We start from the raw sequence: 115343 nt of genomic DNA on the forward strand, positions 1-115343 counted from the left end.
GGTTACATTCCGAACCCGGAAGCTAAGCCTTACAGCGCCGATGGTACTGCAGGGGGGACCCTGTGGGAGAGTAGGACGCCGCCGAACTCCTTTTAATAGGGTTGGTCCCGGAACTTCGGTTCCGGGACCAACCCTTTTTTGTTGTGCGTCACCTGAAGTTCACGTTTCGCAACCAACATCCCACACATGGGTACTGCTGCAATGCTCAGGGCCGCCGGCGTCGGAGTCGGTGACGAGGTTGTCGTACCGGCCTTCGGGAACGTCGAAGTCGCCGAGGCCGTGATCCTGGCCGGGGCGCTGCCGGTGTTCGCCGACATAGATCCGGTGACGTACTGCCTGGACGCCGGCGCTGTCGAGGCGGTCGTCACCTCGCGGACGGCGGCTGTCGTCGCCGTACATCGTTTCGGCCGGTGGGCCGACATCGCGCGGTTGCACGAGATCGGGCAGCGGCATGAGCTGTTGGTGCTGGAGCAGGGCGAGTCCGAGGTTCCGTACGACGAGATTGCTCAGCGTCGGCAGCGGGCCGCTTACCTGGACGCGAGGTTGAGGGGCGTACAGACGCCCGATGGTGGTGACGGGCACACCTATCAGCAGTACGTCGTGCGCGTGCCGGGGAACGGGCGGCCGGATCGCGACGCATTCGCTCGGGCCGTGCGAGCCAGGGGAGTTGAGTGCCGGGTGCCGGTGAAGACGCCCGTGCACAGGCTGCCCGAGTTCCGTCGGTGTGTGTCCCTGCCGGAGACCGAGCGGGCGGCTGATGAAACGTTGGCCCTGCCCGTCGACGCGGCTCTGACCAAGAAGGACATGCAACGGATCGTGTCCGCCTGCAATGCGCTCGGGGGGCTTCTCCAGCCCGCGTTCTGAGCGGGTTTGGGAGCACGGGTGTGTTCGGGGTATGATCTATTCCGTTGCCGCGAGGGAAACTTCGCAAAAGGTGACAGGCCCCTATAGCTCAGTCGGTAGAGCGTCTCCATGGTAAGGAGAAGGTCAACGGTTCGATTCCGTTTGGGGGCTCCAGACTGAAGGCCCCGCCCAATTGGGCGGGGCCTTTTGCATGTCTTCCCCCGTGTCGTCCCCGGTCCCTAGTCCGTGTGAAGGCCAGGGACGCGCATGGCCAGGATGGCCATGTCGTCGGACGGGGCGTCCGAGGCGAAGCGTTCGACCGCGCGCATGATGCGGGCCGCCACTGCGCCCGCCGTCAGGCCCGTGCAGGTGGTGAGGACGTCGGTGAGGCCGTCGTCGCCCAGCATCCGGCTGCCCTCGCGGCGTTCGGTGACGCCGTCCGTGACGCAGAGGAGGACGTCACCGGGGTCGAGGGTGACCGTCTGCTCGTAGAGCTCCAGGTCCTCCATGACACCGAGGAGCGGCTGGGGTTCGGCTGCCGGTTCGACCGTGCCGTCCTGGCGCAGGCGGAGGGGCAGGGGGTGGCCGGCGCAGACCACCTTCAGCTCGGCGCTGCCGTCCTCCTGGGGCCTCAACTCGCCGTAGAGGAGCGTCAGGAAGCGGCTGCGGGCGCCCTCGTCGAGGATCGCGGAGTTGAGGCGCTCCAGCACCGCCGGGCCGCTGAGCCCCTCACGCGCGAGGAGCCGGAGTGCGTGCCGGGCGAGGCCCGTGACCGCCGCCGCGTTCGGGCCCGTACCGCAGACGTCGCCGATGGCGAAGCCGTAGGCACCGTCGCTGATCGGGAAGAGGTCGTAGAAGTCGCCGCCGACCTCGTTGCCCTCGCCGGCCGCGCGGTAGATGACCTCGACCTCGACGCCGTCGATCAGGGGCAGCTCGGGCGGCAGGAGGCTGCGCTGCAGGGACTGGCTGATGGCGGTGCGCTCGGAGTAGAGACGGGCGTTGTCCAGGGCCAGGGCGGCCCTTCGTGAGAGGTCCTCCGCCAGCTCCAGGATTTCCTGGCGGAAGTGTTCGTCCGTCGGCTTGCCGAGCGTCAACATGCCGATGACGCGGTTGCGGGCCACCAGCGGCAGTACGACCGTCTCGCCGCCCACCGCGGACGCCGTGGCCAGGGTGGGGCCGATGCCGATGCCCGAGCTGACCCGGTGCGGGGGCTCGCCGAGGCCCAGGCTGCGCATGGAGGTGCGCAGGGCCGCCTGGTGGGCCGCCTGGGCCGGGGCCGACCAGACGCGGGCGCCTGGGGTGGGGACGGGGTCGGGAGGGGAGATCTTCGACAGCAAGGACTTAATGCCGTCGATGAGTTCCTCGTCCTCGTGCAGGACGTACGACAGGTACGGCTCCGAGGCCTGGTCGGCGATCGTGTAGACGGCGCACCAGGTGGCAAGGGTCGGGACCGTCATCTGGGCCATCAGGGCCAGGGTCTGGTCGCGGTCCAGGGTTCCGGCGAGCAGGTCGGAGGCCTCGACGAGGAAGCTGAGCGAGCCCCGGCGCAGGCGTTCCAGTTCGCCCAGGCGGGCCGACTCCACGGCCAGGGCGATGCGGTCGGCCGCGAACTGGAGGCGCAGCGCCTCCTCGTTGGAGTATCTCGCGGGTGCCTCGGCAGCGACGCCCAGGGAGCCGGTGAGGCGGCCCTCGACCTTCAGGGGGACGGTGACGACCGAGCGCATGCCGGTGCCCCTGAGAAGCGGGACGGCGCCGGGGACCATCGTGAGGTCCTCGTGGACCGCCGGCATCCGGGCCGAGCCGTAGCGGCCGGGGCCTGCCTCGACGGGCACGCGCGCGAAGCGCTGGCGGGCGGAGGGCAGGCCGGTGGAGGCGCGGACCTCCAACTCCGTCTCGTCGTCGGTTGCCAGGAGCAGGAACGCGGAGTCGCCGTCGAGCATGTCTCGGGCGCGTTCCACCGTGCGCTGGAGGAGGCCGTCGAGGTCGTCCGGGGCGGGTGAGCCGATGAACACCTCGAACGGGTCCGTGCTCTGGGCCTCGTTGGTGGTGTCGGAGGCCGGGATGCGCAACGGGGTCTGCAGAACAGCCCGTTCGTGGTCCCGGACCAGGAGGCAGACCGTTGACGGTTCGCCGCCCGTGTCACGGACGCGGAGGTGGGAGGCGTACACCGGCGTGACGCGGCCGTTGGCGCCCCTTATGCCGTAGCTGCCTTCCCAGCGCGAGAGTTGGAGTGCCTCGGCGATTCCGGTGCTTGTGCCCGGGGTGTGCGGCCAGGCGGCGAGGTCGGTGAGGGGCTTGCCGGTGACCTGCTCGGCCGCATAGCCGAAGAGGTCCTCCGCATCCTCGTTCCAGGACGAGATGGCGCCCGAACGGTCGATCTGGACGACCGCGACGCGGACGCGGCCGTCGGCGAGGGGGAGGAGGTCGGAAGGCAGCGACGGGCCTGCCGCGCGGGTGCCCACCGGGCGCTCGGGGAGGTCCAGTTGGAACCAGACCTGCTTGTGTGTGGGTGTGTACTCGACGCCCCAGCGGCCGGCCAGGGCCGCGCACAGCTGGAGGCCTCGGCCGCCCTCGCGGTCGGGGCTGCCCATGTTGACGGGCGAGCCCTGGAGGGGGATCTCGCGCTCCGGATACCGGTCGGCCACCTCGACGCGTACACCGTCGTCACTGCGCAGACACAGAACGTCCGCGGAGGTACCCGCGTGCACCACGGCGTTCGTCACCAATTCACTGGTGAGGACCACGGCGTCGTCGACGATGTCGGCGAAGCCCCAGCCCTGGAGTGTGTCGCGGACGAAGGAGCGGGCGCTCGCGACCGATCGCCCGACGGGGTCGAAGCTGGCTGCCGCGCGCGCGGTGATCACAGAACTCCTCGTCCGGTTGTCGACGTGCAAGGCCCCGTGGCCGGCCAGCTCGTGCCGCTGGTGCGGCATCTGCGCGCCTGTCGGCCGCTCCGGGGATTGTCCCCCCGGGATCAGTCCGGTGGTCATGTCCGGCTGCCCCTCCGATGCCCGCTCGTTGCTCCTCCTGCCACCGCCCAGGCCGGACGGACCGGCGCGGCTGGACAGCCGCATGCAAGGTTACTTACCTTCGCCGTCCATGCGGATGCCGGTCTGCAGTGTTTCCGTCCGGAGGGTGTGCGGACGATGTGCGAAGCTGCCGAACTGTTATGGCCGGGTTCGGCGGGGGTGAAACACTGGGCAAGCTTCTTGTGAAGGTCCGGGCAGGCCGAGTGTCGTTCGCGTATCGCGGGCAGCAGCAGGTGGTGTGGCCTGGTATATCCGGCAGGAATACCCATCAGTAACGGGTACGCCGAACAGTAGAACCCGAGCACAGCAGTAACGGTCGACCCCTGCGGGAGGGACACAGTGGAGTCTGGCGCAGCGACGCGGGGCACTAAGACGCGCGCGAAAGGCGGACAGTCCCTGAGGAACGAGCGCAAAACGCGAGGCGGGACCACTGCGGTGGACACAGCTGCCCTGAACCGGCTGCTGACGGCCCTTGTGTCGATGCGCGACGGGAACTTCCGGAAGCGGCTCACGGTGTCCGGGGACGGCGTGATGTCGGAGATCGCGGCCGTCTTCAACGAGGTGGCCGACCGCAATCTTCATCTGACGGGTGAGTTGGCGCGGGTGCGGCGCATGGTCGGCCGCGAGGGCAAACTCACGGAACGGCTGGAGACAGGTGCCTGTGAGGGCTCCTGGGCGGCCGCCGTCGACAACTCCAACGCCCTGGTCGACGACCTCGTACGGCCCGTCTCCGAGGTCGGCCGGGTGCTGTCCGCGGTGGCCGACGGTGATCTGTCGCCGCGCATGGAGCTGCGGACGCAGGCCCAGGACGGGACCGGGCATCCCCTGCGAGGGGAGTTCCTCAAGGTCGGGCGGACCGTAAACAACCTTGTCGATCAGCTGTCGACGTTCACCGACGAGGTCACGCGCGTGGCCAGCGAGGTGGGCACCGAGGGCAAGCTCGGCGGGCAGGCACGCGTGCGTGGCATGTCGGGTTCGTGGAAGGACCTCACGGACTCCGTCAACACCATGGCGTACCGGCTGACGGCCCAGGTCAGGGACATCGCGCTGGTGACCACCGCGGTTGCCAAGGGTGATCTGTCCCGGAAGGTCACGGTTCACGTGGCCGGCGAGATGCTGGAGCTGAAGAACACCGTCAACACGATGGTGGACCAGCTGTCGTCCTTCTCCTCCGAGGTGACGCGAGTCGCGCGCGAGGTGGGCACCGAGGGCGAGCTGGGCGGTCAGGCGCAGGTGCCCGGTGTGGCCGGCGTGTGGAAGGACCTCACCGATTCGGTGAACCTCATGGCCGGCAACCTGACCGCGCAGGTGCGAGGAATCGCACAGGTGACGACCGCGGTCGCCAATGGTGACCTGTCGCAGAAGGTGACCGTGTCGGCACGCGGCGAGGTTGCACAGCTCGCGGACACGATCAACCAGATGACCGAGACGCTGCGGATCTTCGCGGACGAGGTCACGCGCGTGGCCAACGAGGTCGGCGCCGAGGGCCGGCTGGGCGGCCAGGCGAACGTGCCGGGCGCGGCGGGCACGTGGAAGGACCTCACGGACTCCGTCAACACGGTGTTCCGGAATCTGACCATTCAGGTGAGGGACATCGCGGCGGTCACCACGGCCGTGGCCAATGGTGACCTGTCGCAGAAGGTCACGGTCGACGTGGCCGGCGAGATGCTCGAGCTGAAGAACACCGTCAACGGCATGGTCGACCAGCTGTCGTCGTTCGGTTCCGAGGTCACGCGTGTCGCGCGTGAGGTCGGTGTGGAGGGTGAGCTCGGCGGTCAGGCGCAGGTGCCAGGGGCCGCGGGGACCTGGAAGGACCTGACGGACTCCGTCAACACAGCGTTCCGCAACCTCACCGGACAGGTGAGGAACATCGCTCAGGTGACCACGGCGGTGGCCAACGGCGACCTGTCGCAGAAGGTCACCGTGGACGTCTCCGGCGAGATGCTCCAGCTGAAGAACACCGTGAACACGATGGTGGACCAGCTGTCGTCGTTCGCCGACCAGGTCACGCGCATGGCCCGGGACGTGGGCACCGAGGGCCGGCTGGGCGGGCAGGCGGTCGTACCGGGTGTGGCCGGTACATGGAAGGAGCTCACCGACTCCGTCAACGGCATGGCGGGAAACCTGACCGCCCAGGTGCGCAACATCGCCCAGGTGACCACGGCGGTGGCCCGGGGTGACCTGTCCCAGAAGATCGACGTCGACGCGCGCGGCGAGATCCTGGAGCTGAAGAACACCATCAACACGATGGTCGACCAGCTGTCGTCCTTCGCCGATCAGGTGACCCTGGTCGCGCGTGAGGTGGGTACCGAGGGCCGCCTGGGCGGACAGGCGCAGGTGCCCGGCGTCGCCGGTGTGTGGCGTGACCTGACCGACTCCGTGAACGGCATGGCCTCCAACCTGACCGGCCAGGTGCGCAACATCGCACAGGTCGCCACGGCGGTGGCTCGGGGTGACCTGTCCCAGAAGATCACCGTGGACGCGCGCGGGGAGATCCTGGAGCTGAAGAACACCCTGAACACGATGGTGGACCAGCTGTCGTCCTTCGCCGAAGAAGTCACGCGTGTGGCCCGTGAGGTGGGCACGGAGGGCATCCTCGGCGGGCAGGCCGAGGTGCAGGGTGTCTCCGGCACCTGGAAGGACCTCACGCAGTCCGTGAACTTCATGGCGAACAACCTGACGATCCAGGTGCGCAACATCGCCGAGGTCACGACGGCGGTCGCCAAGGGTGACCTGTCGAAGAAGATCACCGTCGACGCAAAGGGCGAGATCCTCGAGCTCGTCACCACCGTGAACACGATGGTGGACCAGCTGTCGTCCTTCGCCGAGCAGGTGACCCGAGTGGCCCGTGAGGTGGGCACGGACGGCATCCTCGGCGGCCAGGCGCACGTGCCGGGCGCCACGGGCATCTGGAAGGACCTCAGCAACAACGTCAACCTGATGGCCAACAACCTGACCGTCCAGGTGCGGAACATCTCCCAGGTCGCGGCGGCGGTCGCCAACGGCGATCTGACGCGGACGGTGACGATCGAGGCGCGCGGCGAGGTCGCGCAGCTCGCGGACACCTTCAACACCATGGTGAAGACGCTGAGTTCGTTCGCGGACCAGGTCACCAAGGTGGCCCGCGAGGTGGGCACGGACGGCATCCTCGGTGGTCAGGCGCATGTGCCGGGTGTGGCCGGTACGTGGAAGGACCTCACCGAGTCCGTGAACCAGATGGCGTCCAACCTGACCGGTCAGGTGCGCAACATCGCCATGGTCACGACCGCCATCGCCAAGGGTGACCTGACCAAGAAGATCGACATCGACGCCCGGGGCGAGATCCTCGAGCTCAAGACGACGATCAACACGATGGTCGACCAGCTGTCGTCCTTCGCGGAGGAGGTCACCCGAGTCGCCCGTGAGGTGGGCACCGAAGGACAGCTCGGCGGCCAGGCACGCGTGCGTGACGTCGACGGCACCTGGCGGGACCTCACCGAGTCCGTGAACGAGATGGCGGGAAACCTCACTCGGCAGGTGCGTGCCATCGCGCGTGTGGCGACCGCGGTGACCCGCGGTGACCTGAACCTGAAGATCGACGTCGACGCGTCCGGCGAGATTCAGGAACTCCAGGACTACATCAACAAGATGATCGCCAACCTGCGCGACACCACGATCGCCAACAAGGAGCAGGACTGGCTCAAGGGCAACCTCGCCCGGATCTCGGCACTCATGCAGGGCCGCCGCGATCTGGCGGACGTCGCGTCGCTGATCATGAGCGAGCTGACGCCGGTGGTGACCGCGCAGCACGGCGCTTTCTTCGTCGCCATGCCGCTGCTCGACGGCAAGGACCTGGCGGCCGAGAACGACGACCAGTACGAGCTGCGGATGCTCGGGTCGTACGGCTACTCGATGGGTTCCATGCCGACGTCCTTCCGGCCGGGTGAGGCGCTCATCGGGACGGCCGCCGAGGAGAAGCGCACGATCCTGGTGGAGAACGCGCCCAGCGGCTATCTGAAGATCTCCTCCGGGCTCGGCGAGGCGCCGCCCGCGCAGGTGATCGTCCTTCCGGTGCTGTTCGAGGGCAAGGTGCTCGGCGTGATCGAGCTGGCTTCCTTCACGCCGTTCACGCAGATCCAGAAGGACTTCCTCAACCAGATCGCCGAGATGATTGCGACCAGCGTCAACACCATCTCCGTCAACACCAAGACCGAGGTGCTGCTGAAGCAGTCGCAGGAGCTGACCGAGCAGCTCCGTGAGCGGTCGGAAGAGCTGGAGAACCGGCAGAAGGCCCTCCAGGCGTCCAACGCCGAACTGGAGGAGAAGGCCGAGCTGCTGGCCCAGCAGAACCGCGACATCGAGGTGAAGAACACCGAGATCGAGGAGGCGCGGCAGGTCCTGGAGGAGCGTGCCGAGCAGCTCGCGGTCTCCATGCGCTACAAGAGCGAGTTCCTCGCCAACATGTCGCACGAGCTGCGTACGCCGCTCAACTCGCTGCTGATCCTGGCCAAGCTGCTCGCCGACAACGCGGAGGGCAACCTCTCGCCCAAGCAGGTCGAGTTCGCCGAGACCATCCACGGCGCCGGCTCCGACCTGCTCCAGCTGATCAACGACATCCTCGACCTGTCGAAGGTCGAGGCGGGCAAGATGGACGTCTCCCCGACGCGTATCGCGCTCGTGCAGCTCGTCGACTACGTGGAGGCCACCTTCCGGCCGCTGACTGCGGAGAAGGGCCTGGACCTGTCCGTACGGGTCTCGCCGGAGCTGCCCGCCACCCTGCACACCGACGAACAGCGGCTGCTGCAGGTGCTGCGCAACCTGCTGTCCAACGCGGTGAAGTTCACCGACTCCGGGTCGGTCGAGCTGGTCATCCGTCCGGCCGGGATGGACGTGCCGCAGAAGATCCGGGAGCAGCTGCTGGAAACCGGCTCGCTGACCGAGGTGGACGCGCCGCTGATCGCGTTCTCCGTGACCGACACCGGCATCGGGATCGCGGCCAGCAAGATGCGGGTGATCTTCGAGGCGTTCAAGCAGGCGGATGGCACGACCAGCCGTAAGTACGGCGGTACGGGGCTGGGGCTGTCCATCTCGCGGGAGATCGCGCAGTTGCTCGGCGGTGAGATTTACGCGCAGAGCGAGCCGGGACGCGGCTCGACGTTCACGCTGTATTTGCCGCTGCACCCGAGCGAACTGCCTCCGCACGGCTACCAGCAGCAGTTGCCGTCCCTCGACGCGGGCGACCTGGTGGCCTCGGCGGCCGAGCTGGCGGAGCTGGCCGACGTGGAGATCGAGACGCCGGCCGAGGTGCGGTCGTACCGGGAGACGCAAAACGGCGCCGCCGCGCTCTTCAGGCGCCGCCGCAGGGCCGCCAACGAGCTGGAGCAGCGGCCGGTGCAGCAGGAGCAGTGGTCGGCGCCCGAGCAGATCAGGGCGCCGCAGTCGCTCAGGGGCATCCGCTTCGGTGGCGAGAAGGTGCTGATCGTGGACGACGACATCCGCAACGTCTTCGCGCTGACCAGTGTCCTGGAGCAGCACGGCCTGTCCGTGCTGTACGCGGAGAACGGCCGTGAGGGCATCGAGGTCCTGGAACAGCACGACGACGTGGCGGTCGTCCTGATGGACATCATGATGCCCGAGATGGACGGATACGCGACGACCACGGCGATCCGCAGGATGCCGCAGTTCGCCGGACTCCCGATCATCGCGCTGACCGCCAAGGCGATGAAGGGCGACCGGGAGAAGGCGATCGAGTCGGGCGCCTCCGACTACGTGACGAAGCCGGTCGACCCCGATCATCTGCTGGCGGTGATGGATCAGTGGATGACCGAGCAGTGACGGCAGCTGACAGTGTTCACGCGGAGTTGCTGACTCAGTGTGCTCGAAGCCGTGTAGAAGTGCGGGATTCGGGGAACCTTCTGGTCTCCCGCTACGTTTCTGCTACGTGCACAGTGACATCGCGGTGACAGGGTGTGGCGACAGGCGGGGTGCGGCTACCATGACCGGCACGAGGGCGGGCGGCGTAACGGAGTCGTCCCCTGGGGCGGAGCCCGGTGCACTGCCGGGGCGAGGAGGGCGGGCCATGGTGCAGAAGGCCAAGATCCTCCTGGTCGATGACCGGCCGGAGAATCTGCTGGCGCTGGAGGCGATCCTCTCTGCGCTCGATCAGACCCTGGTGCGGGCATCGTCCGGGGAGGAAGCGCTCAAAGCACTGCTGACGGACGACTTCGCGGTCATTCTGCTGGACGTCCAGATGCCGGGAATGGACGGTTTCGAAACCGCGGCGCACATCAAGCGGCGGGAACGGACCCGCGACATCCCGATCATCTTCCTCACCGCGATCAACCACGGCCCGCATCACACCTTCCGCGGCTACGCGGCGGGTGCGGTGGACTACATCTCCAAGCCGTTCGACCCGTGGGTGCTGCGGGCGAAGGTCTCGGTGTTCGTCGAGCTGTACATGAAGAACTGCCAGCTGCGTGAGCAGGCGGCGCTGTTGCGGCTCCAGTTGGAGGGCGGCGGCAAGGCCTCGGGTGCGGACTCGAAGGAGCCGGCGGGGCTGCTGGCCGAGCTGTCGGCGCGGCTGGCCGCGGTCGAGGAGCAGGCCGAGGCGCTGTCCAAGCAGCTTGACGACGACTCAGCCGATGCGGCCGCGGTGGCCACGGCGGCTCATCTCGAACGCAAACTCACCGGATTGCGGCGGGCGCTCGACGCGTTGGAGCCGGGCACCGGAAGCACGTCCTCGGTTCCCTCGCAGAACTGACGTCATGGTGGCGCGTGTTGACGCGCGCACATATCCGGGCCGTCCGACGCGTGACCGGCCGGTGAACCGGCGTCAGTTCACCGCCCCCGCAAGGGCGACACGAACGGGTGAAGCAGTGGGCACACGTGTCCGCTGTCTTCTCCACCGGTAACCTCACACCCATGGCCTCACGTCCCTCCGCAGCCAAGAAGCCGCCCGCAAAGAAGGCGGCCGCTCCGGCGAAGAAGGCCGCCGCCAAGAAAGCCCCCGCGAAGAAGGCGCCGGCCAAGAAGGCCGCGGCGAAGAAAGCCGCGCCCGCGCCCAAGCCGGCGCCCAACCCCACCGGGGGCATCTACCGCCTCGTACGCGCCGTCTGGCTCGGGCTCGCACATGCGGTCGGCGCGGTCTTCCGCGGCATAGGGCAGGGCGCGAAGAACCTCGACCCCGCCCATCGCAAGGACGGCATCGCGCTGTTGCTCCTCGGGCTCGCGCTGATCGTCGCCGCCGGCACCTGGTCCAATCTGCGCGGTCCCGTCGGCGACCTCGTCGAGATCATCGTGACCGGCGCCTTCGGCCGGCTCGACCTGCTCGTGCCGATACTGCTCGCGGTCGTCGCCGTACGGTTCATCCGGCACCCCGAGCAGCCCGAGGCCAACGGCCGTATCGTCATCGGCCTGTCCGCGCTCGTCATCGGCGTGCTCGGCCAGGTCCACGTCGCCGTCGGCTCGCCCGCCCGCACCGACGGCATGCAGGCCATAAGGGACGCCGGCGGGCTGATCGGCTGGGGCGCGGCGACTCCGCTGACGTACGCCATGGGCGAGGTCCTCGCCGTACCGCTGCTCGTGCTGCTCACGATCTTCGGTCTGCTGGTCGTCACGGCCACTCCGGTCAACGCCATCCCGCAGCGGCTGAGGCTGCTCGGTGTGAAGCTCGGGATCCTGCCCGACCCCGAAGAGGACGACGAGTATTCCGACGACGACGAGCGCTACGACGACCAGTGGCGCGAGTCGCTGCCCGCGGCGCGTGGTCGCAAGCGCCGTCCGGCCCCCGAGGCGTACGACCCCGACAGCGCCGAGCAGGAGGCCCTCTCACGGCGTCGCGGCCGGCCGAGGCGCTCGGCGGTGCCGCAGCCCGAGATGGAACGTCCCATGGACGCTGTGGACGTCGCCGCGGCCGCCGCTGCCGCGCTCGACGGCGCCGTCCTGCACGGGATGCCGCCCTCGCCGATCGTCGCCGACCTCACCCAGGGCGTGAGCGTGGGCGACCGCGCGGAGACCACCCCGGTGCCGACGCCGGTACCGGCCGCGCGGCCCAAGCAGGAGAAGCTCCCCAAGTCGGAGGTGACCAACCTCGCCAAGGCCGAGGTCCCGGACCTCACCAAGGCCGCGCCCGACCAGATGCGCGACCTGCCCGCGCGCGCCGAACAGCTCCAGCTGTCCGGTGACATCACGTACTCGCTCCCGTCGCTCGACCTCCTCGAGCGCGGCGGCCCCGGCAAGTCGCGCAGTGCCGCCAACGACGCCATCGTCGAGTCGCTCACCACCGTCTTCACCGAGTTCAAGGTCGACGCCCGCGTCACCGGCTTCACGCGCGGGCCGACGGTCACGCGCTACGAGGTCGAGCTCGGGCCGGCCGTGAAGGTCGAGCGCATCACCGCGCTGACGAAGAACATCGCGTACGCGGTCGCCAGCCCGGACGTGCGGATCATCAGCCCGATCCCCGGCAAGTCCGCGGTCGGCATCGAGATCCCCAACACCGACCGCGAGATGGTCAACCTCGGTGACGTGCTGCGCCTCGCGGCCGCCGCCGAGGACGACCACCCGATGCTGGTCGCGCTCGGCAAGGACGTCGAGGGCGGCTATGTGATGGCCAACATCGCGAAGATGCCGCATGTGCTGGTTGCCGGCGCCACCGGTTCCGGTAAGTCGTCCTGCATTAACTGCTTGATCACTTCGGTGATGATGCGGGCGACCCCGGAGGACGTGCGCATGGTTCTGGTCGACCCCAAGCGCGTCGAGCTGACCGCGTACGAGGGCATCCCGCACCTGATCACGCCGATCATCACCAACCCGAAGCGGGCCGCCGAGGCGCTCCAGTGGGTCGTACGGGAGATGGACCTTCGGTACGACGACCTGGCGGCGTACGGCTACCGGCACATCGACGACTTCAACGAAGCCGTTCGCAACGGCAAGGTGAAGTCGCCGGAGGGCAGTGAGCGCGAGCTTCAGCCGTACCCGTACCTGCTGGTCATCGTGGATGAGCTCGCCGACCTGATGATGGTCGCGCCGCGTGACGTCGAGGACGCGATCGTGCGCATCACGCAGCTCGCGCGCGCGGCCGGCATCCACCTGGTGCTCGCCACGCAGCGGCCGTCGGTCGATGTCGTCACCGGTCTCATCAAGGCGAACGTCCCCTCACGGCTCGCGTTCGCCACATCCTCGCTCGCGGACTCGCGCGTCATCCTCGACCAGCCCGGCGCCGAGAAGCTGATCGGCAAGGGCGACGGGCTGTTCCTGCCGATGGGTGCCAACAAGCCCACGCGTATGCAGGGCGCGTTCGTGACCGAGGAGGAGGTCGCGGTCGTCGTCCAGCACTGCAAGGACCAGATGGCGCCGGTCTTCCGGGATGACGTCGTCGTGGGGACGAAGCAGAAGAAGGAGATCGACGAGGACATCGGCGACGACCTCGATCTGCTGTGCCAGGCGGCCGAGCTGGTGGTCTCCACGCAGTTCGGTTCGACGTCGATGCTCCAGCGCAAGCTGCGGGTCGGGTTCGCCAAGGCGGGGCGGCTGATGGACCTCATGGAGTCCCGCAACATCGTCGGACCGAGCGAGGGCTCCAAGGCTCGTGACGTTCTTGTGAAACCTGATGAGCTGGACGGAGTGCTCGCTCTGATCCGCGGGGAGGCTTAAAAGAGTCCGGGGCGGAAAAGCGACACAGTGATGGCCCTCGACGGGTGGGTGATGAGTCGATGTCCGATCGTGACTCACCCGTAAGGGATCATTGAGCAACCGTTCCCCTTCGGCGTACGTCAAGTTGAAGGAAGCGCGACAATCTCGTACTCCCACCATCGGCATGTCCGGCCATACCGATGGCGTACAAAGTCCCACCGCCCGGTTGCCCCACCCTTTCGTACCCCCCCTAGACTGAACCTGCAGCACAGGTGGCTTAAACGCTCGAAAGGCGCCCCCGTGTCCATCGGCAACTCCCCTGAAGACGAGCGTCCGTTCGAAGACGTGTCCGAGGAAGCCCGCCCCTCGATCGGCCGTGCCCTCCAGCAGGCCCGTATCGATGCCGGGCTGACTGTCGACGACGTCACCAACGCCACCCGGGTCCGGATCGCCATCGTGCATGCCATCGAGGCGGACGACTTCGCCGCCTGCGGCGGCGACGTGTACGCCCGTGGTCACATCCGGACCCTGGCCAGAGCCGTCCACCTCGATCCTGCCCCGCTTCTCGCCCAGTACGACGACTCGCACGGCGGACGACCGGCGCCGACCCCGGCCGCCCCTCTGTTCGAGGCGGAGCGCATCCGTCCCGAGCGGCGCGGGCCCAACTGGACCGCGGCCATGGTCGCCGCGATCGTCGCCGTGATCGGGTTCGTCGGGTTCACCGCGTTCAAGGGCGAGGACGAGGGTGGCAAGTCGGCGGTCGCCGAGGGCGGCTCCACGCCGGCGGCCGACAAGACCACGCCCACGCCGAAGACCGACAAGCCCAAGGACCCCAAGCCGTCGGACAGCGCCATCGCCGCCGTCCCCCAGGACAAGGTGACCGTCCAGGTCAGCGCCGCCGACGGAAGGAGCTGGGTCGCCATCAAGGACCACAACGGCCGGCTCCTCTTCGACGGCCTCCTCAAGCAGGGCGACTCCAAGACCTTCCAGGACAGCGAGAAGATCAATCTCGTCCTGGGCGACGCCGGCGCGATCGACCTCTACGTCAACGGCAAGAAGATCGAGGACGACTGGCAGCCGGGCGCCGTGGAGCGCCTCACGTACACGAAGGGCGACCCGCAGGCCGGATAAGTCTGGCTCAAGGGTTTGGTTGTGGACGGGGTTGGCCAAGATCGGCCAACCCCGTCGACGTGGGCTGTCAGTGAGACAAAGTAGTCTTGAGCCCATGCCTGAACGCCGTACCGTCGCACTCGTCACTCTTGGCTGCGCCCGTAACGAGGTGGACTCGGAGGAGCTCGCAGGCCGCTTGGAGGCGGACGGCTGGGACCTCGTGGAGGACGCCGGGGACGCGGATGTCGCCGTCGTCAACACGTGTGGCTTCGTCGACGCCGCCAAGAAGGACTCCGTCGACGCCCTCCTGGAGGCCAACGACCTCAAGGGGCATGGGAGAACCCAGGCCGTCGTGGCGGTGGGCTGTATGGCCGAGCGGTACGGCAAGGAGCTCGCCGAAGCCCTCCCCGAGGCCGACGGCGTGCTCGGCTTCGACGACTACTCCAACATCTCGGACCGCCTGCAGACCATCCTGAACGGCGGCATCCACGCCGCGCACACCCCGCGCGACCGGCGCAAGCTGCTGCCGATCAGCCCGGCCGAGCGGCAGGAGTCCCCTGCCGAGGTCGCGCTGCCCGGGCATGCGCCCGTCGACCTTCCGGAGGGACTCGCTCCGGCCTCCGGTCCGCGCTCGCCGCTGCGCCGCCGTCTCGACGGCGCCCCGGTCGCCTCGGTGAAGCTCGCCTCCGGCTGCGACCGGCGCTGCTCCTTCTGCGCCATCCCGTCCTTCCGCGGCTCCTTCATCTCGCGCCGGCCCAGCGACGTGCTGAACGAGACGCGGTGGCTGGCCGAACAGGGTGTGAAGGAGATCATGCTGGTCTCCGAGAACAACACCTCGTACGGCAAGGACCTGGGCGACATCCGTCTGCTGGAGTCCCTCCTGCCGGAGCTCGCCGAAGTCGACGGCATTGAGCGTGTCCGCGTCAGCTACCTCCAGCCGGCCGAGATGCGGCCCGGCCTCATCGACGTGCTGACCTCGACGCCGAAGATCGCCCCGTACTTCGACCTGTCCTTCCAGCACTCCGCGCCCGACGTACTGCGCTCGATGCGCCGCTTCGGGGACACCGACCGCTTCCTGGAGCTGCTCGACACCATCCGCGGCAAGGCACCGCAGGCCGGCGTACGCTCCAACTTCATCGTCGGCTTCCCCGGCGAGACCGAGGCCGACCTCGCCGAGCTGGAGCGGTTCCTGAACGGCGCGCGGCTGGACGCCATCGGCGTCTTCGGCTACTCCGACGAGGACGGCACGGAGGCCGCGACCTACGAGAACAAGCTCGACGAGGACGTCGTCGCCGAGCGGTTGGCACGTGTCTCCCGGCTTGCGGAGGAGCTCGTCTCGCAGCGGGCCGAGGAGCGCCTCGGGGAGACACTGCAGGTGCTCGTCGAGTCGGTGGACTCCGAGGACGGGGACGGCACGTACGGCCGCGCGGCCCACCAGGCACCGGAGACGGACGGCCAGGTGCTGCTCACGAGCGGCGAGGGACTGAGCATCGGTCGTATGGTCGAGGCGAAGGTGGTCGGCACGGAAGGTGTCGACCTGGTGGCCGAGCCGCTCCAGGGCACGCTCGCGTGTAGTGAGGAGGCTGGCAGATGACCGGAGTTCCGGCGTCCGCCGCGGGTGGCGCCTCCCCGGCGGGTGCGGCAGGCAAAGCGAGTGCCGTGGGTTCGTCCAAGGCCGGTGGCCCGAAGGCGGGCGGCTCGAAGGCGGGAGGCGGCGAAGCGGGCGTCCCGGGCGGTGCGAAGTCCGCGCGCGGCGGGAAGATCGCGGCCGCAGCCGTCAACCAGGCCAGCGTCTGGAACATCGCCAACCTGCTGACCATGCTCCGGCTGGTCCTCGTGCCCGCGTTCGTGGCGCTGATGCTGGCCGACGGCGGATACGACCCGGCGTGGCGCTCGCTGGCCTGGGCCGCCTTCGCCATCGCCATGATCACCGACCTCTTCGACGGTCATCTGGCGCGGGCGTACGACCTCGTCACCGACTTCGGGAAGATCGCCGACCCCATCGCCGACAAGGCGATCATGGGGGCGGCGTTGATCTGTCTGTCCGCGCTGGGTGATCTGCCGTGGTGGGTGACCGGCGTCATCCTCGGCAGGGAACTCGGGATCACGCTGCTTCGTTTCATCGTCATCCGGTACGGCGTGATCCCGGCGAGCCGCGGCGGCAAGCTGAAGACCCTCACGCAGGGCGTGGCCGTCGGGATGTACATCCTGGCGCTGACGGGGTGGCTGGCCACCCTGCGGTGGTGGGTGATGGCCGCGGCGGTCGTGCTGACCGTGGTGACCGGGCTCGACTATGTGAGACAAGCCATTGTGCTGCGCCGGCAAGGAATCGCAGAGCGCAAGGCCGCGTTGGAGGAGACGGAAGCGTGAGTTCTCCGGCCGCCGACGTGGTGCGACTACTCGTAGTGAACGGTGAGACGCTCGCTGTCGCCGAGTCGCTGACCGGCGGACTGGTGGCGGCGGAAATCACAGCCGTCCCTGGGGCATCCAAGGCCTTCCGGGGATCGGTGACCGCCTACGCCACTGAGCTGAAGCATGAGCTGCTCGGCGTCGACGTCGCCCTGCTGGCACAGCATGGAGCAGTGAATCCGCAGGTCGCGGCCCAAATGGCGGCCGGTGTACGCAAGGCACTGGGAGCCGACTGGGGCATCGCCACGACCGGCGTAGCGGGGCCCGAGAGGCAGGACGGGCAACCCGTGGGGACCGTCTTCGTGGCCGTGGACGGACCCGCCGGCCACGGTTCCGGTTCCGCCGGTGGCGGAAAAGTGGAGGCCCTGCGGTTGAACGGCGACCGCGCGGAAATTCGTATGGAGAGTGTACGGAGCGTACTCGCGCTTCTCCTGAAGGAGCTTGCGAGCGAACACAGTGGGAATGAGCGGGCACAGGATACGGAACAGAACGGGGGGTTTTGATGTTTGCAGCCCTGAGTGAACACGACATCGCTCCCCGCACGGCCGCGGCGCAAGGCGGTACGGTGGGGCGTGAAGGATGCGGCTACGCGGTCCGAGGAGGGAGCCACCGATGATTCTGCTCCGTCGCCTGCTGGGTGACGTGCTGCGTCGGCAGCGCCAGCGCCAGGGCCGTACTCTGCGCGAAGTCTCCTCGTCCGCCCGAGTCTCGCTCGGCTATCTCTCCGAGGTGGAGCGGGGGCAGAAGGAGGCTTCCTCCGAGCTGCTGTCCGCGATCTGCGACGCGCTTGACGTACGGATGTCCGAGCTCATGCGGGAAGTGAGCGACGAGCTCGCCCTCGCCGAGCTGGCCCAGTCTGCTGCGGCCACTCCGAGCGAACCTGTACCCACGTCGGTCCGCCCGATGCTGGGTTCCGTATCGGTGACCGGTGTGCCACCGGAACGGGTGACCATCAAGGCGCCTTCCGAGGCCGTCGACGTGGTCGCCGCCTGACGGTGACCACCGGGCGCGTGGACTGACCATGAGCTGAGATGTGTGGGGCCCCGGCCGGGCCTTCTCCAGGGAGACCTGGGGGAGTGCGGTCGGGGTTTCGTGCTGTCCGGGGACTCTTGCGCTGCGTGCGGGCCCCTGGCCCGGCCTCGTGGCGCCTTGCGGCGTCCGTTTGCCGGTGTGGGGCCCGGCGGTCATGGTGGAGGGTGTGATCGGCGCCTGACGCGCTGTGATGACATTGGCCCGCGCTGCATCCGTGTGCCGCCGGTGCGCCCTCCCGGCGGGTGAACGGGCGGCCTAGCCTCGGGCTGGAGGTGAGCGGATGGCACGGCCGATAGCGCGCTGGGGGGTGATCCTCGGGTTCGGGGCGCTGTGGTGGTGGGCAGTGCTGCGGCTCGCGCTGACGCCCGACGCGGGGGTGCTGGAGGGCGCCGTCGCCGCGGGAGGGTGGGGGCTGAGCCTGCTGCCGGTGCACTGTGTGCCGAAGGGGCGGGCCGCGGGAGCCGTCGACTCGCGGCGGTGGGCTCGGGCCTGGCAGGTGGAGCGGGCTACCACGGCATCGCCACGCCGCCGTTCGGACGCAGGATCTGCCCCGTCGTGAAGGACGCGGCGTCGGACGCCAGATGCAGCACCGCGTGCGCGATGTCCTCCGCTTCGCCGACCCGGCCCAGCGGTGACATGCGGGCCATGAGTGCCTCGGTGTGTGTCTGGGCCGCACTGTCGTGACGGTCGGTCATGGGCGTGCGGATCCAGCCCGGGGCGACCGCGTTGACGCGGATACCGTGCGGTCCCATCTCCGTGGCCAGCGTCTTGGTCAGCTGCACGACGGCAGCCTTGGCCGCGCCGTAGCAGAGCAGGCCCGGGCCGCCGGTGTCCACGGCGCCGGAGGCCATGGTGACGATGCTGCCTCTGACGCGCTGGGCGAGCATCGCGCCGGCAGCCTCCTGACAGGCGTACAGCACTCCCTTGAAGTTGACGCTCAGTACCCGGTCGAGGTCCTCGTCGCGGGTCTCCAGGACCGGGCTGCTGTGCATGATCCCGGCGACCGCGGCCATCACGTCGAGTCGTTCGCAGGATGTGACGGCCTGGTGGAGCTGCTCGCGGTCGGTCACGTCGAGGTGATGGGTGCGGGCGGTGCCGCCGCTCGATTTGATCAGGGTCGCAGTGTCGTGCAGGCCCTGCGCATCACGGTCGGCGCAGTGCACGGTTGCACCGGCCTCGGCGAGGAGGACGGCCGAGGCGCGGCCGATGCCGCTGGCTGCGCCGGTGACGAATGCAGTGCGTCCGGTGAGGTCGTACGCCTTGACGGCCATGAAAGGACGGTACGAGCAAGTCTGACGGGTCGTCAATTAGTGGTACTGGGTGGAGTGCTGGGCCGGTCCGGCGAGAGGGTCCCTCGGGCGGTGCGGGGAGCCCTGCGCGCGGCGGCGGTGCTCGGGGCCGGGCCCGCCTGGCAGTTCGGGCACCAGTAGGTGGGACGCTCGCGGGAGCCGTCGCCCTGGTCGGCCGCGCGGATGGGGGTGCCGCAGCGCAGGCAGGGGCGCTTGGCACGGCCGTACACGAAGAGGTCCTGGCCCCGGCGGCCCGTCGTACTGCGGATCGGGCGGTCGCGGTTGGCTTCCAGGAGCTTCTTGGCGAGTACGGGCAGTTGGGCTGCGTGCTCGGTCGGGAGTGCGCCGACGGGGAGCCAGGGGGTGACCCGGAGCAGGAAGCACAGCTCGCTCTTGTAGACATTGCCGATACCGGCGAGGTTGCGCTGGTCCAGCAGGGCCTCGCCGAGGGGGCGGGCGGGGTCGGCCAGGAGGTTGGCGAGGGCGCGGTCAGGCGCCCAGTCCGGACCCAGGAGGTCGGGGCCGAGGTGGCCCACTGCTCGGTCTTCCTCGGTGGTGCGCAGGAGGTCGAGGACGGGGAGGCGGTAGCCGACGGCCGTGCGGCCGGGACGGGCGTCGGCGGCGGCGAGGATCACACGGATCTGGTAGGAGGGGCCACCCGTCCAGCGCTCGTCGTCGGCGAACACCTTCCAGGAACCTTCCATCCCGAGGTGCGTGTGGACCGTCAGGCCGCCCTCGACGCGGGTGAGGAGGTGTTTGCCGCGCGGGGTGACGTCCAGGACGGTACGGCCCGTGAGGTCGACCGTGGCGTACTTCGGTACCCGGAAGTCGCTGACGGTCAGCATCTCGCCCGCGAGGGCTGTGTGCAGCCGCTTCGCCGTCTGCCAGACCGTGTCTCCTTCGGGCATGGGTCAAGGGTGGCATGGGGTGGGGGTGTGCGGTGGAGGGTGTGCGGTGGGGCGGATCGCGCGCGGCCGGGGGGTCGGGGGCTGGAGGGGGGTAGGGCTGGCGCTGGTGGTTCGGGCCGGCGCTCGGGCCAGTGGCTCGGCCTCGGGTGGGTGGTCGCCGGTCGCCGGTCGCCGGTCACCGGTTGTTCGGCGGCTCGGATCAGGCGCGTAGGCGTAGGCCTCGGGGAGTTGCGATGAAGCCCGCTCCTTCCAGGAGGGTGCCCAGGGGGGAGGTCAGGGCCGCGGCGCCGTTCACGCGCTCCACTGTGACGGTGCCGAGGGAGCCCGCACGGGCGGCTGCGGCGAGGGCCTCTGCTGCGGTGTGCAGGCGGGGATCGTCGGTGGGCTCGGTGTCCGGGGCCGAGGGCCAGGCCAGCAGGGTCTTGCCGCCGCGCTCCATGTAAAGGGTCAGCTCGCCGTCGACCAGTACGACGAGGGAGCCCGCCTTGCGGCCTGGCTTGTGCCCGGCGCCGGTCGGGGGCTCGGGCCAGGCGAGGGCGGCTCCGTACGCGTTCGCCGGGTCGGCGGCGGCGAGGACAGCGGCTCGGGTGTCGGCGGCGGGGCGGCGATGGCGGGCGGCGGAGCCGGGGCGGCCGGGGCCGGGGCCGGAGCCGAATGGGGCGCCGCCGTTGTGCCACGCGGGGCCTTGTGGGGTGCGGCGGTTGACCTGGGAGGCGAGATCGCGCGGCGAGACGTAGTCGCCCGGACCGAGGTGGGCGTCCAGGAAGTCGTGGTCGAGGTCGGGGATGTCGTACGCGGGCGTGCCGTCGGGGTTGTGCCATTCGGGGGTGTTGCCCTGGTCGGCGCCAGGAGTGCCGAAGCCGTCGAAGGCGCCGTGCATGTCAGGTCCGCCGTAGCCACCGGGGGCGCCGTCGGTGTCGGGGGTGCTGGGGCCGGGCAGGGCCTCGCCGCGTTCGCGGGCGTTGGCGACCGCGCGCAGGCGGTCCACCGCGCCGTCCATGGCGAACTGTGCGGCGCCGAGTCCTTCGACCACGTAGCCGCGCCGCGCCTGGCCGCTCTCCTCGAAGGCGGACAGGATGCGGTACGTCGCCGAGAAGCCGCCCTCGACGCCCTCGGCGGCGACCGCTCCCCGGGTCACCACGCCGTGCCGGTCGAGGAGTGCGCGGGCCAGTGCGTGGGCCCGCACGGTGGGGTCCGGCTCGTGGGCCGGGAGCACGGACCAGCGGCCGGCGACGGTCGGTGGGCCGGTTCGGGACGCGGGGCGGGCGGCGGACGTGAGGGAGCCGTAGCGTCCGCGTGGGACGGTGCGCTTGGCGCGGTGAGCCGTGGAGCCCGCGGTGCGTCCCGAGCCCAGCAGGGAGCGCATGGGTGCGAGCGTGTCGTTCGTCAGGCGGCCCGACCAGGCCAGATCCCAGAGGGCGTCGGCGAGTTGGGGGTCGGTGGCGTCGGGGTACGTGGTGGCGCGGACCTGGTCGGTGATCTGGCGGAAGAACAGGCCGTAGCCGCCGGACAGGGCGTCCAGGACGGACTGGTGCAGTGCCGTCAGCTCCAGGGGGTGCGGCTGCGGCAGGAGCAAGGGGGCCGTGTCCGCCATGTAGAGGGACACCCAGCCGTCCTTGCCGGGGAGTGAGCCCGCTCCGGCCCAGACGACCTCGCCGGCGGCGGTGAGTTCGTCGAGCATCGCGGGGGTGTAGTTCGCGACGCGGGACGGCAGGACGAGTTTCTCCAGGGCGGACGCGGGCACGGACGCGCCCTGCAACTGCTCGATGGAGCGGACCAGTCCGTCGATGCCGCGCAGCCCGTGGCCCTTGCCGATGTGCTGCCACTGCGGCAGGAACTGCGCGAGCGCGGCCGGTGGCACCGGCTCCAGCTCATGGCGCAGGGCAGCGAGGGAGCGGCGGCGCAGGCGGCGCAGGACCGTGGCGTCGCACCACTCCTGGCCGATGCCTGCCGGGTGGAACTCGCCCTGGACGACTCGTCCACTCGCCGCCAGCCGCTGGAGGGCGCCGTCGGTGATCGCCGCGCCCAGGCCGAAGCGGGCCGCCGCTGTGGCCGACGTGAACGGGCCGTGGGTGCGGGCATAGCGGGCGAGGAGATCGCCGAGCGGGTCCTTGACCGGCTCGGTGAAGGCCTCGGGGACGCCGACCGGCAGCGCCGTGCCGAGCGCGTCGCGCAGGCGGCCCGAGTCCTCGATCGCCGCCCAGTGGTCCGTGCCGGCGATGCGGACCTTGATGGCGCGGCGGGCGCCGGCCAGCTCCTGGGCCCAGTGCGGCTCGGCGCCGCGCTCGACCAGTTCGGCGTCCGTGAGCGGGCCGAGGAGGCGAAGGACGTCCGCGACGCCTTCGACGTCCTTGACCCGGCGGTCCTCGGTGAGCCACTGGAGCTCTTGTTCCAGCTCGGTCAGCACCTCGGCGTCGAGCAGCTCCCGCAGCTCCGCCTGGCCGAGCAGCTCGGCGAGCAGACGCGAGTCCAGCGACAGGGCGGCGGCGCGGCGCTCGGCGAGCGGGGAGTCTCCCTCGTACAGGAACTGGGCGACGTACCCGAAGAGGAGGGAGCGCGCGAACGGGGACGGCTCGGGGGTGGTGACCTCGACGAGGCGTACCTTGCGGGCTTCGAGGTCGCCCATCAGCTCGGTGAGGCCGGGGACGTCGAAGACGTCCTGGAGGCATTCGCGGACCGCTTCCAGCACGATCGGGAAGGAGCCGAACTCGCTGGCGACCTCGAGGAGTTGGGCGGCGCGCTGGCGCTGTTGCCACAGCGGGGTGCGCTTGCCGGGGTTGCGGCGCGGCAGCAGCAGCGCGCGGGCGGCGCACTCGCGGAAGCGGGACGCGAACAGCGCCGAGCCGCCGACTTGGTCGGTGACCATCTGGTCGACGTCGCCCTTGTCGAAAACGACGTCCGCCGCGCCGACGGGCGCCTGGTCGGCGTCGTACTCGGTGCCGGCCTTCCTCGGCTCCTGGTCCAGCAGGTCCAGGCCCATGAGGTCGGCGTCGGGCAGGCGCAGCACGATGCCGTCGTCGGCGTGCATGACCTGCGCGTCCATGCCGTATCGCTCGGAGAGCTTCGCGCCCAGGGCGAGGGCCCAGGGGGCGTGGACCTGCGCGCCGAAGGGGGAGTGCACGACGACGCGCCAGTCGCCGAGTTCGTCGCGGAAGCGCTCGACGACGATCGTGCGGTCGTCCGGGATGTGGCCGCAGGCCTCGCGCTGCTCGTCCAGGTAGGACAGGACGTTGTCGGCCGCCCAGACGTCCAGGCCTGCGGTGAGGAGGCGCAGGCGGGCGTCCTCCTTGGGCAGCGAGCCGACCTCGCGCAGGAACGCGCCCACCGCGCGGCCCAGTTCGAGGGGACGGCCCAGCTGGTCGCCCTTCCAGAAGGGGAGTCGGCCCGGTACGCCCGGCGCGGGGGAGACCAGGACGCGGTCGCGGGTGATGTCCTCGATGCGCCAGGAGCTCGTGCCGAGCGTGAAGACGTCCCCCACGCGGGACTCGTAGACCATCTCCTCGTCCAGCTCGCCGACCCGGCCGCCGCCCTTCTTCGGGTCCGCTCCGGCGAGGAAGACACCGAACAGGCCGCGGTCCGGGATGGTGCCCCCGGAGGTGACCGCGAGGCGCTGTGCGCCGGGGCGGCCGGTGATCGTCCCGGCGACGCGGTCCCAGACCACGCGCGGGCGGAGCTCGGCGAAGGCGTCGGACGGGTAGCGGCCGGCGAGCATGTCGAGGACGGCGGTGAAAGCGGATTCCGGGAGGGACGCGAAGGGGGCGGCTCGGCGGACCATGGCGAGGAGGTCGTCCACCTGCCAGGTGTCCATCGCCGTCATGGCGACGATTTGCTGGGCGAGGACGTCCAGGGGGTTGGCCGGGACCTTCAGGGACTCGATGGACCCGGTGCGCATCCGTTCGGTGACCACGGCTGCCTGGACGAGGTCGCCGCGATACTTCGGGAAGACCACGCCGGTGGAGACGGCGCCGACCTGGTGTCCCGCGCGGCCCACGCGCTGGAGGCCGGAGGCCACGGAGGGCGGTGACTCGACCTGGACGACGAGGTCGACGGCGCCCATGTCGATGCCCAGCTCGAGGCTGGACGTGGCCACGACTGCGGGGAGGCGGCCTGCCTTGAGGTCCTCCTCGACCAGGGCGCGCTGTTCCTTGGAGACCGAGCCGTGGTGGGCGCGGGCGATGACCGGAGGTGCGCCCTGGGCCGCGCCCGAGCCGCCCATGAGCTCGGCCGGGGTGTGGTGCTCGCCCAGGGGTTCGCCGGTGGCCCGCTCGTAGGCGATCTCGTTGAGGCGGTTGCACAGGCGTTCCGCCAGGCGGCGGGAGTTGGCGAAGACGATGGTGGAGCGGTGGGCCTGGACCAGGTCGGTGATCCGCTCCTCCACGTGGGGCCAGATCGAGGGGCGTTCCGCGCGTTCGGAGCCCTCGGCGACCGGGGAGCCGCCCAGCTCGCCGAGGTCCTCGACGGGGACCACGACCGAGAGGTCGAACTCCTTGCCCGACTTCGGCTGGACGATCTCCACCTTGCGGCTGGGGGAGAGGTAGCGGGCGATCTCGTCGACCGGGCGGACGGTCGCGGAGAGGCCGATCCGGCGGGCCGGCTTGGGGAGCAGCTCGTCCAGGCGCTCCAAGGTGAGCGAGAGGTGTGCGCCGCGCTTGGTGCCCGCCACCGCGTGGACCTCGTCCAGGATCACCGTCTCGATGCCGGTCAGAGCGTCGCGTGTCGCTGACGTCAGCATCAGGAAGAGGGACTCGGGGGTGGTGATGAGGATGTCCGGGGGGCGGGTCGACAGGGCTCGGCGCTCTGCGGCGGGGGTGTCGCCGGAGCGGATGCCGACCTTTACCTCGGGCTCGGGGAGATCCAGGCGGATGGATTCCTGGCGGATGCCGGTCAGGGGGCTGCGGAGGTTGCGCTCGACGTCGACGGCGAGGGCCTTGAGGGGGGAGACGTAGAGGACTCGGCAGCGCTTCTTGGGGTCGGCCGGTGGGGGTGTGGCGGCCAGCTGGTCCAGGGCGGCGAGGAAGGCAGCCAGGGTTTTGCCGGAGCCGGTGGGGGCCACGACCAGCACGTCCGAGCCCTCGTGGATGGCCTGCCACGCACCTGCCTGGGCTGCGGTGGGCGCGGAGAACGCGCCCGTGAACCAGCCTCGGGTGGCGGGGGAGAAGCCGGCTAGGGCTTGGTGCGGGTTGCTGACCATGCGTCCATCCTGCACCCGGGGACTGACAATGCGGTTGAGCTGGGGAAATGTGTGCGGGGGTGGTTGTGCGTCTTGCCTCCGGCGGTTGGGCGGGGTGCCTGCGGCGGCCCGCTCGGGTGAGTGGAGGTGCGCGTAGCGCCTGCGGGTTTCGTTGTGGGTCGGGGCCGTGCCGGGGGGTGTCCGTCCTCGGTCGGGTGGTTGCTGTGTCTCGAGAGGGGCTGTTTGTTGACGCCCGCCGCTGCGGGCGGACACCCCCCGGCACGGTCCCTTGGCGCCGTGCGCGGCTGCCGGTCCGCGGGGGTGCGCCGCTGGGCGGTTCGTCGGCGTCGCGGAGAATGGGGGTATGGCAGGTTCGGGTGAGCGGGCGCGGCATTGGCAGTACGCCGACTTGCCCGGTGTTGATCTGCTGCGGGCCCGGTATGTGCGGAAGACGTTTGTGCGGCATACCCATGAGAACTTTGTGATCGCCGCCATCGCCGATGGCGTGGAGGTCTTTCACTGTCGGGGTGCTGATCAGTACGCGGGGGCCGGTGCGCTCGCGTTGGTCAATCCGGATACGCCGCATACCGGGCGGGCGGGGGTTCCTGAGGGGTGGCAGTACGGGGCCGTTTATCCGTCGGCCGAGCTGGTGGCCGAGATAGCGGGGGAGACCACTGCTATTCGGGGGACGCCGGGGTTTGTGAGGCCGGTGCTCGATGATGCGTATGCCGTGGGGTTGGTGCATCAGGTGTTGCGGGCGGCGGATGAGGGGAACGCGCTGGCCGCCGATACGTTGCTTCGGGTGGCAGTGACCCGGCTGCTGCGGTTGAACGGTGGGGCTCTTCCGCAGCGCGAGGTGCGGACTGCCGGGGCTCGGGTCGCTACACGCGCGCGTGAGGTGCTGGAGGGGCGGATGGCTGAGCCGCCCAGTCTGGAGAGGCTGGCTGTCGATCTCGGTACCGGTCCGTTTGCCTTGCTGCGGGCGTTTCGGGATCTGTACGGGATGCCGCCGCACACGTGGCTGACCGATGCTCGCGTACGGCGGGCTCGGCGGCTGTTGGACGAAGGGGTTTCGCCGGCTGAGGCGGCCCTTGCTGTGGGGTTCACCGATCAGCCGCATCTGAATCGGCACTTCAGCCGGATCGTCGGCGTTCCGCCGGGGGCCTATCAGCGGGAGCGCAAGAACGTACAAGACGTGTGGCAGGGGCTGTCCTAGCGTCGCGGGTGTGGCAGAACAGAAAGCTCTTGAAGACCTTCGTGTCGACGAAGGCAGGCCCGACGGGGTTGTTGTACGGGACGCGCTGGGCGTTGGAGTAGCCGTCGGGTTGTCCGGGTTCGCCTTCGGGGTGACGTCGGTGGGTAGTGGGCTCACGCTCTTGCAGACCTGTGCGCTCAGCCTGCTGGTGTTCACGGGAGCCTCGCAGTTCGCGCTGGTCGGGGCGCTTGCTGCAGGGGGTGGTCCGTGGACCGCGGCCGCGGGTGCGTTCTTTCTCGGCGTGCGTAACGCCTTTTACGGGCTGCGGTTGTCGCAGTTGCTGAGCCTTACGCGCGCGGTGCGGCCGTTCGCCGCGCAGTGGGTGATCGACGAGACGGCGGCAGTCGCGCTGGCGCAGCCGACTCGGCGCAGTGCGCGGATCGGGTTCGTGGTGACGGGGCTCAGCCTGTACGTGTTGTGGAACCTCACCACGTTTCTTGGTGCGCTCGGGGCGGAGGCCATGGGGGACACCGATGCCTGGGGGCTGGATGCGGCCGGGCCTGCCGTCTTTCTGGCTTTGCTCGCGCCGATGCTGAAGTCCGCGACCGAGCGGGCTGTCGCCGGACTGGCTGTGGTGCTGGGGCTCGGGTTGTTGCCTGTTCTGCCTGCAGGTGTGCCTGTGCTGGTTGCCGCCCTTGCGGCGCCGGTCGTGGTGTGGGCGCAGGGGCGGCGTCGGGGAGACGTGCGGGAGGGGGAGCTGTGAACACCTGGATCGCGATCGGGGTCACCGCCCTTGGCTGCTACGGCGTCAAGCTCGTCGGGCTGCTCGTGCCCGCGGGTGCTCTGGAGAGGCCTCTCGTACGGCGACTTGCCGCCCTGTTGCCCGTCGCCCTCCTTGCCGCCCTCACGGCCCAGCAGACGTTCGGTGACGGGCAGGCGCTGGTACTGGACGCGAAGGTGGCCGGAGTCGCTGCGGCTGCCGTGGCGCTCGTCCTGCGTGCTCCGTTCCTGCTTGTCGTCGCGGCGGCCGTGCTGGTGACGGCAGGGGTGCGCGCGATGGGTGGGTGAGGCTCGTCAGCCGATGTGGCGGCCGTACACCCTGAGCGTGCGCAGTGCCTCAATCGTCACCATGGGACGGGCCTCGGAGGCGATGCTCGGCGCCCACTGACGCCAACGGATCGGCCAGCCGCCGTCCTCCTGCTGCTCGCCGGCGAGGTGGTCGAGGGAGCGGCTCATCTCGTCGTCCGTGAACCACGCGCGCGCGAAGGAGCGCGGTGTCCGCGCATAGTCGTGCGGGAAATGGTGCTCGCCGGGGGCGTAGCCGAGGGAGGGCGGGTAGTCGTCGAGGTTGTCCGGCTCCAGTGCCGCAAGGCGCTGGTCGCGCACGAGGCGGCCCAGGCGGTCGGCGGCCGCCTCCGCGCGCGGGCGGTCGGGAACGGAGTCCAGGAAGGCCACGGCGGCCTCGATCTCGTACGGGTGGGACTTCTCCAGGGACTCGACCGCCTGCCAGCAGAAGTCCGTGGCCCGGAACAGCCAGGCGTGCCACACCTCGTTGCGGTGCAGCAGTCCGACGACCGGTCCGGTGGCCAGGAGCGAGCTGGGAGCGTCGTCCACGATCGGCATGAAGGGGGCGGCGGGGTAGCCGCGCTGGCTGGGATGGATCGCCGGGAGGGCGCCCTCCGGCGTGGAGACCGAGGTGAGGTAGCGGCAGACGCGATCCACGCGCTGTCCGCCGCAGCGCTCGATGGCGTCCAGGATGTGCAGGGCGTGACCGGTGTGCAGCGGCTGGCTGACCGGGCCGCGCAGATCGGGCTCCAGCGCGTGGCCGTACCCGCCGTCCTCGTTGCGGTAGGCGTCCAGCGCGGTCTCCACCGGGTCGGCGGCACCGTTCAGGAAGTGGTACGCGAAGAGACGCTGCTCGAGCACGCGCGCGCTGAGCCAGACGAACTGCTCGGCGCGGAAGAGCGGGGAGCGCGTCGAGGGCGTCGGGGGGAGTGCGGAAGCTCCTGTTTCGGGCATGCGTCAGACCGTAGGACGGAAAGCGGTCTCGGCAAGGGGTCCCGGCGCAGGCCCACTCTCAGGGGCGGGATACTGGACGCATGCGGTTGACGGTCTTCTGGGAGCGGATGGCGGATCACTTCGGTTCGGGCTACGCCGACACCTTCGCGCGCGACCACGTGATGACGGAGCTCGGCGGGCGCACGGTGCACGAGGCGCTGAACGCCGGCTGGGAGACGAAGGACGTGTGGCGTGTGGTGTGTGCGGTCATGAACGTTCCGGGTGAGAAGCGCTGACCAGTCACGAAGATCGCAGGACCGAAGCCGTTTGTCGGTGGTGTGGGCGACACTTGCTCCGTGGCACGCACTGACGAGACCGGGCAGCTCGCCCGGCACGGATCCCCGTTCGGCACGACGCCGCCCACCCCGCCACCGGGGGAGAGCGACGCCGGGTCCAACGCCCGCATGCCTCGTTGGCTCCCGCGCGCCATGGTGCTCGCACTGGCGCTGGTCGGCGCGTTCCAGCTGGGCAGCTGGGCCTTTCACCAGCTCACCGGGCTGTTGATCAACGTCCTCATCGCGTTCTTCCTGGCTCTCGCCATCGAGCCCGCGGTGAGCTGGATGGCCGCGCGCGGCATGCGCCGCGGACTGGCCACCGGCGTCGTCTTCCTCGCCGTGATCATCGCGTCCGCCGGGTTCGTGACACTGCTGGGGTCCATGCTCGCGGGCCAGATCATCAAGATCGTCGAGGACTTCCCGAACTACCTCGACTCCGTCATCAACTGGATCAATGCGCACTTCAACACCGAGCTGCGCCGCGTCGACGTCCAGGAGGGCCTGCTCCGCTCCGACTGGCTGCGCAACTACGTGCAGAACAGCGCCACCGGGGTCCTGGCCGTGTCCGCCCAGGTCCTCGGCGGTCTCTTCCAGCTGCTGACGATCACGCTGTTCTCGTTCTACTTCGCCGCGGACGGCCCGCGACTGCGCCGCGCGCTGTGCTCCGTACTGCCGCCCGCCAAGCAGGCCGAGGTACTGCGCGCGTGGGAGATCGCCGTCACCAAGACCGGCGGTTACCTGTACTCACGCGGCCTTATGGCGCTCGTCTCCGGCGTAGCCCACTACATCCTGCTGGCGAGCCTGGACGTGCCGTACGCGCCCGTGCTCGCGGTGTGGGTCGGCCTGGTCTCGCAGTTCATCCCCACCATCGGCACGTATCTCGCGGGCGCCCTGCCCATGCTGATCGCCTTCACGGTCGATCCCTGGTACGCGCTGTGGGTGCTGATCTTCGTCGTGATCTACCAGCAGTTCGAGAATTACGTGCTGCAGCCCAAGCTGACCTCGAAGACGGTCGACATCCACCCCGCGGTCGCCTTCGGTTCGGTCGTCGCCGGCACCGCCCTCCTCGGCGCGGTGGGCGCCCTGATCGCCATCCCTGCGATCGCCACGCTGCAGGCGTTCCTGGGGGCGTACGTGAAGCGGTACGCCGTCACCGACGACCCCCGGGTGCACGGGCACCACTGGGGACGGGGTGCGGGGCGGGGTCTGGTCGCCCGCGCGCGTGCGCTGTGGGCCCCACGGCCGGGAGCGGCAGAGCCACCGTCGAAGGCGGAGGACCCCGGCGATAACTCCTCCTGAACTCCTCCTGAGGCGCAGCCGACGCCAGCCGACGCCAGGCGCGGCAGGCAGGAGCAGGGGGGCTGTGTCGCCGGGACGGCGGGCGGGCCATCCGCCCCGGGGAGCGGGCTGCCGGCCGGGAATCCGGGGCGGTGTCAGGCCGCGGACGTAGTCTCGTAGGTGCCGTGTGGTGCGCTTGACACGAAAATCGAACATCCATTCTGATGGAGACGGCGGAGAGGCGCTCGGCGGGCATTTCGCCACGGTTTCGATGGATAAGTGGCCGGGTTATCCACAGGCCGGACGGGCGTCGGGGCCCATTGTCAGTGGCAGGCGTTAGCGTCTTTGACGTGAAGCGATCGACTCAAGCAAATCGGGTGGAACCCATGGCAGGAACCGACCGCGAGAAGGCCCTGGACGCCGCGCTCGCACAGATTGAACGGCAGTTCGGCAAGGGTGCGGTCATGCGCCTGGGCGAGCGGCCGAACGAGCCCATCGAGGTCATCCCCACCGGGTCGACCGCGCTCGACGTCGCCCTCGGCGTCGGTGGCCTGCCGCGCGGCCGCGTGGTGGAGGTGTACGGACCGGAGTCCTCCGGTAAGACCACGCTGACCCTGCACGCAGTGGCCAACGCGCAGAAGGCCGGCGGTCAGGTCGCCTTCGTGGACGCGGAGCACGCCCTCGACCCCGAGTACGCGAAGAAGCTCGGCGTCGACATCGACAACCTGATCCTCTCTCAGCCCGACAACGGCGAGCAGGCCCTGGAGATCGTGGACATGCTGGTCCGCTCCGGCGCCCTCGACCTCATCGTCATCGACTCCGTCGCCGCGCTCGTCCCGCGCGCGGAGATCGAGGGCGAGATGGGCGACAGCCACGTCGGTCTGCAGGCCCGACTGATGAGCCAGGCCCTGCGGAAGATCACCAGCGCGCTCAACCAGTCGAAGACCACCGCGATCTTCATCAACCAGCTCCGCGAGAAGATCGGCGTGATGTTCGGCTCCCCGGAGACCACGACCGGTGGTCGGGCGCTGAAGTTCTACGCCTCGGTGCGTATCGACATCCGCCGCATCGAGACCCTGAAGGACGGCACGGACGCGGTCGGCAACCGCACCCGCTGCAAGGTCGTCAAGAACAAGGTTGCGCCGCCCTTCAAGCAGGCCGAGTTCGACATCCTCTACGGCCAGGGCATCAGCCGCGAGGGCGGCCTGATCGACATGGGCGTGGAGCACGGCTTCGTCCGCAAGGCCGGCGCCTGGTACACGTACGAGGGCGACCAGCTCGGCCAGGGCAAGGAGAACGCTCGTAACTTCCTGAAGGACAACCCCGACCTGGCCAACGAGATCGAGAAGAAGATCAAGGAGAAGCTGGGCGTCGGCGTGCGGCCCGAGGAGCCGGCTGCCGAGCCGGGCGCGGACGCCGCGGTCGCCGCCGCCCCGGACGACGCTGCGAAGACGGTGCCTGCTCCGGCGGCCAAGACGGCCAAGACCAAGGCCGCGGCAGCCAAGAGCTGATCCGTACGGTGCCTGATTCAAGAGCGTGGCGAACCGACTGGGCCGAGTCCGCCCACCCCGACGTTCCGCATGAGCGGGGGAGGGGCGGGGCCGGCCACGGGGGAGACGTGGACCGGGGTAGCTACGACGGAGAAACCGCGCGGGGCGGTTACGGGGGATACGGCAGTGCGGCGTCGTACGGCACGGAGAGGTCGTACGACGACGGGCCGAGCAAGGGCATCCCGGGCGGTGGTGACTGGCCGGGCGAAGGCATCCAGGGCAGCGGCGAGCGGCCGCAGGGCGGCTCGGCGGACGGCAGTGGATATTCCGGCGGCGGCTCGCGCCGGGGTGGCCGCAGGATGCGTGGTGAGGGCGGCTCAGCCGGGGGGCGGGGGCGCCGTCGGCGCGGCTTCGGGGAATCGCCCGGTGAAGACGGGGACGCCCCCTCCTTGTCGAGGGCCGAGAAGGGGGACCACCCGGCGGACCCGGTGGAGCAGGCGCGGGCGATCTGCCTACGCCTGCTCACCGGGACCCCGCGGACGCGGAAGCAACTTGCGGACGCCTTGCGCAAGCGGGAGATCCCGGACGATGCCGCCGAGGAGGTGCTGTCGAGGTTCGAGGAGGTCGGCCTCATCAACGACAGTGCGTTCGCGGATGCCTGGGTGGAGTCCCGGCACCACGGCCGGGGTCTCGCCAGACGCGCGCTCGCGCAGGAACTGCGCACCAAGGGCGTCGACTCCACACTGATCGACGAGGCCGTTTCCCAGCTCGACTCCGAGCAGGAAGAGACGACCGCACGCGAACTCGTCGCCCGCAAGCTGCGTTCCACGCGCGGCCTCGACCGCGACAAACGCCTGCGCCGCCTCGCGGGCATGCTCGCCCGCAAGGGCTATCCCGAGGGCATGGCCCTACGGGTGGTCCGGCAGGCGCTGGAGGAGGAAGGCGAGGACACGGAGTTCCTCGAGGGCGAGGGGTTCTAATCCCGGTAGGGGACCCGGAAGTGGGCGAAGGCTCGCGACCACGGGATTCCGGCGCCGGACACGGTGAACGCGCGGGGGCGCCCATCGCGTTCGGGCCGGGATCAACTGGCCTAGGCGTCCACACCCACCCCCGACGTCACCGGAAGCCCAGCAGCCCGCCATGCCTGGAACCCGCCGACCAGGTCGGTGGCCCGGCTCAGTCCCAGTCGCCGTAGCGATTCCGCCGCCAGGCTGGATGCGTAGCCCTCGTTGCAGATCACCACGACCCGCAGGTCGTGACCGGTGGCCTCGGGGGTGCGGTGGCTGCCCTGCGGGTCGAGCCGCCATTCCAGTTCGTTGCGCTCGACGACGAGGGCGCCGGGGATCAGACCGTCCCGCTCTCGCAGGGCCGCGTACCGGATGTCGACCAGCAGAGCATCGCTTTCCTGAGCGGCCTCGTACGCTTCTCGAGGCTCGATCCGCTCGTAGCCCGCGCGCACCCGCTCCAGCAACTCGTCGATGCCGACGGGCCGTTCGTCCACGCCGCGTCCAACCACGTCACCCACGCCTGTCTCCCACGCGCCCGCTCCGGTGGGCGCCTCGCTCACGCCGCCCGCAGTACTCACCTTCAACTCACCGTTACCAACCCGCCGTTCGCTCGAACCGTGCAGCACAGGCTCGCTTCCGGTCGCCCCGCTCACTGCCAGTCCTCCGGGCGCTCCACCTGCTCCAGGCGCAGGATCGGCCCGCTACGGCTGAAGCGGCGGATCTGCGGCAGGGGTGGGTAGTAGGCGTGAACGGAGATGGCGTGCCGGTCGGGGGACTCGTTGAGTACCTCGTGCACATGGTGGTGACCGAAGGAGCGGCCTTTTCCGGCGGGGAGCCGCCGTTCCCGGTCCACGTCGTTCGTCAGTTCCAGCGTCTTCCAGCCGTCGGCGGGCAGCCGGACGGCGAGCGAGTTCTCCTTGAGCTCACCGGCCGCCGTCACGAAGGCGCCGGCCGAGTCGGCGTGGTCGTGCCAGCCGGTGCCCGTCCCGGGCGGCCAGCCGATCAACCAGGCCTCGCTGCCGCCGGGACCCTCGAGCCGTACCCAGGTACGGCCTTCGGGGTCGAGCGGGAGCGAGGCGACCAACTCGGTGTCGGCGGCCGAACGCCGTACGAAGTCGAGAAGGTCCGCTTGCGTCGGCGCGGGGACCGGCGCGGGATTCGACTTGGCGCCGGGCTTGGACGCGGCAACGGAGGAAGGGGAGGCGGCAGAGGGTACGGACACGGGCACCGTCCTGAAGAGAGTTCGCGAAGAACGCGCGACAGCACAGGCGACAGAGTCAGCAGTGGCGCGCGCAGGAAGGGGGATGCGAGTTCAGCAGGACGGGCGACACACGCAGCCCGCATAGCGGACGAGGTCCATATGGACCCTCCGCCACAGGCGCACACAGGTGTCGGTCACGATCCGGAGTACACCACGCCGGTGCGGGCCGGTCAACTCACTGTCACTATGCGGACCGCACAGTGACAGTGAGTGCTGCTCTCCGGTCCGGTGAAGGCCGGTTCTCTACGGCAGGGGGCAGCGCCGGTTCCCTTCGATGTCAGCGCGAGCCGGCCGCAGCCCCGGCTTCCGCCGCGGCCCCCGCTTTTGCCTCCGCCGCCCCGGCCTGAACCTTGCCCGGTCCGCCCAGCGCCGCCTCGGCTGCCGCGTACAGATCGGTCGGCCGCACTCCGCTCAGGGCCGTCACCAGATGGCCGTCGGGCCGCACCAGCAGGACCGAATGCGCGGCCGCCCCCGGATAGGCCTCCGCGACCAGCAACTCGGCTCGGTACGGCAGTGCCGTCACCGCGGCCGCCAGCCGAGGCATGATCCCGGCGGTCGCCCAGTGCTTGCGCTCCCAGACGCCCGTGCCCGGCGCGATCAGCAGTACCAGCAGCGCGCCGCGCCCGAGCCGGTCGCGCAGCTGTACGAAGGAGCCGTCCTCCGCCGTGACCCGCACGTCCACGACTGGCGCACCACGCGGCGTGTCCACCGGGACCTCGCCCTCCAGGGGCCCGGGCGCGAGCGGCGACTCGGCGTACGTCCCCAGCGCACCGATCGCGCCGTGCCCCAGGTGGCCGTCCATCAGCAGCGCGTCATGCCCCCGGGCGGAGCCGGGGACGTAGGCGCGCAGCCCGCCGCCGCCGCGCAGCAGCGGCAGCGCCTGGTCGGCGGCGCGCAGCCGGGCTGCGACGACGGCGCGCCGCTCCGCCTGGTAGCTGTCGAGCAGCGCCTCGTGCGGCCCGTGGTGCCAGGCCGGTGCCAGCTTCCAGGCGAGGTTGTCGGCGTCCCGCAGCCCCTCGTCGAGCCCGTGCGTGCCGAGCGTGCCGAGGCAGTGCGCCGCGTCTCCGGCGAGAAAGACGCGGCCCGCGCGCCAGCGGCGGGCCAGGCGGTGGTGGACCGTGTGAACCCCGGTGTCGAGGAGCTCGTACGGCGGTGTCGGCCCACCGGTCCAGCCGGCGAGCGTCTCCCGGATGCGAGCCACCACGAGCTCGGGCGTGACCAGGTCCTTGCCCGGCGGCAGCAGCCAGTCCAGGCGCCACACCCCGTCCGCGAGCGGTCGTCCGGTGACCTCCCCGGCCGAAGGTCCGGACATCCGCCACGGCGGCATCCGATGGAGCAACGCCTGACCGTCCCAGGGAAGTTCCGCGCGCAGCGCTGCCACGGCGTGTCGCTCCACCGCCGTACGGCCGGGAAAGCGGATGTCCTGGAGTTTGCGCACGGTCGAGCGCGGGCCGTCGCAGCCGACCAGGTAACTGCCCCGCCACCAGGTGCCCTTGGGGCCGCGGGTGTGGGCGGTGACGCCCGATGGCTCCTGCTCGATGGCGTCCAGGCGGCTGTCCACGGCGATCTTGACGAGCGGTTCGCCTTCGAGGGCCGCGCGCAGGGCACCGGTGAGCACGTGCTGGGCGATGTGCAGGGGGGCGGGGTTCGTGACGCCCTCGGGCTCGGCGGCCGTGTCGTCGAACGTGACCTCGCGCATCACCTGCTTGCGCCGCATTGCCCGCCATCCGGCCCAGCGGGCCCCGGCCTCGGCGACAGGCACACCCGTCAGGCGCTCCATAAGGGCGGTGGTGTCCTCGCGCAGGACGACGGTGCGCGCGAGGCGGGGTTCGTCCTTGCCGGGCCCCTCGTCGAGGACGACGGACGGCACCTCCTGACGGGCCAGCGCCAGGGCGAGCGTAAGCCCCACGGGCCCCGCTCCGACGATGATCACCGGGTCCACGGCGCGGCGCCCCCTGCCCGCAGCGGTGTCCCGAGGGACGCAAGTGAACAGAAAGTTGGAGCAGGGTGCACGATCACAGAACGTATGCAACCCATTGCCGGTGCTTGCGTCAAGTGACGGAGGGCAGTGGCGATCATGCCACTGCCCTCCGTGTCGTTCATGCCACTTGACTGCTCATCAGATGGCAGCGGCTCCTGGACTGATCATCAGATGGAGCCGCCGGCGCCGGCGCCGTAGGTGCCACCCGTCGCCGCCGGGTTGAGCTCCTCCATGTCCTCGGCGCTGAGGACTGCGCCCGTGCTCCGCTTGCTGCGCCGCAGCCGCTTCTCCAGCCAGCTCGCAAAGCTGGTGAGGATGAAGTTGAGGACGATGTAGATGATCGCCACCACGATGAAGCTGGGGATGACGTTGGCGTAGAAGGCCGCCAGGGTCTGGCGCGCGTTGAGGAGCTCGGTGAATCCGATCATCACGCCACCCAGCGCGGTGTCCTTCACGATGACCACGAGCTGGCTGACGATGGCCGGCAGCATGGCCGTGACGGCCTGTGGCAGCAGGATGCTCCTCATCGTCTGGCCCTTGCGCAGGCCGACCGCCATGGCGGCTTCCGACTGGCCCTTGGGCAGGGAGAGGATGCCGGCCCGTACGACCTCGGCGAGGACGGACGCGTTGTAGAGCACCAGGCCGGTGACGACCGCGTAGAGAGGCCGCTGCTCACTGCTGACGTTCGTCCAGCGGTCGTAGAACTCGTTGGCGAACAGCATCAGCAGCAGGACAGGGATCGCGCGGAAGAACTCGACCACCCAGGCGGCCGGAAGTCGCACCCACCGGTGGTCGGACATGCGCGCGATACCGAAGAACGCGCCCAGCGGAAGGGCGATCACCATGGCCAGTGCCGCGGCCTTCAGTGTGTCGACGAGACCCGGCAGCAGATAGGTGGTCCAGGCCTGCGACTCGGTGAACGGCTTCCACAGGGCCCATTCCAGCTGGCCCTTTTCGTCCAGAGTGTCCCAGACGAACCACACGAGCAGGGCGAGCAGGGCGAAGAAGACGACAGAGATGAGCACATTGCGCCGCTTGGCGCGGGGGCCCGGAGCGTCGTAGAGAACGGAACTCATCGCTTCACCGCCAGTCGCTTGCTCAGCCAACCGAGGAAGAGGCCGGTGGGCAGGGTCAGTACCACGAAACCGAAGGCGAAGACCGCGCCGATGAGCACCACCTCAGCCTCGTTCTCGATCATTTCCTTCATCAGGTAGGCGGCCTCAGCCACGCCGATCGCGGCCGCCACGGTGGTGTTCTTGGTCAGGGCGATCAACACGTTGGCCAGCGGGCCGATGACCGAGCGGAGGGCCTGCGGCAGGATGATCAGCCGGAGGGTCTGACTGAAGGTCAGCCCGATGGCACGGGCGGCCTCGGCCTGGCCCAGCGGCACGGTGTTGATGCCGGAACGAATCGCCTCGCAGACGAAGGCCGCGGTGTAGGCGATGAAGCCGAGGATCGCCAGGCGGAAGCCCCGGACGCCGAAGTCGGAGGCACCCATCGTCACGCCGAAGATGTCGGCGAGGCCGAGCGAGGTGAAGATGATGATGACCGTCAGGGGGATGTTCCGGACGATGTTCACATAGGCCGTGCCGAACCCGCGCATGAGCGGGACCGGGCTGACCCGCATTGCGGCCAGGAGGGTGCCCCAGACCATGGAGCCGATGGCGGAGAAGAACGTGAGCTTCACCGTCATCCAGAAGGCACCCAACAGGGTCGGGTCGTTGTAGTCAGAAAGAAAATCGAACACGATCTCCCGCGCTTCCGGGTGGGTGGCGTACGTGGATAGCGCGGCGCGCCGCCGCCCTGATCGCGGTGGACGGCGGCGCGCCGGTGGACCCTTGCGCTACTTGACGATGACGCCGATCTTCGGGGCCGGCTCGTTCTTGTAGTTGGCCGGACCGAAGTTGTCGGCGACCGCCTTGTCCCAGGCCTTCGAGCTGACCATCTTCTCGAGGGCGGCGTTGACCTTGTTGATGGTCTCGGTGTCGCCCTTCTTCACACCGACGCCGTAGTTCTCGTTGCTCAGCTTCAGACCGGCAAGCTTGAACTTGCCCTTGTACTGCTCCTGCGCGGCGTAGCCGGCGAGGATCGAGTCGTCCGTGGTCAGGGCGTCCACAGCACCGCTCTGGAGAGCGGCAATGCACTCCGAGTAGCCGCCCCGCTCCGTCAGGTTGGCCTTCGGGGCGAAGTCCTTCTTGACGTTCTGCGCCGAGGTGGAGCCCGTCACCGAGCAGAGCTTCTTGCCGTTGAGGTCGGTGGCCTCGGAGACGTCCGAGTCGGTCTTGACCAGCAGGTCCTGGTGGGCCAGCAGGTACGGGCCGGCGAAGTCGACCTTCTCCTTGCGCTCGTCGGTGATCGAGTACGTGGCCGCGATGAGCTTCACGTCGCCACGGGCGAGCGCGTTCTCACGGTCGGCGCTCTTCGTCTCGATGAACTCGATCTGGTCGGGCTCGTAGCCGAGCTCCTTCGCCACGTACGTGGCGACGTCGACGTCGAAGCCGGAGAAGGTGCCGTCGGGCTCCTTCAGGCCCAGACCGGGCTGGTCGTACTTGATGCCGATCTTGATCTTGTCGCCGCCCCCGGAACCCGACCCGCTGTCGCTGTCGCCGTCACCACCACAGGCGGTGGCGGTGAGAGCGAGGACGACGGCAGCGGCGGCCGCGGCGGAGACCTTGCGGAGCTTCATGGTGAACATCCTTTGTGTGGAGAAGAGATGCGTGCCGTCAGGAGCGGCGGTTGACGCAGGTCGTCGGCTGCGAGTAGCAGTCCGTCAGTCCGTCAGTGGTGCAGGATCTTGGACAGGAAGTCCTTGGCGCGGTCGCTGCGCGGGTTGCTGAAGAACTGGTCCGGCACAGCTTCTTCGACGATCTTGCCGTCTGCCATGAACACCACTCGATTGGCGGCCGAACGGGCGAAGCCCATCTCATGGGTGACGACGATCATGGTCATGCCGTCCCGGGCGAGCTGCTGCATGACCTCCAGGACCTCGTTGATCATCTCCGGGTCGAGAGCCGACGTCGGCTCGTCGAAGAGCATGACCTTGGGGTCCATGGCCAACGCTCGGGCGATGGCCACACGCTGTTGCTGGCCGCCGGAGAGCTGGGCAGGGTACTTGTCCGCCTGGCTGGCCACACCCACTCGGTCGAGCAGGGCGCGGGCCTTGTCCTCGGCGGCCTTCTTGTCCGTCTTGCGGACCTTGATCTGTCCCAGCATCACGTTCTCGAGCACGGTCTTGTGCGCGAAAAGGTTGAACGACTGGAAGACCATTCCGACGTCGGCACGCAGCTTGGCAAGGGCCTTGCCCTCAGCGGGCAGCGGCTTGCCGTCGATGGCGATCGCGCCGGAGTCGATCGTCTCGAGGCGGTTGATGGTGCGGCACAGGGTGGACTTCCCGGACCCGGAGGGTCCGATGACCACGACGACCTCACCGCGGGCGATCGTCAGGTCGATGTCCTGGAGCACGTGCAACGCGCCGAAGTGCTTGTTCACGTTCTTCAGGACGACCAGGTCGCCGGTCGCGGCCGCATCTTCCTTGGCCACCGATACTTCGGTCATCGCTCTCAGGCTCCGTCCTCCTCGGTTTCGGAGGACAGTAGTAACCGTATCCGACCTGCGTCATTAGTTCTGAGGGGAATCTGAGCATCACGATCCGATAGCAATCGGACACGTGTCGTAGCACTTGCGACCTGGGCGCGTACCGGCTGGATAACGGAAGCCGCGCGCAACCGGAACCCACTTGACGGCGTCATCGTCCATCAGCGTGACTTCCTTGGTGCACTCGCGCGCGTGCACGCACTGTGTACCTGTCCGAATCGTACGTCCGATGAACCGAAGGAGGCCGGGATGAGACTGCTCCTCGTCGAGGACGACAACCACGTCGCCGCCGCGCTGTCCGCGGTCCTGGCACGTCACGGTTTCGACGTCACTCACGCGCGTAGCGGCGAGGAGGCCCTCCAGGCGCTCGTCCCCGAGGGCAACGGCTTCAGCGTCGTCCTCCTCGACCTCGGCCTGCCCGACCAGGACGGTTACGAGGTCTGCGGCAAGATCCGCAAGCGCACCAGCACCCCGGTGATCATGGTCACCGCGCGTTCGGACGTCCGTTCGCGTATTCATGGCCTCAACCTCGGTGCCGACGACTATGTGGTGAAGCCGTACGACACCGGAGAGCTGCTCGCCCGGATCCACGCCGTCAGCCGGCGCAACGTTCAGGAGGACACCGGGACGGGCGGCGACGGCGTGCTGCGCCTGGGCGCCGTACACATCGAACTGCACACCCGCCAGGTGAGCGTCGACGGTTCGGTAATCCAACTGACCCGCAAGGAGTTCGATCTTCTCGCGCTGCTGGCCCAGCGCCCCGGCGTGGTCTTCCGGCGGGAGCAGATCATCAGCGAGGTGTGGCGCACGAGTTGGGAGGGGACCGGGCGCACTCTTGAGGTGCATGTGGCGTCCCTGCGCGCAAAGCTGCGCATGCCGGCGCTGATCGAGACCGTACGCGGCGTCGGCTACCGACTCGTCGCCCCGGCCTCGTAGCGGGCAAGGGTGCGCACTCGTCTTCTCCCGCTGCTCATCGTCCTGATGGCGGCCGTCCTGCTCGCCCTCGGCGTACCGCTCGCGATCAGCCTGGCCGCGGCCCAGCAGCAGAAGGTGGTCGTCGACCGCATCGACGACACCGCGTACTTCGCGGCCATCGCACGGCCCGCCGCCGACACCGCCACCTCCGGCTCCCGCGACGAGCTGCGCATCCTCAGCCGGGAACTCGAGAGCTACTACGAGGTCTACGGCATCCGGGCCGGCGTCTTTCTGCCCAACGACACGCCTCTGGCCAACGGGCCGACCACGTGGTTCCTGCCCGAGACCGGGGAGGAGCGCGACGCCTTCGAGGAGTCGCTGCTGAGCCGGCGCAGCCACGACCCCAAGCAGGTGTGGCCCTGGCAGCGCAACCGGCTCGTCATCGCCTCACCGGTCATCCGGGACGGTGACGTCGTCGCGGTCGTGGTCACGGACTCGCCCACCGGACAGATGCGTTCGCGGATCCTGCACGGCTGGCTGATCATCGGCGCGGGCCTCACGGCCGCGATGCTGGTGGCCGTCGGGGCAGCCCTCCGGCTGACCGGCTGGGTGCTCAAGCCGGTGCGTGTGCTGGACGTGACCACGCACGAGATCGCGAGCGGCCGCCTGAAGTCACGTGTCGCGGTCGCGAGCGGTCCGCCGGAACTTCGGCGGCTGGCCCGGTCGTTCAACGAGATGGCGGACAACGTCGAGGACGTGCTGGAGCAGCAGCGTGCCTTCGTCGCCGACGCCTCGCACCAGCTGCGCAACCCCCTCGCGGCGCTGCTGCTGCGCATCGAACTGCTCGCTTTCGAACTACCGGAGGGCAATGAGGAGATCGCTTCGGTGCAGGCCGAGGGCAAGCGCCTGGCACAGGTCCTGGACGACCTGCTCGACCTGGCCCTCGCCGAGCACACCGCCGCCGACCTCCGGCTGACCGACGTGGGCGCGCTGACCGCCGAGCGCGTCGCGGCCTGGGCGCCGACCGCCGAGGCCAAGGGCGTCCGGCTGGTGGGAACCTGCCCGCCCACCACCGCCTGGGCCGACCCGGTGGCGCTGTCCAGCGCTCTGGACGCGGTGATCGACAACGCGGTCAAGTTCACGCCCAAGGACCAGCGCGTCGAGGTGACCGTCACCTCCAACGGCGATACGTCCACCATCGAGGTCACCGACAACGGCCCCGGCCTCACCGACGAGGAACTCGCCCGCATCGGCGACCGCTTCTGGCGCAGCGGACGGCACCAGAACATCAAGGGCTCGGGCCTGGGCCTGTCGATCTCGCGGGCGCTGCTAGCGGCGGGCGGTGGCTCGATCTCGTACGGCCCTCATGAGCCGCACGGGCTGCGGGTGACGGTGGCGGTACCCAGGTCGGGGCCGACGCCTTAGCGGGGCTGACCTGGGCCTTAGCGGGGTCGGCGCCTTAGCCGGGCCGACCGGGCCCTTGGCGGGGCTGACCGGGTCCGGTCCGGCTCTTCGACCGTTCCTGCGCTTCGGCAGAGCCCTACGGCTTCACCGAGCGGTAGTAGTTCCGAGCCCCGGCGTGCAGAGTCAGGGGATTGGTGTAGATCGCCGTGCGCACGTCGACGAGTTGCGCGGAGTGGACGTGGGCGCCGATGCCGTCGCGACTCTTGATCACCGTCCGGGTCAGCCATTCGGTGAGCCGGGGATCCATGTCCTTGCGGGTGATCAACAGGTTGGAGACGGCGATCGTGGGCACCGTGTCGCCGTTCTGGATGGTGGGGTAGGCCGACTCCGGCATGTTGGTCGCCCGGTAGAAGTGGGCCGCGTCGCCCTGGGCGTGCACCTTCGCGACGAGGTCGGCGTCGATCGGCACGAACCGGAACGCGGAGGTCTCGGCGATCTGCTCCAGCCCGCCCGTGGGCACCCCGCCGGACCAGAAGAACGCGTCGAGCTCGTGCCCCAGCCGCTTGGGCCCGGTGTCGATGCCGTCCGACCTGGGCGTGATGTCCTTCGCCGGGTCGATGCCCGCTGCCTCCAGCACACGCGTGGCGATCAGCCGCACGCCGGAGTTCGGCAGCCCTATGGCCACCCGCTTGCCCTTGAGGTCGGCGACGGAGCGGATGTCCGAGTCCGGCGGGACGACGAGCTGTACGTAGTCGTCGTACAGGCGGGCGACGCCGCGCAGCCGGTCCATGACGGGCTTCCCGTCGATCCGGTATGTGTCCACCGCGTCGGCGGCGGCGATCGTGAAGTCGGCCTTGCCGGTCGCCACACGCTCGACGTTCTCCTGGGAACCGGCGCTGGTCAGCAGCCGCACCTGCAGCTGCGGCATGTCCTTGGCGAGCTCCTCGCGCAGCAGCTCGCCGTACTCCTGGTACACCCCCGCGCGCGTGCCCGTACTGAAAGTGATCGTCCCGCTCGGCGACTCCTCGCCGAGGGGCAACAGCCACCACAGCAGCAACCCGAGGGTCACGAGCCCGGCCGCCGCGCCCTGCAGGGCCCGGCGCCTGCTGATGCGGGTGAGTGCCTTGGACATGTCGGCGATCCTGCCAGCAGGAACGCGGTGCTGACCAGGGCAGGGGTCACAGGCGGACGGTCCGCAGGGGGCGGGGACGGCAGGCGACCGGCAGCGATCGGCCTCCGGCACCGGCCCGCGTCAGCCCGTCAGCGGCGGTCGCATCCGCGGCCAGGACGGTCCGGTCCGGCCGTCGGACCCGACTGTCAGACCCCGCCGATAAAGTCGCCGCATGAGCTCCTCTCCCGCCAACCTGGTCCGTGAATTCCACCTTGCCTTCGGTCTCGACGCCCGCAGTACACCGACCGAGGTCTCCCCGGAACTCGCGGCCCATCGTGGGGAACTGCTCGCCGAGGAGGCCGCGGAGGTCGCCGAGGTGGCCGTCACCGGTCCACTCGACAAGCTCGCGCACGAGCTGGCCGACGTGGTCTACGTCGCGTACGGCACGGCCCTGGTCCACGGCATCGACCTCGACGCCGTACTGGCCGAGATCCACCGGTCCAACATGACCAAACTGGGCCCCGACGGCCGGGTCGCCCGCCGGGCCGACGGGAAGGTCCTCAAGGGCGAGCACTACGAGGTGCCGGACGTGTCGAGCGTGCTGCGCCGCCAGGGGTGGGGCGGCGACGGGGCCTGACCGGCCCGGCGAGGGACGCTCGGGCGCTCGGGGGGTGGCCGTCTCGGGCCGGGGCAACGGGCTTTCACGACCGCATACCCTTGTCCCATGAGCAGCAGCGACCGGAGCCAGGCAGTGGGCGTGAAGACATACGAGGTGCGTACCTACGGGTGCCAGATGAACGTCCACGATTCCGAGCGATTGTCCGGGCTGCTCGAAGACGCCGGTTACGTACGCGCGCCCGAGGGCTCGGACGGTGACGCGGACGTAGTGGTCTTCAATACCTGCGCGGTCCGTGAGAACGCCGACAACAAGCTGTACGGCAACCTCGGCCACCTCGCGCCGATGAAGACCAAGCGGCCCGGGATGCAGATCGCGGTCGGCGGCTGCCTCGCACAGAAGGACCGCGACACCATCGTGAAGCGGGCGCCCTGGGTGGACGTCGTCTTCGGCACGCACAACATCGGCAAGCTGCCCGTCCTGCTGGAACGCGCGCGCGTGCAGGAGGAGGCGCAGGTCGAGATCGCCGAGTCGCTGGAGGCGTTCCCGTCGACGCTGCCGACCCGGCGCGAGAGCGCCTACGCGGCCTGGGTGTCGATCTCCGTCGGCTGCAACAACACCTGCACCTTCTGCATCGTCCCGGCCCTGCGCGGCAAGGAGAAGGACCGCCGCACCGGCGACATCCTCGCCGAGATCGAGGCCCTGGTCGCCGAGGGCGTCAGCGAGATCACGCTGCTCGGCCAGAACGTCAACGCCTACGGCTCCGACATCGGCGACCGCGAGGCGTTCAGCAAGCTGCTGCGGGCCTGCGGAAAGATCGAGGGCCTGGAGCGCGTCCGCTTCACTTCGCCGCACCCGCGCGACTTCACCGACGACGTCATCGCCGCCATGGCCGAGACGCCGAACGTGATGCCGCAGCTGCACATGCCGCTCCAGTCCGGCTCGGACACGGTCCTGAAGGCGATGCGCCGCTCCTACCGCCAGGAGCGCTACCTGGGGATCATCGAGAAGGTCCGCGCCGCCATCCCGCACGCCGCGATCACGACCGACATCATCGTGGGCTTCCCCGGCGAGACGGAGGAGGACTTCGAGCAGACGCTGCACGTGGTCCGCGAGGCCCGCTTCGCGCAGGCGTTCACCTTCCAGTACTCCAAGCGCCCCGGCACCCCCGCGGCCACCATGGACAACCAGATCCCCAAGGCGGTCGTCCAGGCGCGCTACGAGCGTCTCGTGGCCCTTCAGGAGGAGATCTCCTGGGAGGAGAACAAGAAGCAGGTCGGCCGCACCTTCGAGCTGATGGTCGCCGAGGGCGAGGGCCGCAAGGACGGCGCCACCCACCGCCTTTCCGGGCGTGCCCCCGACAACCGCCTGGTCCACTTCACCAAGCCGGAGCAGGAGGTCCGCCCCGGCGACGTGGTGACCGTCGAGATCACGTACGCCGCTCCGCACCACCTCCTCGCCGAGGGAGCCGTCCTGGACGTGCGCCGCACGCGCGCGGGTGACGCCTGGGAGAAGCGCAACGCCGCCGAGGCCGCCAAGCCCGCGGGCGTGATGCTCGGCCTCCCGAAGATCGGCGTCCCGGCTCCACTGCCGGTGGCGACGGGGAGCGGCTGCGGCTGCGACTGAGGCGCTCACGGTCCTCGGCCCGGTCGGCGTGCTCATCGAGGAGTGACACCCGGCCGACCCGCGGGGTTACCCTGCCGATCATGCTTGTCGCTGCCGCAGTCTGCCCCAGCCCGCCTCTCCTCGTCCCGCAGGTCGCCGCGGGCGCCGCACCCGAGCTGGACGCCGCGCGGGCGGCGTGCACGGACGCGCTCGGCGTCCTCGCAGCCGCCCGGCCCGACCTTCTCGTGGTCGTCGGACCCGCCGATGAGAGGGGGCACGGGACGTACGCGGAAGGTACGCCTGGCTCGTTCCGGGGCTTCGGCGTGGACGTCGACGTACGACTGGGGGCGCAGGCGGCGCAGGAGCCGCGGCGTGCGCTGCCGACCTCGCTCTCCGTCGCGGCGTGGCTGCTGGAGCGGACCACCTGGTCGGACGCACCGATCGAGGGACTCGGCGTGGGGGAACCTCTCGAGGCCGAGCGGTGTATTGATATCGGAAGGGACATCGCCGCTCGAGCCGACCGGGTGGCGCTGCTCGTGATGGGCGACGCCAGTGCCTGCCGCACGCTCAAGGCTCCCGGCTACCTCGATGAGCGGGCGGCCCCGTTCGACGCGTCCGTCGCGCGTGCCCTCGGCGAGGCGGACGTGGCCGCCCTCAAGGAGCTGGACACCGAGCTTGCGCGCGAGCTGAAGGCCTCGGGCCGAGCCTCCTGGCAGGTCCTCGCGGGCGCTGCCGAGGAGGCGGGACTTGGGGGCGCCTTGCTGTACGAGGACGCGCCGTACGGCGTGGGGTACTTGGTCGCAACCTGGTCGTAGCCGACGCCGACCTGGTCGCAGCGCACGTCGGCGCCGCTCGCAGGAACACACCGGCGCCGTCCGGAAACGGCGGACGGCCGGGAGCGGTCAAGCTCCGCGGCCGTCCGGCGATGTGCCGTTCAGGTGGTCGGCGGGGGTGCGTCCGGCGGCGGTGTGCTGCTGCCGGTCGCCGTGTCGTCGTCCTTGTGCGCGAGTCGGCCCATGGCACCCTTGGCCTTGCCCGTGCCCGTGTGGATCTTGTCGCTGTACTTGCCCTTGGTCCGCTGGTCGACGGCCTTAGCGGCCTTGTCGAGGCCGTGATGGACCTGCTCCTCGTGCCGCTGCGCGAAGTCGGAGACTTTGTCCTTGGCCGGGGCGAGTTTGGCTTTCAAATTGTGCATCAGACCCATGCTTCACCTTCCCGCGCGGGGCAGTTACGTGCGGGCGCCCTCGCCGGCCTCACTGTCGGCCGCCTCGTCGGCGGACTGCTGCTTCGGAATCTCGACGCCGTCGTCGGTGTCGGCGTCGGCCTCGACGGCCTCCGCCGCCGTCGAGGCCGCGTCCTCGGCCTTGGTTTCGGCCGGCTCCTTCGCCTCCGCCGCCTCTTCCACCGCCGACTCGGCCGTTGGTGTGTCGGCCTGAGCCTCGGCGGTTGACGCCTCGTCCGTGGCCTTCGACCTCCGGAAAAGTCGTGCGAAAACGCCCATATCCACTCCATACGTTACTCGTGCGGGCGAAATCCCGCGTCGTCCGGTGCGTCCGTTTGCGCCCCCGGGCCGCCGCCTCCTCGAAACCGGCGGCGAAAACCTCGCAACAGGCAACGACCCCGCGCGTGGGCCGTCACGTAACTCGTTCGAGGCCACCCCGTGAGGTTTGCGAGACTGGGGCGGTGAGTAGCGCACCCCTCGCCCCCCGTGTCATCGCCGTAGTCGGACCCACCGCGGCCGGAAAGTCCGATCTGGGCGTCTTTCTCGCCCAGCAGCTCGGGGGTGAGGTCGTCAATGCCGACTCCATGCAGCTCTACCGGGGGATGGACATCGGCACCGCCAAGCTGACGCCCGAGGAGCGCGCGGGCGTGCCGCACCACCTCCTGGACATCTGGGACGTCACCGTCACGGCGTCCGTCGCCGAGTACCAGCGGCTCGCGCGGGAGCGGATCGACGCACTGCTCGCCGAGGGGTGCTGGCCGGTCCTGGTCGGCGGCTCGGGGCTGTACGTCCGTGGTGCCGTCGACAACCTGGAGTTCCCCGGCACCGACCCCGAGGTCAGGGCCCGGCTCGAGGAGGAGCTCGCGCTGCGCGGACCCGGCGCGCTGCACGCCCGCCTCGCCGCCGCCGACCCCGAGGCCGGCCACGCGATCCTGCCCAGCAACGGCCGCCGTATCGTCCGGGCTCTCGAGGTGATCGAGATCACCGGCCAGCCCTTCACGGCCAACCTCCCCGGCCATGACTCGATCTACGACACGGTCCAGATCGGCGTCGACGTGGCCCGACCCGAGCTGGACGAGCGCATCGCGCGCCGGGTCGACCGGATGTGGGACGCCGGGCTCGTGGACGAGGTCCGCGAGCTGGAGGCGCAGGGGTTGCGCGAGGGGCGTACGGCTTCGCGCGCGCTCGGCTACCAGCAGGTCCTCGCGGCGCTCGCCGGGGAGTGCACGCTGGAAGAAGCGCGGAACGAGACCGTACGTGCCACCAAGCGCTTCGCGCGCCGCCAGGATTCATGGTTCAGGCGCGACCCGCGGGTGCACTGGCTGAGTGGGGCTGCGGCAGACCTCACAGAGCTTCCGCATCTCGCACTGGCGTTGGTCGAACGACCGGTTACAGCCTGATCACGTGATGGCATCGGGACGCTCCGGCCGTCATCCCGGCCTCCGGCGCCGTGCCATCATCGAGCTTCGATCGACCAAGTGAAGTCCGAGTTGGGAGGGCGCGTGGCGATGGAGGCCGGCCCTCGCGACACCGCACAAGGCACCGAGAACGTCACCGCCGACCGGGACGAACCGGAGCGGGACGGCGACCGCCTGAGCCCGGACCTGGACGACGAGCCTGAGGGCGGCGTCACCGACGACGGTCCCGAGCCCGAGGAGATGTACGCCGGCGGCCCGGAGGTCGAGGTCGAGCTGCGCCCGCAGCGCCGACTGCGGATCTGGCAGCTCGCGCCCATCGTGTCCCTGGCCGCGGTCGGCTCCCTGATGTTCGCGTTCCCACTGGCCTTCGACTTCGGCGACAGCGGGGCCGTGATCGCCATGCTGGGGCTCCTGATCTGCTCCTGTGCGGCCGGCTGGGGCATGATGGCCGCCCGCCGCGTCGGCTACACCTGGCCGGGACTGCCGCAGCGGGGCTCCGGGCGCAGACCTGACTGGCGGTTCGTGATCGCGTATGCGCTGGTCGTCGCCGCAATCGTCGTTCTGGCTGTGTGGCGAGTGGCTCGTCTGCGCTGACGCAGTCGCCGGACAGGCTCACTTTTCGGCTCTGTCATAGCGGCACCGTACGATCGAGGAATGAGCACGCGGATCGCCTTCCTCAAGGGTCACGGCACCGAGAACGACTTCGTGATCGTCCCGGACCCCGAGAACGCCGTCGACCTGCCCCCGACCGCCGTCGCCGCCCTGTGCGACCGCCGCGCGGGCATCGGTGGTGACGGACTGCTGCACGTCGTGCGGTCCGCGGCGCACCCCGAGGCCAAGGACATGGCGGCCGAGGCCGAGTGGTTCATGGACTACCGCAACGGCGACGGCTCGATCGCGGAGATGTGCGGCAACGGCGTGCGCGTCTTCGCGCGCTACCTCCAGCGCGCCGGACACGTCACCGAGGGGGACCTCGCGGTCGCCACCCGTGGGGGCGTGAAGACCGTGCACATCGCCAAGGACGGTGACGTGACGGTCGGCATGGGCAAGGCGCTGCTCCCCGAAGGCGACGTCACGGTCAGCGTCGGTGAGCGCAGCTGGCCCGCGCGGAACGTGAACATGGGCAACCCGCACGCGGTCGCTTTCGTGGACGACCTCGCGCAGGCCGGCGACCTGTTCTCCCCGCCGCCGTTCAGCCCGGCCTCGGCCTACCCGGACGGCGTCAACGTCGAGTTCGTCGTCGACCGGGCGCCCCGGCACGTCGCGCTGCGCGTGCACGAGCGCGGTGCCGGCGAGACCCGGTCGTGCGGCACGGGCGCGTGCGCCGTCGCCGTGGCCGCAGCGCGTCGTGACGGGGCCGACCCGGCGGTCAGCGGCGCCCCCGTGACGTACACCGTCGATGTGCCCGGCGGCACCCTGGTGATCACCGAGCGACCCGATGGCGAGATCGAGATGACCGGCCCCGCGGTGATTGTGGCCGAAGGTGAGATCGACGCGGAGTGGCTGGAAACATTCGCTCGTTGAGCGGCTCCTGACTCGGCATCAGAGCCGCACCGGCGGGCCGTGGCCCGAGATTACGGGCGCGGGGATCCCGGGTGTGTTCGAGATCACGAACGGCAGCTGGCCGTATGGCGCAAAAACGTAAACCCATCAACCCTCGCTCGAATGGGTGATCCGTTTCACGCTCGGCGAGAGGCGGTCAGTCGCACGTGATGGGCTCGGTAGCATCAAGCACCGGCCCGGACGGGGGAGATGTCGTCGTCCCCTGAGCCGTGTCCGCCATGGGGCACCCCGTTCGCCGGTCCACGCAGCCGGAGGTGCCCATGAGTGCGGAGGCCACGAATCCCGCGACGCCAGGCCCGGTAGCAGGCCCTGTGGCGCCTGCCGTGCCACGCAGGAAGGCCCGCGCACGCATCGACCTGCGCCGCCTCGGCCGGGCTGCGCTGCTCGGCCCCGCCTCACGCGGCCGGCTGCCCGACGCGATCGGGCATGTCGTCGACGCCCACCGGGCCCACCACCCCGAGGCCGACCTCGAACCCCTGCGCCGCGCCTATGTGCTGGCGGAGTCCTCGCACCGCGGGCAGATGCGCAAGAGCGGCGAGCCGTACATCACGCACCCGCTCGCGGTGACCCTGATCCTCGCCGAACTCGGCGCCGAGACCACGACCTTGACGGCGTCCCTGCTCCACGACACCGTCGAGGACACCGACGTGACGCTCGATCAGGTCGGCGAGCAGTTCGGCGCGGAGGTCCGCTTCCTCGTCGACGGCGTGACCAAGCTGGAGAAGGTCGACTACGGCGCCGCCGCCGAGCCTGAGACCTTCCGCAAGATGCTCGTCGCGACCGGCAACGACGTCCGCGTGATGTCGATCAAACTCGCCGACCGGCTGCACAACATGCGCACCCTCGGAGTGATGCGCCCCGAGAAACAGGCCCGCATCGCCAAGGTGACCCGAGACGTCCTCATCCCGCTCGCCGAGCGGCTCGGCGTCCAGGCGCTCAAGACGGAACTGGAAGACCTGGTCTTCGCGATCCTGCACCCCGAGGAGTACGAGCACACACGGGAGTTGATCGTCGGCAACGTTGCGCGCGCCGACGATCCGCTCGCGGAGATGGCCGACGAGATGCGCAAGGTCCTGCGCGAAGCCGACATCCAGGCAGAAGTCCTCATCAGGCCACGGCACTTCGTCTCCGTGCACCGGGTGTCCCGCAAGCGCGGCCGGCTGCGCGGCTCCGACTTCGGGCGGCTGCTGGTCCTGGTGAACGAGGACGCGGACTGTTACGGCGTCCTCGGTGAGCTGCACACCTGTATGACACCGGTCGTCTCGGAGTTCAAGGACTTCATCGCCGTCCCCAAGTTCAACCTGTACCAGTCGCTGCACACGGCCGTCGCCCGCGCGGACGGCCAGGTCGCCGAAGTCCTCATCCGGACCCACCAGATGCACAAGGTCGCCGAGGCCGGTGTCGTGGCGCTCGGCAATCCCTACGCTCACCCTTCGGAGGAGCAGGCCGCGTCGAGTGACGGCGAGCGCGCCGACCCCACGCGCCCTGGCTGGCTGTCCCGCCTCCTCGACTGGCAGGAGGCCGCCCCCGACCCGGACACCTTCTGGTCCACGCTGCGCGAGGACCTCGCCCAGGACCGTGAGATCACCGTTTTCCGGCCCGACGGCGGCGCCCTCGGCCTGCCCGAGGGCGCGACCTGTGTGGACGCCGCGTACGCCCAGTACGGCGAGGACGCGCACGCGTGCATCGGTGCCCGCGTCAACGGCCGTCTGGCGACCCTCAGCACAGTGCTGCGGGACGGTGACACCGTCCAGCTCCTCATGGGCCAGGATCCGGCCTCGGAGCCCTCCAGGGAGTGGCTGGACCACGCCCACACGGCCGCGGCGCGGATCGCCATCCAGCGGTGGCTGGCCACCCATCCCCAGCAGGGTGAGGCCGCCGAGGAGTCTGTGACGCAGTTCCGGTCCTCGGTCGAGGAATCGGGGAGCCCGTCGGTCGACGCGGACGGTCCGGCCGTACGCCTGGCCGCCGAGGGGCCGCTCGGGCGACCCGCCGCCAGCGTCCTCGTAGACCGGCCCGGCGCGACCGTACGCCTCGCCGGCTGCTGCACGCCCGTACCGCCCGACGAGGTCACCGGGTTCTCCGTGCGCGGGGGAGTGGTGACGGTTCATCGTGTCGAGTGCGCCGCGGTGGCACGCATGAAGAGTGCCGGGCGCGCGGAGGTCGACGTGCGCTGGGGTGACACCACCGAGTGCCGGGTCACCCTGGTCGCCGAATCGTTCGTTCGCCCGCACCTCCTGGCGGACCTCACCGAAGCCATGGCCCTGGAGGGTGCGGAGATCGTCTCGGCGACCGTCGAACCCCCGACCCAGCAGCGCGTACGCCACACGTACACGGTCCAACTGCCGGACGCGGCGCTGCTGCCGGGACTCATGCGGGCGATGCGGAACGTGGCGGGTGTGTACGACGTGACGAGGGCGCAGCCGCAGACGCAAGGGGCGTGAGGGGCGCGCGGGGGTGCGCCAAGGGGCCGTGGATGTCGGGTTTCACGCCGGGGCGTCCCTCGGGCAGTCGTTCACCCGCGGTCCTCGTGGCAATTCCCCAAAGGCTTGCACCCGCTTGACATACCCGTTCGAGTGGGCCGGTCGCGCGGCGTCAACGCCGCGCACGCGCGCGCTGATAGCCGTGGTGCATGCTGCTCACCCCCCGCACCGAGGCTCAGCGACCAGTTCCTGGCGCTCCTCGCACCCGTCCCGGATCCCCGAGGCGGCGCAAGGCGCTGGCGCTGTTCGCCGCAACCGCCTCCTTCGGTCTCCTCGCCGCCAGCGCCCCCGTCACACCCTTGGGCATTGGCGACCGGCTCTTCCCGAATCTGGGCAACCCCGGCTACGACGTGGCGTCGTACGACCTGTCCTTCCGCTACTCCGGCTCCAACGACAAGCCCCTCCAGGCCGTCACCACGATCGACGCGTGGACGACCAAGGACCTGGACCGCGTCAACCTGGACTTCGCCCACGGAAAGGTCGAGTCCGTCGAGGTCGACGGGGAGCCGGCGACGTTCCGCAGCGCCGGTGAGGATCTCGTCGTCACGCCCGAGGAGCCCTTGTCCGACGGCAGCTGGACGCAGATCACCGTGCGGCACACCAGCGATCCCGTGTACGCGAAGGGCCGGGACGGCGGGTGGGTGCAGACCTCGGACGGCCTCGCGATGGCCAACCAGGCCGATGCCGCCCACGTCGTGTTCCCGTGCAACGACCACCCGTCCGACAAGGCCATGTTCACCATCCGGGTCACCGCGCCCAAGGGCTACACCGCCGTCGCCAACGGCCTGCCGACCGGCGTGGACCGCGCGGGCAGCGCGACGACCTGGACGTACCGCACCCGGCACCCCATGGCCACCGAGCTCGCCCAGGTGTCCATCGGCCGCTCCACGGTGGTGCACCGCACCGGCCCGCACGGGCTGCCCCTACGGGACGTCGTGCCCACCAAGGACCGCAGGCAGCTCGAACCGTGGCTGAAGAAGACCCCCGGCCAGATCTCCTGGATGGAGAGCAAGATCGGGCGGTACCCCCTCGAGACGTACGGCCTGCTCATGGCGGACGCCGCCACCGGCTTCGAACTCGAGACCCAGACGCTCTCCCTCTTCGAGAGGGACCTCTTCACCGAGGCCGCCTACCCGAAGTGGTACATCGAGTCGATCATGGTGCATGAGCTGGCGCACCAGTGGTTCGGCGACAGCGTCAGCCCGCGCACCTGGTCCGACCTGTGGCTCAGCGAAGGGCACGCCACTTGGTACGAGGCTCTGTACGCGGCGGAGAAGGCGGGCAGGCCGATGGAGGCACGGATGAAGGCCGCCTACGCCGCGTCCGACCGCTGGCGTACGGCCGGCGGACCGCCCGCGGCACCCAAGGCGGCAGCCGCCGGCAAGAAGAACGGCATCTTCCGGCCGAACGTCTATGACGGCGCGGCCCTGGTCCTGTACGCCCTCCGCCAGGAGATCGGCGCCCCGGCCTTCGAGCGCCTGGAGCGCGCGTGGGTGAAGCGCCACAAGGACCGTTCCGCCACGACCGCGGACTTCGTCGCGCTCGCGGAGGACATCTCCGGACACCAGCTCGACGGCTTCATGCACTCCTGGCTGTACGGCAAGAAGACCCCGCCGATGCCCGAGCAGCCGGAGTGGAAGTCCGCGGACCCCGAGAAGGCGGCGAAGAAGGCGGCCTCCTCCGGGAAGGCGGCCAAGAAGACCAGCGCCGGGAATGCGGCCAAGAAGGCAGGCCCCAAGAAGGCGGCCGACAAATAAGGCGGTGACGAGACGTGCCGTGCCGTGCGACCATTTTCCGGTCGGCACGGCACGGCACACGGGAATCTCCCGAGGCGCTCGTGCGTTGTGAGCAGTGACGGAAAGTTTTCGGGTGTCACGGACTCGTTCCGGGAAGCCACTGTCACTGCCACCGTCGCCGCATGCGGATTCCCATCGACGTAAGGACCCAATGACCTCCTCTTCTTCCCCTTCCCAGGACACGCAGCGCGCCGCGCACACTTATCCCGAAGGTCTTCGGGCCGATGCCCTGATGGAAGAGGACGTCGCCTGGAGCCACGAGATCGACGGAGAGCGGGACGGCGAACAGTTCGACCGCTCCGACCGCGCGGCCCTACGCCGTGTGGCGGGCCTCTCCACCGAGCTCGAGGACGTCACCGAGGTCGAGTACCGCCAGCTCCGCCTGGAGCGGGTTGTGCTCGTCGGTGTCTGGACCACGGGGACCGTGCAGGACGCGGACAACTCCCTCGCGGAGCTCGCCGCCCTCGCGGAGACCGCGGGCGCGCTGGTGCTCGACGGCGTGATCCAGCGCCGTGACAAGCCCGACGCGGCCACCTACATCGGCTCCGGCAAGGCCGAGGAGCTGCGGGACATCGTGCTGGACACCGGTGCCGACACCGTCATCTGCGACGGTGAGCTCAGCCCGGGCCAGCTCATCCACCTCGAAGACGTCGTCAAGGTCAAGGTCATCGACCGTACGGCCCTGATCCTCGACATCTTCGCCCAGCACGCCAAGTCCCGAGAGGGCAAGGCGCAGGTCGCGCTCGCGCAGATGCAGTACATGCTGCCGAGGCTGCGCGGCTGGGGTCAGTCGCTGTCCCGTCAGATGGGTGGCGGCAAGGGCGGCGGACTCGCCACCCGTGGTCCCGGTGAGACCAAGATCGAGACGGACCGGCGACGGATCCGCGAGAAGATGGCGAAGATGCGCCGTGAGATCGCGGAGATGAAGACCGGCCGCGACATCCAGCGCCAGGTCCGCCGGCGCAACAAGGTGCCGTCGGTCGCCATCGCGGGCTACACCAACGCGGGCAAGTCCTCGCTGCTCAACCGCCTCACGGGCGCGGGCGTGCTGGTCGAGAACGCCCTGTTCGCGACCCTCGACCCGACCGTGCGCCGGGCCGAGACCCCGGGCGGACGGCTGTACACGCTGGCCGACACCGTCGGCTTCGTACGACACCTGCCGCACCACCTGGTCGAGGCGTTCCGCTCCACGATGGAGGAGGTCGGTGATTCCGACCTGATCCTGCACGTGGTGGACGGTTCGCACCCGAACCCGGAGGAGCAGCTGGCCGCCGTGCGCGAGGTGATCAGGGACGTCGGCGCCACCGGCGTACCGGAGATCGTCGTGATCAACAAGGCGGACGCGGCCGACCCGCTGACGCTGCAGCGGCTGCTGCGGATCGAGACGCGTTCGATCGCGGTCTCGGCCCGCACCGGCCAGGGCATCGACGAGCTGCTCGCGCTGATCGACAACGAGCTGCCCCGCCCGTCCGTCGAGATCGAGGCACTCGTGCCGTATACGCACGGCAAGCTGGTCGCCCGCGCCCACACCGAGGGCGAGGTGATCTCCGAGGAGCACACCCCGGAGGGCACGCTTCTCAAGGCGCGGGTGCACGAGGAGCTGGCGGCGGATCTCGCGCCGTACGTTCCGGCGCCGACCGCTTGAGCCGTCGTAAGACGACCGCCGCAGCCGCTGTGGAGCAGCGGCTCCGGTCAACCTGGCAATGCCGAAGGCCCGCTCCCCTGTTGCAGGGGCGCGGGCCTTCGGTCGTGTCCGTACCTGCGCGTCACCGACCGCCGTACGTCCTGCTCATGTGCTGGTACACCGCCTCGGCGCCGGCGCCCAGCTGCGGGCCCGCGAGCCAGGTGTTGTCCTCGGGGCCGATCGAGGTGTTGGACACCAGCTTGGTCTCGCCGTTCACGACACGGATCCAGCCGCCCCCCGACGAACCGCCGGTCATGGTGCAGCCGATGCGGTACATCGTCGGCAGCGCCGGGCTGAGCGAGAACCGGCCGGGCTGGTCGAGACACTTGAACATCTGCAGACCGTTGTACGGAGGCGCCGCCGGGTAGCCCCAGGCGCCCATCGTGCCGGCCTCGGTCGCCGCCGGGGCCGAGAAGTCCACGTCGAGTGCGGCGCCGACCGTCTCCTCGAGCGACTTGGAGCCCTGCTCCGGCTTCACATGCAGCACCGAGTAGTCGTACGCGGCACCCGCGCCGCCCGTCTCCGAACCGCCCTGGATCCACTCGTTCGAGGTCGAGACCCAGTCGGCCCACCAGTTGCCGTACGGGGCGACCTCCGCAGGCGTGGCATTGCCGAGCTGCGCCTCGGACTTGCCGAGGTCGTTGTAGGACGGGACGAAGACGATGTTGCGGTACCAGCCGCCGTTGCCACCGGCGTGCACGCAGTGTCCGGCCGTCCAGACCAGGTTGGATTTGCCGGGGTGGTTGACGTCCTTGACGACCGTGCCGGAGCAGACGGCAGGGCCGTCGGGGGAGTCGAAGAAGACCTTGCCGACCGGGGCCGCGTTGTCGTGGTACGGCGTCTTCTCGGCCGACGCCTGGACGGGCGCCGGCTCCGGGTCGCTCACGCCCTGGTCGGCCGAGGTGTCCTGAGTGGTGACCGTCTTGTTGGCCTCCTTCGCGGACTGCATCCGCTCAGGCTTCCAGAGACCCTCGATCACCGGGTTGACGAAGTCCTTGGCCTCGCTGAGCCACTTGTCCTTGTCCCAGTCCCTCCAGCCGCCGCTGGTCCACTTGTCGACATCGATGCCGTGCTTCTCGAGCTTGTCCGCGATATCGGCCGGGATCTGGATCTTGCCGTCACTGTCGCCGAGGCCGGCGGCCTGGGACGCGGCAGCATCGGCCTGGTCCCTCGCCGCGTCCTCCGCCGAGCCGTCACAAGCGGTCGCAGTGAGCGCCAGGACGGCCACGAAGCCGGTGGCGGCCAGGACGGAGCGCCGTCCTCTGCGTGGAGCCGTGGACGTATGTGTGGAACGCATGGTGCGGTAACCCCCGTTAAACGTGCCGTGCAGTGCTGTGCCGTGATTGCTTGATGTGTCAGGTGCGGGTCACGAGGGGCCGTGCACGCTCTCGTGCGAACCCTCGGACACGACACCCCACTATGCCCGTGGAGTTGAGGGCGAACGGCGGTGAGGCGGTGAAGGTTTCTTCCCACCGCCCCACCGCCGTCGGAGCCTACGGTGCAGTCACTGCCCGACCTCTGGCCGGCATCACTGACCGGTGAACTTGTCGCTCACCCTGTCGAAGATGTCCTTGGCCTCCTTGCCCAGCCGCGGACCCGCCAGCCAGCCCGAATCCACCGGGCCGATGGAGGTGTTGGACACGAGCGCCGGCTTCCCGTCCGAGCCCGTCGCGACCCAGCCGCCACCGGACGAACCGCCGGTCATCGTGCAGCCGATGCGGTACATCGTCGGGTCCGACGCACGGAGCGACAGCCGACCCGGCTTGTCCTGGCACTGGTACAGCTTCTCGCCGTCGAACGGCGCAGCGGCCGGATAGCCGATCGCCTTGATGCTGTCCACCTTGGGGACGGCCGGAGCGTTGAAGTCCACCGGCAGGGCCGACCCGACCGTCTCCTCCAGAGACTTGCCGTTGCTGCCCTCCTCCGGCTTCACATGCAGCACCGCGAAGTCGTACGAGGCACCGTCCCCGCCCGTCGCACCGCCCTGCGCGATCCACTGGTCCGAGGTCTGTGCCCAGTCGGCCCACCAGACTCCGAACGGAGCGACCTGCTTCCGCGTTGCGCCCTTGCGCTCCGTGGCCGACATGTCGTCGTTGTTGTACGACGGCACGAACGCGATGTTGCGGTACCAGCCGCCGCTCTTACCCGCGTGCACGCAATGGCCGGCCGTCCACACCATGTTGGACTTGCCGGGGTTGGCCGGGTCCTGCACGACCGTCGCGGAGCAGACCATCGTGCCCTCGGGGGAGTCGAAGAACACCTTGCCCGCCTCGGGCGCGTTGGCGTGGTAGGCGGGCGGCACGGCCTGAGCGTCCACAGGCTCCGGCGTCGGGTCGGTCACACCCTGGTCACCGGAAAGGTCACTCTCGTCGACGCCCCGGTCCGGGTCCTGGGCGTCCCGCATACGGTCCGGGTCCCACAAGCCTTCGATGATCGGGTTGATGTAGTCCTGGGCCTCGCGGAGCCAGTCGTCCCGGTCCCACTTCTTCCAGGCGCCGTCCTTCCACTTGTCGATGTCGATCCCGTGCTCTTTGAGCTTGTCCTTGATGTCGTCCGGGATCGTGATCTCGCCTTCGCCCCCGGCAGCGGCGGACGCGGTGGCGTCGCCGCCCGCCTCGGCGTCGCCCGAGTCGCAGGCCGTGACGGTGAGGGCCAGCGCAGCGGCGAGCGCGACTATGGGCAGCGGGGAGGTTCTGCGGCGCGTGCTCCTCCCTCGGCGAGCGGTGAACGACGGCCGTATCGATCGCATGATCTGACTCCCCCTGGGGTGACGGTACTTGGCGCCCCGGCCGTGAACTTCCGCTGATCATTCGCTGGTCCGGCGTGATGTCACGGCGCGTTGGGACGGCACCACACACTATGCGCTCGCTGTGGGGGACTTCCGACGGAACGGCAACGGTTCCGTCACGGCAAGGATCTTGAAGCAACCCGTAACCCGGGGAACGGTCCGCGGTTGGTAGCCGTGGGGGGACCTGCTGTCTGTGTGGCGGTCCCCTGTGCCCAGTTCCCCGGAGTTTCGAGTAGACGCTCGCGGGGCTTCGTATGTCGGGTCGGGCGAGGATGCGACACACCTGCTCGCCCTGGACAGCGGGAGGACAGGGAGCCATGGCCGTGACCGAATCTGTGCGCGAGGGTACGTCCGACTCGGCGGGGGCATCCGCCGTGCACGAGGGGATCCTGCGGCGACAGTCGGCGCGCGAGTCGTCGGCGCGCACCTACGCTCGCGCCTTGCCGATCGTGCCGGTGCGGGCGCGCGGGCTGACCATCGAGGGGGCGGACGGCCGCCGTTACCTGGACTGCCTCTCCGGCGCCGGGACGCTGGCGCTCGGACACAACCACCCGGTGGTCCTGGAAGCCATCCGCAAGGTCCTGGACTCGGGGGCACCACTGCACGTCCTCGACCTGGCCACGCCCGTCAAGGACGCCTTCATCACCGAGTTGTTCCGAACCCTGCCGCCCGGTCTCGCCGACCACGCGCGCGTGCAGTTCTGCGGACCGGCCGGGACCGATGCGGTGGAGGCTGCCTTCAAGCTCGTCCGGGCCGCGACCGGACGGACCGGGATGCTCGCGTTCAGTGGTGCCTACCACGGCATGACCGCCGGAGCGCTCGAAGCATCCGGGGGCGCCTTCGACGTACGGGTCGCGCGCCTGCCGTATCCCCAGGACTACCGCTGCCCGTTCGGTGTCGGCGGCGAACACGGGGCTGAACTCGCCGCCCGCTGGACCGAGTCCGTCCTCGACGACCCGAAGTCGGGCGTGCCGCGCCCTGCCGGGATGATCCTCGAACCGGTCCAGGGCGAGGGCGGAGTGATCCCCGCCCCTGACGGGTGGCTGCGGCGCATGAGGCAGATCACCGCCGACCGTTCCATCCCGCTGATCGCCGACGAGGTCCAGACGGGTGTCGGCCGCACTGGTTCCTTCTGGGCCGTGGAGCACAGCGGCGTCACCCCCGACGTCATGGTCCTCTCCAAGGCCATCGGCGGCAGCCTGCCCCTGGCCGTCATCGTCTACCGCGACGAACTCGACGCCTGGCAACCCGGTGCTCACGCCGGCACGTTCCGCGGCAACCAGCTCGCCATGGCCGCCGGCACAGCGACACTCGCCTACGTCCGCGAGAACCGCCTCGCCGAGCGTGCTGCCGAACTGGGCTCGCGGATGCTGCAGCAACTCCAACGACTTGCCGCGGAGTTCGCTTGCATCGGGGATGTGCGGGGGCGGGGGCTGATGATCGGGGTCGAGGTGGTGGAGCCACAGGGCGAATCTCCGGTGGACGAGGGGCGGTCGGCGATCCTGGCTGCGGTTGAGGGGGGTGGCGTGACCGGGCGTGAGCCAGGGGGCCTGGCTGCTCTCGAAGGACGCGGGGGCGGTGTCGGCCAGGCGGAGTGGAGTGCTTCGGTTCAAGCGGGTGCGCGGAATGATCTCGGCTGGGCTGGTGGTGGGGCAGGCGGTCTCGCGGGCCTCGGCCCTGCCCGGAGCGCGGGTGGCTCCCAGGAGGGTGTTGCCCTCGGCAGCGAAGGAGCAAGGGCAGGGGTACTCCGGGACGCGGACCACCAACCGCGTCCCGCCGCCCCCGAACTCGCCGCCGCCATCCAACAGGAGTGCCTGCGCCGTGGCCTGATCGTCGAACTCGGCGGCCGCCACTCCAGCGTCGTACGGCTCCTGCCGCCCCTGACCATCAGCGACGAGCAGGCCGCCGCTGTGCTGGACCGGTTGGCCGACGCGGTGGAGGCGGTGTCCCGCGGTCGCGCCGGTCGTACCGGCCGCAGTGGTTCCACCGGTCACGCCGGTCACACCGGCCGGGATCGGGCGCATCAGCCGCCCCGGTCGCCGGCAGCACGGTGACCGGGGCGACCGCGCCGGGTAGCGCGGCAGGGGGTGTGCGCACGGCGGCTTCTTCCATGCCCCGTGCCCTCGCCCGGTGACCCTCGACCGACCCACTCCCGAGCGACCCGGCACTTCTTGTCGGAACCTCGCCGCCACCTGACACACCCCTCCAACGGCACCCTTTGGAAACGCGGCCCTTCCAGGCCACGCCCACCCTCACTGCAAGAACACGGCCGTCGCCGCACAGCCGGAACCACTTCAAGAGGACCAGCCTTGACCACCACCCCCGCATCCGACGGCCGCACCGATACCGGCCAGCGAGGCTCCTCCGACCCACCCCTCTCCCCGCAAGTGCCGCCCGCGTCGCACGTGGGAGACGCCTGGCAGGAAGGCGTCGCACCACAGGAACGCGTGCCGACACAGGGAGTTCGCGGGGGGCGCGTACCGCCGCGTGCGCCGACGCAGGGAGGGGCTGCGGACGCCGATTGGCTGCAGGGCGACGACACCCCTGACCTTCTTGAGTATCCCGACCCACACATCGCAGCCCAGGCCGCCGCCGTGGAGAACCTGCTCCGCTGCTGGGTGCGCGAGACTAATCTCCCGGCACCCGACACGGGGGTCCTCCGGATTCCCTTGCCTGCCACTGGCACAGCTCTGCTGGTCCCCGTCGGCTACTGGTCCCCTACGGGGTTGCACCGCTTCGGCTTCCCGCACCTGGCAGACGCGCCCGCCCCTAAGCCACCGACGGATGCGGTCACCCTCGCCGCGCTGCTTGCCAGGGAGACGCTCGGGGGAGGGAGCCCTGCGGCCATGCCTTCCGGCGCCGGCGTGGCACCGCCTTTCACCGCGCCCTTGGCCTCTGCCGCAGCCCTGACCTCCGCCCCACCCTTTGCCTCTGCTCCACCTCTGGTCACTGCCGCGCCTTCGACCTCCGTCGTATTCCCGACCTCCTCCGTACCGCCGACCGACCCCGCATCCGAGCCCCCTGTCTCTCCAACCCCCACAGCCCTGACCGGCCCCGCGATTTCAGCCGCGACTGACCTCGGTGCCCGTGTCGCCGACTCTGTCCGGCGAACCGTCACCTTCATCAGTGAGCGTCGCGAAAATCCCGCCGACACCCCCGACCTGTTTCTCGCGGCCGAACAGGCCCTCCTGCTCGGACACCCTCTCCACCCGACGCCCAAGAGCCGCGAGGGCCTCTCCGAGACTGAAGCGCAGCGGTACTCGCCCGAGTTGCGCGGCTCCTTTCCTTTGCACTGGCTCGCTGTCGCTCCCTCCCTGCTGGCCGCCGACTCGGCCTGGACCGAACGCGGCCGTGTTGTCCCCGCCGCCCAGCTCACCTCCCGACTTGCCGGCTCTGAGCTGTCGTTGCCCGACGGCTACGCGGCCCTGCCCCTGCACCCTTGGCAGCTGCGCGAGGTCCGCCACCGCTCCGAGACCGCGGCGCTGCTCGATGCCGGGCTGCTCCAGGAGCTCGGCATCCGCGGCGCGCCGTGGCACCCCACCTCCTCCGTAAGAACCGTCTATAGGTCCGGTGCCCCCGCGATGCTCAAGCTGTCGCTGGGCCTGCGGATCACCAACTCCCGCCGTGAGAACCTCCGCAAGGAACTGCACCGCGGTGTCGAGGTCCACCGACTTCTACGCAGCGGTCTCGCCACTCATTGGCGAACCGAGCACCCAGGCTTTGACATCGTTCGCGACCCGGCATGGCTCGCTGTCGATGGACCGGACGGCGTCCCAGTGGCCGGTCTCGACGTGATGATCCGGCACAACCCGTTCCGGCCTTCCGATGACGTGTCCTGCGTAGCCGGACTCGTTTCGCCCCGCCCGTGCGCAGAACCCCGCACCGCCACAGTCCGACCCCGGTCGGGCGCGGAGCCGCTGTGGTCCCGTGTGGCCGAGCTGGTCACGCGTCTCGCCGTTCGAACAGGCCGCCCTCGTGAGGCCGTTGCCGCCGAGTGGTTCCTGCGCTACCTCGAGCAGACCGTCCGCCCGGTGCTGTGGCTGGACTCGGAGGCCGGAGTGGCCCTGGAAGCACACCAGCAGAACACCCTGCTCGTACTGGACGCTGAAGGCTGGCCTTCGGGCGGCCGGTACCGCGACAACCAGGGTTACTACTTCCGCGAGTCCCGGCGCGCGGAACTCGACGCCCGGTTGCCCGGCATCGGTGAGCACAGCGACACCTTCGTCTCGGACGAAGTCACCGACGAGCGTTTCGCGTATTACCTCGCGATCAACAACGTCTTCGGCCTCATCGGAGCATTCGGCTCCCAGCGTCTCGCCGACGAGCGACTGCTGCTCGCTGCCTTCCGCCGCTTCCTCGGCGAAGTGGTATCCGGTCCCAGCCGGCTCCGCACCGCACTACCTGCTCATCTGCTCGACTCACCGGTTCTGCGTTGCAAGGCCAACCTGCTGACCCGGCTGCATGGCCTAGATGAACTCGTCGGCCCGGTCGATACACAGTCCGTCTACGTCTCCATCGCCAACCCCTTGCATTCCTGACCATTCGTCTTGCCCTTGACCACTCACCCCGTCGCTGGCCCCTCGCCACACCGCACTTCTGAGCCAGGCCTCACCTCCGATCACGGTCCCCCTCCATCGCTCGGCTTCTGTACTCCCGACATCGCCTCCGGCTGTCACCAACACCTTTCATCCCTGAGGAACATGTCCCACCCCACCTCCTGAGAGGAGAGTCGCCGTGCCTCCCACCGACGCGAGTGCCGACGCCGGCACTGCCCCCGTCAGCGACCTCGGTACCGCCATGAGCCTGGGTGCTCGTGATGGCCGTATCGCCCAGGCGGGCTTGAGCGCAGACAGTGAGGACACGCTGGACATGCGCCTGCCCGACGAGATCGTCGCTCTCTTCGTGGAGGAGCCCGGTGCCGCCGGGGAGCAGAGCTCAGGCCCAGACTGGGTCCCATTCGCCTCGGATCCAGATCTCCCGGACGCCGACGATCTGCTTGACCACGTTGCCGAGTGGGGGCCGATCAGCACATCTGCAGGAGTGCTTCACCTGGTCCCTGTGCGGATCGAACGAGACCTTCCGATCATCGACCGGTGGATGAACGACCCCGCCATCGCCACGTTCTGGGGGCTGGCCGGGCCTCAGAACGCGACCGAGGAGCACCTGCGGGCCCATCTCTCCGGTGACGGACGCAGTGTTCCGTGCTTGGGCCTGCTTGGCGGCACCCCGATCAGCTATTGGGAGCTCTACCGAGCGGACCTCGACCCGCTCGCCCGGTATTACCCGGCCCGACCCCAAGACACCGGCCTCCATCTCCTTATCGGTGCCGTGGGCGACCGCGGGCGAGGACTCGGGGGCACTCTCCTCCGAGCCGTCGCCGACCTGGTCCTCGACAAGCGGCACGCCTGCGCTCGCATCGTCGCCGAACCCGACATTCGCAACACCCCTTCCGTTGCAGCCTTCCTGAGCGCCGGTTTTCGGTTCTCCGCCGAGATCGAACTGCCCGCCAAGCGGGCTGCCCTCATGGTGAGAGACCGGAGCCTGCGCCATATGCTGTGACGCCGTGTAGCAGCGCCATCACAACTGGTACACCGCTCGGGTCGATCTGGTTCCCACACTGCTCTGGCTCGCGGTCGAACCGTCGGCGCACTCGATAGACACGGATCAGTCTCACGGAGCGATTGGCTGCGGGACTCCTGCCTGGCGGACCTGCTCCCCACCCGGGGCGCGGCCGAGAGCCCCCGCCGTATCCGATCGGCCCGGTCGCCCGGGGGAGCAATCGAATCGCCCGGTCGTAAACGAATCGCCCCGGTCGGAACCGAACCACCCTGACCACGACCGAACCGACCACACCGCCATGCGCACAGCACCTGAGCGCAATCGAACCAACCCCACATCAACCCGAACCGATGCGATCTCGATCGAAGTGGTCCGGGTCTTGATCCCGCCCTCCGTCGCGACCGTGATCGCCCGGTTGTCAGTGCCTGGCCGTAGGGTGGTCACGCTATGACGAAGCCCCCACTCCCCGAACTCCTGCACGCTGCCGTCACTGCCGTCGGCGGTACGGAGCGCCCCGGCCAGGTGACCATGGCCGAATCCGTCGCGGAGGCGATCGACGGCGGTTCCCATCTGCTGGTCCAGGCCGGCACCGGCACCGGAAAGTCGCTCGGTTACCTCGTGCCCGCGCTCGCGCAGGGGGAGCGCGTCGTCGTGGCGACGGCCACGCTGGCCCTTCAGCGTCAGCTCGTGGAGCGGGACCTGCCGCGCACGGTAGACGCCCTGCACCCGCTGCTGCGCCGTCGCCCCGAGTTCGCGATGCTCAAGGGCAGGTCGAATTACCTTTGCCTGCACCGGTTGCACGAGGGCGTTCCGCAGGATGAGGACGAAGGCCTCTTCGACCAGTTCGAGGCGGCTGCGCCGACCAGCAAGCTGGGGCAGGACCTACTGCGGTTGCGTGACTGGTCGGACGAAACGGAGACGGGTGATCGCGACGATCTGACACCCGGTGTGTCCGACCGGGCCTGGGGTCAGGTGTCGGTTTCGTCGCGGGAGTGCCTGGGCGCTTCGAAGTGCGCGTACGGCGCCGAGTGCTTCGCCGAGATGGCCCGTGAGCGGGCCAAGCTCTCGGATGTCGTGGTCACCAACCACGCGCTGCTCGCGATCGACGCCATCGAGGGCGCCCCCGTCCTTCCACAGCACGAGGTCCTGATCGTCGACGAGGCGCACGAGCTGGTCTCCCGGGTGACTGGAGTCGCCACCGGCGAGCTCACGCCCGGCCAGGTCAACCGCGCGGTGCGCCGCGCCGCGAAGCTCGCCAACGAGAAGGCCGCCGACCAGCTCCAGACCGCCGCCGAGGGCTTCGAGCGACTGATGGAGCTTGCCCTGCCGGGCCGCCTGGAGGAGATCCCGGAGGACCTGGGCTACGCCCTCATGGCGCTGCGGGACGCCTGCCGTACCGTCATCTCCGCGATCGGCTCGACCCGCGACAAGTCCGTGCAGGACGAGGACGCGGTCCGCAAGCAGGCGTTGGCCTCGGTCGAGTCCGTGCACGACGTCGCGGAGCGCATCACGAACGGTTCCGAGTGGGACGTCGTCTGGTACGAGCGTCACGACCGTTTCGGCGCGTCCCTGCGTGTTGCCCCGATGTCCGTGTCGGGCCTGCTGCGGGAGAAGCTCTTCGCGGACCGTTCCGTCGTCCTGACCTCGGCGACCCTGAAGCTTGGCGGCGACTTCAACGGCGTCGGTGCCTCCCTGGGCCTCGCTCCCGAGGGCACGGAGGGCGATGACCTTCCGCAGTGGAAGGGATTGGATGTCGGCTCGCCCTTCGAGTACCGCAAGCAGGGCATTCTGTATGTCGCCAAGCATCTGTCGCGCCCCGCGCGGGACGGCGACCGCGTGGACATGCTCGACGAGCTGACCGAACTGATCCAGGCGGCCGGCGGTCGCACGCTGGGCCTGTTCTCCTCGATGCGCGCCGCCCAGCTGGCTGCCGAGGAGCTTCGCTCCCGCATCCCCGAGTTCCCGATCCTCCTGCAGGGCGAGGAGACGCTCGGCGAGCTGATCAAGAACTTCGCGGCCGACCCGCAGACCTGCCTCTTCGGCACGCTGTCCCTCTGGCAGGGCGTCGATGTCCCTGGCCCCAGCTGTCAGCTGGTCGTCATGGACAAGATCCCGTTCCCTCGCCCGGACGACCCGCTGATGAGCGCGCGCCAGAAGGCTGTGGAGGACGCCGGCGGCAACGGCTTCATGGCGGTCGCCGCCACTCACGCCGCGCTGTTGATGGCCCAGGGCGCCGGCCGCCTCGTACGGGCATCGGGGGACCGCGGCGTGGTCGCCGTACTGGACCAGCGGCTGGCCACGGCCCGGTACGGGAGCTACCTGAAGGCGTCACTGCCCGACTTCTGGTACACGACGGACCGTAATCAGGTCCGAACGTCGCTGGCTGCGATCGATGCGGTGGCAAAGAAGACCGAGGCAGAGAAGCAGCCGCAGTGATGGCGGAACAGCCAGGGTGAGGATCGGGGGTTAGCCTGTCGCGGCGCCGCGACAGGCTAACCCCCGATCCAGAGCCCGCTGACAGCGGGGTTCCCACAGCGCTCAGGGTGAAGCAGCGGCACAGGATCTGCGCAGGGCCACCGGGACAGCACAGGGCCCCGGAACCGGCGCAGGGGTCCCGGGGCCCGGTCAGAGGGCGTCGCCGTCGGCTTCGCCCGCCGCAGCCGTCACACGCGCCGCAGCACTGCCACCACCTTGCCCAGGATGGTCGCGTCGTCGCCGGGAATCGGCTCGTACGCAGCGTTGTGCGGGAGGAGCCAGACGTGGCCGTCCTCGCGCTTGAAGCGCTTGACGGTGGCCTCGCCGTCGAGCATGGCGGCGACGATGTCGCCGTTCTCCGCGACCGGCTGGCGCCGGACCGTGACCCAGTCGCCGTCACAGATGGCGGCCTCGATCATCGAATCACCGACGACCTTTAGGACGAAGAGCTCGCCGTCGCCGACCAGCTGCCGGGGGAGAGGGAAGACGTCCTCGACCGACTCCTCCGCGAGGATCGGGCCACCGGCGGCGATGCGGCCGACCAGCGGGACGTACGACGCGGCGGGCTTGCCTGTGGTGTCCGTGGGCTGCACGGAGGCGGCCTGGTCGGAGCCTCGCACCTCGTATGCGCGCGGGCGGTGCGGGTCGCGGCGCAGGAATCCCTTGCGCTCCAGTGCCATCAGCTGGTGGGCGACCGAGGACGTGCTGGACAGGCCGACCGCCTGGCCGATCTCCCGCATCGACGGCGGGTAGCCACGCCGCTGCACGGAATCCCTGATGACTTCGATCACGCGGCGCTGCCGGTCGGTGAGCCCTGAACTGTCCGCCCGGATGCCGGGAGGTCGGCCCGGCAAGGAGCGCTTGTGTCCCTCGGGACTCATGGCTTCGTTCATCGCATGCACCGGCTCGAGTCGGCCCTGGGAGCGGTCCTGGGCAGTGATGGTGGCACTGTCTGCGGTGGTGGTCACGTCGGCCCCTCTCGATGGTCTCCCTGCTGCACAACGGTAGTTGCTTTCGAAAGGTTGCGCCAAACACACGTTCGAGTGAAAAATCGCGAATCACCTGACGTGATCGTGTGTCTGGGTGTATGGCTGACGTGCTGCCCGGCGGGCAAAAGGGGCCATTGTTGTACCCTTCACCGCCGGGGTGACGACCTCGTGGGTTGTTGCCCCAGTCTGCCATCCGGGATCGGATCAACCTGGAACCGACCCTCATCTGTGCGGGAGTCCCACGTCCCCTCCGTGTGGCGCTCACGGTATCTCCGTATGTGCCGAGGGGATACGGCCGTGCATCAGGTGCGCGGCGCGCCGGTCCGGTCGTACGGCACCTGGCAATGTCCGAGCGACACGCGCGTATGGCGTCGATGTATGAGCCAATCCCCACATCTAGTGGTTGGATTGCAGCAGCAGCCCAGAAGTTGTGGTCCCCCCGGTCTTCGACCGCTCGGAGATCGCCTATGCTTGGGGCTGCTTCGCGGGGCCCATGAGGTCCAGCGAGGCTATTGAGTCTGCTGTGAGGAGGGTTGGGAGTTATGCACTGCCCCTTCTGCAGGCACCCCGACAGTCGCGTCGTCGACAGCCGTACGACCGACGACGGCACGTCGATCCGCAGGCGCCGTCAGTGTCCTGACTGCTCCCGTCGTTTCACGACAGTGGAGACGTGCTCGCTGATGGTGATCAAGCGGTCCGGAGTCACCGAGCCATTCAGTCGTACCAAGGTCATCAATGGCGTGCGCAAGGCATGCCAGGGACGACCTGTCACCGAGGACGCGCTCGCCCAGCTCGGCCAACGGGTCGAGGAGGCGGTGCGCGCCACCGGAAGCGCCGAGCTGACCACCCACGACGTGGGGCTGGCCATACTCGGCCCGTTGCAGGAGCTCGACCTCGTCGCCTATCTGCGATTCGCCTCCGTGTACCGGGCGTTCGACTCGCTCGAGGACTTCGAGGCCGCGATCACGGAACTCAGGCTGGGGACCGGGCGCACGGCCGCGGACGACGACGACCGCGAGGACGACGTACGCGCAGTCACGGGGGGCCAGGAGGACTACCGCGGGTCCGGAGGGACTGCACAAGTCCCCGTGCCCGCCAACGCCGCCGACTGAGGGCGAGCCGGACCCGGTCCTCGGACCTCCGGAACCGGCCGCGAGGCGGCGACAGAAGACCTGCTGCGGGTGGCAATCCGACGGTGCCCGCAGCACCAGACAGAAGACCGTGCCACGGGGAACATCGGGGCACTTCAGGGCGTTTTAGCCCGTACAGGGAGGCGGCATGACAGAGACGGCGAGCGGTCCGGCACGGAGTTCCCGCGCCAAGGGCACCAAGGCGACCAAGGGACTGCGTATCGAGCGCATCCACACCACCCCCGGCGTGCACCCGTACGACGAGGTGGCCTGGGAGCGCCGTGACGTCGTCATGACCAACTGGCGCGACGGCTCGGTCAACTTCGAGCAGCGCGGCGTGGAGTTCCCCGACTTCTGGTCGGTGAACGCGGTCAACATCGTCACCAGCAAGTACTTCCGCGGTGCCGTCGGCACCCCGCAGCGCGAAGTCAGCCTCAAGCAGCTGATCGACCGCATCGTGAAGACGTATCGGAAGGCCGGCGAGGACTACAAGTACTTCGCCTCGCCCGCCGACGCCGAGATCTTCGAGCACGAGCTGGCGTACGCCCTCCTGCACCAGATCTTCAGCTTCAACAGCCCTGTCTGGTTCAACGTGGGCACCCCGCAGCCCCAGCAGGTCTCCGCCTGCTTCATCCTGTCCGTCGACGACTCCATGGAGTCGATCCTCGACTGGTACAAGGAAGAGGGCATGATCTTCAAGGGCGGTTCCGGCGCCGGCCTGAACCTCTCCCGCATCCGCTCCTCCAAGGAACTGCTGTCCTCCGGCGGCAACGCCTCCGGTCCGGTCTCCTTCATGCGCGGTGCCGACGCCTCCGCAGGAACGATCAAGTCGGGCGGCGCCACCCGCCGCGCCGCCAAGATGGTCATCCTCGACGTCGACCACCCCGACATCGAGGACTTCATCCAGACCAAGGTCAAGGAAGAAGAGAAGATCCGCGCGCTCCGTGACGCGGGCTTCGACATGGACCTGGGCGGCGACGACATCACGTCGGTCCAGTACCAGAACGCCAACAACTCGGTCCGCGTGAACGACACGTTCATGAAGGCCGTGGAGGCGGGCGGCAAGTTCGGCCTCACCTCCCGTATGACCGGCGAGGTCATCGAAGAGGTCGACGCCAAGGCCCTGTTCCGCAAGATGGCCGAGGCCGCCTGGGCCTGCGCCGACCCCGGCATCCAGTACGACGACACCATCAACCACTGGCACACGTGCCCGGAGTCCGGCCGTATCAACGGCTCGAACCCCTGCAGCGAGTACATGCACCTGGACAACACGTCCTGCAACCTCGCCTCGCTGAACCTGATGAAGTTCCTGAAGGACGACGGCAAGGGCAACCAGTCCTTCGAGGTCGAGCGCTTCGCGAAGGTCGTCGAGCTGGTCATCACCGCGATGGACATCTCCATCTGCTTCGCGGACTTCCCGACGCAGAAAATCGGTGAGAACACGCGCGCGTTCCGCCAGCTCGGCATCGGCTACGCCAACCTCGGCGCTCTGCTGATGGCGACCGGTCACGCCTACGACTCGGACGGCGGCCGCGCTCTCGCCGGTGCCATCACCTCGCTGATGACCGGCACGTCGTACAGGCGCTCGGCCGAACTCGCCGCGGTCGTCGGCCCGTACGACGGCTACGCCCGTAACGCACAGCCGCACCTGCGCGTCATGAAGCAGCACGCCGACGCCAACTCCGCGGCCGTCCGCATGGACGACCTGGACACGCCGGTCTGGGCCGCGGCCACGGAGGCCTGGCAGGACGTGCAGCGCCTCGGTGAGAAGAACGGTTTCCGTAACTCCCAGGCGTCCGTCATCGCCCCGACCGGCACCATCGGTCTGGCGATGTCCTGCGACACCACCGGTCTTGAGCCTGACCTCGCCCTGGTCAAGTTCAAGAAGCTGGTCGGCGGCGGCTCGATGCAGATCGTCAACGGCACCGTCCCGCAGGCCCTGCGCCGCCTGGGCTACCAGGAGGAGCAGATCGAGGCGATCGTCGCCCACATCGCCGACCACGGCAATGTCGTCGACGCCCCGGGCCTCAAGCACGAGCACTACGAGGTGTTCGACTGCGCCATGGGCGAGCGTTCCATCTCCGCGATGGGCCACGTCCGCATGATGGCCGCGATCCAGCCGTGGATTTCCGGCGCCCTGTCCAAGACGGTCAACATGCCGGAGTCGGCGACCGTCGAGGAGGTCGAGGAGATCTACTTCGAGGCCTGGAAGATGGGCGTCAAGGCGCTCGCGATCTACCGCGACAACTGCAAGGTCGGCCAGCCTCTCTCCGCGAAGACCAAGGAGAAGGAGAAGACCGAGATCACGGAGAAGGCCGAGGCCACCATCCGTGAGACGGTCGAGAAGGTCGTCGAGTACCGCCCGGTCCGCAAGCGCCTGCCGAAGGGTCGTCCCGGCATCACGACGTCCTTCACCGTCGGTGGCGCCGAGGGTTACATGACCGCCAACTCCTACCCGGACGACGGTCTCGGCGAGGTCTTCCTGAAGATGTCCAAGCAGGGCTCCACCCTCGCGGGCATGATGGACGCCTTCTCCATCGCGGTGTCCGTCGGCCTCCAGTACGGCGTGCCCCTGGAGACGTACGTCTCGAAGTTCACGAACATGCGCTTCGAGCCGGCCGGCATGACGGACGACCCGGACGTGCGGATGGCGCAGTCGATCGTCGACTACATCTTCCGCCGCCTGGCGCTCGACTTCCTGCCCTTCGAGACGCGCTCCGCGCTCGGCATCCACTCCGCCGAGGAGCGTCAGCGTCACCTGGAGACCGGTTCGTACGAGGCCGGCGATGACGAGGTGGACGTCGAGGGCCTGGCCCAGTCGGCGCCGCGCGCACAGGAGCTGAAGGCCGTCGCCACGCCGAAGGCCGAAGTCGAGGCGGCCAAGCCCGCTCCGCAGCAGGCGCACACCAGCGCCGAGTTGGTGGAGATGCAGCTGGGCATCCAGGCCGACGCCCCGCTGTGCTTCTCCTGCGGCACGAAGATGCAGCGGGCCGGCTCCTGCTACATCTGCGAGGGCTGCGGCTCGACCAGCGGCTGCAGCTGAGAATGGGCGGAGTCTCGTCGGACATAGCATCCGAGTGACTCGCGAACTCGCCTGACCTGCGGGTTTTTAGGGGACCGGCCGATGGCCGGTCCCCTTCACCGTGTGACCGGCGACGGCCACGTCTGCGGTGGTTCGCGCGAGTTCGCCAGCGAGCTGGGATACCCGTGGCCCGAGCGCTTTCCGCCATGACAGCCAAGGACCCGTGGATGGTCCGGCTCATCGAGACAGCTTCCGGTCGCCGGCTGTGGGCGTTTGCGGGAGCCCCTGAGGTGCCTTGGCGAGAGCCCCGGGAGAGGGGCGCCGGCCACGTGTCGGCGCCCTCCTTCCGCAGAGCTCTCTTCGCAGGATGAACCGACGAACGTACGAGCGACGCTCAGGGCCGGCGAGCCTTGCCCATGCTCGCCGTGAACGTTGCCGGGTCGTCCTCGAAACCGTGGATGCCGGAGTGGAACTCCCACGTGCTCGATCCCTCGCGTACGAACTCCGCGACCGTGGCCGCCGTCGACCCGAGGACGCCGCCGAAGTCGTCCTCGGCCATGACGGTGTAGCCCTCACGAATGCGCAGCGCCGGATTGATGACGCTGACGAAGGTCCGCTGATCGGGACGCTGCTGTATGGCGACACCGACCATCACGCGCGCGTACCGGAGGTCGAGCCGGTCCAGCTCCACGGTCAGGACCTCGTCCCAGCCGAAGCCCTTGCCGTCCTGACTGTCCCGGTTGAGATAGATGGTGCCGTCGGGAGAGCGGCTGTCGAAGTGCACTACGTAGGCGGGATCGCCGTACGGATCGCTCGCCAGATAGGTCGCGGCGACGAGGTCCAGGTCAGTGGGCGGATCACCTGCCGGACTCGGATCCCACTTGAGCGAGATCTCGACCTTCCGGATCCCCTTGTTGATGGCGTTCACCGGGCTTCCCCTTCCCCGTTGCGCTTATGGCTCAGCCTGAACTGCCCAGCAGACAAGGCCGGTTGCCCATCCTGCCACGCGCGCGGCAACGTACGCCGAAGAGCACTCCTGCCGAGCGTGACCGGCGCCACGCTCCGTGGCCTTACCATGGCGCGGTGCTGGTCAAGTGGATTCGCTGCACCGTGGTGGACCGCCGCGGCTTCGAGCGGGGGCAGCGAAAGTGGGCGGGGCTTCCGGGGGAGCCGGGATTTCGGGGGCAGGGTGGGGGTTGGAGCCGGGGGCGGCAGGGGGTCGCGCATGTCTTCTCGTTCTGGGAGAGCCGTTCCTTCTACGACTCCTTCATGGCGCGCTCCCACGACAGACTGGCCGCGGCCCAGTCGGGCACCTACAAGGACATGCAGGTCAAGCTCTTCGACTACCGCTTCGACGTGAAGACCGGTTTCGAGCCGCGCTTCACCGACGCGGACCTTGTCCGAGTGGCGCACTGCCGTGTCCACGAAGACCGGGCCGAGCACTTCACGCTCATGCAGGAGAAGGTCTGGAACCCGGCGATGGCCGGCTCCCCGGGCATGATCCGCGGACTGTTCGGCGAGGCGCCGGGCCATGAGTTCCTGGTGCTGTCGATGTGGCGGTCGGCCGCGGAGCACGGCAAGTACCGCACCGAACGCGTGGAGCGACTGGCGCTGCGGGCGCAGACGGAGGCGGACGTCGCGGCCCTCACGGGCGACATCGTCGAGCTCGAGTCGACCTGGACGGTTTGATTTCCGAACTCATTATGGGTGCGTCGTGGTGTGACCACTGGTACAGGAAATGTGTGACCTACGACGTATGAGGCCCGCACAAGTCCACGATCGGCCCTCAACCGATCTAGGGTTTTGGCATGGCACGACCACGGCGCATCGTCCTTGTCCGGCACGGCGAGTCAACGGGCAATGTTGATGACACCGTGTACGAGCGTGAGCCCGACCATGCTCTGGCCCTGACCGAGCGCGGCTGGCGCCAGGCCGAGGAGACGGGCAAACGATTGCGGGAGGTGTTCGGCCGCGAGCGGGTCAGCGTGTACGTCTCGCCCTACCGCCGCACGCACGAGACGCTGCGCGCCTTCCACCTGGACCCCGAGGCGATACGCGTGCGCGAAGAGCCCCGGCTGCGTGAGCAGGACTGGGGAAACTGGCAGGACTGCGACGACGTACGCCTCCAGAAGTCCTACCGGGACGCCTACGGCCACTTCTTCTACCGCTTCGCCCAGGGGGAGTCCGGCGCCGACGTGTACGACCGGGTCGGCGGCTTCCTGGAGAGCCTGTTCCGCAGTTTCGAGGCGCCCGACCATCCACCGAACGTGCTGCTGGTGACCCACGGGCTGGCGATGCGCCTGTTCTGCATGCGCTGGTTCCACTGGACGGTCGCGGAATTCGAGTCGCTGTCGAACCCGGGGAACGCGGAGATGCGGATGCTCGTTCTCGGGGACGACGGCAAGTACACGCTTGACCGGCCTTTCGAACGCTGGCGAGATCCGGAACCGTACGGGATCACCGGATAGAGTGGCAGGGCGATGACCGCTGATTCCTCCCCCGAAGGGCGCCTGGACCGCGCCCTCGCCAGCCTGCGCGGACTCGCGGTGGGAGACGCCCTGGGCTCGCAGTTCTTCGTCCCGGTGAACTATCCGCTGCTGAAGCGCCGTGAGCTGCCGCCCGGCCCCTGGCAGTGGACGGACGACACGGAGATGGCCTGCTCCGTGGTCGCCGTCCTGGCCGCCCACCACCGCATCGACCAGGACGCTCTGGCCCGCTCCTTCGCCGTGCACCATGACTTCGACCGGGGCTACGGCCCGGCGGTCAACCGGCTGCTGCGCCTGGTCCGGGAGGGCGGTGACTGGCGCGAGCTGGCGGCCGCTCTCTTCAACGGACAGGGGTCTTGGGGCAACGGCGCTGCGATGCGGATCGCACCGCTGGGCGCCTGGTATGCGGACGACCCGGAGCAGGCGACACACCAGGCCGAGATCTCGGCCTACCCCACGCATCAGCATCGTGAGGCCGTCGTCGGCGCCATGGCCGTTGCCGGGGCTGCCGCGCTCGCCGCCGCTCCCGGTGGTCCGCCCAGCCCTGAATCGCTCCTCGACGACGTCGTCGCTCTCATCCCGAAGAGCGCGGTCGGGGCGGGCCTGCGGCGTGCGCGGGACATGCTCGACTACGCCGACGCGGCCACCGTCGCGGCGGTGCTGGGCTGCGGACGGCGTACGACGGCCCACGACACCGTGCCCTTCGCCCTCTGGTCGGCCGCGCGGGCCCTCGGCGACTATGAGCGGGCCTTCTGGACGACCGCGCAGGTCGGCGGCGACGTGGATACCACGTGCGCGATCGTGGGCGGCGTGATCGGTTCCGGGAAGGCCGGGGCGGTGCCCGCCGAGTGGGCGGAGCGGACCGAGGCACTCCCGGAGTGGGCGCCGGCGTCGGCGTAGCCCCGTTCAGCTGCGCGGCTGGAACCTTGTCGGGCCCGGGCCGCGGATCTTCTATGACTTTCTGTGCTTGACGGGAACTCTGCGTGACCGTCGGTCCGTTGTCGTGGCAGTTGATGTGCGACTGCTGGGGTCGCACGCGCAGATGTCACGCGAGGGTCGCAGGGGGTGGAGCAATGAGGTTCATGTCGGTGCTGGGCGTGCTGCTCGCCTCGGCGGCTGCCGCGTGGGGCGGGCTCCGACCCCGCCACCCCAGCGGCGCCCGCCGGACATCGGGCGTCGTGAGGGTGGTGCGGATGGCCGGCTCGTCGTCCTCGCCGTTTGTCCCCCGGACCCGGTCCGGCCATCCGCGGCCCTTCGAGGGCCCTGCCGGGTCAGCCGGCCATGGGACCCGCCGTACCGGCGAGGGCGTCCAGATCGCTTTTGCGGACCCGGATCACGAACCATGCGGTGGCCAGGGCGAGTACGGCCATCGCGGCGGCGGCCACGAAGCCCGTCGAGATGCCCTGGGTGAGCACTTCGTGGCCCCACGGGCCGGGCAACTGCTGCGTCTTGGCGAACTCCGCCTTCTGCTCGGCCGATCCCTCCGCCATGAACTTCGGCAGCTGTTTCTCCGCCTCGTCCTTGCTGGCCGATCCGAAGACCGTCGTCAGGATGGACAGACCGAGCGAACCGCCCACCTGCTGCGTGGCGTTGAGGAGGCCGGACGCGGCGCCCGCCTCATGCTGCGCGACACCGGAGACCGCTGTGACCGTCAGTGTCACGAAGTTCAGTCCCATGCCGAAGCCGAACAGCAGCATCGGGCCGAGGACTCCGCCGACATACGAGCTGTCGGCACTGATGAGGGTCTGCCAGGCCAGCCCGGTCGCCGTGAGCGCCGAGCCCACGAGCATGAACGGCTTCGGGCCGAGCACCGGCAGGAAGCGCTGGGACAGGCCGGCGCCGACTGCGATCACAACCGTCACGGGCAGGAAGGCGAGACCGGCCTCGATCGGGCTGTACTGCAGCACGTTCTGCACGAACAGCACGATGTAGAAGAACATGCCGAACATCGCCGCGGCCAGGCTGAGCATGATCACGTAGGTGCCCGAGCGGTTGCGGTCGGCGAACATCCTCAGCGGGGTGATGGGCTCCTTGGCCCGCGACTCGATGAACGCGAAGGCCACCAGCAGGACCACCGCGGCGCCGAACGATCCGATGGTCAGGCTGTCCCGCCAGCCTTCGTCCGCCGCGCGGATGAAGCCGTAGACCAGGGAGGCCATACCCGCGGTCGAGGTCAGCGCACCCGCGATGTCGAAGCGTCCGGAGTGCCGTTCGGACTCGCTGATGTACAGCGGCGTGAGCACCGCTATCAGGACGCCTATCGGCACGTTGACGAAGAGCACCCACCGCCAGTCGAGCCATTCGGTGAGCATGCCGCCGGCGAGCAGACCGATGGCGCCACCGCCCGCGGAGACGGCGGCGAAGACGCCGAACGCCCGGTTGCGCTCCGGGCCTTCGGGGAACGTCGTGGTGATGAGCGCCAGCGAGGTGGGCGACGCGATCGCGCCACCCACACCCTGGAGCACGCGGGCGGCCAGCAACTGCCACGGTTCCTGCGCGAAACCACCGAGCAGGGAGGCGAGGGTGAACAGCAGGATGCCGGTCATGAAGACCCGGCGGCGGCCCAGAATGTCACCGGCGCGACCGCCGAGAAGCAGCAGGCCACCGAAGGTGAGCGTGTAGGCGCTGACGACCCACGTGAGGTCGGTGGTGCTGAATTTGAGGGCATTTTGAATGTGCGGGAGCGCGATGTTCACAATCGTCGCGTCGAGTACCACCATGAGTTGGCAGGCCGCGATGACGGTGAGCGCGATGCCGGGATGCCCCTCCCGGCGGGCCGCACCTGGTTTCTGATCCTTGATCAACTGAGAGGTTGTCACTATGGGTCCCCCACAAGTGCCTTAGTGAACGCTTGCGTTCACTGTCGCGTCAACCGTAGTGAGTCCCCAGTAGTGAACGCAAGCGTTCACTTATGTTGTTGTCGCGCGGTCTGTCCCCCCGTAGTTGCCGCGTGGAGTTCCCATGTCCCCGAAATCCCCGCTTCGCTTGTTCGTTGGAGACGCTCAGATGGTTACCTCGCGCTGGACGGCCGCCCCCGCTCAGGCGGCCTCTCCCCGCCGCCGTGGCGCCGCGCTCGAACGCGCGATCCTCGATGCCGCGCTGGAGCAGCTCAGTACGGTCGGATGGAACGGCCTCACAATGGAGGGCGTGGCGGCCGGCGCCCAGACCGGGAAGGCCGCCGTCTATCGGCGCTGGCCCTCCAAGGAGGATCTTGTCGCCGATGCGCTGCGGGCCGGGCTGCCGAACTTTGCGTCGGCTCCCGACCTCGGGAGCGTGCGCGAAGACCTGCTCGAGCTGTCTCGGCAGGCGCGGGAGGCGATGTTCTCGCGGCCCGGTTTCGCGCTGCGGTCGGTAATTCACGAATGCGACAGCATCCAGGCCGAGCGCTTTCACGGTGTGATCTTCGAGGGGGTCGTGGAGCCGACGATCGCTTTGCTTCGGGAAGTCGTCAACCGCGGCATTGAGCGGGGAGAGGTGCGGCCCGACGCGGCGAACGGCTACGTCTTCGACGCCATTCCGGCGATGATGATGTACCGATCAAAGATGTGCATGAGCGAATGGAATGATCGAGATCTCGAGGAGATGGTCGATCAGCTGATGCTTCCATTGCTCCGCCCGACGGCCCGCTGAACCGCGGCTGGACCGGCCCGGAGGTGGCTTCGGTGAACCAGGGTGTCGAAGCCGGTTCCGGTCGGCGTACGCTAAGGGCGCCATGCCGTACGAACCGCCTACTCACACCGTCGAGCGCTCCCTCCGAGCCACGACCGGAGCGAAGATCATTGCCGGTGTCGACGAGGTGGGGCGCGGTGCGTGGGCCGGCCCCGTCAGCGTCTGCGCTGCGATCACCGGACTGCGCCGACCCCCCGAAGGCCTCACCGACTCCAAGCTGCTCACCGTCAAGCGGCGCACCGAGCTCGCCGCCCTGCTGCGGACGTGGGTGACCTCGTACGCCCTCGGGCACGCCTCTCCTGAGGAGATCGACGCCCTGGGGATGACTGCAGCGCTGCGGCTTGCCGCGGGGCGTGCCCTGGAGGCCCTGCCGGTCCGACCCGACGCGGTGATCCTCGACGGGAAGCATGACTATCTCGGGAACCCCTGGAGGGTCCGGACGGTCATCAAGGGTGATCAGTCGTGTGTGGCGGTCGCGGCGGCCTCGGTGATCGCCAAGGTGCAGCGCGACAAAATGATGGCCGAACTGGGTATCGACCATGCAGACTTCGGTTTTGCGGACAACGCCGGATACCCATCGCCCGTGCACAAGGCCGCACTGGCGGAGCGGGGACCCACCCCGTACCACCGGTTGTCGTGGGCGTATCTTGATGCGCTGCCCCAGTGGCGGCACCTCAAGAAGGTCCGCACTTGGGTGGAAGGAAGCGATCCGGAGATCGAGGGGCAGCTCGGCTTCGACTTCTGACGATTCCGCTCGCACTTGTGTGCCACCCGGCCATGCGAGCCGCACCAGCGTTTGATAAACATCAGCTCATGCCTCTCATTCCCGAGGAGCCTCAGATTCACGAGAGTGCCCAGGGTCCCCGCGTCACGCCGGCCAGTGGCCGCACCGCGCCGACCCCTCGTCCCGTACCCGGTCCCCGCCCCGCGGCTCCGTCGCGTCCCGGCCGACCCGGGCCCGTGCGGCCCGCGCCGCCGGTGCAACGTACGCCGCGTGACGTGGCCGTGGCCAAGCCCGGACCGTCGGGTCCGGCTGCTCCCGCTGCCGCTCCGGCTGCGGCGACCCCGCAGATCCAGTTGATCCCGGCCTCGCTCGAGGGCGCGCTCGACGCTGCCGAGGAAGCCGTCGACCTGCTCCTGGAGTCGGGTCGCGCCCCCAGCGACGTGCTGGTGATCACCACCGGCGAACAGCACCCGTGGGCCGCCCACGAGCTGTCCTTCGGTGAAGCCTCCTACTGGGCGCAGCACGACGCCGGTGACGACGTCTTTTACGCCGACGCCTCCGTCGCCGACCGTGCCGCGTCGCGTGCGGTGGTCGTGGTGGCCGTCAATGGCGGTCCCGACACTGCTGCTGTCAACGCCCTGCCTCTGGCCCTCGGCCGGGCCGGTGCCCTGCTGATCGTCTGCGGTGACCCGCAGCGGATCAACTCGGTGATGGGCGTGGGCGTCTGAGCCGTTCCGGCTCGTCCTGAGGGAATCTCCGCAGGACACCGGGGGGTGGGGCGCCGCTCTGGCGGTGTCTGCACGGCGGGCGCTCCGGCGTGCTCGGAGGAGCCTGAAGCACGCTGTGCACAGGCCCGTCGGGTCGGGATCGGGGTGTGAGCCCACGCCGCACAGGTGAGTCGGCGTGGGGCGGACGCGCCCCTCGCATTGCTCGGCCCCGGCGGGCCTCCCAGGCATCGGGACGCTTCCGCCGCGACGGTCGGCCGATCGCCAGGCGCATGCTGCTGGTGGTGCCGGTGCAGGGAAGCCCTGACAGCTTCACGGCGTCAGCTGGGCGGGATTTCGTCCGGTGGTTGCGCGGTGACTGCGTGGTGGCTGCTCGGCGACTGCGGGTGGTGCTCGCCGCGGCTTTGCGGTCCGCGTCGGGTCCTCGTCTGTCTTCGGTTGTCGTATCGCGAGCGGCGTATGGCGTGCAGTGGGCGGCTCGACCGTGGCGTTGGTCGAGGAATCCTGCGGGCCGTTGGCCGAGGACTCTTGCGGCGTCCTCAGCGAGCGGCCGCGCGCCGTAGGACCTCTGAGGCCGCGCCGCCGGTGCGGGGCAGCGGGAGTGGGGACTCGGACGTGGCGAAGGGCTCCGGCGCCGAGTCGGTGTTGGGGCGGCGGCCGCCACGGCCCTCGCCGAGGACCTGCCAGCCGTCCCGGGTCAGCGTGATGTACGCGCCGCAGCGCAGGCCGTGCAGGGTGCAGGCGTCACGCAGGCCCCACATCCACGCGCCGTCCTCCTCCGTCCAACGGGCGTCGCCCTCGCGGCAGTAGAGCAGGACGGCGGTGCGCACGGGGGTGCGGCGCCGCAGGTCGTGCGGGATGACGCGGCGAAGCTGGGCGAGGAGCGAATTGCGGAACATCCAGCCGTCCGCCGGCGACGGGCGACGCGTGAACGAGGCACTCGCCCGCAGGCGCTCCTCGGCGTCGAGGACGGCCACGATCGCGGTGGTCGGCCCTGGGCGGTGCCGGGAGTGCAGACCGCTGACGACCTCGCGGGGATTGCGCAGAAGCGGGATGCCCGCGGCAGCCCACTCCGCTGGTTCGAGCATGCGGGCCAGCGGGTTGGTGGATGCGGCGGACGGGTCGGCTGACGTCGACACGGATGCTGCAGAGGACGGAGCGAATCCGAAGGTCACGGTCCTCCCTTCGGCTACGCGCCCACACTGCGGGCGAGGTCGGAATCGGGGGAGCGCACGCCGCAGCAGAGCCCTACCGGATCACGGACGAGCCGTGCGGGGAGCGGACTTCAATTCTTCCTGTCGAACCTGAATGCGGCAACGAGCAATTGGGGCCACCGACCGATATCTGGTGGTGCGAGGGTTATATCCCTACCCAGCGCGTCACCGTGCGACGCATGGGGGCGACCTGCACAACCAGGCCATGGGTGCTCGTCGCGCTCCGTCAACGGTCCGTGAGCGCATGTTGCGCCGGGTGAGGTGGCTGATTGTCAGTGGCATCGGGTTGCATGGAGCCATGGACGATCTGGAGCTCCGTACCGAAGCTGATGCCATCCTCGCTGAGCTCGTCGGCGCCCCCGGCGGTTCGGCCCGGCTGCGGGAGGACCAGTGGCAGGCGGTGGCGGCCCTGGTGGAGGAGCGCCGGCGTGCCCTGGTGGTGCAGCGCACGGGCTGGGGCAAGTCGGCGGTGTACTTCGTCGCCACCGCTCTGCTGCGCCGACGTGGTGCCGGCCCGACGGTGATCGTCTCGCCCCTGCTGGCGTTGATGCGCAACCAGGTCGAGTCGGCGGCGCGCGCCGGTATCCGGGCGCGGACCATCAACTCGGCCAACCCCGAGGAATGGGACACCATCTACGGGGAGGTCGAGCGCGGTGAGACCGACGTACTCCTCGTGAGCCCCGAGCGCCTCAATTCCGTGGACTTTCGAGAGCAGTTGCTGCCCAAGCTCGCCGCCACTACCGGCCTGCTCGTGGTCGACGAGGCGCATTGCATCTCCGACTGGGGCCACGACTTCCGGCCCGACTATCGCCGGCTCCGGGCGATGCTTGCCGCGCTCGCCCCCGGAGTTCCGGTGCTGGCGACCACGGCGACCGCCAATGCCCGCGTGACGGCGGACGTCGCCGAGCAACTGGGGACCGGAGCCGGTGAGGCCCTGGTGCTGCGCGGCTCGCTGGAGAGGGAGAGCCTGCGGCTGGGTGTGGTGCAGCTGCCGGACGCCGCGCACCGTCTGGCCTGGCTGGCCGAGCACCTGGACGAGCTGCAGGGTTCCGGGATCATCTACACGCTCACGGTGGCCGCCGCGGAGGAGGCCACCGCGTTCCTGCGACAGCGCGGCTTCCAGGTGGCCTCGTACACGGGGCGCACGGAGAACGCGGACCGGCTGCAGGCAGAGTCCGACCTGCTGGCGAACCGGGTCAAGGCGCTGGTCGCGACGTCGGCGCTGGGGATGGGGTTCGACAAGCCGGACCTGGGCTTCGTGGTGCATCTCGGTTCGCCGTCCTCGCCCATCGCCTACTACCAGCAGGTCGGTCGCGCCGGCCGCGGTGTCGAGCACGCGGATGTGCTGCTGCTGCCCGGCAAGGAGGACGAGGCCATCTGGCGCTACTTCGCCGATACGGCCTTCCCGCCCGAGGCACAGGTCCGGCAGACCCTGTCGTCGCTGGCCGAGGCGGGACGCCCGCTGTCGGTGCCGGCCCTGGAGGCGGCGGTGGATCTTCGGCGTACCCGGCTGGAGACCATGCTCAAGGTCCTCGACGTGGACGGGGCGGTCAAGCGGGTCAAGGGCGGCTGGATCTCCACCGGCGAGCGGTGGGTGTACGACGCTGATCGGTACGCCTGGGTGGCGCGGCAGCGAACGGCCGAGCAGCAGGCCATGCGGGAGTACGTGAGCACGACACAGTGCCGGATGGAATTCCTGCGCATGCAGCTGGACGACGAGGGAGCCGCTGCGTGCGGTCGCTGTGACAACTGCGCGGGCACCTGGATCACCTCGTCGGTCTCGGCCGAGGCTCTGACGGGGGCGACGAAGGAGCTGGATCGCCCGGGGGCGGAGGTCGAGCCTCGCCGGATGTGGCCGACGGGGATGCCCGCACTGGGCATCGACCTCAAGGGCCGTATTCCGGCCAAGGAGCAGTGCTCCACCGGGCGGGCGCTGGGCCGGCTCTCGGACATCGGCTGGGGCAACCGCCTGCGGCCCCTGCTGGCCGAGAACGCCCCCGACGGTCCTGTCCCTGACGACGTCCTGCAGGCCGCGGTCGCGGTCCTCGCCGACTGGGCGCGTTCACCGGGCGGCTGGGCGCCGAACGTGCCGGACGCCTCTGCCCGGCCGGTGGGTGTCGTCGCCGTACCGTCCCTGGCCCGCCCGCAACTGGTCGGTTCCCTTGCCCAGGGCATCGCGACCATCGGCTGCCTGCCGTATCTGGGGACCCTGATGTACACGGGGCCGGGTGGCGCCCATGCTGCGCGGCGCAGCAACTCGGCTCAACGCCTGCGGACACTGGCCGACACGTTCGCCGTCTCCGAGGAATTGGCTGCTGCCCTGGCTGGCTCCTCGGGGCCTGTCCTGCTCGTGGACGACTACACGGACTCCGGCTGGACCCTTGCCGTCGCCGCCCGCCTCCTGCGCCGGGCCGGCAGCGAAGCGGTTCTTCCTCTGGTCCTCGCTGCGGCGGGTTGAGCTGCTCTGGGGTGTTGTGGAGACAGGCGGTGATGGTCGCCTGAAGGGAGACGTGGGATGCCGCCGTGATCGAGGCTCGGGCAAAGGCACGTGCGGGCGTGGAACGCGGAGATTCGGTCCCACATCCACGTGAAGTTGGAGTGCTTCGGCCAGTGCCCGCCGTGCGGTGCCTGCGCCAACTGGACGCCGTTCGCCGTGAGTTTTGGCAGGTAGGGCAGCGGATCCGGGCGAGCACCCTGGAGCCGGCGGTCAGGGAGTTCTGCTTATCGCGTCGGGCGCACGGTCGAGCGTCGCGCATCCCGAGTGAACGGCGCCGCGCGTCCCATGAATGACTCAGCGAGCCGGTGAATAGCGGCGCGCATCAGAGCTCGGCACTTGAATGACACCGCGCACCAGAGCACGGCAAAGCTCACGTCCGAGCGAATTGTCGTGTCCCTGGTCGGACTTATCCACAGGGTCAGGCGGAACATTGCGATCCGGGAGATCGTCTGTCGCATGACGAATCACAGCGAAGCGACTGGATTTTCCGAGAGTGATGACGCCGGGCGCGGTGAGCAGCCCCTCGCCCCTGGCACAACCGACCCGAACGAGGCGGGCCTGCCCGAGCACCAGGTCACCCTGCGCACCCCGGCCGAGCTGGCCGATGCCCTGCCGTATCTCCTCGGCTACCGCCCTGAGGACAGCATCGTCCTCGTCGCCCTGCACGACAAGGCAGGCCGCGGACGGTTCGGTGGCCGAGCGCGGCTCGGCATTCCAGCGAGCACGGACGACTGGGACTCCGCGGCTGCGCAGTTGGCCCATGGCCTGGTGACGGGCAGCGAGCGCAGGGGAGTCCGGCCGGAGCAGATGGTCGCCTTCCTCTGCCAGGAACCGGCCAAGGGCGAGACGGGCCGGCAGGTCATGGAACGGCTGCGACCGCTGGCCCAGAAGATGCGTGTCGCCTGCGGCAACCTGGACGTGCCGGTGATCGAGGCCCTGTGCATCTCGGACGGCCGCTTCTGGTCGTACTGCTGCGACCGCGCCGAGTGCTGCCCTCCCGAGGGCCGTCCGATGGGCCTGCCCGGTACGTCCGTGCTGGCCGCGGCGGCCACGTACGCCGGGGTCCAGGTGCGCGGCACGCTGCGCGAGTTGCGGTCCAGGTTGCTGCCCTGGGAGACCGCCGGCGTCCCCGAGCAGGAGGCCGCCCTCGACACGGTCGGCGTGGAGCTGGTCACCAGGATCCTGGACGACACGAAACGCGCGGGCGTGGCGGTTGAGACGCTGGAGCTCGCGGAGCGGCTCAGGTGCCGGCTCGCCGAGGCCCCGCCCGTGTCCGGGACGCTGACCGCTGATCTCCGTGACGACGGACTGCTGAGCCACGACGAAGCCGCGAGGCTCATTCTGGGTCTGCAGGACCGCGCGACCCGCGACCGCGCGGCCGAGTGGATGGAGGGCGACGAGGCCGCTCCCGCGCTCCGACTCTGGCGGGCACTGGCCCGCCGCTGTGTCGGACCGTACAGCGAGCACGCGGCGGCGCCCCTCACCCTCGCCGGCTGGGTCGCCTGGTCCACCGGCGATGAGCTGGAGGCCCGAGAAGCCCTCGCCATGGCACTGGGCGTCGACCGCGACTACCTCTTCGCCCGTCTGCTGCACCAAGCCTGCAACGAGGGCCTGGACCCCGAGTCGATCCGCCGCTGCCTGCGCGCGGAAGGCGTGAGCCGTGAGGAGGAGGTCACAGGGCGGCTCGATCATCCGGAGGACGTCGAAGAGCCGGTGCGGGGCACGGGGTCGGAGCCCGCGCCGACATCTGGGGAGGACGGCGGTCGCCGATCGCGGGAGACGTTGGGTGCTGCCGGCAGCCTGCCTCGATCAGCCAGGGGCACCGGGCGGAGCCCGGGGGAGAGGGGCGCGAGGGGGTCGAGTGCCGCGCGTCCTCGTGCGTCGGCGGGAAGCCGTCCCGGTGCAGTGCGGCCGGGCGGCACGGTGCCGGGGAGCTCGAAGGGGTCGGCTCCGCGTACGTCGAGGAAGGGGGACGTGCGTCGGAGTGGACCCCGTCCGGATGGCCTGCGTTCCGGAGGTGCCGGCGGGGAGGGGGACGCGTGAGCCGTCGAGGGCAGAGTGCCGGCCGAGGTCGTGGAAGCGGTGGCATTTACTTGCGACGCCGCGTGGGCGGGACGTGGGGGCTCTTGGCCGTGCGGACGGGGACTCCGTCGAGGGGTTCAACCCGAGGGGTTCAACCCGTGCGCGCGGGGGACGCCATTGAGGGTCTCAGCCGCCCAGGCGGGAACGCCGTGGAGTGCCTAAGCCGCCCAGGCTCGTCCCCCATGGAGGGCTCAGCCACATCGGACGAACCCTGCCAACGCGGAGGGCCTCCGGCCGAGTTACCCCGCCATGGGCGTGACCTGGAGGGATCCGTCCCCGTTCACCTGAGTGGCGGAACGCCTGAACCGGTCGTGCCGCCGCACCGCCCCTGTCACTCCGGGTCCCCCAGCCGGTGCCGCACACGCCCGCGGCGCACAGAGCGCAGAGGAAGCCGCCCCATGCCCCAGTCGACTCCGGCGCAGGTGCCGATCCAGGTGCCTCCGCCGCCGCCGATGCCACCGCCGACTCCGGCCTCCGGGGTCATTGACGACCGCCCCACTCCCGGGGGAATGGTGCCGCCCCAACGGTTGGATACGGGGCTGCCTCCGGCCGGGGACGGTGCGGGGCGGCGCACGCCCAGAGGCCCGAGCGATGCCTCTCGGAGCGCCGAGTTCGGCGATGCAACTCGATGCGCCGGTTACGGCGATGCCCCCCGGACCGCGGAGTACGACGATGCCCCTCGGGCTGCGGAATACGGCGGTGTACCGCGCACCGCCGACTACGCCGCCCCGCCTCATCGCGCGGACTACGGCAACGCCCCTCGACGCACCGAGCCCCCCAACCGGCCGACGACCCAGACCTCCTGGCCCGCGTCGCCCGCACCCCAGAGCCCGACAACGCAGCCACATCCCGACCAGGCAAGGCGCGCTTCCCCGCCTCAACCGCCAACGAAACCGACCACACCCACCCCACTCAGCACACCCACCCCACCAACCTCACGCAGCACACCCACGCCACCAACCCCACGCAGCACACCCACGCCACCAACCCCACGTCGGTCCGACCTGCCTCCCGCCCACAACGCCCTGATCTGCGTAGCGCTCCCGGGCCTCGCCATGTCCACGGACCAGGGGCAGTTGACCGGCCGGGGCCTCGACGGCTTCTACCGTGCAGGTCGTCGCGTGCTCTCGCGTTGCCAGATCCGTGTGGCAGGGCGTGAGCCGCTCGCCGTGCAGGCCCGGATGGCCGGGGCCGACCTGGCCCGGTTCGTGGGCACGCTGCGCAGTTCCCCGCAGGCGGGCCCCGACCCGGACGTCGTCGTCGAACGAACCCGTCACGCGGACGGCACCGAGCGGATCACGCTGCACAGCGCGGCCGCCCGCCCCCTGCGTCTGCCGGTCGAGGTCGCCTTGGGCACGGACCTGGCCGACCTCGGCGCGATCGCGAGTGGCAACGCGGGACCGGAACTCCCCGCCACCGTCCATGACTGCGGCCTGCGCTGGTCGTCCGCCAAGGGGAGCTCGACGGTGACGGCCGACCCTCCGCCCGCCGACGCACTGGCCTCGGCCGGGCTGCTGCGCTGGGAGTTCGTGCTCCCTCCGGGCGGCAGCGCGAGCATCGAGCTCCGGGTGCGACCGGACGGTGCGGGACCCGTACGCGCGGTGGGCAGAGCAGCGACCAGCCCACTGGCGCCGGCGCGGGCGGCCGGCGACGACCTCGGGGTGGAGGCGTTGCTGCGGACGAGCATCGAGGACCTCCAGGCCCTCCTGCTGCGCGATCCGGCCCACCCCTCCGACATCCACCTGGCCGCGGGGGCACCGTGGCGCTGTGGCCTGGCCCCGGCCGAGGCCCTCGCCGCGGCCCGGATGACGCTGCCCCTGGGCACCCGGCTCGCCGCGGGCACACTGCGCACCCTTGCCCGCACTCAACTCCGGGGCCAGGGAACACAGTCCGGCATGATCCCCGCGCCGCTGAGGGACGCCGGAACACATCTGCCACCGGGCTGCACAGGCACGGAGGCCACGCTGCTCTTCCCCGCACTGCTTGCTGAGGCCCGACGTTGGGGGCTGCCCGAGCCCGAGACCGAAGAACTCCTTCCGGCGGCCGAGTCGTGTCTGACCTGGCTGCGGACCACTGTGGGTGACGGCACCTATCTGCCCGACCCGCAGCCTGGCGGTCCCGTCCGCTGCGAGACACAGGCCCACGCCCATCGTGCGGCATTGCTCGGCGCCGATCTGCTCGACTCCTTCGGCAGACCGGGCGCTGCCGAGCTGCGGCAATGGGCCGGAGCGCTGCGGAACGCCTTTCGTACGGACTTCTGGATCGATGACCTGGGCGGCGGGCGGCCCGCGGCAGCCCGCGCCCCGGACGGACGCCTCGTGTCGCATCTTGGCGCCGCCGCCGTCCATCTGCTCGACACCGGCCTGCTGGGCGGTGGCGAACAGGCGCCCGGCCTGCTCGACAAGGTGCAGACCGAGCAGTTCGCCCGGCTGCTCGGCGGTCCGGCCATGGACTCGGGCTGGGGCCTGCGCGGGCTGGGTGTGAAGGAGGCGGGGCACAACCCGTTCGGTCACCGCAGTGGCGCTGTGCGGGTCCACGAGACGGCGCTCGCCGTCGCGGGCCTCGCCGCGGCCGACTACGAGAAGGAGTCGAGCGCTCTGCTGAGAGGCGTTCTGGCCGCCGCCACCGTGTTCGGCCACCGGCTGCCCGACATGTATGCGGGGGAGCAGCGCACCAACGGAAGCGCACCCCTCCCGCATCCGGCGGCCTGCCGACCCGCGGCCACGGCGGCGGCAGCGGGAGTGCTGCTCTTGACCACGCTCGCGGGCATCCGCCCGGACGCTCCGGCGGGCACGGTCACGCTGCGCCCCGTGCGCAGTGCGCCGCTGGGCGAGATCATCCTGACCGGCCTGCGGATCGCCGGGGCGCCGTTCTCCGTACGTGTCAGCCGCCTGGGTCTGGCCATGGTCGAGGAAGCAGCCGACGGGCTGCAATTGCGAGCGTGACCTCGTACGACTCTCAACGACACGGCATGGGGAGATGGCAGTGAGGCCTGTACAGGGGCCGAATTGGATCAGTCATCGATGGCGCCGACGAAGGGAGTGTTTATCGTCAAGCAGACGACTATGATCGCCGCATGCCCTACGACCCGTCAGCGTTTCCGCCCTTTGCCGTCACTGTGGATCTGGTCGTGCTGACCGTGCGCCGCCATGCCCTGTGTGCGTTGGCGGTGCGCAGGGGCGAACCGCCGTTCCAGGGACGCTGGGCACTGCCGGGTGGGTTCGTACGGGCCGACGAGGATCTGGCGCAGGCCGCCGCGCGCGAGTTGGCCGAGGAGACGGGGCTGCGTGCTCACGACCCGGCCGTCCCGGTGCAGGACAACGGCGCCCACCTGGAGCAGCTCGCGACCTACGGCGACCCCAAGCGGGATCCGCGGATGAGGGTGGTCAGTGTTGCCCACCTGGCGCTGGCCCCCGACCTGCCGGCCCCCCGCGCAGGCGGCGACGCCAGCAACGCCCGCTGGGCGCCGGTCGACGAACTCCTGCAGCAGGGCGGCCACGGCCGCGACGGCGAGCCCGTCGCGCCGCTCGCCTTCGACCACGCGCAGATCCTGGCCGACGGAGTGGAGCGCGCCCGCTCGAAGATCGAGTACTCGTCGCTGGCCACGGCGTTCTGCCCCACCGAGTTCACGGTCGGTGAGCTGCGCCGGGTCTACGAGGCCGTGTGGGGTGTGGCGCTCGACCCGCGCAACTTCCACCGCAAGGTGACGGGCACGCCCGGCTTCCTCGTCCCCACCGGCGGCACCACCACGCGCCAGGGCGGCCGTCCCGCCCAGCTCTTCCGCGCCGGCGGAGCCACGCTGCTCAACCCCCCGATGCTGCGGCCCGAGGTCTGACGCGGACCAGAAGCCCGACGCGGGCCGCCGCGAACCCGACGCCGAAGCGGGCTCATGAACGACGTCATGGGATCCGAACGGGGCTCAGGGGCAAGGATCACGGCATCCGAACGGGGATCAGGGACAAGGGCCACGGGTTCCGAACGCGGTTCGGGAACGACGCCACGGTCCCGAACGCGGCTCAGGGAACGAGGGCCACGGGTCCCGAAGCACGGCCGGGAACAAGCGCCACGGGCCCCGAACAAGGTCGAGAACGCGGCCCGCAGGTCCCGAACAGCGCTCGGACACGAGGACCTCGAAACCCCTCCGGGCCGAATCCCCCCTGCACAGCGGGCCTTGCCCTACCCGAAAAAACGGACATAGCGCGCTATCTTGCTGCGAGTGATCCAGGCCATCGGACTGACCAGCGACCCGCGCAAGGAGCTTCCTCCTGCCGTCGACGACGTCTCCTTCGAGGCCCACGCGGGCCGCGTCACCGCGCTGCTCGGGGCGTCGGGCGCGGGCAAGTCGACGGTGCTCAGACTCATGCTCGAACTCCAACGGGGCCGTGGAATCACCTACTTCAGAGGCCGCCCCCTGCACCGCATCGCCCACCCTTCGCGCGAAGTCGGCGTGCTGCTGGGCGACCTCCCCGGGCACCCGGCGCGCACGGTCCGTGGGTATCTGCGCATGCTGTGCGCCGCCGCGGGCGTTCCGGCCCGGCGCGCCGACGAAGTCCTGGAGGTGGTCGGCCTCGTCAGCCTGCGTGAGGAACGCCTCGGCACCCTCTCGCGAGGCATGGACCGTCGCCTCGGCCTGGCCTGCGCACTGCTGGCCGACCCGCACACCCTCGTCCTCGACGGCCCCGCCAAGGGACTCTCGGGTCGCGAGAGCCGCTGGCTGCACGGCATGCTGCGCGCGCACGCGGCCCAGGGCGGAACGGTCCTGCTGACCACGGCCGACCCGAAGGAGGCCGCGCGCACCGCCGACAGGGTCGTCACGTTGCAGCGGGGCAGACTCGTCGCGGACCAGGACGCCGCCGACTTCGCCCGCACGCGGCTGCGCCCGCGCGTAGCCGTCCGTACTCCCCACGCCTCCCGCTTCGCCTCCCTGCTCACCAAGGAGGCGCGCACCACTCACCGCTCCGTCGAGGTCGTACGCGAGAGCGGCAACCGTCTGTCCGTGTACGGAAGTACGTGCGCCGATGTCGGCGAGACCGCGTTCCGGCACGGCATCCTCGTCCACCAACTCGCCGACGAGATCGGGGACATGGGACCCGGTGCCGGGGTGGGCTCCCAGCCGAACGAACCGCGAACCGACGAGGTGCCGCACACCTCGGACGTCGAGTTTGCCGCTGCCGGTGGCCGCGGGCGCAGGACCGCGCCACCCCCGGCCTCGGACTCGGGGCCGGCCACAGTTGCCGCACACGAGGCTTCCGCAACAGCCTCGAGTGCATCCGCGGAGGTTCCGCAAGCACGGGCGGGCGTTCCGCGACCGGCCGACACACCCACGGCTGGGTCTTCCGCGCAGGCCACCCCTTCGTCGCGTCCGTCGGCTTCTGCCGCCGTCGCCCTACCCGACCTCCCGCCCCCCATCTCCGTCCGCCCCGCCCCCAGCCCCCTCCGCCCCCTCCGCTACGAACTCCGGCGCGCCGTCGGTGTCGGTACCAGCTTCGTCACCGGCGCCGCCGTGCTCGTGGTGTCCGCCCTCACCGCCGTACTGCTGGCACGCGTCGGGCACACGCCGCAGGCGCGGCTGATGGCCGGGTGGCCGCAGCAGTTCCCGCTGCCGCCCGCGGCGCTCGGGGCCGGGCTGCTCGGCGCGATCGCGTTCGGCGACGAGTTCCGCCACCCCGCCCTGGCCGCGGATCGTGGCACCGTGCCCCGCCGGCTGGGGCTGCTGGCCGCGAAACTTCTCGTCGCCACCGTCACCGCGCTGGTGCTGGCCGTCCTCACCCTGGGCTGCGACACCGAAGTGCTCTACCTCGTATACGGACCGGAGCTCGCGGAGGTTCCCGCGGACTGGCTTTCGCTGGGCGCGAGTTGGATCGGGCTCATGGTCGGTTGCGCCTGGGCCGGAGTCCTCGCGGCCGGCCTCTTCCGGTCCACCACGGCCGGGCTCGCGGCAGTGGTCGCCGTGCCCATCGTCGTCGTACCCCTCGTACAGAAGGTCCTCGAAGGACCGTCTGTACGGACGGCGGCCGGGTTTCCGCTGCGGCTGCGGGAGCTGCTCCTGTCGCAGTGGCCCTTCGGGGGAGAGCGCTATCTGGAGGCCGCCGCGCGTGTCGTGGCCCAACCCGTCGGCGGCGCCCTGACGTTGTCGCTCACCGCCCTGCTCTGCGCATACCTGCTCACGACCCTGCGTGGCAGGGTCCGATGAAGCCCATCCGTGCCGTTCCCGTTCCTGTCGTGCGCACAACTCCCCGGGGGAAGCCCATTTCTTTCCGATAAGGCGTCAATTGCGACGGGGTGAGCGATCACCCTTTCGTGTGCTTTTCACCAAAGACCTCAAGGGAGTTGAGGACGGCGCCGACAAAGGATGCGTGAGTACCCTTGCGCACACCATGATGACCGCCGCCCGCTCCGCAGATTCCGGCCTCGCCGGCCCGGGCGAACTCGACCGCTACCCCTACGCCGAGGCCCCCGTCGCCGACCGCGTCGGAGCCCCCCTCTGGGACGGCGGGGACCCGGAACTGGGCCGCGTGGGCCGACGCGCCGCCGGCAGCCGTGGACGCGGGCTGCACGGCCAACTCGTCCAGCAGCTCGGCCAGATGATCGTCTCCGGCGACCTGGGTGCCGACCGTCCGCTCGTGCCCGAGGAGATCGGCCAGCGGTTCGAGGTCTCCCGCACCGTCGTCCGTGAGTCGCTCCGTGTCCTGGAGGCCAAGGGCCTGGTCAGCGCCCGTCCGAACGTCGGCACGCGCGTGCGTCCCGTCAGCGACTGGAACCTCCTCGACCCGGACATCATCGAATGGCGGGCCTTCGGACCACAGCGCGACGACCAGCGCCGGGAGCTCAGCGAGCTGCGCTGGACGATCGAGCCGCTGGCCGCCCGTCTCGCCGCCGGGCACGGACGCGACGACGTCCAGCAGCGGCTCGCCGACATGGTCGAGATCATGGGCCACGCGATGGGGCAGGGTGACGTGCTCACGTTCTCCCGCGCCGACGCCGAGTTCCACTCCTTGCTCATTCAGGTCGCGGGCAACCGCATGCTGGAGCACCTTTCGGGGATCGTCTCGGCCGCCCTCCAGGTCTCCGGCGGCCCCGTGACGGGCTGCGACCGGCCGAACGAGGCGTCGCTGGCGCAGCACAGCAGGATCGTCGACGCCCTCGCCGCCGCTGACGGCGCGGCCGCCGAGGCGGCCATGCGCCAGCTGCTCACCGTCCACCCCGAGGTCGAGCGCGTGGTGCCCGCCCCCCGCGAGCACTGACCGCGCCACCGGGTGGCGCGGCCGGGATGCCTCCCCCTCCTGTGGCATCTCCCGGTCTGCGCTCCCTCCCCCGTCGGACCCGCAGGATCCCGTACGGATCCTGCGGGTCCGACGGTGCGACGAGGCCGTGGAACGCCGTACAGTGCATGGTTCGGGCCGTGGGCGACCTGTTATGTCTGCATCTGTCTGCTTTTGATCGGTTACGGGATGTGACTCGGGCCACGCAGATTGGGCGTAACGCTCGGGGAAACAGCGCGATGACCTAAGAGGTGACTGCCGAGGAAGGAATACGGACGCCGCTCAAGGCGCTGTGTATCTTCCCGGCCCCCGCCCGCACCGTCGGTCCAATCCCCAGGCCGGTGGTCGGCTCCTGTCCGCAGTGGACGGGGCCGGAAGCCGTTTTCCAACGTTCCGAGAGGTTGTTCGTGTCGGCCAGCACATCCCGTACGCTCCCGCCGGAGATCGCCGAGTCCGTCTCTGTCATGGCTCTTATCGAGCGGGGAAAGGCTGAGGGGCAGATCGCCGGCGACGATGTGCGTCGGGCCTTCGAAGCTGACCAGATTCCGGCCACTCAGTGGAAGAACGTACTGCGCAGCCTCAACCAGATCCTCGAGGAAGAGGGTGTGACGCTGATGGTCAGTGCCGCGGAGCCCAAGCGCACCCGTAAGAGCGTCGCAGCGAAGAGTCCGGTCAAGCGCACCGCAACGAAGACGGTCGCAGCCAAGACGGCGACCGCCAAGAAGGCCACCGCCACCGCCACGCCCGAGGCGTCCGCCGCCGAGCCCGCCGTAGAGGACGACGCCCCCGCCAAGAAGGCGGCTGCAAAGAAGACGACCGCCAAGAAGGCGGCCGCGAAGAAGACCGTCGCCAAGAAGACGGCGGCCAAGAAGACCACCGCAGGCAAGAAGGACGACGCCGAGCTCGTCGAGGAAGAAGCCCTCGAGGACGCCCCCAAGGGCGACGAGCCCGAGGGCGCCGAGAGCGCCGGCTTCGTGCTGTCCGACGAGGACGAGGACGACGCGCCCGCGCAGCAGGTCGCGGCCGCCGGTGCCACCGCCGACCCGGTCAAGGACTACCTCAAGCAGATCGGCAAGGTCCCGCTGCTCAACGCCGAGCAGGAGGTCGAGCTCGCCAAGCGCATCGAGGCCGGTCTGTTCGCCGAGGACAAGCTGGCCAACGCCGACAAGCTCGCTCCGAAGCTCAAGCGCGAGCTGGAGATCATCGCCGAGGACGGCCGCCGCGCCAAGAACCACCTCCTGGAGGCCAACCTCCGTCTGGTGGTCTCCCTGGCCAAGCGCTACACCGGCCGCGGCATGCTCTTCCTGGACCTCATCCAGGAGGGCAACCTCGGTCTGATCCGCGCGGTCGAGAAGTTCGACTACACCAAGGGCTACAAGTTCTCCACGTACGCCACCTGGTGGATCCGTCAGGCGATCACCCGCGCCATGGCCGACCAGGCCCGCACCATCCGTATCCCGGTGCACATGGTCGAGGTCATCAACAAGCTCGCGCGCGTGCAGCGCCAGATGCTCCAGGACCTGGGCCGCGAGCCCACCCCGGAGGAGCTGGCCAAGGAACTCGACATGACCCCCGAGAAGGTCATCGAGGTCCAGAAGTACGGCCGCGAGCCCATCTCCCTGCACACCCCGCTGGGCGAGGACGGCGACAGCGAGTTCGGTGACCTCATCGAGGACTCCGAGGCCGTCGTTCCGGCCGACGCGGTCAGCTTCACGCTTCTGCAGGAGCAACTGCACTCGGTTCTCGACACCCTGTCCGAGCGCGAGGCGGGCGTCGTCTCCATGCGCTTCGGTCTCACCGACGGTCAGCCGAAGACCCTCGACGAGATCGGCAAGGTCTACGGCGTCACGCGCGAGCGGATCCGCCAGATCGAGTCCAAGACCATGTCGAAGCTGCGCCACCCGTCGCGGTCCCAGGTGCTGCGCGACTACCTCGACTAGGTCGCACCCGTACGACACACAAGGCCCGGCCCCCGAGTGGGGACCGGGCCTTCGTGCTGTCAGGGGCAGCCTTCGGACCGTCGCGCGGGTGCGGGGTCGGGCGGGCTGAATCACTCTGGGTGTCCCACGACCACTCCAGAGTGAGGAGCGTGCATGCGACGTCCCTTTATCCGGGCCCTCGCCCGGCCGCTGGTCCTGGCGGCCGTGGCGGCTGCCATACCGTTGGCGTCCGCCGCCCCCGCGGCTGCCGACAGTGTCGTCGTCGGCGGCTTCCCGGTCGATGTGTCGGGCAGTCCGTGGACCGTGGCGCTGTCCAGCCGTGACCGGTTCGGGGGTACGCGGGCGGGTCAGTTCTGTGTCGGCGTGGCGGTCGGCCGGACCACCGTGCTCACCGCGGCCCACTGCCTCAGCGAGGAGGTCATGGGGGCACCAGCCCACCAAGTACGCGACTTCACCGTCATCACGGGCCGTACGGACCTCACGTCCGGCCGGGGCCAGGAAATCAGGGTCCGCGACAGCTGGGTGAACCCGGCCTACGACGATGTCAGCAACGCGGGCGACTTCGCCGTGCTCTCCCTCGCCCAGCCGCTTCCCGCGAGCTCGGTCATCAGGATGGCCCGCACCGGCGATCCTGCCTATGCGCCGGGGACCCCGGCCCTGGTCTACGGGTGGGGAGACGTCACGGGGGCCGGTGACTACCCGCGCAGCCTGCGGGCGGCACGCGTGCACGTACTGCCCGACACCCTGTGCCAGCAGGCGTATCCGGGCGGTGGTGACGGCAGATACCAGGCCGGCAGCATGGTCTGCGCCGGGGAGCGGGAAGGGGGCCGGGACGCCTGTCAGGGGGACAGCGGTGGGCCCCTGGTCGCCCAGGGGAGGCTGATCGGTCTCGTGTCCTGGGGCACCGGCTGCGGTCGCGCGGGCAGTCCCGGCGTCTACACGCGGGTGTCCGAGGTCGCACGGACCCTGGGGTGGCGGTCCGCGGGACGAGAGCATGCCCACGGCTGACGGGGCCTGAAGGCCCGCGGGGCATGAGCGCGGGCGACCGCCCCTGCTCTCAGGGGCGGTCGCCCGTCAACCGGCCTGTGCCGGAGCTGGCTCGTCGTTAATGCGAGGTTCAGCGCTCTTCTTCGGACGCCGATGCGGGAACGGCCGTCAGCCGCTCCGTCTCGTCCTGTATCTCAGCGGCGATCTTCTTGAGTTCCGGCTCGAACTTGCGGCCGTGGTGGGCGCAGAAGAGCAGTTCACCGCCGCTCAGCAGGACGACACGCACGTACGCCTGGGCGCCGCAACGGTCGCAGCGGTCAGCGGCCGTCAGCGGGCTCGCGGGGGTCAGAACAGTAGTCACGTCGCCTCTTCTCTAGCTCGACGAGCTGTCGTACCAGGGTCAACATCCAACCAGCCCCAAAACGTTCCCGCTCGCGGCTTCTCCCAGAGAGAAATTTTTTTCCGGGGCGGCTGGCTGCTGCCGGTTTGGCGGCGAATGTGCCGTAGTGCGTCTCTGTCTTGCTTACGGTTTCGCGCTGTCGGTCAAGGTCGGGTCCCCCCGGCTGGGTTGCCGGTTGTTCATGAGGACGTGCCCGGAGCCTAAATGGTTCATGCCTGGAAGGGAACGTGATATGTGCTTCACTCCAACGAGGGATCGAACACGCATGCGACTCTGGTCTAGTCTGGGTTTCGCACGAGGGTGGCGTTACAACGGCTCTACCAGGCCTCGGTACCCTCTTGACGGCGACCGAAGCCGCGCCCTTACCCACAAGGGCCTCATCTGAAATTCAGCGAGGAGCGAACCGCGTGACCGCCGAGACGTCCGTGCCGTCCACAGCGCTGCTGGCAGGAGCAGACCTGGACGGTTCCAACTACACCGCGCGGCACCTGCTCGTCCTCGAGGGCCTCGAGGCCGTGCGCAAGCGCCCGGGCATGTACATCGGGTCGACCGATAGCCGTGGTCTCATGCATTGCCTCTGGGAGATCATCGACAACTCCGTCGACGAGGCTCTCGGTGGCTACTGCGACCACATCGACGTGATCCTCCACGACGACGGCTCCGTGGAGGTCCGGGACAACGGCCGGGGCATCCCCGTCGACGTCGAGCCCAAGACCGGCCTGTCCGGCGTCGAGGTCGTGATGACCAAGCTGCACGCCGGCGGCAAGTTCGGCGGCGGTTCCTATGCCGCCTCCGGCGGTCTGCACGGCGTGGGTGCCTCCGTGGTGAACGCCCTGTCCGCGCGACTGGACGTCGAGGTGGACCGGAACGGCCACACGCACGCGATCAGCTTCCGCCGCGGTGTCCCCGGAGCCTTCGCCGCCGACGGCCCGAATGCCAAGTTCGAGACCGGCGGCCTGCGCAAGACCAAGAAGATCCCCAAGACCCGCACCGGCACGCGCGTGCGGTACTGGGCCGACCGCCAGATCTTCCTCAAGGACGCCAAGCTGTCCCTGGAGACGCTGCACCAGCGCGCCCGCCAGACCGCGTTCCTGGTGCCCGGCCTGACCATCGTCGTCCGCGACGAGTTCGGCCTCGGCGACGGCGGCAGCAAGGGCGAGGAGTCCTTCCGCTTCGACGGCGGCATCAGCGAGTTCTGCGAGTACCTGGCCACCGACAAGCCGGTGTGTGACGTCCTCCGCTTCTCGGGCCAGGGCACCTTCAAGGAGACCGTCCCGGTCCTGGACGAGCACGGCCAGATGACCCCCACCCAGGTCACCCGTGAGCTCGACGTCGACGTCGCGATGCGGTGGGGCACGGGCTACGACACGACCCTGAAGTCGTTCGTGAACATCATCGCCACCCCCAAGGGCGGCACCCACGTCGCGGGCTTCGAGACGGCCGTGACCGGCACCATGAACGAGGTGCTGCGCACCAAGAAGATGCTGCGCGTCGCCGAGGACGACATCGTCAAGGACGACGCCCTGGAGGGCCTCACCGCGGTCGTCACGGTCCGCCTCGCGGAGCCGCAGTTCGAGGGCCAGACCAAGGAGGTCCTCGGTACCTCGGCGGCCCGGCGCATCGTGAACACGGTGATCTCCAAGGAGCTCAAGGCGTTCCTGACGTCCACGAAGCGGGACGCCGCGGCCCAGGCCAGGGTTGTCATGGAGAAGGCCGTCGCCGCCGCCCGGACGCGCATCGCGGCCCGCCAGCACAAGGACGCGCAGCGCCGTAAGACGGCCCTGGAGTCCTCGTCCCTGCCGGCCAAGCTCGCCGACTGCCGCAGCGACGACGTCGACCGCAGCGAGCTGTTCATCGTCGAGGGAGACTCCGCGCTCGGCACCGCCAAGCTCGCCCGGAACTCCGAGTTCCAGGCACTGCTGCCGATCCGGGGCAAGATCCTCAACGTCCAGAAGTCGTCCGTCACCGACATGCTCAAGAACGCCGAGTGCGGCGCGATCATCCAGGTCATAGGAGCAGGGTCGGGCCGGACCTTCGACATCGACGCCGCCCGCTACGGCAAGATCATCATGATGACCGACGCCGACGTCGACGGCTCCCACATCCGGACGCTGCTGCTGACGCTGTTCCAGCGCTACATGCGGCCGATGATCGAGGCGGGCCGGGTGTTCGCGGCCGTGCCGCCGCTGCACCGGATCGAGATCGTCCAGCCCAAGAAGGGGCAGGACAAGTACGTGTACACGTACTCGGACCGCGAACTGCGCGACAAGCTCATGGAGTTCCAGAGCAAGGGCGTTCGCTACAAGGACTCCATCCAGCGGTACAAGGGTCTCGGCGAGATGGACGCCGACCAGCTGGCCGAGACGACGATGGACCCGCGTCACCGGACCCTGCGCCGGATCAGCCTCACCGACCTGGAGGCCGCCGAGCGGGTCTTCGATCTGCTGATGGGGAACGACGTGGCGCCGCGCAAGGAGTTCATCTCCAACTCGGCGGCCACGCTGGATCGATCGCGTATCGACGCCTAGTCGCTGCGCCGGCTTGGGCCGGGGTCGGCCTCGGCCTCGCCTTCGGCCGGATTGGGATCCCACCCGCACCGCCGTGCGGCACCGCCGTCGGGTGCGGGTGGCCCCTGCGGGGGCTTCTCGCCCTTGGCGAGTGCAGGCCTATAGGCGGACGTATCACCTGATGGGGTGAAGCCCCCGGAGAACGCGATCCGGGGATCTTTCCGTTCTGTCCATGCTTGGGCATGCACTCAAGCCACGACCCCTGGTACGACGCACTTGCCTCCGGATGGGGGGAGTCGGGCGCCGAGGACGCCCCGGCCGAAGTTCCGTCGGGTGCGGCCGATGTGTACCTCGAGGTGCAGCGGAGCGCGGCCTTCCAGGAGGTGCGCAGCCGGTACCGGCGGTTTGTGGTGCCGGCTGTTGTGATCTTCCTCTCGTGGTACGTGGCGTACATCGTGGCCGCCACGACCGCGCCGGAGCTGATGGCCCGGCCCGTGACGGGTGCCGTGAACGTGGCGATGCTGGCGGGGCTCGGGCAATTCCTCACCACCTTCCTGCTCACCTGGGCCTACGCCCGTCACGCGCGGCTGCGCCGGGACCGGGCGGCACTCGAACTGCGCTGGGACACCCAGGAGTTGACGCGTGTCGCGAAGGGGGGTGCCGTGTGACGGTCGACCATCAGTCGCTGTCGCTGCTGCTGTTCAGCGTGTTCGTCGCGATCACGTTGGCGATCACGACCTGGGTGAGCCGTAACCGGCGTGGTTCCGCGGAGGAGTTCTACGCGGGCGGGCGGCTCTTCACTCCCATGGAGAATGGTTTTGCCATCGCCGGTGACTACATGTCGGCCGCGTCCTTCCTCGGCATCTCCGGACTCATCGCCCTCTTCGGCTACGACGGGATGCTGTACTCGGTGGGCTTCCTCGTGGCCTGGCTGGTGGTGCTGTTCCTCGTCGCCGAACTCGTGCGCAACTGCGGGCGGTTCACGCTCGCCGACGTGGTCGCCGCGCGGATGAGGGAGCGCCCCGTGCGGATCGCCCTGGGAACTTCCTCGGTCACCGTGTCCGTTCTGTATCTGGTGGCGCAGATGGTGGGCGCGGGCACCCTGGTCGCGCTGCTGCTCGGGGGCAAGGGCGAGGCGGCGCAGGCCTGGACCGTCATCGGCGTCGGTGCGCTCATGGTGATCTATGTGTCGTTGGGAGGGATGCGGGCCACCACCTGGATCCAGATCGTCAAGTCGGTCCTGCTGCTCGGCGGCACCGTCGCGTTGACCGTGCTCGTCCTGCTGCGCTTCCACGGCGACTTCGACCGGCTGCTGCTCACGGCGGCCGAACGCAGTGGTCACGGCGCGGCGTTCCTGGCGCCCGGGCTGAAGTACGGCGGTGACTGGACGGCCCGGTTCGACTTCATCAGCCTCGGCCTCGCGCTGGTGCTGGGCACGGCGGGGCTGCCGCACATCCTGTCCCGCTTCTACACCGTGCCCACCGCTCGCGCGGCGCGGCGGTCGGTGGTGTGGGCGATCGGACTCATCGGCGGCTTCTACCTGATGACGATCGTGCTGGGCTTCGGCGCGGCCGCGATCGTCGGGCCCGAGGCCGTACGCGGGTCGAATGCGGCCGGGAACACGGCAGTTCCGCTGCTCGCCCTCGATCTCGGAGGCGGCGCGGACTCCACGGGAGGAACGGTTCTCTTTGCCGTCGTGGCCGCCATCGCGTTCGCCACGATCCTCGCGGTGGTCGCCGGAATCACGCTCGCCTCCTCCGCCTCCGTGGCCCACGACCTGTACGCCTCGCTACGGCGGCGGCGCGCCGAGCCCCGCAGCGAAGTCGCCGTGGCGCGGGTCGCGGCGGTCGGCATCGGCGTGGTCGCTATCGCCCTTGGACTGCTGGCCCGCGACCTCAACGTCGCCTTCCTCGTGGGACTCGCCTTCGCCGTCGCCGCGTCCGCCAATCTGCCGGTGCTGCTCTACTCGCTGTTCTGGCGGGACTTCACCACACGGGGCGCCGTATGGGCCGTGTACGGGGGCCTGATCCCGGCCGTGGTGCTGGTGGTGCTGTCGCCGGTGGTGTCGGGCAGCCCGGAATCGCTGTTCCCCGGCGTCGACTTCCAGTACTTCCCCCTGCAGAACCCGGGCCTCGTCTCCATCCCGCTGGGCTTCGTCGCGGGCTGGCTCGGCACGCTCATCTCGCCCGAGGTTCCCGACGAGGCCAAGCACGCCGAGGTCGAGGTGCGGTCGCTGACGGGGGCGGGGGCCGTATAGGCGCGGCCTTCGGAGCCGTCGGGGGCACCCGCACCGTCATGGCAATGCGCCGAGCGGTCGGCTGATACGTAGTGCGGCCCGCATCCGTATGTAGGACGGGCACGGTTCCTTCCCCCGCCCCCACGGGCCGTGCCTCAGGCGCGGGTCGCCCACACGTAACGGTGTTCCGGGCGACCCGCGTCACCGTACTTGAGGGTGAGACGCGCCCGCCCCGTGCGTTCCAGGAGCTTGAGATAGCGCTGGGCGGTCTGACGGCTCACCCCGGTCCGCTCGGCGATCTCCTGGGCCGACAGCGGGCCTTCGGCGTTCATCAGGGCGCGGCGTACGAGTTCCGCGGTGGTGGGGGAGTGGCCCTTGGGCAGGTCGGGCTCCGAAGACGCCGACAGGGCGCCGAAGATGCGGTCCACCTCGGCCTGCTCCGCCTCGCCGCCGCCGTCCAGGGTGCGGCGCAGTTCGCCGTACGCCTCCAGCTTGGCGCGCAGGCCCGCGAAGGCGAACGGCTTGACCAGATACTGCAGCGCCCCGTGTCGCATCGCCGCCTGCACGGTCGACACGTCCCGCGCCGCCGTCACCATGATCACGTCTGCCTGGTGGCCGCGCCGACGCATCTCCTGGACGACCGCGAGGCCCGTCTCGTCGGGGAGATAGTGATCCATGAGAACCAGGTCCACGCGGGGCAGCTCCTCCACCTGACGAAGCGCCTCGGCCGCACTGTGCGCCTCGCCGGCGACGTGGAATCCCGGCACCTTCTCGACGTAGGCGGCATTGACGCGCGCCACGCGCGTGTCGTCGTCCACGACCAGGACCTCGATCATCGCGACTCCTCCTCGGCGACGGTCTGCGCATCTGACGGCATGGCGAGAGCAGGCTCCAGGTCCGGCTCGGCCAGGGCCTCGGGCAGGACGACGGTGAACTCCGCACCGCCGCCGGCCGCCTCGCCCACCGTCGCGCTGCCACCCTGCCGTTCGGCGAACCTACGCACCAGGGAGAGCCCGATGCCACGCTCGCGGTGAGCCGGTGGCTTCTTGGTGGACCATCCCTCGGTGAAGATCAACTCGCGGTGCTCCTCGGGGATTCCCGGCCCCGTGTCGCGCACCCGGAGGGTCGCGGACCGCCCCTCGGCACGCAATTCGACCTCCACGCGCGCGTGCGCGGTACCCGCGGCGGCGTCCAGCGCGTTGTCCACGAGGTTGCCGACGATCGTGACGAGCCCCCTGGGGTCGATCAGCCGGTCCGGGAGCCCGGTGCGGTCCGACAGACTCAGCGCGACGCCCCGCTCGGCCGCCACGGTCGCCTTGCCGACCAACAGGGCGGCGAGCAGCGGGTCCTGGATCTTCTCGGCGACCTGCTCGGCGGTGTCCCGGTGATCGCCGACCACCTCCCCGACGAACTCCACGGCGTCGTCGTACATCTCCAGTTCGAGCAGCCCGAGGAGCGTGTGCATCCGGTTGGCGTGCTCGTGGTCCTGAGCGCGCAGCGCGTCGATCAGACCGCGCGTGGAGTCGAGCTCCCTGCCGAGCTGCTCCAGCTCGGTGCGGTCGCGCAGGGTGGCGACGGCACCGCCGTCGTCGGTGGGCATGCGGTTGGCGACCAGGACACGCTGACCACGGACCGTGAGCAGATCGGTGCCCGTCACCCGGCCGGCCAGCACGTCGGTCGTACGGCCCTCGCCCAGCGCCTCGTCGAGGGACCGGCCGACGGCCTCGTCACCGATGCCGAGCAGACGCCGTGCCTCGTCGTTGAGCAGCCGGATGCGGCCGGTGCGGTCCAGCGCGACGACGCCCTCCCGGATGCCGTGCAGCATCGCCTCGCGCTCCGCGAGCAGCGCCGAGATGTCGGAGAAGGCCAGGTCCCGGGTCTGCCGCTGGACCCGGCGGGAGATGAGCCAGGCGGCCAGCGCGCCGACCGCCAGGGCGCCGCCCGCGTATGCGAGCAGCCCCGGGATCGCGTGCAGCAGCCTCGCCCGCACGCTGTCGTAGGCGATCCCGACCGAGACCGCCCCGATGATCCTGCCCTCGTCGTCGCGCAGCGGCACCTTGCCTCGGGCGGTGCGGCCCAGGGTGCCGTCGTCGATCTGCATGACCTCGTGACCGGCGAGGGCCTGGCCCGGGTCCGTCGAGACGATCCTGCCGACCTCGCCCGGGGTGGGGTGGGACCAGCGCACCCCGCGCCGGTCCATCACGACGACGTACTCGGCCTTGGTGGCCTCGCGGATCCGCTCCGCCTCCCGCTGGACCGGGCCGCCGGTCGTCGCGGGGGTGCTCGCCAGATCCTCGGCGATGAGCGGTTGCGCCGCGGTGGTCTGCGCGATCGACAGTGCGCGGCGCATCGCCTGGTCGTCCAGCTGGTCGCTGAGCGGGGCGAGGAACAGGCCCGTCGCGAGCACCGCGACTCCCGCGGCGATCGCCACCTGCATCAGCAGCACCTGCGCGAACATCCGCCGGGGCAGAGCGAGGCGCAGGCGACGTGCGGGGGGAGTGCGGCTCATACCCATGACGGTACGTGGGCCTGTCGGCGCTCCTGGAGGGGTGTGGCGTGGATCTCTTGATCAATGTCGGGCAGCCGGTCCACCTGATGGTGCGGCGACGCGCCTGATCAGCCGGCGAGTGCCGTTGTCACCCTGAGCTCATGCACCGCCACGACGTCCATCCGCGCGGGCGTGCCGAGCACCGAACCGCAGCTCTCGGGGCGCGGTGGCACGGAGGCCCCCTGCGCGACGACGACCCGCCAGTGGCGCCCGTCCACGTGGGCGACGGTCACCTCCCACCGCGGGGCCGCGCCGTCCGTCCGTACGACATTCAGGGCTTCGGCGGTGTACTCGCCCGCAGCCGAGCGCACGGCCAGCTCGGCCGCCTGGCCCGGTCGCTCCCAGGCCGAGTTCCCGCGGCACCCCTCTACGACGATCCGGCCCTCCTGGACGCTGTGCAGGACATCCTTGACGGCGTGGGCCTGCGCCCGGCCGTAGGCGTAGCCGTACGGCAGCACGAGCAGCGTCGGTGAGAACCGGTGTCCGCCCAGATGGGTGACCTCCCAGACGCCGTCCACGCCGGAGGCGGCGAGCTCGGCCCCGAGCGGGCGGCCGAGGAGTGCGCAGCAGCGGTCCCGCTTGCCGTTGGTGCAGACGAGCGCGAGCGGGTCGCCGGTGTGGGGCCGCCCCTGGAGCGCCGAGCCGAAGGACCGGTGGTCACCCTTGCCGAGCGCGGCGAAGTCCAGATCGAGCAGTTGCCGGGGGTCGCGGGTGGTGGCGGAGTGCAGCCATATGTTGCCGGGGGTGGTGTGAGCCACGTAGACCCGGCGCTCGGCCGGAATCCCGCAGTCGGCGTGCCGCCCGGGGCGGCGGATCAGCGCGACGCGCACGCCCGTGCCCTGCGCGACCGCCTCCAGGGCGCGGCCCAGGGCGGGATCCAGGTGGCTCTGCGTGAGCGCCTTGGCACCCCACGGGCCGGGCTGCTCAAGCAACAGCCAGGTCGTCGCGGTCGCCGCGGTCCCCGCGATGGGCTCGTCGAGGTCCTGCGAGACGGTTGAGCACGTACTCACAGAGGTGAGCCTAACCTGACTTGAGTGGCGGTGGCGGCTCGAGGGGCTGACACACGTGTGGCCTGGAGCCGTTCTGGCGCCAGGCCTCATCGGTGGAGATCGAGCAGTGACGGGGTGCCGGCTGCTCGCCGGGTCGGTGGCCCGGCTCGCCCAACGGTTGCGTGCGGCCGGGGAGCGTGACGGTACGGGTCTGGGGTGGACGCGTGCTCGTGCGGTGGGCTCAGGCGTCGGGGATGTCGGCCTTGGCGCGGATGAGAGTCTCCCGGCTGACGATGACGATGCGCTCGTAGTCGGCGCGGGCGGCATCGGCGGGCAGTTCCGGGTCAAGCGCCTCGGTGGCCTCGGTGCCGATGACGGCGAAATTCCCGTCGCTGAGTTCGAACACGTCCGGGCAGGTAGCTCCTGAACTACTGCCACGGGCGCTTGGAGGCACACCGATGCGGCGCACGATCTTCAAAGGTTCCGGTCCTTACGAAAAAAAGGGTTGGGGGTACTGGGTGGGGAGCAGGCTACTGGTGTTTGAGAGCCCCTTGTGGCTGGACCGCAAGAAAATCACTCGGTCAGTCGGTCGGCGGGTCGCCGACCACCCACCACTCGTCCGTGTCGGATTCGTCGAGGTCCCGGACGAGGCCGTCCACCATGCGCCCCAGCTGGGCTTCCACCGATGAATCGTCCAGGCTGGCGCGCATGTGACGCGATGCCTCCCAGTACTCGCGGAAGACCGGACTCTGGAAGAACTCCCGCAAACGTGTGTACAGCTCCTCCCGATCGAGCAGTTCCGCCTGGTACAGGTGGTAGAGGTGGACGTACCAGGCATTGGCGTAGAAGAACTGACGGCGCCTCTCCGCCGGGATGCTCTGGTCGTAGGTGTCGATCACCGCGGCGAGGGACGGATCATCGATCGCCCTTGCCAGCAACTCCCAGTGCATGCGCTGCTGATGGGCCAGAGCCGTTCGCCGGATCGCCAGCTCCTCGAGTTCCAGCTGCCGCTCGTGCTGACGCGCCTTCTCCCACCGCCACTGACGCGCTGCCAGCGTCACCGTTGCGGTGGCGGCCAGGAGCGCGAGCGTGGTGGAACCCAGCCTCCTTGCAGAACACTTCAGTGTGGTCATGTCAATTACCCCCGATCAAACGGCCGTCCGCCGGTCGTCGGGGTGCGGGTCGACTGGAGGGGACCGGCGAGCCGTGGGCGGCGCTTGCCGTCTCCCAGAGTGCCGAGCGGCTCTGATCGGCGGGGAGGCGGAGAGGCGGCGCACGGAGGGAAGCGAGGGTCGCACGCTCCAGCGCCATGCCCAACGTCTGCCCGGCAAGTGCTGCTAACAATCGTTCACTTCGCAGTGATTCTTCCGGCTCGTATCCTGGGTCGGCATTCAATCTTCGTACGCGCGCCGCCTCCGCGAGCCGGTGCACCCGTCGGCGTGAGAAAGGTCGCACGTTGAGTCAGCCGAGCCCCGGTCCGCAGCAGATTCCGGTCGTCGTTCTCGCCGGATTCCTCGGTTCCGGCAAGACGACTCTGCTCAACCACCTCCTCCACCGCAGCGGCGGCACCCGCATCGGCGCCATCGTCAACGACTTCGGGGCCATCGAGATCGACGCCATGGCCGTCGCCGGCGCGCTCGGCGACTCCACCGTCTCCCTCGGGAACGGCTGCCTGTGCTGTGCCGTCGACTCCAGTGAGCTGGACGTCTACCTGGAGCGGCTCGCCCGGCCCTCCACCGGCATCGACGTCATCGTCATCGAGGCCAGCGGGCTCGCCGAACCCCAGGAACTAGTGCGCATGGTGCTCGCCAGCGAGCATCCGGGCATCGTGTACGGCGGACTCGTCGAGGTCGTCGATGCCGCCGAGTTCGAGGACACGCGCGCCAAGCACCCCGAGATCGACCGGCATCTCGCCCTCGCCGACCTCGTTGTCGTCAACAAGCTGGACCGTGCGCAGGACGGGGAGCGGGTGCTCGCGCTCGTCCGCGATCTCACCGGCGGCGCCGCCGTGGCCCCCGCTACCTACGCCCGCATCGACCCCGAGTTCCTCTTCGACTGCCGGCCCGGCGAGGAGCGCATCGGGCAGCTGTCCTTCGACGACCTGCACCCGCACGACGGCCTGCATGAGCACGGCGGGGACCACCCCGGGCATCTGCACACCGGCTACGACAGCCTGCCCTTCACCTCCGAAGTTCCCCTCGACCCACGTCGGTTGATGGACTTCCTGGACAGCAGGCCGGAGGGGCTCTACCGCATCAAGGGGTACGTCGACTTCGGCCCGTACGACGTCCACAACCGCTACGCCGTCCACGTCGTCGGCCGCTTCCTCCGCTTCTACCCGGAGCCCTGGCCGGCCGCCGACGCCCGCCTCACCCAGCTCGTGCTCATCGGCTCCGGCATCGATTCCGCTGCCCTGGCCAAGGACCTGGAGGCGTGCAAGAGCGACGCCCCACACGCCGACGAGCACGGCATGTGGGGCGTTCTGCGCTACGTACAGGACCCGGAGGACGGGGCCTTCGAGGAGGCCTAGACGGGGCCGGCCACCACCGACACCGTCTTCGGCAGCGACACCCCCGAGCCGTCGCGGCGCGGGTCCATCTCCGGGAGGTCGGCCGGGGTGCCGTTCTTCTGCGCGGCCCGTGCCGGGACGGCGCCCGCCCAGGCCAGGGCCAGGCAGTCCTCGCCCTTCAGGAACCGCTGGCAGCGCACGCCACCGGTGGCGCGGCCCTTGCGGGGGTACTGGTCGAACGGGGTCAGCTTGGCCGTCGTCTGGACCGAGTCGTCCAGCGTGCCGCGCGAGCCGGCGACCGTGAACACCACCGCGTCGACCGCAGGGTCCACGGCCGTGAAGGAGATCACCTTCGCGCCCTCGGTGAGCTTGATGCCCGCCATACCGCCGGCGGCGCGGCCCTGCGGGCGGACCTGCGAGGCCTGGTAACGCAGCAGCTGTGCGTCGTCCGTGATGAAGACCAGGTCCTCCTCACCCGTCCGCAGCTCGATCGCGCCGACGATCCGGTCGCCCTCCTTCAGGGTGATGACCTCCAACTCGTCCTTGTTGGTCGGGTAGTCGGGCACCACGCGCTTGACGACACCCTGTTCCGTGCCGATCGCCAGGCCCGGTGAGGACTCGTCGAGCGTGGTCAGACAGACCAGGGTCTCGTCGCCCTCCAGGGAGACGAACTCCGACAGGGGGGCTCCGCCCGAGAGGTTCGGCCGCGCCGCGGTCTCCGGCAGCTGCGGCAGATCGACGACGTTGATCCGCAGCAGACGGCCCGTGGACGTCACCGCGCCCACCTCGCCGCGGGCCGTGGCCGGCACCGCCGAGAGGATCACGTCGTGCTTGGAGCGCTTCGCCTCGCCGTCCTCCGCGAACGGATCGCCGTTCGCCGTACGGGCCAGCAGACCCGTCGAGGACAGCAGTACCCGGCACGGGTCGTCCGCCACCTGGAGCGACACCGTGGCGACCGGCGAACCCGCCGACTCCAGCAGAACCGTACGCCGCTCGGTACCGAACTTCTTGGAGACCGAGGCGAGTTCGGCGGAGACCAGCTTGCGCAGCTCCGCGTCCGAGTCGAGGATCCGCGTCAGCTCGGCGATCTCCTCGTTCAGCCGCTCCTTCTCCGCCTCCAGCTCGATGCGGTCGTACTTGGTGAGACGGCGCAGCGGCGTGTCGAGGATGTACTGGGTCTGGACCTCGCTCAGCGAGAAGTGCTCCATCAGGCGTTCCTTCGCCTGCGCGGAGTTCTCGCTGGAGCGGATCAGGCGGATGACCTCGTCGATGTCCAGCAGCGCCGTGAGCAGGCCCTCGACCAGGTGCAGGCGGTCGCGCCGCTTGCTGCGGCGGAACTCGCTGCGGCGCCGGACGACCTCGAAGCGGTGGTCGAGGTAGACCTCCAGCAGCTCCTTGAGGCCCAGGGTGAGGGGCTGGCCGTCGACCAGTGCGACATTGTTGATGCCGAAGGACTCCTCCATCGGCGTCAGCTTGTACAGCTGCTCCAGGACCGCCTCCGGCACGAAGCCGTTCTTGATCTCGATGACCAGGCGCAGCCCGTGCTCACGGTCGGTGAGGTCCTTGACGTCGGCGATGCCCTGCAGCTTCTTCGAGCCGACCAGGTCCTTGATCTTGGCGATCACCTTCTCCGGGCCGACCGTGAAGGGCAGTTCGGTGACGACGAGACCCTTGCGGCGGGCGGTCACGGTCTCGATCTCGACCGTGGCGCGGATCTTGAAGGTGCCGCGGCCCGTCTCGTACGCGTCCCGAATCCCGGCCAGGCCGACGATCCGGCCGCCGGTGGGCAGGTCGGGGCCCGGGACGTGCTTCATCAGCGTTTCCAGATCCGCGTTCGGGTGGCGGATCAGGTGGCGGGCGGCCGAGATGACCTCGGAGAGGTTGTGCGGCGGCATGTTCGTGGCCATGCCGACGGCGATGCCGGACGCGCCGTTGACGAGGAGGTTCGGGAAGGCGGCGGGCAGCGCCACCGGCTCCCGCTCCTGGCCGTCGTAGTTGGGCGTGAAGTTGACCGTGTCCTCGTCGATCGACTCGGTCATCAGGCTGGTCGCAGCGGCCTGCCGGCACTCGGTGTACCGCATGGCCGCCGGCGGGTCGTCGTTGCCCAGCGATCCGAAGTTGCCGTGGCCGTCGACCAGCGGGACGCGCATCGAGAAGGGCTGGGCCATGCGCACCAGGGCGTCGTAGATCGACGCGTCGCCGTGCGGGTGCAACTTACCCATGACCTCGCCGATGACGCGGGCGCACTTCACATAGCCGCGGTCGGGGCGCAGGCCCATCTCGTTCATCTGGTAGACGATGCGACGGTGCACCGGCTTGAGACCGTCGCGGGCGTCCGGCAGGGCGCGGGAGTAGATGACCGAGTACGCGTACTCGAGGAAGGAGCCCTGCATCTCGTCGACGACGTCGATGTCGAGGATCTTCTCCTCGTACGAGTCCTCGGGCGGCGGGTTCTTCGTGCTGCGGCGGGCCATCGCTGCCGGCTCCTCTGTTTCTGGTCGCTCGAGCGTTTGCGGATCTGACGCGGACCATTGTGGACCGCGGCACTGACAACCACCGACCAGGACCCGATGTTGGGCTCCGACCCGGCATCGCAGAAGTGTCGCCGACGCCGGGCCTCCCCCGCGACGGAGGGGAGGGGTGGGACACGAACATCATTGTCCGGGAGCGCGCTTGCGGCCGGCGGAGTCGAAGGCAAGCGCGCGCCGCGAGACCGTTCACTCGCCGGAGTGATCGGCGGGCACCGTGCCAGGTCGCGGGGTGTACGGGCCCGCGTACGGCGGGTGGGAGCGGCCGGCGTGTGCCGGGCCGGCCCCGTTCGACACGGTCGCGGGAGCGGACGGCGAGCCGTGCTTGAGGGCCGTCCCGCGCGTCGACGCGGGCCCGCGCTCACCCGCGTACCGGCACGGCGTTCTGACCGGGAACTTCGCCGACCCTTCGGACGCTGCATACAGTGGCAGGAACTGAGCACGAACCGCTCGACACAACGCAGTGCACGCGACCGGAAGGACACCTTGCCCATGGGTCACACGGCCACACCGGAGGCACAATCCGGCGGCCTCACCGCCACGGAGCACCGCCTGGCCAACGGCCTGCGCGTGGTGCTCTCCGAGGATCACCTCACGCCGGTCGCCGCGGTCTGCCTCTGGTACGACGTCGGCTCCCGCCACGAGGTCAAGGGCCGTACCGGACTCGCCCACCTCTTCGAGCACCTGATGTTCCAGGGCTCGAGCAGCGTGAAGGGCACGGGCCACTTCGAGCTCGTCCAGGGCGCGGGCGGCTCGCCGAACGGCACCACGAGCTTCGAGCGCACCAACTACTTCGAGACCATGCCCGCCCACCAGCTGGAGCTCGCGCTGTGGCTGGAGGCCGACCGCATGGGCAGCCTCCTGGTGGCGCTCGACGAGGAGGGCCTGGAGAACCAGCGCGATGTCGTCAAGAACGAGCGCCGCCAGCGCTACGACAACGTCCCGTACGGCACGGCGTTCGAGAAGCTGACCGCCCTGTCGTACCCCGACGGGCACCCCTATCACCACACGCCGATCGGTTCGATGGCCGACCTGGACGCAGCCGGCCTGGAGGACGCCCGCGCGTTCTTCCGCACCTACTACGCGCCCAACAACGCCGTGCTGTCGATCGTCGGCGACATCGACCCGGCGCAGACGCTCGCCTGGGTGGAGAAGTACTTCGGCTCCATCAAGTCCCACGACGGCAAGCCCGCGCCCCGCGACGGCTCGCTGCCCGACACCATCGGTGAGCAGCTGCGCGAGGTCGTCGAGGAGAACGTCCCCGCGCGCGCGATGATGGCCGCCTACCGGCTCCCGACCGACGGCACGCGCGAGTGCGACGCGGCCGACCTGGCGCTGACCGTCCTCGGCGGCGGCGAGTCCTCCCGCCTCTACAACCGGCTGGTACGCCGCGACCGTACGGCCGTGGCGGCCGGATTCGGACTGCTGCGCCTGGCCGGGGCGCCCTCCTTGGGCTGGCTGGACGTGAAGACGTCCGGCGACGTCGAGGTGCCCGTCATCGAGGCGGCCGTCGACGAGGAGCTCGCCCGCTTCGCGCAGGAAGGCCCCACCGCCGAGGAGATGGAGCGCGCGCAGGCCCAGCTGGAGCGCGAGTGGCTGGACCGGCTCGGCACGGTCGCGGGCCGCGCCGACGAACTGTGCCGGTACGCCGTCCTGTTCGGCGACCCGCAGCTCGCCTTCACCGCCGTGCAGCGCGTCCTCGACGTCACCGCCGAGGAGGTCCAGGCGGTCGCCCAGGCCCGTCTGCGTCCCGACAACCGCGCGGTGCTGGTGTACGAGCCGGTCGCCGACGAGGCCGAGGACCTGGAAGCCGCCGCCGACGGGGCCGCACCCGCCGGGACCACCGACGAGAACGAGGAGTCGGCGCAGTGACCGAGCTCGCCAGCATGGAGTTCCACCCGCAGCCCCAGGCCGGCCAGGCCCGGCCCTGGGCGTTCCCGGCACCGGAGCGCGGCAAGCTGGACAACGGCCTGACGGTCCTGCGCTGCCACCGCCCCGGCCAGCGGGTCGTCGCCGTCGAGGTCCTCCTGGACACACCCCTGGAGGCCGAGCCGAAGGGCCTGGACGGCATCGCCACGATCATGGCGCGTGCCTTCTCGGAGGGCACCGACAAGCACACCGCCGAGGAGTTCGCGGCCGAGCTGGAGCGCTGCGGCGCCACGCTCGACGCGTACGCCGACCACCCCGGCGTCCGCGTCAGCCTCGAGGTGCCCGTCTCCCGCCTCCCGAAGGCGCTCGGCCTGCTCGCCGACGCGCTCAGGGCGCCCGGGTTCGAGGACGCCGAGGTGGAGCGCCTGGTGCGCAACCGCCTCGACGAGATCCCGCACGAGCTGGCCAACCCCTCGCGCCGTGCCGCCAAGGAGCTGTCCCGGCAGCTGTTCCCGGCGACCTCGCGCATGTCCCGCCCTCGCCAGGGCACCGAGGACACGGTCGCCGGCATCGACTCCGCCGGTGTACGTGCCTTCTACGAGCGGCATGTGCGCCCGGCGACGTCCACCGTCGTGGTCGTCGGCGACCTCACCGGCGTCGACTTCGACGCCCTCCTCGGCGACACCCTCGGTGCCTGGACCGGCTCCCCGGCCCAGCCCCGGCCGGTCCCGCCGGTGACCGCGGACGACACCGGGCGCGTCGTCATCGTGGACCGCCCCGGCGCCGTCCAGACGCAGCTGCTGATCGGCCGTGTGGGCCCCGACCGGCACGACCGTGTCTGGCCCGCGCAGGTGCTCGGCACGTACTGCCTCGGCGGCACCCTCACCTCCCGCCTGGACAAGGTCCTGCGCGAGGAGAAGGGCTACACCTACGGTGTCCGCGCGTTCGGGCAGGTCCTGCGCTCCGCCCCGGACGGCTCGGGTGCGGCGATGCTCGCCATCAGCGGCTCCGTGGACACCCCGAACACCGGTCCCGCCCTGGACGACCTCTGGAAGGTCCTGCGCGGTGTCGCCGATGGGGGACTCACCGACGCCGAGCGGGACTTCGCCGTGCAGAACCTCGTCGGGGTGGCGCCGCTGAAGTACGAGACGGCCGCGGCCGTGGCGAGCACGCTGGCCGACCAGGTCGAGCAGCACCTGCCCGACGACTTCCAGGCGACGCTGTACCAGCAGCTCGCCGCGACCGGCACCGTCGAGGCCACCGCGGCGGCCGTGAGCGCCTTCCCGGTCGACCGTCTGGTGACGATCCTGGTCGGCGACGCGGCCGAGATCCGGGAGCCCGTCGAGGCCCTCGGCATCGGCGAAGTCAGCGTCGTGGCGGCCGAGTAGGGGACAGACGCGGCGCCCAAGACGGCACGCGTGCGTAGGGGCCCTGGTGACGGAAGAGTCACCAGGGCCCCTTTATGCCCGAATTGAGGGAGAGGTTGCCTGTCTGACCTGTGGGATGCACTACAAAAGGCAGGATCCGTTTGGGGATTGAAAGATGCCCCGTTTAGCGTCTTCCGGGCTGTCCGTCAGGCACTGCGCCGCGCCCGCGGCACCGGACAGCCATCGCCGAGTCCCCGTACGGCGCGAGCCAGGGGAGCCGGGGACCCATCGAAGTCCCTGGGGTGAATCGGACGCCCGCGCAGCCGCGAGGGGGTCCGTAGGAGACCTTCCTGCTCCGAACCCGTCAGCTAACCCGGTAGGCGAGAAGGAAGGAAAGGACCAGCCACTTCATGGCGTTCACCTGCGCCACCGGGAAGCGTCCCGCGGGCAAGCACCGTCGCCCCAGCCGCTTCGAGCGCACCACCGCCCGCGCCGCGGGCGTCGCCGCACTCACCGCCACCGGCGTCATCGGCACCCTGGCCGCCCCGGCGCTCGCCGCCGAACCGGCCGTCGAGCAGACCGGCCTCATCCCCGTCGTCGCCGTCGAGAACTCGATCGCCGACCAGATCGACGCCCAGGCCGCCGCCCAGGAGCAGGCCGCCAAGGAGGCCGCGGCCCGCAAGAAGGCCGCCGAGGAGGCCGCGCGCAAGAAGGCGGCCGCGCAGGCGAAGAAGGAGCGCGAGGCCAAGGAGCGCGCCGCCCGCGAGGCCGAGCGCAAGCGCCTGCTGTCCTACGTCGCCCCGATCTCCGGCTCGTACGTCTCCACCGGCTACAAGGCCGGCGGGGCCGTCTGGTCCTCCGGCAGCCACACCGGCGTCGACTTCCACGCCGCCAGCGGCACCTCGGTCCACTCGGTGGCCTCCGGCACCGTCGTGGAGGCCGGCTGGGGCGGGTCGTACGGCAACCAGGTCGTGATCAAGATGAACGACGGTACGTACACCCAGTACGGCCACATGTCGTCCATATCCGTCTCGGTGGGACAGACGGTCACCCCCGGTCAGCAGATCGGCCTGTCCGGCGCCACCGGCAACGTCACCGGGCCGCACCTGCACTTCGAGGCCCGCACGACGCAGGAGTACGGCTCGGACATCGACCCCGTCGCCTACCTGCGCTCGCACGGTGTGAACATCTGACGCCCCACCGCTGACGGCCCCCGCGTCTTCCGAAAGCCCCGGCTCCCCGAGCCGGGGCTTTCGGCGTTTCGAACGACCCGCTGTCCAAAAAATATCCATGGATTCCGGCCTCCCGTCGGAAATTCCGGCCGGTTGCAATAGAGTCACTGAACACACGTCATTCGTCGACGTTTCACGGGGATTAAGGCGGAGGTCGGTCATGCGTATTCCGGCGCACTCGGTATGCACCGCGATCCGGGACGACATCGTCGCCGGGGTCCACGCGCGCGGCGGCAGGCTCACCGAGGAACTCCTCGCCCGTCGCTACGGCGTCTCCCGCGTCCCCGTGCGCGAGGCCCTGCGCACCCTGGAGGCGGAGGGCTTCGTGGTGACCCGGCGGCACGCGGGCGCATGCGTCGCCGAACCGAGTGAACAGGAGGCCTCCGACCTGCTGGAGATGCGTGCCCTCCTGGAGCCGCTCGGCGCCTCCCGGGCCGCCCAGCGGCGCACCGAGGCCCATCTGAAGGTCCTGCGCGGCCTGGTCAGGCTGGGCCAGGAGCGGGCCAGGCGGGGAAACAGCGAGGATCTGCGCTCGCTGGGCGGCTGGTTCCACGAGACGCTGGCCCAGGCCTCCGGCAGCCCCGCCCTGACCTCGATGCTGACCCAGCTGCGCCACAAGATCGCCTGGATGTACGCGGTCGAGGCACCGGTCGACCCCGTGGAGTCCTGGACCGAGCACGGCGCGATCGTGGACGCGGTGGCGCGCGGCGACGGCGAGCGCGCCCGCGCGATCACGGCGCTGCACACCGAGCGCTCGATCTCCGCGCACCGGCTGCGCTTCGGCTCCCGCGGTGATCGCACGGAGCGTGTGAGGAATTCGCAACATCCCGTAAACATGCCGAGCCTGCGGCATTAACACGGGCGCCGTATACAAAGAGGGCATATTCGGAGGCGAGTAATTTCCGCTGCCCTTTTTCAGGTATGCGGGTAATTCTCGGGACGTCAGCCTCAAATAGCGGAACCGCGGCCCTCGAATCAGGGCGCCGCCTGCCTGAAATCAGGACGCCGCCTGCCGAAAACAGCGAAGCCGCGCCCGCCGGAAAGGCGGACGCGGCTTCACCGCTTGCTGTGGAGTCCCGCTCAGGTCCTTCAGACCGTCTCGGGCAGCTCCTCGAGGCCCTCGGAGACCAGCTTCGCCAGACGGTCGAGGGCGGCGTCCGCACCCTCGGCGTCGGAGGCGAGGACGATCTCCTCGCCGCCCTGGGCGCCCAGGCCCAGAACGGCCAGCATGGAGGCCGCGTTGACGGGGTTGCCGTCGGCCTTGGCGATCGTCATCGGGACGCCTGTGGCCGTGGCGGCTCGGACGAAGATGGAGGCGGGGCGGGCGTGGAGACCCTCGGCCCAGCCGACGTTGACGCGGCGCTCAGCCATGTGATGCTGCCCTTCGGTGTTCAGGGTTGTCTAGACCAGTTTCCCACACCCGTGAAGCACGACGGAACTGGACGAACGTCTGACGAACGTCCACTCCTGAGGTGACCGTCGGGTCGCGGCCTCGACCCCACGTACGTCCTGAACAGACTGCCTCGCGCCGTTGTCGTACGCGAGCCGTACTCTGGGCCCCATGCAGAGCGCCTCGGACAGGCACGCGTACCCCGCCCACTGGGAAGCCGACGTGGTGCTGCGCGACGGCGGCACCGCGCGCATCCGCCCCATCACCGTTGATGACGCCGAGCGCCTGGTCAGCTTCTACGAGCAGGTGTCGGACGAGTCGAAGTACTACCGCTTCTTCGCGCCCTACCCGCGACTGTCCGCAAAGGACGTCCACCGCTTCACGCACCACGACTTTGTGGACCGGGTGGGACTCGCGGCCACGGTGGGCGGCGAGTTCATCGCCACCGTACGCTACGACCGGATCGGCGCCGACGGAATGCCCGCGTCCGCGCCCGCCGACGAGGCCGAGGTCGCCTTCCTCGTCCAGGACGCCCACCAGGGCCGCGGCGTCGCCTCCGCCCTGCTCGAACACATCGGCGCCGTCGCCCGTGAGCGCGACATCCGCCGCTTCGCCGCCGAGGTGCTGCCGGCCAACAACAAGATGATCAAGGTGTTCACGGACGCCGGGTACACCCAGAAGCGCAGCTTCGAGGACGGCGTCGTCCGCCTGGAGTTCGACCTGGAGCCGACGGACCGCTCGCTCGCCGTGCAGTACGCGCGCGAACAGCGCGCCGAGGCCCGGTCCGTGCAGCGGCTGCTGGTGCCCGGCTCGGTCGCCGTCATCGGAGCCGGCCGCACCCCCGGCGGGGTGGGCCGCAGCGTC

The 115343-nt window shown here is 69.9% G+C and carries 86 protein-coding genes, 1 tRNA gene, 1 rRNA gene, 1 pseudogene and 1 riboswitch (1 of these 90 running past the window's edge); of the genes and pseudogenes, 59 read left to right on the plus strand and 30 right to left on the minus strand.

Features of this window, described 5'->3' with window-relative positions; translation table 11 throughout:
• From rrf to ACZ7M7_RS21640, 3 genes are all read left to right on the plus strand, one after another.
• Positions 1-87: ribosomal RNA gene (rrf, locus tag ACZ7M7_RS21630) — 5S ribosomal RNA — on the plus strand; the annotation flags it as partial.
• Between the two features lie 114 nt (positions 88-201).
• Complete coding sequence (locus ACZ7M7_RS21635) at positions 202-864, plus strand: DegT/DnrJ/EryC1/StrS family aminotransferase (protein ID WP_472120240.1); 663 nt, start codon at positions 202-204, stop codon at positions 862-864.
• Positions 865-941: 77 nt separating this feature from the next.
• Positions 942-1017 (plus strand) — tRNA-Thr (locus ACZ7M7_RS21640).
• Between the two features lie 65 nt (positions 1018-1082).
• On the opposite strand, the gene ACZ7M7_RS21645 is transcribed toward ACZ7M7_RS21640, so the two are convergent.
• Positions 1083-3833 (minus strand): SpoIIE family protein phosphatase, encoded by a 2751-nt coding sequence (locus ACZ7M7_RS21645; RefSeq protein WP_383604917.1) that lies wholly within the window; start codon positions 3831-3833, stop codon positions 1083-1085.
• Positions 3834-4211: 378 nt separating this feature from the next.
• Here ACZ7M7_RS21645 and ACZ7M7_RS21650 point away from each other — a divergent pair, with 378 nt between their 5' ends.
• The 9 genes from ACZ7M7_RS21650 (at position 4212) to ACZ7M7_RS21690 (ending at position 18591) form a co-directional block, all read left to right on the plus strand.
• Positions 4212-9686: a HAMP domain-containing protein gene (locus ACZ7M7_RS21650; RefSeq protein WP_472119310.1), complete on the plus strand. Its 5475-nt coding sequence runs from the start codon at positions 4212-4214 to the stop codon at positions 9684-9686.
• A 244-nt stretch (positions 9687-9930) separates the two neighbouring features.
• A complete protein-coding gene (locus tag ACZ7M7_RS21655; protein WP_383604911.1) occupies positions 9931-10611 on the plus strand; it encodes a response regulator in 681 nt (226 codons plus the stop codon).
• 161 nt (positions 10612-10772) lie between these two features.
• Entirely contained in the window at positions 10773-13502 is a 2730-nt protein-coding gene (locus tag ACZ7M7_RS21660; protein WP_472119313.1) for a DNA translocase FtsK, read from the plus strand.
• Between the two features lie 279 nt (positions 13503-13781).
• Complete coding sequence (locus ACZ7M7_RS21665) at positions 13782-14612, plus strand: helix-turn-helix domain-containing protein (RefSeq protein ID WP_472119316.1); 831 nt, start codon at positions 13782-13784, stop codon at positions 14610-14612.
• 94 nt (positions 14613-14706) lie between these two features.
• Positions 14707-16185: a 30S ribosomal protein S12 methylthiotransferase RimO gene (rimO, locus tag ACZ7M7_RS21670; protein WP_472119319.1), complete on the plus strand. Its 1479-nt coding sequence runs from the start codon at positions 14707-14709 to the stop codon at positions 16183-16185.
• Positions 16182-16961, plus strand: a complete 780-nt coding sequence (gene pgsA / locus ACZ7M7_RS21675) for a CDP-diacylglycerol--glycerol-3-phosphate 3-phosphatidyltransferase (protein WP_383604899.1) — start codon at positions 16182-16184, stop codon at positions 16959-16961. Before rimO ends, pgsA begins: the two co-directional genes overlap by 4 nt.
• The gene (locus tag ACZ7M7_RS21680) at positions 16958-17503 is read left to right on the plus strand and encodes a CinA family protein (protein ID WP_472119322.1); all 546 of its coding nucleotides are present in this window, start codon (positions 16958-16960) and stop codon (positions 17501-17503) included. Before pgsA ends, ACZ7M7_RS21680 begins: the two co-directional genes overlap by 4 nt.
• 109 nt (positions 17504-17612) lie before the next feature.
• On the plus strand, positions 17613-17993 hold the full coding sequence (locus ACZ7M7_RS21685) for a helix-turn-helix domain-containing protein (RefSeq protein ID WP_062700236.1): 381 nt from the start codon (positions 17613-17615) through the stop codon (positions 17991-17993).
• Between the two features lie 319 nt (positions 17994-18312).
• On the plus strand, positions 18313-18591 hold the full coding sequence (locus ACZ7M7_RS21690; protein ID WP_383631193.1) for a hypothetical protein: 279 nt from the start codon (positions 18313-18315) through the stop codon (positions 18589-18591).
• Here ACZ7M7_RS21690 and ACZ7M7_RS21695 read toward each other — a convergent pair.
• The 3 genes from ACZ7M7_RS21695 to ACZ7M7_RS21705 form a co-directional block, all read right to left on the minus strand.
• Complete coding sequence (locus ACZ7M7_RS21695) at positions 18539-19303, minus strand: SDR family NAD(P)-dependent oxidoreductase (RefSeq protein ID WP_472119326.1); 765 nt, start codon at positions 19301-19303, stop codon at positions 18539-18541. The genes ACZ7M7_RS21690 and ACZ7M7_RS21695 overlap by 53 nt on opposite strands.
• Positions 19304-19335: 32 nt before the next feature.
• The gene (locus tag ACZ7M7_RS21700) at positions 19336-20229 is read right to left on the minus strand and encodes an Fpg/Nei family DNA glycosylase (RefSeq protein WP_383604885.1); all 894 of its coding nucleotides are present in this window, start codon (positions 20227-20229) and stop codon (positions 19336-19338) included.
• A 199-nt stretch (positions 20230-20428) separates the two neighbouring features.
• Positions 20429-25420: an ATP-dependent helicase gene (locus tag ACZ7M7_RS21705; RefSeq protein ID WP_472119329.1), complete on the minus strand. Its 4992-nt coding sequence runs from the start codon at positions 25418-25420 to the stop codon at positions 20429-20431.
• A gap of 343 nt (positions 25421-25763) precedes the next feature.
• On the opposite strand from ACZ7M7_RS21705, the gene ACZ7M7_RS21710 reads away from it, so the two are divergent.
• Genes ACZ7M7_RS21710 through ACZ7M7_RS21720 form a run of 3 tightly spaced genes read left to right on the plus strand, consistent with a single transcriptional unit; the run spans position 25764 to position 27662 of the window.
• Positions 25764-26615 (plus strand): AraC family transcriptional regulator, encoded by an 852-nt coding sequence (locus tag ACZ7M7_RS21710; RefSeq protein ID WP_472119332.1) that lies wholly within the window; start codon positions 25764-25766, stop codon positions 26613-26615.
• Positions 26616-26625: 10 nt separating this feature from the next.
• Positions 26626-27357, plus strand: coding sequence for an AzlC family ABC transporter permease (locus tag ACZ7M7_RS21715; protein WP_472119335.1), 732 nt, complete (start codon positions 26626-26628; stop codon positions 27355-27357).
• Positions 27354-27662, plus strand: coding sequence for an AzlD domain-containing protein (locus tag ACZ7M7_RS21720; RefSeq protein WP_451168471.1), 309 nt, complete (start codon positions 27354-27356; stop codon positions 27660-27662). Before ACZ7M7_RS21715 ends, ACZ7M7_RS21720 begins: the two co-directional genes overlap by 4 nt.
• Before the next feature lie 6 nt (positions 27663-27668).
• Here ACZ7M7_RS21720 and ACZ7M7_RS21725 read toward each other — a convergent pair whose 3' ends face one another.
• The gene (locus ACZ7M7_RS21725) at positions 27669-28613 is read right to left on the minus strand and encodes a hypothetical protein (protein WP_472119338.1); all 945 of its coding nucleotides are present in this window, start codon (positions 28611-28613) and stop codon (positions 27669-27671) included.
• 80 nt (positions 28614-28693) lie between these two features.
• Between ACZ7M7_RS21725 and ACZ7M7_RS21730 the strand changes: the two genes are divergently transcribed.
• The 4 genes from ACZ7M7_RS21730 to recX all read left to right on the plus strand — a co-directional run bounded on the left by ACZ7M7_RS21730 (position 28694) and on the right by recX (position 32675).
• The gene (locus ACZ7M7_RS21730; protein WP_383604869.1) at positions 28694-28888 is read left to right on the plus strand and encodes a DUF3046 domain-containing protein; all 195 of its coding nucleotides are present in this window, start codon (positions 28694-28696) and stop codon (positions 28886-28888) included.
• Positions 28889-28948: 60 nt separating this feature from the next.
• Entirely contained in the window at positions 28949-30226 is a 1278-nt protein-coding gene (locus tag ACZ7M7_RS21735; RefSeq protein WP_383604866.1) for an AI-2E family transporter, read from the plus strand.
• Between the two features lie 365 nt (positions 30227-30591).
• The gene (gene recA / locus ACZ7M7_RS21740; protein ID WP_383604863.1) at positions 30592-31716 is read left to right on the plus strand and encodes a recombinase RecA; all 1125 of its coding nucleotides are present in this window, start codon (positions 30592-30594) and stop codon (positions 31714-31716) included.
• An 8-nt stretch (positions 31717-31724) separates the two neighbouring features.
• Entirely contained in the window at positions 31725-32675 is a 951-nt protein-coding gene (gene recX / locus ACZ7M7_RS21745; protein ID WP_472119342.1) for a recombination regulator RecX, read from the plus strand.
• A gap of 110 nt (positions 32676-32785) precedes the next feature.
• Here recX and ACZ7M7_RS21750 read toward each other — a convergent pair whose 3' ends face one another.
• The 8 genes from ACZ7M7_RS21750 to ACZ7M7_RS21785 form a co-directional block, all read right to left on the minus strand.
• A complete protein-coding gene (locus tag ACZ7M7_RS21750; protein WP_472119345.1) occupies positions 32786-33220 on the minus strand; it encodes a rhodanese-like domain-containing protein in 435 nt (144 codons plus the stop codon).
• A gap of 131 nt (positions 33221-33351) precedes the next feature.
• Positions 33352-33924 (minus strand): cupin domain-containing protein, encoded by a 573-nt coding sequence (locus ACZ7M7_RS21755; RefSeq protein ID WP_472119347.1) that lies wholly within the window; start codon positions 33922-33924, stop codon positions 33352-33354.
• 90 nt (positions 33925-34014) lie between these two features.
• Positions 34015-34101 carry a putative leader peptide gene (locus ACZ7M7_RS21760; protein ID WP_313960178.1) on the minus strand — a complete coding sequence of 29 codons (87 nt, stop codon included), beginning with the start codon at positions 34099-34101 and terminating at the stop codon, positions 34015-34017.
• A gap of 139 nt (positions 34102-34240) precedes the next feature.
• Positions 34241-35905: an FAD-dependent monooxygenase gene (locus tag ACZ7M7_RS21765; RefSeq protein ID WP_472119350.1), complete on the minus strand. Its 1665-nt coding sequence runs from the start codon at positions 35903-35905 to the stop codon at positions 34241-34243.
• A gap of 206 nt (positions 35906-36111) precedes the next feature.
• On the minus strand, positions 36112-37020 hold the full coding sequence (locus ACZ7M7_RS21770) for an amino acid ABC transporter permease (protein ID WP_472119353.1): 909 nt from the start codon (positions 37018-37020) through the stop codon (positions 36112-36114).
• Entirely contained in the window at positions 37017-37691 is a 675-nt protein-coding gene (locus tag ACZ7M7_RS21775; RefSeq protein ID WP_472119356.1) for an amino acid ABC transporter permease, read from the minus strand. Before ACZ7M7_RS21775 ends, ACZ7M7_RS21770 begins: the two co-directional genes overlap by 4 nt.
• A 96-nt stretch (positions 37692-37787) precedes the next feature.
• Positions 37788-38630 (minus strand): glutamate ABC transporter substrate-binding protein, encoded by an 843-nt coding sequence (locus ACZ7M7_RS21780; protein WP_472119359.1) that lies wholly within the window; start codon positions 38628-38630, stop codon positions 37788-37790.
• Between the two features lie 92 nt (positions 38631-38722).
• Positions 38723-39499 (minus strand): amino acid ABC transporter ATP-binding protein, encoded by a 777-nt coding sequence (locus ACZ7M7_RS21785; RefSeq protein WP_328422621.1) that lies wholly within the window; start codon positions 39497-39499, stop codon positions 38723-38725.
• A gap of 288 nt (positions 39500-39787) precedes the next feature.
• On the opposite strand from ACZ7M7_RS21785, the gene ACZ7M7_RS21790 reads away from it, so the two are divergent.
• Both ACZ7M7_RS21790 and ACZ7M7_RS21795 read left to right on the plus strand, forming a co-directional pair.
• Entirely contained in the window at positions 39788-40474 is a 687-nt protein-coding gene (locus ACZ7M7_RS21790; RefSeq protein ID WP_383604836.1) for a response regulator transcription factor, read from the plus strand.
• A 9-nt stretch (positions 40475-40483) separates the two neighbouring features.
• Positions 40484-41878, plus strand: coding sequence for a sensor histidine kinase (locus tag ACZ7M7_RS21795; RefSeq protein ID WP_383631231.1), 1395 nt, complete (start codon positions 40484-40486; stop codon positions 41876-41878).
• Between the two features lie 115 nt (positions 41879-41993).
• On the opposite strand, the gene ACZ7M7_RS21800 is transcribed toward ACZ7M7_RS21795, so the two are convergent.
• Complete coding sequence (locus ACZ7M7_RS21800) at positions 41994-42989, minus strand: TAXI family TRAP transporter solute-binding subunit (protein WP_383604830.1); 996 nt, start codon at positions 42987-42989, stop codon at positions 41994-41996.
• 211 nt (positions 42990-43200) lie between these two features.
• Between ACZ7M7_RS21800 and ACZ7M7_RS21805 the strand changes: the two genes are divergently transcribed.
• From ACZ7M7_RS21805 to ACZ7M7_RS21815, 3 genes are all read left to right on the plus strand, one after another.
• Complete coding sequence (locus ACZ7M7_RS21805; protein ID WP_472119365.1) at positions 43201-43605, plus strand: pyrophosphohydrolase domain-containing protein; 405 nt, start codon at positions 43201-43203, stop codon at positions 43603-43605.
• Between the two features lie 87 nt (positions 43606-43692).
• Positions 43693-45210, plus strand: a complete 1518-nt coding sequence (miaB, locus tag ACZ7M7_RS21810; RefSeq protein ID WP_451168453.1) for a tRNA (N6-isopentenyl adenosine(37)-C2)-methylthiotransferase MiaB — start codon at positions 43693-43695, stop codon at positions 45208-45210.
• A gap of 80 nt (positions 45211-45290) precedes the next feature.
• Positions 45291-46004: a class III extradiol dioxygenase subunit B-like domain-containing protein gene (locus tag ACZ7M7_RS21815; RefSeq protein WP_472119368.1), complete on the plus strand. Its 714-nt coding sequence runs from the start codon at positions 45291-45293 to the stop codon at positions 46002-46004.
• Between the two features lie 119 nt (positions 46005-46123).
• On the opposite strand, the gene ACZ7M7_RS21820 is transcribed toward ACZ7M7_RS21815, so the two are convergent.
• Both ACZ7M7_RS21820 and ACZ7M7_RS21825 read right to left on the minus strand, forming a co-directional pair.
• Positions 46124-46393, minus strand: coding sequence for an antitoxin (locus ACZ7M7_RS21820; RefSeq protein ID WP_383604821.1), 270 nt, complete (start codon positions 46391-46393; stop codon positions 46124-46126).
• 24 nt (positions 46394-46417) lie between these two features.
• Complete coding sequence (locus ACZ7M7_RS21825; RefSeq protein WP_383604818.1) at positions 46418-46690, minus strand: hypothetical protein; 273 nt, start codon at positions 46688-46690, stop codon at positions 46418-46420.
• Between the two features lie 182 nt (positions 46691-46872).
• Here ACZ7M7_RS21825 and miaA point away from each other — a divergent pair, with 182 nt between their 5' ends.
• The 6 genes from miaA to hflX all read left to right on the plus strand — a co-directional run bounded on the left by miaA (position 46873) and on the right by hflX (position 55316).
• Positions 46873-47811 (plus strand): tRNA (adenosine(37)-N6)-dimethylallyltransferase MiaA, encoded by a 939-nt coding sequence (gene miaA / locus ACZ7M7_RS21830; protein WP_472119371.1) that lies wholly within the window; start codon positions 46873-46875, stop codon positions 47809-47811.
• 108 nt (positions 47812-47919) lie between these two features.
• A complete protein-coding gene (locus ACZ7M7_RS21835; RefSeq protein ID WP_383631376.1) occupies positions 47920-48423 on the plus strand; it encodes a hypothetical protein in 504 nt (167 codons plus the stop codon).
• Positions 48424-48483: 60 nt separating this feature from the next.
• Positions 48484-49353 (plus strand): diaminopimelate epimerase, encoded by an 870-nt coding sequence (gene dapF / locus ACZ7M7_RS21840; RefSeq protein ID WP_472119374.1) that lies wholly within the window; start codon positions 48484-48486, stop codon positions 49351-49353.
• Between the two features lie 299 nt (positions 49354-49652).
• Positions 49653-51836, plus strand: a complete 2184-nt coding sequence (locus ACZ7M7_RS21845) for a RelA/SpoT family protein (RefSeq protein WP_451168445.1) — start codon at positions 49653-49655, stop codon at positions 51834-51836.
• 188 nt (positions 51837-52024) lie between these two features.
• Positions 52025-53632: a M1 family metallopeptidase gene (locus tag ACZ7M7_RS21850; protein ID WP_472119378.1), complete on the plus strand. Its 1608-nt coding sequence runs from the start codon at positions 52025-52027 to the stop codon at positions 53630-53632.
• Positions 53633-53822: 190 nt separating this feature from the next.
• Positions 53823-55316, plus strand: a complete 1494-nt coding sequence (gene hflX, locus ACZ7M7_RS21855; protein ID WP_383604803.1) for a GTPase HflX — start codon at positions 53823-53825, stop codon at positions 55314-55316.
• A 121-nt stretch (positions 55317-55437) separates the two neighbouring features.
• On the opposite strand, the gene ACZ7M7_RS21860 is transcribed toward hflX, so the two are convergent.
• Both ACZ7M7_RS21860 and ACZ7M7_RS21865 read right to left on the minus strand, forming a co-directional pair.
• Entirely contained in the window at positions 55438-56652 is a 1215-nt protein-coding gene (locus ACZ7M7_RS21860; protein WP_472119381.1) for a trypsin-like serine peptidase, read from the minus strand.
• 231 nt (positions 56653-56883) lie between these two features.
• Positions 56884-58104, minus strand: a complete 1221-nt coding sequence (locus ACZ7M7_RS21865; RefSeq protein WP_472119384.1) for a trypsin-like serine peptidase — start codon at positions 58102-58104, stop codon at positions 56884-56886.
• 356 nt (positions 58105-58460) lie between these two features.
• Here ACZ7M7_RS21865 and ACZ7M7_RS21870 point away from each other — a divergent pair, with 356 nt between their 5' ends.
• From ACZ7M7_RS21870 to ACZ7M7_RS21885, 4 genes are all read left to right on the plus strand, one after another.
• Positions 58461-60197: a diaminobutyrate--2-oxoglutarate transaminase family protein gene (locus tag ACZ7M7_RS21870; RefSeq protein WP_472119386.1), complete on the plus strand. Its 1737-nt coding sequence runs from the start codon at positions 58461-58463 to the stop codon at positions 60195-60197.
• Positions 60198-60668: 471 nt separating this feature from the next.
• A complete protein-coding gene (locus ACZ7M7_RS21875; RefSeq protein WP_472120242.1) occupies positions 60669-62681 on the plus strand; it encodes an IucA/IucC family protein in 2013 nt (670 codons plus the stop codon).
• A gap of 196 nt (positions 62682-62877) precedes the next feature.
• Positions 62878-63702 carry a GNAT family N-acetyltransferase gene (locus tag ACZ7M7_RS21880; RefSeq protein ID WP_472119389.1) on the plus strand — a complete coding sequence of 275 codons (825 nt, stop codon included), beginning with the start codon at positions 62878-62880 and terminating at the stop codon, positions 63700-63702.
• 447 nt (positions 63703-64149) lie between these two features.
• On the plus strand, positions 64150-66138 hold the full coding sequence (locus ACZ7M7_RS21885; protein WP_472119392.1) for an ATP-dependent DNA helicase: 1989 nt from the start codon (positions 64150-64152) through the stop codon (positions 66136-66138).
• Positions 66139-66365: 227 nt separating this feature from the next.
• Here the strand turns inward: ACZ7M7_RS21885 and lexA are convergent, their stop codons facing one another.
• Positions 66366-67145 carry a transcriptional repressor LexA gene (gene lexA, locus ACZ7M7_RS21890; RefSeq protein WP_328878695.1) on the minus strand — a complete coding sequence of 260 codons (780 nt, stop codon included), beginning with the start codon at positions 67143-67145 and terminating at the stop codon, positions 66366-66368.
• Between the two features lie 563 nt (positions 67146-67708).
• Here lexA and nrdR point away from each other — a divergent pair.
• Together nrdR and ACZ7M7_RS21900 are read left to right on the plus strand one after the other, a co-directional pair.
• Entirely contained in the window at positions 67709-68278 is a 570-nt protein-coding gene (gene nrdR / locus ACZ7M7_RS21895; protein ID WP_472119395.1) for a transcriptional regulator NrdR, read from the plus strand.
• 166 nt (positions 68279-68444) lie between these two features.
• Entirely contained in the window at positions 68445-71339 is a 2895-nt protein-coding gene (locus tag ACZ7M7_RS21900; protein WP_383604784.1) for a vitamin B12-dependent ribonucleotide reductase, read from the plus strand.
• A gap of 373 nt (positions 71340-71712) precedes the next feature.
• On the opposite strand, the pseudogene ACZ7M7_RS21905 reads toward ACZ7M7_RS21900, so the two are convergent.
• A pseudogene (locus tag ACZ7M7_RS21905) lies at positions 71713-72270 on the minus strand (TerD family protein); the annotation flags it as partial.
• Positions 72271-72401: 131 nt separating this feature from the next.
• On the opposite strand from ACZ7M7_RS21905, the gene ACZ7M7_RS21910 reads away from it, so the two are divergent.
• From ACZ7M7_RS21910 to ACZ7M7_RS21920, 3 genes are all read left to right on the plus strand, one after another.
• The gene (locus ACZ7M7_RS21910; RefSeq protein ID WP_383604779.1) at positions 72402-73007 is read left to right on the plus strand and encodes a YdbC family protein; all 606 of its coding nucleotides are present in this window, start codon (positions 72402-72404) and stop codon (positions 73005-73007) included.
• A 119-nt stretch (positions 73008-73126) separates the two neighbouring features.
• Positions 73127-73786 (plus strand): histidine phosphatase family protein, encoded by a 660-nt coding sequence (locus ACZ7M7_RS21915; RefSeq protein ID WP_383604776.1) that lies wholly within the window; start codon positions 73127-73129, stop codon positions 73784-73786.
• A 12-nt stretch (positions 73787-73798) separates the two neighbouring features.
• On the plus strand, positions 73799-74704 hold the full coding sequence (locus ACZ7M7_RS21920; protein WP_383604773.1) for an ADP-ribosylglycohydrolase family protein: 906 nt from the start codon (positions 73799-73801) through the stop codon (positions 74702-74704).
• Positions 74705-75075: 371 nt separating this feature from the next.
• On the opposite strand, the gene ACZ7M7_RS21925 is transcribed toward ACZ7M7_RS21920, so the two are convergent.
• On the minus strand, positions 75076-76623 hold the full coding sequence (locus ACZ7M7_RS21925) for an MFS transporter (RefSeq protein WP_383631275.1): 1548 nt from the start codon (positions 76621-76623) through the stop codon (positions 75076-75078).
• Between the two features lie 187 nt (positions 76624-76810).
• Between ACZ7M7_RS21925 and ACZ7M7_RS21930 the strand changes: the two genes are divergently transcribed.
• From ACZ7M7_RS21930 to ACZ7M7_RS21940, 3 genes are all read left to right on the plus strand, one after another.
• Complete coding sequence (locus tag ACZ7M7_RS21930) at positions 76811-77434, plus strand: TetR/AcrR family transcriptional regulator (RefSeq protein ID WP_472119400.1); 624 nt, start codon at positions 76811-76813, stop codon at positions 77432-77434.
• Between the two features lie 82 nt (positions 77435-77516).
• Positions 77517-78218 (plus strand): ribonuclease HII, encoded by a 702-nt coding sequence (locus tag ACZ7M7_RS21935; protein WP_472119404.1) that lies wholly within the window; start codon positions 77517-77519, stop codon positions 78216-78218.
• A 68-nt stretch (positions 78219-78286) separates the two neighbouring features.
• Positions 78287-78925, plus strand: coding sequence for a hypothetical protein (locus ACZ7M7_RS21940; RefSeq protein WP_472119407.1), 639 nt, complete (start codon positions 78287-78289; stop codon positions 78923-78925).
• 536 nt (positions 78926-79461) lie between these two features.
• On the opposite strand, the gene ACZ7M7_RS21945 is transcribed toward ACZ7M7_RS21940, so the two are convergent.
• Positions 79462-80097 (minus strand): hypothetical protein, encoded by a 636-nt coding sequence (locus ACZ7M7_RS21945; RefSeq protein WP_383604758.1) that lies wholly within the window; start codon positions 80095-80097, stop codon positions 79462-79464.
• A gap of 337 nt (positions 80098-80434) precedes the next feature.
• Between ACZ7M7_RS21945 and ACZ7M7_RS21950 the strand changes: the two genes are divergently transcribed.
• The 8 genes from ACZ7M7_RS21950 (at position 80435) to ACZ7M7_RS21985 (ending at position 94925) form a co-directional block, all read left to right on the plus strand.
• Positions 80435-82594 (plus strand): RecQ family ATP-dependent DNA helicase, encoded by a 2160-nt coding sequence (locus tag ACZ7M7_RS21950; RefSeq protein WP_472119410.1) that lies wholly within the window; start codon positions 80435-80437, stop codon positions 82592-82594.
• 495 nt (positions 82595-83089) lie between these two features.
• Positions 83090-84676 (plus strand): DUF4192 domain-containing protein, encoded by a 1587-nt coding sequence (locus tag ACZ7M7_RS21955; RefSeq protein ID WP_472119413.1) that lies wholly within the window; start codon positions 83090-83092, stop codon positions 84674-84676.
• Positions 84677-85770: 1094 nt separating this feature from the next.
• The gene (locus ACZ7M7_RS21960; protein ID WP_472119416.1) at positions 85771-87660 is read left to right on the plus strand and encodes a glycogen debranching N-terminal domain-containing protein; all 1890 of its coding nucleotides are present in this window, start codon (positions 85771-85773) and stop codon (positions 87658-87660) included.
• Between the two features lie 131 nt (positions 87661-87791).
• On the plus strand, positions 87792-88550 hold the full coding sequence (locus ACZ7M7_RS21965; RefSeq protein WP_383604749.1) for an NUDIX hydrolase: 759 nt from the start codon (positions 87792-87794) through the stop codon (positions 88548-88550).
• Between the two features lie 381 nt (positions 88551-88931).
• Positions 88932-90908: an ABC transporter ATP-binding protein gene (locus tag ACZ7M7_RS21970; RefSeq protein WP_472119419.1), complete on the plus strand. Its 1977-nt coding sequence runs from the start codon at positions 88932-88934 to the stop codon at positions 90906-90908.
• A gap of 163 nt (positions 90909-91071) precedes the next feature.
• Complete coding sequence (locus tag ACZ7M7_RS21975) at positions 91072-91959, plus strand: FadR/GntR family transcriptional regulator (protein WP_383604744.1); 888 nt, start codon at positions 91072-91074, stop codon at positions 91957-91959.
• Between the two features lie 425 nt (positions 91960-92384).
• The gene (locus ACZ7M7_RS21980) at positions 92385-93917 is read left to right on the plus strand and encodes an RNA polymerase sigma factor (protein ID WP_383604741.1); all 1533 of its coding nucleotides are present in this window, start codon (positions 92385-92387) and stop codon (positions 93915-93917) included.
• 153 nt (positions 93918-94070) lie between these two features.
• A complete protein-coding gene (locus tag ACZ7M7_RS21985; RefSeq protein ID WP_383604738.1) occupies positions 94071-94925 on the plus strand; it encodes a S1 family serine peptidase in 855 nt (284 codons plus the stop codon).
• A gap of 109 nt (positions 94926-95034) precedes the next feature.
• On the opposite strand, the gene ACZ7M7_RS21990 is transcribed toward ACZ7M7_RS21985, so the two are convergent.
• Positions 95035-95265, minus strand: a complete 231-nt coding sequence (locus ACZ7M7_RS21990) for a DUF7455 domain-containing protein (protein WP_053848812.1) — start codon at positions 95263-95265, stop codon at positions 95035-95037.
• Positions 95266-95711: 446 nt separating this feature from the next.
• Here ACZ7M7_RS21990 and ACZ7M7_RS21995 point away from each other — a divergent pair, with 446 nt between their 5' ends.
• The 3 genes from ACZ7M7_RS21995 (at position 95712) to ACZ7M7_RS22005 (ending at position 100068) form a co-directional block, all read left to right on the plus strand.
• On the plus strand, positions 95712-97832 hold the full coding sequence (locus ACZ7M7_RS21995; RefSeq protein WP_472119424.1) for a DNA gyrase/topoisomerase IV subunit B: 2121 nt from the start codon (positions 95712-95714) through the stop codon (positions 97830-97832).
• 221 nt (positions 97833-98053) lie between these two features.
• A complete protein-coding gene (locus tag ACZ7M7_RS22000) occupies positions 98054-98479 on the plus strand; it encodes a DUF485 domain-containing protein (RefSeq protein WP_383604733.1) in 426 nt (141 codons plus the stop codon).
• Positions 98476-100068, plus strand: a complete 1593-nt coding sequence (locus tag ACZ7M7_RS22005) for a solute symporter family protein (protein WP_472119427.1) — start codon at positions 98476-98478, stop codon at positions 100066-100068. The genes ACZ7M7_RS22000 and ACZ7M7_RS22005 overlap by 4 nt, the downstream gene beginning before the upstream one ends.
• Before the next feature lie 134 nt (positions 100069-100202).
• On the opposite strand, the gene ACZ7M7_RS22010 is transcribed toward ACZ7M7_RS22005, so the two are convergent.
• The 5 genes from ACZ7M7_RS22010 to ACZ7M7_RS22030 all read right to left on the minus strand — a co-directional run bounded on the left by ACZ7M7_RS22010 (position 100203) and on the right by ACZ7M7_RS22030 (position 104717).
• Positions 100203-100883, minus strand: a complete 681-nt coding sequence (locus ACZ7M7_RS22010) for a response regulator (protein WP_328422538.1) — start codon at positions 100881-100883, stop codon at positions 100203-100205.
• A complete protein-coding gene (locus tag ACZ7M7_RS22015; RefSeq protein WP_472119430.1) occupies positions 100880-102556 on the minus strand; it encodes an ATP-binding protein in 1677 nt (558 codons plus the stop codon). Before ACZ7M7_RS22015 ends, ACZ7M7_RS22010 begins: the two co-directional genes overlap by 4 nt.
• A 107-nt stretch (positions 102557-102663) precedes the next feature.
• Entirely contained in the window at positions 102664-103605 is a 942-nt protein-coding gene (locus ACZ7M7_RS22020) for a sucrase ferredoxin (protein ID WP_472119432.1), read from the minus strand.
• Between the two features lie 220 nt (positions 103606-103825).
• Entirely contained in the window at positions 103826-104062 is a 237-nt protein-coding gene (locus ACZ7M7_RS22025) for a hypothetical protein (RefSeq protein ID WP_128430880.1), read from the minus strand.
• Positions 104063-104165: 103 nt separating this feature from the next.
• A complete protein-coding gene (locus tag ACZ7M7_RS22030) occupies positions 104166-104717 on the minus strand; it encodes a DUF6082 family protein (protein WP_472119435.1) in 552 nt (183 codons plus the stop codon).
• Positions 104718-105040: 323 nt separating this feature from the next.
• On the opposite strand from ACZ7M7_RS22030, the gene ACZ7M7_RS22035 reads away from it, so the two are divergent.
• Entirely contained in the window at positions 105041-106114 is a 1074-nt protein-coding gene (locus ACZ7M7_RS22035; RefSeq protein WP_472119438.1) for a CobW family GTP-binding protein, read from the plus strand.
• Here ACZ7M7_RS22035 and ACZ7M7_RS22040 read toward each other — a convergent pair.
• A complete protein-coding gene (locus tag ACZ7M7_RS22040) occupies positions 106111-108567 on the minus strand; it encodes a DNA gyrase/topoisomerase IV subunit A (RefSeq protein ID WP_383604712.1) in 2457 nt (818 codons plus the stop codon). The genes ACZ7M7_RS22035 and ACZ7M7_RS22040 overlap by 4 nt on opposite strands.
• A 546-nt stretch (positions 108568-109113) precedes the next feature.
• Here ACZ7M7_RS22040 and ACZ7M7_RS22045 point away from each other — a divergent pair.
• The 4 genes from ACZ7M7_RS22045 to ACZ7M7_RS22060 all read left to right on the plus strand — a co-directional run bounded on the left by ACZ7M7_RS22045 (position 109114) and on the right by ACZ7M7_RS22060 (position 113945).
• Entirely contained in the window at positions 109114-110493 is a 1380-nt protein-coding gene (locus ACZ7M7_RS22045) for a M16 family metallopeptidase (protein WP_383604710.1), read from the plus strand.
• A complete protein-coding gene (locus ACZ7M7_RS22050) occupies positions 110490-111878 on the plus strand; it encodes a M16 family metallopeptidase (RefSeq protein ID WP_472119442.1) in 1389 nt (462 codons plus the stop codon). The genes ACZ7M7_RS22045 and ACZ7M7_RS22050 overlap by 4 nt, the downstream gene beginning before the upstream one ends.
• Before the next feature lie 213 nt (positions 111879-112091).
• Positions 112092-112254: riboswitch (cyclic di-AMP (ydaO/yuaA leader) on the plus strand.
• 13 nt (positions 112255-112267) lie between these two features.
• Positions 112268-113050 carry a M23 family metallopeptidase gene (locus ACZ7M7_RS22055; protein ID WP_472119445.1) on the plus strand — a complete coding sequence of 261 codons (783 nt, stop codon included), beginning with the start codon at positions 112268-112270 and terminating at the stop codon, positions 113048-113050.
• A gap of 199 nt (positions 113051-113249) precedes the next feature.
• Positions 113250-113945, plus strand: coding sequence for a GntR family transcriptional regulator (locus tag ACZ7M7_RS22060; protein WP_383604701.1), 696 nt, complete (start codon positions 113250-113252; stop codon positions 113943-113945).
• A gap of 233 nt (positions 113946-114178) precedes the next feature.
• Here ACZ7M7_RS22060 and ACZ7M7_RS22065 read toward each other — a convergent pair whose 3' ends face one another.
• Positions 114179-114460, minus strand: coding sequence for an HPr family phosphocarrier protein (locus ACZ7M7_RS22065; RefSeq protein WP_351186778.1), 282 nt, complete (start codon positions 114458-114460; stop codon positions 114179-114181).
• A gap of 190 nt (positions 114461-114650) precedes the next feature.
• Here ACZ7M7_RS22065 and ACZ7M7_RS22070 point away from each other — a divergent pair, with 190 nt between their 5' ends.
• Positions 114651-115343 carry the start of a bifunctional acetate--CoA ligase family protein/GNAT family N-acetyltransferase gene (locus tag ACZ7M7_RS22070; RefSeq protein WP_472119450.1) on the plus strand. The gene runs 2154 nt beyond the window's last position, so 693 of the gene's 2847 nt are visible here — the first part of the coding sequence; its start codon is at positions 114651-114653; its stop codon lies off the right edge, out of view.

This window comes from Streptomyces sp. NPDC111606 (assembly GCF_055656945.1).

Bases quoted from the DNA above. Each gene is read 5' to 3' on its own strand.
- ACZ7M7_RS21955 (WP_472119413.1), top strand. From the start codon at position 83,090: ATGACGAATCACAGCGAAGCGACTGGATTTTCCGAGAGTGATGACGCC.
- ACZ7M7_RS21730 (WP_383604869.1), top strand. From the start codon at position 28,694: ATGCGGTTGACGGTCTTCTGGGAGCGGATGGCGGATCACTTCGGTTCG.
- ACZ7M7_RS22060 (WP_383604701.1), top strand. From the start codon at position 113,250: ATGCGTATTCCGGCGCACTCGGTATGCACCGCGATCCGGGACGACATC.
- ACZ7M7_RS21705 (WP_472119329.1), bottom strand. From the start codon at position 25,420: ATGGTCAGCAACCCGCACCAAGCCCTAGCCGGCTTCTCCCCCGCCACC.
- hflX (WP_383604803.1), top strand. From the start codon at position 53,823: ATGACCTCCTCTTCTTCCCCTTCCCAGGACACGCAGCGCGCCGCGCAC.
- ACZ7M7_RS21950 (WP_472119410.1), top strand. From the start codon at position 80,435: ATGGACGATCTGGAGCTCCGTACCGAAGCTGATGCCATCCTCGCTGAG.
- ACZ7M7_RS21790 (WP_383604836.1), top strand. From the start codon at position 39,788: ATGAGACTGCTCCTCGTCGAGGACGACAACCACGTCGCCGCCGCGCTG.
- ACZ7M7_RS21915 (WP_383604776.1), top strand. From the start codon at position 73,127: ATGGCACGACCACGGCGCATCGTCCTTGTCCGGCACGGCGAGTCAACG.
- ACZ7M7_RS22055 (WP_472119445.1), top strand. From the start codon at position 112,268: ATGGCGTTCACCTGCGCCACCGGGAAGCGTCCCGCGGGCAAGCACCGT.
- ACZ7M7_RS21835 (WP_383631376.1), top strand. From the start codon at position 47,920: ATGGAGGCCGGCCCTCGCGACACCGCACAAGGCACCGAGAACGTCACC.
- ACZ7M7_RS21800 (WP_383604830.1), bottom strand. From the start codon at position 42,989: ATGTCCAAGGCACTCACCCGCATCAGCAGGCGCCGGGCCCTGCAGGGC.
- ACZ7M7_RS21930 (WP_472119400.1), top strand. From the start codon at position 76,811: ATGGTTACCTCGCGCTGGACGGCCGCCCCCGCTCAGGCGGCCTCTCCC.
- ACZ7M7_RS21860 (WP_472119381.1), bottom strand. From the start codon at position 56,652: ATGCGTTCCACACATACGTCCACGGCTCCACGCAGAGGACGGCGCTCC.
- dapF (WP_472119374.1), top strand. From the start codon at position 48,484: ATGAGCACGCGGATCGCCTTCCTCAAGGGTCACGGCACCGAGAACGAC.
- ACZ7M7_RS21770 (WP_472119353.1), bottom strand. From the start codon at position 37,020: ATGAGTTCCGTTCTCTACGACGCTCCGGGCCCCCGCGCCAAGCGGCGC.
- ACZ7M7_RS21850 (WP_472119378.1), top strand. From the start codon at position 52,025: ATGCTGCTCACCCCCCGCACCGAGGCTCAGCGACCAGTTCCTGGCGCT.
- ACZ7M7_RS21820 (WP_383604821.1), bottom strand. From the start codon at position 46,393: ATGGGTCTGATGCACAATTTGAAAGCCAAACTCGCCCCGGCCAAGGAC.
- ACZ7M7_RS22000 (WP_383604733.1), top strand. From the start codon at position 98,054: ATGCACTCAAGCCACGACCCCTGGTACGACGCACTTGCCTCCGGATGG.
- pgsA (WP_383604899.1), top strand. From the start codon at position 16,182: ATGACCGGAGTTCCGGCGTCCGCCGCGGGTGGCGCCTCCCCGGCGGGT.
- ACZ7M7_RS21985 (WP_383604738.1), top strand. From the start codon at position 94,071: ATGCGACGTCCCTTTATCCGGGCCCTCGCCCGGCCGCTGGTCCTGGCG.
- ACZ7M7_RS21805 (WP_472119365.1), top strand. From the start codon at position 43,201: ATGAGCTCCTCTCCCGCCAACCTGGTCCGTGAATTCCACCTTGCCTTC.
- ACZ7M7_RS21685 (WP_062700236.1), top strand. From the start codon at position 17,613: ATGATTCTGCTCCGTCGCCTGCTGGGTGACGTGCTGCGTCGGCAGCGC.
- ACZ7M7_RS21885 (WP_472119392.1), top strand. From the start codon at position 64,150: ATGACGAAGCCCCCACTCCCCGAACTCCTGCACGCTGCCGTCACTGCC.
- miaB (WP_451168453.1), top strand. From the start codon at position 43,693: ATGAGCAGCAGCGACCGGAGCCAGGCAGTGGGCGTGAAGACATACGAG.
- ACZ7M7_RS21965 (WP_383604749.1), top strand. From the start codon at position 87,792: ATGCCCTACGACCCGTCAGCGTTTCCGCCCTTTGCCGTCACTGTGGAT.
- ACZ7M7_RS22015 (WP_472119430.1), bottom strand. From the start codon at position 102,556: ATGAGCCGCACTCCCCCCGCACGTCGCCTGCGCCTCGCTCTGCCCCGG.
- recA (WP_383604863.1), top strand. From the start codon at position 30,592: ATGGCAGGAACCGACCGCGAGAAGGCCCTGGACGCCGCGCTCGCACAG.
- ACZ7M7_RS21935 (WP_472119404.1), top strand. From the start codon at position 77,517: ATGCCGTACGAACCGCCTACTCACACCGTCGAGCGCTCCCTCCGAGCC.
- ACZ7M7_RS22030 (WP_472119435.1), bottom strand. From the start codon at position 104,717: ATGACCACACTGAAGTGTTCTGCAAGGAGGCTGGGTTCCACCACGCTC.
- ACZ7M7_RS21725 (WP_472119338.1), bottom strand. From the start codon at position 28,613: ATGCCCGAAACAGGAGCTTCCGCACTCCCCCCGACGCCCTCGACGCGC.
- nrdR (WP_472119395.1), top strand. From the start codon at position 67,709: ATGCACTGCCCCTTCTGCAGGCACCCCGACAGTCGCGTCGTCGACAGC.
- ACZ7M7_RS21785 (WP_328422621.1), bottom strand. From the start codon at position 39,499: ATGACCGAAGTATCGGTGGCCAAGGAAGATGCGGCCGCGACCGGCGAC.
- ACZ7M7_RS21660 (WP_472119313.1), top strand. From the start codon at position 10,773: ATGGCCTCACGTCCCTCCGCAGCCAAGAAGCCGCCCGCAAAGAAGGCG.
- ACZ7M7_RS22065 (WP_351186778.1), bottom strand. From the start codon at position 114,460: ATGGCTGAGCGCCGCGTCAACGTCGGCTGGGCCGAGGGTCTCCACGCC.
- ACZ7M7_RS22045 (WP_383604710.1), top strand. From the start codon at position 109,114: ATGGGTCACACGGCCACACCGGAGGCACAATCCGGCGGCCTCACCGCC.
- ACZ7M7_RS21825 (WP_383604818.1), bottom strand. From the start codon at position 46,690: ATGGGCGTTTTCGCACGACTTTTCCGGAGGTCGAAGGCCACGGACGAG.
- ACZ7M7_RS21690 (WP_383631193.1), top strand. From the start codon at position 18,313: ATGGCACGGCCGATAGCGCGCTGGGGGGTGATCCTCGGGTTCGGGGCG.
- ACZ7M7_RS21655 (WP_383604911.1), top strand. From the start codon at position 9,931: ATGGTGCAGAAGGCCAAGATCCTCCTGGTCGATGACCGGCCGGAGAAT.
- ACZ7M7_RS21960 (WP_472119416.1), top strand. From the start codon at position 85,771: ATGTCCACGGACCAGGGGCAGTTGACCGGCCGGGGCCTCGACGGCTTC.
- ACZ7M7_RS22040 (WP_383604712.1), bottom strand. From the start codon at position 108,567: ATGGCCCGCCGCAGCACGAAGAACCCGCCGCCCGAGGACTCGTACGAG.
- ACZ7M7_RS21900 (WP_383604784.1), top strand. From the start codon at position 68,445: ATGACAGAGACGGCGAGCGGTCCGGCACGGAGTTCCCGCGCCAAGGGC.
- ACZ7M7_RS21700 (WP_383604885.1), bottom strand. From the start codon at position 20,229: ATGCCCGAAGGAGACACGGTCTGGCAGACGGCGAAGCGGCTGCACACA.
- ACZ7M7_RS21815 (WP_472119368.1), top strand. From the start codon at position 45,291: ATGCTTGTCGCTGCCGCAGTCTGCCCCAGCCCGCCTCTCCTCGTCCCG.
- ACZ7M7_RS21780 (WP_472119359.1), bottom strand. From the start codon at position 38,630: ATGAAGCTCCGCAAGGTCTCCGCCGCGGCCGCCGCTGCCGTCGTCCTC.
- ACZ7M7_RS21940 (WP_472119407.1), top strand. From the start codon at position 78,287: ATGCCTCTCATTCCCGAGGAGCCTCAGATTCACGAGAGTGCCCAGGGT.
- ACZ7M7_RS21920 (WP_383604773.1), top strand. From the start codon at position 73,799: ATGACCGCTGATTCCTCCCCCGAAGGGCGCCTGGACCGCGCCCTCGCC.
- ACZ7M7_RS21870 (WP_472119386.1), top strand. From the start codon at position 58,461: ATGGCCGTGACCGAATCTGTGCGCGAGGGTACGTCCGACTCGGCGGGG.
- ACZ7M7_RS21845 (WP_451168445.1), top strand. From the start codon at position 49,653: ATGAGTGCGGAGGCCACGAATCCCGCGACGCCAGGCCCGGTAGCAGGC.
- ACZ7M7_RS21865 (WP_472119384.1), bottom strand. From the start codon at position 58,104: ATGCGATCGATACGGCCGTCGTTCACCGCTCGCCGAGGGAGGAGCACG.
- ACZ7M7_RS21710 (WP_472119332.1), top strand. From the start codon at position 25,764: ATGGCAGGTTCGGGTGAGCGGGCGCGGCATTGGCAGTACGCCGACTTG.
- ACZ7M7_RS22010 (WP_328422538.1), bottom strand. From the start codon at position 100,883: ATGATCGAGGTCCTGGTCGTGGACGACGACACGCGCGTGGCGCGCGTC.
- rimO (WP_472119319.1), top strand. From the start codon at position 14,707: ATGCCTGAACGCCGTACCGTCGCACTCGTCACTCTTGGCTGCGCCCGT.
- ACZ7M7_RS21645 (WP_383604917.1), bottom strand. From the start codon at position 3,833: ATGACCACCGGACTGATCCCGGGGGGACAATCCCCGGAGCGGCCGACA.
- ACZ7M7_RS21695 (WP_472119326.1), bottom strand. From the start codon at position 19,303: ATGGCCGTCAAGGCGTACGACCTCACCGGACGCACTGCATTCGTCACC.
- ACZ7M7_RS21635 (WP_472120240.1), top strand. From the start codon at position 202: ATGCTCAGGGCCGCCGGCGTCGGAGTCGGTGACGAGGTTGTCGTACCG.